Below are 115,343 nucleotides of genomic sequence, written 5' to 3' on the forward strand. Positions count from 1 at the left end.
TACCTCACCAACCAGCTAATGCACCGCAGGTCCATCCATGTTCAGAGCCTTGCAGCTCCTTTAATATCTCTTCCATGCAGAAGCGATACCTATCCGGTTTTAGCACCCGTTTCCAGGCGTTATCCCGAGCACATGGGCAGGTTACCTACGTGTTACTCACCCGTTCGCCACTGGATATCCGAAGATATCCCGTTCGACTTGCATGTATTAGGCATGCCGCCAGCGTTCATCCTGAGCCAGGATCAAACTCTCCATTTGATTTAGCTCTCTAGATGTTCTGACACATCTTTCTTCCTTCTTTTAAATTGACGTTGCTGTTCTTTTCCTTGTACTTTCGTACTTCTTTCAGGTTTTCTTGTTCAGTTTTCAAAGATCGTTTCGCTGCTCTCTGTCGAGCGCTCACTTATACTACCAAATCCTTCCCCTTCAGTCAACTCTTTTTTTGAAAAAAAGTATCTTTTTTTTAATTTTTTTCTAATTTTTGTTTTAAATATAGAAAAAGGGCACTTTTTTATGCCCTAATCTAAATCTTCTCCATTGGTCTCAATTAACTTTTTATACCAGTAAAACGATTTTTTCTTTCTTCTTGAAAAATCTCCCGAACCATCGTCGTATTTTTCAACATAAATAAACCCATAACGTTTTCGCATTTCTCCGGTAGAAGCACTGACCAGATCAATGCATCCCCATGGTGTATAGCCTTTTAAATTAACACCATCTAATATGGCTTCATGCATCTGTTCAATGTGTGATTTTAAATAATTAATTCGATAATCATCCTGAATACTTCCATCTTCTTCTATTTTGTCATAAGCACCCAATCCATTTTCCACTACAAAAACAGGCAACTGGTAACGATCCCATATTTCATTCAACGAAAAACGTAATCCTTCTGGATCGATTTGCCATCCCCAGTCACTCGCTTTTAAATACGGATTTGGCACTCCTCCCAATAAATTTCCTTTTCCTAAAATCTGTTTTTCTGGATCTGAAGTCTGGCAGTTTGACATATAATACGAACAAGTATAGAAATCAACACATCCTTCTTTTAAAATCTGCTCGTCATTGTCTTTCATATGAATTTCGATATTGTTTTCTTTAAAATATCTATGAATATAATTTGGATATTTTCCTCGACACTGTACATCCGAACAAAACCAGTTCATAATTTGTGATTGTTTCTGATTGTATAATACATCAGCTGGTTTACAAGTTAAAGGATAGCTGGTTGCCATAATATTCATACATCCCACTTGATAATTTTCATCGATTTCATGAGCCAGCTTTACTGCCAATGCACTGGCTACAAACTGATGATGCAATCCCTGAAAACGATTTTGGGGAATATCAACCTGATTCATAAATTCCATTTCTTTAATTTCATTTAAGATTCCCTGATTTAAAAATCCTCCCACAGGTGTAGTCGCACTATTAATTTCATTAAATGTCAGCCAGTATTTTACTTTTCCTTTGTATCGAGTAAAAATCGCTCTACAGTAATTCAAATAACAATCAATCATTTCTCGACTTACCCAGGCATTGAATTTTTTTGTCAATCCAAATGGCACTTCATAATGAGAAATGGTAATCATTGGTTCAATATTATATTTTAAACACTCATCAATTAAACGATCATAAAACTGTAAACCCTTTTCATTTGGTTCTTTCTCATCTCCATTTGGAAAGATACGAGTCCACGAAATGGAAAAACGATACATTTTAAATCCCATTTCCGCAAACAATTTAATATCTTCTTTATATCGATGATAATGATCGATGGCCTGATGAGATGGATAGAAAATACCTTCTTTTATTTCTGGAGTGATTCGTTTCGAAGTATTTGCACTTCCTCCTGTACAAATATCTGGACAGGCTATCCCTTTTCCATCTTCATTCCAGGCACCTTCAAGCTGGTTGGCAGCCGTAGCCCCACCCCAATAAAAATCTTTTGGAAACGCCATATCACAATTCCTCTCCATTGGTTTCAATCACCTTTTTATACCAGTCAAAACTTTTCTTCTTATATCTTTTAAAGCTTCCTTTTCCTTCATCATCCAAATCTACATAAATCATTCCATAACGTTTGCTCATTTCTCCAGTCGAAGCACTCACCAGATCAATGCATCCCCATGGAGTATAGCCCCAAAGTTCGACACCATCTTCTTCTACAGCTTTTTTCATTTCTTTGATATGTTCTCTTAAATATTCAATGCGATAGTCATCTTCGATCTTTCCATCTATGATTTCATCTTTAGCTCCTAAACCATTTTCCACAATAAACAACGGTTTCTGGTAACGATCGTATAATGTATTCATTGTGATCCTTAATCCAAGCGGATCGATCTGCCATCCCCATTCACTGGCTTTTAGATAGGGATTCTTTGCTCCTTTAAATGCATTTCCAACTGAATTGTTTACATCTTCTAAAGTGGTTGCACAACGAGAAGAATAATAAGAAAAACTAATAAAATCCACTGTATTTTCTTTCATTACCATTTCATCTTCTTTTGACAAAGGAAGATTCAATCCCATTCTTTCAAATTTCTTTTTCGCATAATTTGGATAGTATCCTCTAGCCTGTACATCGATAAACATCATATTTTCTCGATCTTTCATTTTGGCTTCCCATACATCTTCCGGTTTACAACAATATGGATAAAAATCTCCGGCTGCCATCATACATCCAATTTTATTTTCTTCATCAATTTCATGACCAATTTTAGTTGCCCAGGCCGATGCGATCAGTTCATGATGCGCACTTAGATATTTTGAAGTTTCTTCATCTTCTCCTTTCTCAAAAACAAGACCCGCTCCCATAAAAGGAAGATGAAGGATCATATTTATTTCATTAAATGTCAGCCAGTAATGAACCAGACCTTTATAACGGGTAAACAATACCGTTACCAGTTTTTTATAAAATTCAACCAGCTTATAGTTTTTCCATCCACCGTATTTTTTGATCAGATGAATTGGACAATCAAAGTGTGTAATGGTAACCAGCGGTTCAATCCCATATTTTTTACATTCTTTAAAAACATCTTCATAGAATTGTAAACCTTCTTCATTGGGTTTCTCTTCATCTCCATTTGGAAAGATTCTCGTCCAGGCAATGGACATACGAAATGTTTTAAATCCCATTTCTGCCATTAATGCGAGATCTTCCTTATAATGATGATAAAAATCAATTCCATTTAAAGCAGGATAATAATGTGTATCATCCAATTCCAGCATTTTCATTTTTCCTAACATAACTGGAAAACGATCTTTACCATGAGGAATGACATCCACATTAGCTAAACCTCTGTTTCCTTCATTGTATCCACCTTCACACTGGTTGGCCGCTGTCGCTCCACCCCATAAAAAATTATCTGGAAACATTTTTATTCTCCTTTCCAAAGGATATACAGTGCATCCTGGTTAAATGGATGCATTTCTATTCCATTCTTATTTATATTTAATTGCGAAACAAAGCGATTTTCTAAATCAATGGCTTTTCCTGTATAATCACTTAAATCACAATTAAAACGTACTTTTGTGTTATGTTGAACATACACAAAAAGAGTTCCCTTTTCATCTTCTGCTACTCGAATATCTTCTGTTTTATTCAACAATAAATCTTGTCTGGCAGTTAACGCATTGACTTTAAAGGCTTCCATTACTTCTTTTAAATATCCATAATCCCAGGCACCTGGAAAGTTCATGGCTTCCTGATACGATTTAGGTGTGTCAAATCCTTCCCCTAATTTTGTCATGAACCCTTTATCCACTTTATGCCAGCTGTAAATTCCAGCCGCTCCATACGTAATTCCTGCACAAGCTCCTGAAAGAATAGAAACATAGGCTGCTCTTCTTACATCTTCTCGAGTCCATCGTCCATACATTCCTCCTGAATATCCCATTTGTTCGTAACATGGTTCCGAATTGATAACGGGTTTATCTGGATATTTTTCCTGCATTGCTTCACCTAACGAATAAGGCATGCTTAGATCTTTGGCATTGTGTCCACTTTGATAGAAACAAAGATCCATACATTCTAATAATTCTTCTGGAATATAAGAATAACGACCTTTTATATGCGTTGTGAATAAACAGTTTTTTGCCATTGATCTTAATTGTCTGGCAACGGTAATATAATAATCTTCTGTTTCTTTTTCTGGGAAATCCGTATCTCCACTTATAATGTAAATAGGATTTAAAGAAGTAAAAGTTTCATGAACGACATTCACATAATTTTCAAGACAATCAAACGGAAGAATGTCATCTTTCATCATTTTACTTGCCCATGTATGAGGTACATAATTGCACCACAATACCACCAAAGCCAGTTCAAAACCATATTCTTTCGCTGTTTTACACATTTGATACGCATGTTTAAAATAATCCATATTGATTTGATAAGGATCATTATCAATAAAAGGATTATAATTTAAATCTGTATCGGAAGCATCCCATTGAGGAAGAATATTGATTTGAATGGTATTAAAACCCTGTGCTTTTCGTTTATATAAATAATATTCCCATTCTTCCTCTGAAATATTTGTAAAAGCAGACCAGCAAGTATCTGCTAAATAGAAAAATGGGTTTCCATCTTTTTCAAGTGTTTTATGATTTTGTGCGATTCTTAACATGATTCCTCCTTACTCAACAATAAAGCCAAAGCATCATACCAGCGATCCATTCGCTTTTTCCAGTTGTTGATATCCATCTTTCGATTGTATTCTATATATTCACGATGAGAAAACAATGTTTCTTTCTGATAAAGTCCCACCGCAATTCCAGCCATATAAGCGACTCCAATAGCCGATAATTCTTCCTGTTTTGAAACTTTAACAGAACATCTTGCCATATCGCTTAGAAACTGCATCAAATAATTATTTTTGCTTGGGCCTCCATCCGCTTTTACCTGAGATAAAGCCAGAGCGCTGTCACTGGCCATTGCATTTAATATGTCGGTAATCTGATAGGCAATGCTTTCAACCGAAGCTTTAATCAATTCATTCTTTTTGGTCGTTCTGGACATATTATAAAAGATGGCTCTTACATTTTCATTCCAATGAGGTGCGCTTAATCCAGAAAAAGCAGGGACTAAGATTGTTTCATCTTCTTCATTTGCCTGTTCAATGGCTTGTTGAGTCTCATTTGGAGATTGAATCAATCCAAGATCATTCTGAATCCAGCTGATAATGGCTCCAGCATAATTGATATTACCTTCATATACATATTCCATTTTTCCATGCGTTTTCCATGCCAGCGAAGTGGTCAGTCCATTGTGACTTTTCATATACTGACTTCCAATATTCATCATAATGGAAGAACCGGTTCCCAAAGTAACTTTTACTTGTCCAGACTGATGGCAGCCTTGTCCAAATAAAGCCGCATGAGAATCCCCTAATACCGCATAAATTGGAATTTCATGATCCAGTATTCCTTCAACATCACTCATCCCAAAACAAGAATCACTGTCACAGACTTCTGGTAAATGTTCTTTTTCAATGCCAAATAAAGCACATAGTGAATCCGACCACTCTCCTGTATGAATATCAAACAATTGAGTTCTTGAAGCATTGGATGCATCTGTTTTATACGATTGGCCATGAGTCAAACAGTAAACCAGCCATGTATCAATGGTTCCAAAACGATAATTTCCTTCTGGTTTTACATTTTCTTTTAACCATACCATTTTACTGGCAGGAAAATATGGAGATAATACCAGTCCTGTAATATCATAAATTTCTTCTTTATGACTTTCATATCGCTTACAGATTTCACTGGCTCTGGCACATTGCCATACAATGGCATCGGTTAATGGATTTCCTTTTTCATCAAATAAAACCGTTGTTTCTCTTTGATTGGAAATTCCCATAGCCACTATATCCGAAGAAAGAATAGAACTCTCTTCGATGACATCCTGAATAGAAAGAATGGTATTCTGATAAATTTCCTTTGGATCATGAGATACATGACCCAATTCATTGACAATCTGTTTGTGTTTGCGATCTTTTCGACAAACAATGTCCCCTTTTTCATCAAACAACAAAGCTTTTGTGCTTTGTGTACTCTGATCGATACTTAATATATATTTCATACATTTTTTCGTACAGAAGCAACGATTCCTTCTGTATCCAATCCATAATATTTAAACATTTCTTTATTCGTTCCGGATATTAAATGTTCATCTGGTAAATTCAATTCCAATAAACGCTTTGGACAAGATTTTGATAAGACCTGTGCCACAGCTGCACCCAATCCACCTCTAGGTGCATGTTCTTCAATGGTTACCACCAGATTTACATCTTTTGCCTGCTGGATCAATGTTTCTTCATCCAATGGTTTAATGCAATACATATCGATTAGTCCAGTTGAAATCCCTTCTTTGTTTAATTGTTTCATAGCTTCTTTTGCGTATGGAACCATTTCTCCACAGGCAACCAGCAATACATCTGCTCCTGAAGAAATCACATTGGCTTTGTTTAGAGTGAAATCCATGTTTTCACCATATATATCTTCCGTTGCACTTCGAGATACACGGATATACGCAGGTAATTCATCTTCTAACAGACTTTCTATTAATTTAGCGGTCTGAAAACGATCGCTTGGATTGTAGACACGCATTCCCGTTAAACTGGACATAGCCGCAAAATCCTGACACGAATGATGTGTCATCCCCAAGGCTCCATAGCTGACGCCGCCAGAAATTCCAATTAAAGTAACATTGGTTTGTGAATAAGCCACATCCACTTTAGCCTGTTCATAGCTTCTGGTTGTCAGAAAGGAAGCAGGAGAAGCCGCAAATACTTTTTTATGACAGGAAGCCAGTCCCGCTGAAATTCCTACCAGATCCTGTTCGGCAATCCCAACTTCCACAAACTGTTCCGGATATGCATTCGCAAAGGGAGTTAACGAAGCCGATCCTCGAGAATCGGAACATACGACAACAATTTCTTTATCTTTTTTAGCTTTTTCTAATAAGACATCGCAAATGGCTTGTCGATTGGTAATGGTATTCATGATAGTACCTCCTCAATTTCTTTGATAGCCTGTTTGTATTGTTCTTCACTCATTACTCCATGATGCCAGGCTTTTTCATTTTCCATAAAAGAAACACCTTTTCCTTTCACTGTATGTGCCATGACAACACTTGGTTTTCCTTTACATTGTTCGGCTTTACGATACGCATCAACCAATTGTGTACAATCGTTTCCATCTTCTACTTCAATCACATTCCATCCAAAACAGGCAAATTTTTCCGATAAAGAAGAAGTGGACATAACTTCATCTGTAGTGCCAGAAATCTGTAAACGATTCAAATCCACTGTAGCACATAAATTGTCCAGTTTATATTGGCTGGCAGCCATCATCGCTTCATAATTTGACCCTTCTGCCATTTCCCCATCTCCTAAAACAACATACGTACGATACGATCTGGAATCCATTTTACCCGCAATGGCCATTCCTACCCCAATGGACAATCCATGTCCTAATGAACCGGAATTAATTTCAATTCCATTGATATCCGTATTTGGATGTCCAATAAATTTTGAATTGTACTGAGAAAATGTATCAATGGCTTCCTGTTTATCAAAGAATCCTTTATCCCCTAATACAACGAATAAAGCATCGGCACAATGTCCTTTACTTAACAGGAATCGATCTCGATTCTCATCTTTGAAGTTTTCTGGTGTCACATTCATGATTTCATTGTATAAAACATTTAAAATATCAATTACACTTAAATCTCCACCTACATGTCCCGCTTTTGATTTATGCATCATTTCAATAATGTCTTTTCTTAATTCATAACTTTTTCTTGTCAATGCATCCATTTTATTCACCTCGAATATACGCTTTTACTTCTTCTTCGTTATCATCATATAGATCTGGTTTTACTCCAATGTATTTACAGGCTTCATATAAAACAGGAACGATATCCTTATGAATTCCAACACAATGATGAATGTATGGTCCCTCTACAATTTTTGCTTCCAGACGTTTCCAGTTTTTCACTTCTACCCATACATACGTTCCCTTTGTGTAAGGTCCTTCCACCCCCTTGGCATTTCCTAACAACAAAGAATACTCTCCATTGTCTCCATCAAAACGACACAGAGTCATATCGCCTTTTTTTGCCTGGGCTTCTACAGCTCCTGGATAATCAAAAGCTAAAGGATACCCAATCGTTGGTTTACAGGAAGCACAGGAAACAGGCCAAGGTCCACAGTGCTGCAAAAGTTCTGCATTGTCGTTGTCAGGGTGTCGAACGGTCCAGTCCGCAAAGAATGTTCGAGCTTCATCCATACCAGCTGCTTCCGCCAATACCGCTGTAATGGCTCCATGAATATCGGTTTCACAGACCACAGGAAGACCTTCTTCATTTAATAAGCTGTTCGCTGCACATGGCATAATCCCAATTTCACTTTGTAGAGCATTCCAGCACTGAATCGCAATCGCATTGCATCCATATTGACTGGCTAATTGTTTCATTGCCACTTTTAAACAAGCAACATTTTCCAGCTGTTTTTCGGAAATGCACACATTAAAATTTTCTTTACAATATTGAATGGTATCCATTACAGATTGACTTCCTTTTACCTGTTTCATTTTTGAAGTCAATTCTGGCATAGGAATCGGAGACAATTGAATGTTGAATTTTTCTAACAGTTCTCCTTCATTGCACATCGTAGACCAGAAATCAAATGGACGAGGTCCAATTTGAAGTATGCGTGTCTTTTTAAACACTTTGACTACATTACATACTGCCAAAAAGTTTCTGATGCCTCTTTCAAATTCTTCATCTTCTAAATCACAATTACATAAATAGGTAAATGGAACCTGAAAACGTCTTAATACTTTTCCTGTTGCGAACAATCCACATTGAGAATCTCTTAAACGAATACCATTCGCATCGGGTCTTTCATCTCTAGGTCCCCATAATAAAACCGGAACACCCATTTCTTTTGCCAGACGAGCTACTTCGTATTCTGTTCCAAAATTTCCATGAGGGAAGAATAAACCGTCAATGTTTTCTTTTTTAAATTTTTCCTGAATTTTTATACGATCGTTATCATCATGCAACAATCCATCTTGTGCAATATCATCTATATCAACGAATTCCACATTCATCTCTTTTAATTTTTCTCTTGTTCTATTCGCATATTCTTCTGCTGCTGGAGCCGAAAAAATGCTTCTGCGAGTAGGGGCAAACCCTAATTTAATCTTTATCATATTTTCTCCTTTTTAATACAAGACACCAGTCTTTTTCATCTGGCTTTGAAATTGTTTTCCAACTCTGTTCAATAATCTGATCTTTTTCTTTACGATATTGTCCGCTTCTAGGATCAAACCACATACATTTATAATTTCCTGGAACAAAGCCATTCAATACACCACTTCTTCGCGTAGAAGCCGGATAATAAAACACCCAATGCGTATGGTCTTTTGATACCGTTACCATTGGCATCTTCTTTCCAAATGGATCGTTTTCAGCCCCCTGGCTTGTATGATAGGGATAAAGCTCTTCAAAGTGCTGATCTAAATAAAACTGTTTAAAATAAGCCATCTGTTTACCCGCATTTCCATCAATGGCTATATACCATGGAATATCAAAGCGATTAAAAAGGCTCATTTTATTTTCCATTCCTTTTTCCCATACACAGTCCCAGATTCCCTGTGCGCCATATGTGTAACCACATCCTCCAGATTGTATTGTGATATAAGCCACTCTTCTGACCATATCTTCATCACATAATCGTGTTCCATTTTCTTCCAGAGTGGAACAATACTCATAGAAAGCTTCCCCTTCCACAAAAGGTTTATCTTTTTTATAATTTAAATAATCACTCGCCTTGATGATGTAATCTCCATGTCCAGCCTGATTTAATGTAAAGTCCATCCATTCTTCTTCCTGATAATAAGTCGCAAATGGCCTTTCATTGGTATAATGTGCCGTTAAAGGATGATGATAGCCATCTATATGATGAATGAATTCTCCTATTATTTTCCATTGATCAATATAGAAATCTCTTTTTGAAACTTCATATCCAGCCACTTCTCCAGCTATGGTATAAACCATAGGATAACTTCCATAACGAGCTACAATATAGGAAGCCAGTTCCTTGTACTTTTCAACCTGATTTTCAATCGACATAAACCATGCCAATCCAAGTGCATTTACCAAACCTGCATCGGCAATGTATTCCATTCTTCGATCCAGTTCATTCTGATAAAACGAAACATTGGGTCGATTCTCTTTCCAGTAATGTTCTTTGCCACCCATAAGTTCATCACTTCTTAAATTGGTCTGATAAACGGTATAGCCTTGTTTTTTTCTAAGATCCACCATCCCTTTAAACATACTATCCATATGCGGATGATTGGATTGATCCCATTTTTCTTTGTACGCAAATTCCCAATGCGTATCTCCTAACCAGAAAAAAGGAGTTCCATCGGCATAAGTAAAATAACGTTTATCCTGGCTGACTTTAATAAATCCATGTTTATATATATCTAATGTTCCACTATAAGGAACACATTCGATCCATCCTGTTTTTCCATTTAGTTCTGAATCGTTGCTTTCCAATCGATATTGCCAATCTCCCAATAAAACAGGACTAAAGGCAATTCCCATTTTCTGAAAACCATCCCAATACGCTTCTCGAACAATAGAAGTCTTCCCATTGGTGAAAATGGCTTTCAATTCACAATTAAAATAAGGGTCTTCTATTTGTGTTTCAAAATACAATCGCAATGTTCGATATCGTTCAACTCTCATTTCAATCCTCTTTTCTTAGCCAATGAAACAGCAATCTTCACAAGTTTATCGGCATCTTCTTTGCAGATAAATCCTTTAGATACTTGTTCTTTGGTATCTTTTCTACATAACTTTTCATAATTGGATAAAGAACCATACAATTCCTGTAAAAAACTGGCAGAAAAAGCTTTCTGATATCCAAATAAAGGATCTTTATCACTAGTGGGATCCACAAAACTTTGACCAATTTCAACCTGACTTGAAGCACTATATCGAGCGGTTGGATAGTTTAATAAACAAGTTCTTAATCCACCCATCGTATTTCCAAAAACATCTTTTGAATTGCTTCCATCAAATTCCATACGAATGCGCTGACAGGAATTGGGTCCAATTCCATCTCGAACCCATTGAAATAAATTTCGGAAAGCGGCCGCAAATAAAATCTGTGAAGGATAATCGTTTCCTTCTTCATGTTTACCATGATATTCAGGAAGCATATGAATTCGTTTCAGATCTTTGTCATTGCGATAATAATTCACATAACTGTACATCGTATCGTGTGAACTTCCTGTCACCTCGTATTCACGATACAGGAAATTCGGATCGTTGCTATCCATTCTCTTGGTCCGGAAAGCATCAAATTGCCCATTTTCACTTTCAGTCTGTACAGAAATTAATGGTTCTGGACAATATTCCACTCGAGTTAAACGAAAATCATAATCCATACAAGATTCATATTGATTGACTGGAACAATTAAATTTCGAATTCCTCCACCTGCCAGATATCCATCAAATGTCTTTTCTTTACGAAAACTGTTTAAATAGCGAAATAAGTAACACGCAGATTGTGACCATCCCGTTAAATAAATATAGGAATGAGGATATTTTTCAATTGGATTGGATGCATCCTCTTTTCTTAAAAGTTCATTTAAATCTGTCAACATATCCCAGAACAATCCAGTTTCGTAAGATACATCTAAATCCGGCAGTAAATGTTTTCGAATCACATCTTCCTGTGTAAAAGGAAAAGGTTCTGGATTGGGATTTGGCCACGACAAAGATTTATATCGATCTTTATCAAATTCAATCAATTTTGCGATGGTGTTAGGTTTACTGGTAATACCTACATAAATATCTTGATCCCGAATAAACTTTTCATGTCCCAGAATCCACATTCTTTCAATTTCCATAAAAGAAGTAGGATTTATGATCTCTACAACTACATTTCCACTTGCCTTTTCAACATTCTCTGGCATACGAACAACGATTCGATTCTGATAAGAAACATCTTTATATTTGATTTTTACTTCACCTGTATTTCCATCACTTTCATATACATTGCTGGTTCCCATAATAAAATATTCTTTTTCAATGTAATGATTCTTTTTAAAATCACAGTATTTAGCTGCACTTGAAAACGGATAGCTTTCTTCTGTGATGGGAATTTCCTGGATTTTATGAATCATATTTTTCACTCCTTTAAAATTTTGATATAATACTCCTATGAAAATCACAGCTAAACAAATTGCCGAAAAACTAAATATTTCAACCGCTGCCGTTTCCATGGCACTTAATAATAAACCCGGTGTCAGTGTAGCTATGCGTCATAAAATTATTGATGTTGCTACAGAGATGGGATATGATTTTTCTCGTATTCAGAAAAAGATGGAAAAATCAAATGAAATTGCGTTTGTTTTTTTTCATAAAAATTTTGTGTTTGATACACCTTTTTTTACAGAGCTAGCCACCAGTGTAGAAACAACGGTAAAAGAGAATGGCTTTCAACTGGTTGTTCATCACATTCATGATCTAGATAATCTGGAAGAAAAGGTAGCCACTTTAAATTCCTATCATTATGCTGGAATCATCTTATTGGGAACCACTATGAATCAAAATGAGTTTTCTTATTTTCAAAAACTGGAAATTCCAATCTTGCTGCTGGATACGTATTTTCCAAATATCAAAACCAATTGTGTAGTGATCAACAATGTAGATGGTGCCCAATCGGCAACCGAATATTTGATAAAAAAACATCATAAACAGCCTGGATATCTGCATGCTAGTCAGAACATTCAGAATTTTGCCGAACGCTCTTTAGGCTTTTATAATGGGGTTCGAACTAATTCCTATCCTGTTTCTAAATCCATTGTGCATCTATTATCGTGTTCCGTTGAAGGCGCTTATGCAGATATGCTGGAAATACTGAAGAATAAGGAGCCTGTCGCTTCCTGTTACTTCGCGGACAATGATGAAATTGCCATAGGTGCTATGCGGGCTTTTAAGGAAATGGGATATCGTATTCCAGAAGATGTTGCCATCATTGGTTTTGATAACATTCCCTATTCCACTTTTGTGGATCCTCCATTAACAACCATTGATGTTCCTAAAGCCTTTATGGGTAAAATTGCTGCTCGTTTTTTAATTGAAGTCATTAAAAATCCAAGTGAGCACCATGCAAAAATTGAAATCAATACATCTCTTGTGATTCGTAATTCTATATAAGACAAAAGGTTCAAGCCAAGCTTGAACCTTTATTGATTATTTGCTGGCTTTTTTTCCTTTGAAATTTTTTAAGCCATCACCATCACCAAATCCTAATATAACTCCTACAATAAAGGCAGCTACAAAAGCGACGGCACAGGCAATACATGCATTAATGAAGTTTTGTCCAGGACCTCCAGCGTATTGAAGTACAGTTAAGAAGTTAGATGCTCCAAGAGTATAAACAGCGACTCCTAAGATTCCACCAACAAGTCCACCAATGAAACCACCAATGATTTGTGTAGCCATTGCTTTTTTGTTACGTAATAAGATACCGAACAATGTTGGTTCTGAAATACCACCTACGATCAATGTGATCACATTGGCACCTGCCATTTGTTTTTCTTCTCCCTTTACACGTAAGAAGTAAGCTAAAGTCATACCCATTAAAGCGTAATTGGCAATGTTTGATCCAGCTAATACAATTGGGTCATATCCTAATGTAGTGATGTTGATCAATGCGATTTGAATTACTGCAATATGCATTCCTGTAGCCACTAAGAATGGCCAGAAAGCCGCAATCAAGGCGATAGCCAATGGTCCAACAAAGTCATATAATGTTGAGAAGATCCATGATAATCCCATACCGATCCAGTTACCTACCGGAGCCAATACACACATCATTAATGGAACCATGATCACTAAAGTACAGAATGGAACTCCAATGACTTTGATACTTTTTAACATGTGCTGATTGAAGAAATCAAATACATATTTCAAAGCAAATACTGCTAATAAAGAAGGAAGGATCCCATTCGCATAATTATTTAACTGCATTGGAATAAATCCATAAATATTAAATGGTTCACCCAATCCAACAATGTTGATAATGTTTGGATCGATCAATAACACACCCAGTAATAAAGCCAATGGAATACTTGTATTTAATTTTTTAGCTGCACCATAAGCTGCAAACACAGGCATAAAATAGAATCCGGCATTTCCAACAATATACAGCGTCTGCATAATATCCGCTGATTCTGGGAATACATTCATTAATGTTGGTCCTAAAACGGAATAGAACATCTTGAAGAACCCGGCTCCCATCATGATTGGAATCAATGGAACAACAGTACCTGAAATATAATCTAGGACTTTCGATGGTAATTTTTTGATATCAAATGGTTCTTTGTCTAAATTTTCATCAATTGCACTTTCAATACCTAAACCAGCCATTGCACAGAATTCAGGATACACATCACTGACATGCTGTCCAATAATGATCTGAAATTGTTCTCCAGAAAACTGAGCTCCTACGGCTCCTTTAATGGAACGTACGGCTTCTACATTCACTTTTGATTTGTCTTTTAGATTTAAACGTAATCTTGTCATACAATGTACAGCAGATGAAACATTTTCTTTTCCACCGACATTATTTAGAATCTGATTGCAAAATTCTGTATACTTTGCCATTTTTTCTTTTTCCTCGCTCTCTTTTTTCTTCTATATGCTTTCAGGATATTGCGCACTACCCTGTATTAGCTAAAATAAAAACCTGACGCACAGAAAGAACACTTTCTTGCATCAGGTAAAGCCCATCACTGGTTACAATCCTTCTTTTGCACAAAGTCGATTGATATGTATCATTAAATATAGCAGCTCTTCTTTACTTGGCTCTATATTTAACTCACTATATATATAACATTTAATTTTTTCTATCACTTTCCTTAATTCAGGATATTTCTGATAGACATCTTCATACATCTTAATATTATCCGAGAAATCCTTTGACATCTGATTGGTTCTCTTTAATAAATATTTAAGATGTGTCACAAATCGAGAATAACTGAAACCGCTTCGATCAATGATAATATCCATTTCACTTTCTACAATATCGGTAATATCCTCTACAAAATGTTCAAAATCATCTTTTTCATCGTTTTTTTTCACTTCCTGCTTCGCATTGATAAAATGCATCGCAATGTTTGCTTCTTCGGATTGAGGAAGCCGTATCTTTAAACGACGATCAATATGTTTCACTGCCCATTTTCCAAGCAGCATTTCTTTTTCATATAAATGACGAATCTCATTGGTCATCGGGTTACTTAACACAAGCCCCTTCTTACAATTCTCTATCGCAAAATTTATATGATCACAAAGTGAAAACCAGAACGTTCGATTTAACTCTACTTTTAGATAAGCACTCCCTTTTTTCACTATTTCATAACTCACTTCCAGAACATCTTCCGGTAGTTCATTTAAAAGCGAAACATAGTGCGGATCCAGGTTGTAGTAGGTCCGATCAATCTGAGACAATTCAATCTCATACGGAGCTTTCTTAAATCCAATGCCCTTACCAAATGCGATAACTTCGTGATTATTGTCATCTACACAAACAGCCACATTGTTATTAATATTTCGAATGACCTTCATTTTTATACTCCGTTGCTTTTCACGTCTATATCTTATAACGAAATGAAAGCGTTGTCAATAAATATTTTTAAGTTAATTTTACTTAATTTATTAGTTATTTTTACTCAATTTTAATTTATTAAGTATATATTACTTAATTGAAAGAAAATGATTTAAATTTTAAAACACTTTTTCCTCTACAGACAAAGCGTAAATCGTTTACCTGATTCTTAATACAGACTTTTGCGGCTACTTTTGTATAAGAATCACATTTTTTGATATCTAAAACACCCACTTTTTTATTTCCTGTATATATATCCCATTGACAATCTGAACTGGAAGTGACAACTACAGATATTTGAGATACATCCTGATAATCAAAATATTTATATCCAATTACCGTTCCATCCTGAATATTGGTGATATAAGCTTCTTTGTTTTCATCCTGAGTGATTGCTGGATGAAGCTGAGAATCCATCGATACATCTTCTTTACAAGCACCTTCTTTTGACATTAACACGCAGGCAATATAAGAAGGATAATCTTCCAAAGCTTTTAATGGACCTTTATTCAATCCACAGGATGTCATTTCTGCCTGATCGAACGTTCCATCTGGATTCATCTTCAACTTTTCTGCAACCCCTTGTCTTTGATATTGGGTATAATGGGTATGCCGATGTCCAAAAATATAATAGGTACCTTCTATCTCCACTATAGAGCCATGATTGTTCGCATAATAATACGATGGCTTTTCTTCAATTCCAATATTTCCATTGGAATGTAAAACTCCTTTATATTCAAAATCCCGATCTGGATATTTTGACATTGCGTAACACAATTCATGTCCATTTACACTGGAATAAATCGCATAATAGTTATCTTTAAATTTTCGCATAGAACTGGCTTCAAAAAATTCATGTCCTTCAAAACCCGTTCCTTTTGAATTGCTGACACCCGGCAATAAAGGAACCGGCTCACTTTTTAATGTCAGCATATCCTCTTCCAGTTTCATCACCAGGTTTCCAGTAGTCGATATATTTATATCTATGTTTAATCCTTGTTTCTGTATTTTCTTTTTAATTCGTTCTATAACCTCTGGTGTAGATGAAAATCCAGAATACAGATACACCTGTCCATCTTCATCTTTAAATACACCTGGATCAAACTGTTGTCGATCTCCCTTTTTTTTACCTAAAATTGTTCCATCTTTGTGATGTACATGTCCATAAAATGTAAAAGGTCCTTCTGGTTTATCGCTTTTTGCCACCGATATCGTATCCGATGTATCTAAACCATAAAACAGATAATAAATACCTTCTTTTTCTACAACATCCGGTGCAAACATCAAACGCTTTCCTGTTTCATTTAACGGATCTTCTTTTCCTGTATAAATAATGCCATGACAGATCCAATCGGATAGATCCTTTACTGGAGCCGACCAGCATACATAGGGTTCCATACAGTATGTATTCCCATTAAAACGATCGTGAGAACCGTAAACATAAACACGATCCTTGAAAACATGGGGTTCTCCATCCGGTACATATTCCCAGCTGGGTAAGTAGGGATTAAAAGCCTGTTTGATCATTAAATCAGTTTTTCACCAGCATTTACGGTTCTATTTCCTAAATCAAAAGCTTTATCATACCCCGATGGGAATACAACCATTGTCACCAGATTGTACCCTTTTGCCTCTAATGCTTCTTTATCAAATTCAACCATTGGTTCTCCTGCTTTGATTTTTCCACCTTGTTTTACCAGCACATTAAATCCTTCTCCATTTAATTCCACAGTATCTAAACCAATGTGAACAATGCATTCAATGCCATCTTTTGTCTTAATACCCACTGCATGTCCTGTAGGAAATACCGTTTCCAGGCTTCCACTTAATGGAGCTACCACTCTATTTGACCCTGGAATCACCGCAAATCCATCTCCCATCATCTTAGTTGAAAATACTTGATCCGGTACTTGTGATAAAGGAATCAATTCACCAGAAACGGGTGCAACAATTTTAAATTCTTCTTTCTTAAAAAAATTGAACATGTTCTCTTACCTCCCATAAAAAAAACTTCTTCTTAAGCAACCTAAAAAATCCTTTAAAGAATTTTTCGGGAAAGCCTTCAGAAGAAGTAACAAACCTATTCATTTCTTTATCTATATGAAGTATAGAAATTTTTGAAAGCGCTGTCAAGAAAAAATTATTTATTCTTTCATTAAAATTGCTTTTTGAAATCCAAATGGTTCAATCGGTAAATAACTTGACAATGGTTCTCTTATTTTTGTTCCTAAAGTATTGGTTATCTTTACAATACATTCATTTTTTCCGGACTGTACTTGTTCTGTACAATCAAATACATAAGGTTTACAGATTCGAGTATCCACTTCTTTTCCATTTAGAATCACTTGTGCAATTTCATATACATCTTCTAATATAAGTTTTATTTTACATTTTGAATCCAAATAGAAATCCGTTTTATAAATAGCCGTTCCACACACCTGTTCATATCCTTTTATACTGGATACGAATTTTAACTGATTGCCAATCGTTTTTCCATCAAATTCGATCTTCCAATTGTCTAATTCCATTTCTTTTTCCTCTTTAAACAATGTACGCTGTTTTACAGGATAGCTTTCTATTGATTGAATAACTATTTTTGATTCATAAGAAGACAAATGAATCCTTGGATCATATTCATACAACTCATTTTTAAACGCATCGTATTCATAAGCATTTTTTAAAGGAAAATCAAATTCTATATCTTCTTCTACACTTTCATTAAAAAACATATAAATCTTTTTATTCTCTTTTTCATATTCATAAACAACCAGGTTTTTATTGTTGACGGGTACTATTTTATATTCATCTAAATCTTTTAAGATTTCTACTTTTGTAAGCCATTGTTTAAAATATTTACTTTCCCCAATGACTTTTGATGGAAGTTCTTTTTCAAATATAACCCGAACATTGGATTCATATAAGAAATCAACTAAATCTTTACATATATATTGACTATATGGAAATAATAGTACTTCAAATTCTGTTTCATTTATTTTTAATTTTGAATTCATACATTTTCCGGATAAGATGTAGTCTTTTGAAACAATATCAAAATGAATCTGATTCTGTGTTAAATATTTTGATAATTTTTCTACCGGAGTATAACTGGAAGCCCATTCGTTTTCTGCCGGATAATACAAAGCCACCTTTGAAGGATATTTTCCATTGGAAAACAAGGAACAAATTCGATTCATATATTGATCAAGTACTGGAAAATACGGAAATTGCGGATTGTGTCCATGTGCATAAAAATGTGGAGGACAATCCCAGTCTGGAAACTCTTTTGGATTGAAGGCATGAGGTACAATATTGTTGACTCCTCGAACCATTAAACTGTCCGCAATCCATTTCATCGTTTTCAATCCTTCATTCCATCCATATGCACCAAAGGCTTCGCACATACATCGTCCCTGTTTCTTAGGATCCAGATGAGAAGCAGAAGCTCCTAATTTTGCTAGAGCATAATGATAAAATTCTCCATTGGCCCCTCCAGTACTGAATGCATCGTGATGATAATTCATTCCTGGTACGATCTGTGTTCCAATCACATCAATTCCGGCATAATGCATTCCCTCTTGACCCCTAAAATAGTGTCCGGTTCCATATCCCAAACGTGCATGGGCTCCATTGTCTTCAATGGTATGTCCAACATAGGATACATTATGCTCTTCACACCACTTTCCTAATACACTGGTAAAATTCTCATTGTACAGTTTTGTGATTTGGTCCATATACTGAACTCGAATTTCATTTTCTTTTCCTTGTGCTTTTGTCCATAACAATGGTAAATACTTTAAATCAAATGAAAATTCTTTTTCTAAATCTTTACGATATGGCAAAGGCATATCGCTTCCAATTGTAGCTTCGCATCCTTTCACATTCCCAAATCTAGGTTCATCGGAGAAAAATGCCTGTATGCTCTTGCCAAATTCCTCTTTAAAATGCTGGTAATGTGGTTCATACACTTCATCAATTAATATTTGAGTCGCTTCTTTCATAAGTGGATTCAAATAATCTTTTGTGGTTTCTTCTCCTCCTTTTTTTGTTTCAAAAACCACAAACAGACTATAAGCCCCTTTGGGAATGTCTACCGTGATCAAGCGACTGGAATCAATACAATGGCTAATATCCATCAACGTATCCGAATCTATTTCATCGTCTTCACTTTCCACTCGTTTTGCCATATAAACACCTAAAATACGAATGTCTTTTTCTGGTTTTTCCCAGATTCTTCCTTTTAGAACCTGCAGGTTGATTCGAGCCTGTGGAATCGGTCCATGGACATCATATCGTCTGCACCACATATAAGTTTTTAAATATTGTGGATAACTGGATACCACTTTTCCATTGGCATACCCAGTGGGAAAATGAGAATCATCTAAAATCCACACTTTCATATTTTTTTCTTTACATTTTTTCAGAATACAGTTTAGATCCTCCCACCACTTTTCTTTAACAAAATCCGGATGGGGTCTAGCTTCAATACAGATTGCCTTCATCTGTGATTCATATATTTTATCCACATATTTCTCTAAAATTTCATGGCTTTCCCCATGTTGCCAGAAAAATGGATATAAATGATTTTCTACTTCTTTTTTAAATATTGTCTGATATCCACTCATAGTTTCCTCCTAAATAAAAAGACTTCTTTTCGGCCACTATAAAAAATCTACATTTTTTATAGGACAAGCCTTCCAAGAAGTCACAAACCCTTTTATTTCTATTTCAAGTATAAGAAAAAGAATTCTTTTTTTCAACTGTCTCTTTTTATAAAAATAAGTGTCTTTATTTGCCTATTTCATCGTAAACAATTCTTTTAATTCTGTTTTTGACAAAGAAGAAATCGACCCCTTTGCTCCTTCTACAAAAATATCACTCATTTCTTTTTTACTCTTCTGCATTTCAAATATCTTTTCTTCGATGCTTCCTTTGATCAGTAATTGATACACCAGTACGTTTTTAGTCTGTCCAATCCGATACGCTCGATCGGTTGCCTGATTCTGAGCCGATACATTCCACCATGGGTCAAAATGAATCACCGCCTGGGCACTGGTTAAGTTCAGTCCGGTTCCTCCCGCTTTTAAGGAAATCAGGAATACATCACTGTCATCCTCCTGAAATTCTTTTACTTCTTTTGCTCTTTTTTCTTTAGTGGTCTGTCCTGTAATTATATGATATTTGATTCCTCTTTGTTCCAGTTCAGGAATCATATAATCAAAAATAGTCGTAAAAGAAGAGAACAGTAACACTTTTTTCTGATTTTCTTTTAGTGTTTCAATCAGATCCAGACAAATATTCATCTTTGTAGTAGGATAATTAAAATTATCAAAAACCATTCGTGCATCGCAACAAATCTGTCTTAAACGTGTCATCAAAGCCAGAATCAATATCGAATCCACCTGTTCCAGTTCAAACTGTTTCTTTAATTCATCATTGGCTCTAGCCAGATTGACCAGATACAATTTCTTTTCTTCTTCATTAAAATCCAGCCACAGTTCTTTTTCAACTTTATCCGGCAAATCCTTTAATACCTGCTGTTTGGTTCTTCTTAAAATAAATGGAGAAACCAGTTTCTGCAGCTGACGCTGTTTTTCTTCATCATTTTCAATTCGAATTGGTTTTTCATACTGTTTCACAAAATGAGCCAGTGAATACAGATATCCCGGCATTAAAAAATCAAAAATTGACCACAATTCACTTAAACTGTTTTCAATTGGAGTTCCTGTTAAAGCCAGTCTATGTTCACATTTTAAAGATTTTACACTCTGTGCATTCTGTGTTTTTGGATTTTTAATATACTGAGCTTCATCCAATATCACATACTCAAATTTCTTTTTCAGATAAAATTCTATATCTCGTTTTAAATAATCATAGGTTGTGATATACAGATCGTGTTTTTCTTCGATCAGATTCTTTCTTTCCATCTGATTGCCAGTAACACATATACAATCCATTTGAATATTAAATTTATGAATTTCATTTTTCCAGTTATACATCAATGAACTCGGACAGACAATTAAGTGAGGTTTTTTAGTTTTATACCCTTCTAAATAAACCAGCACCTGTAATGTTTTTCCTAAACCCATATCATCGGCTAAGATTCCATTCAATCCAATGGTATTTAAATGAGAGATCCAATTGATTCCTTCTTTCTGATATTCTCTTAATAAAGAATTATATTTTTCATTTAATTCTATCGGTTTCAAAGAATCCAAGCGGTTCAAATACCGATCAATGGATTCGTCTTTTCGAATGTCCAGATCCACGGAATCTAAATGAAAAGACTGATAAGCCGGTTTAACAATTTCTTCTTTCTTTAAATCTTTTGTGCTTAAATCCAGTTGTGTGGCCAGATCATCCAATTCTTTGATTTCTTTGGATTCCAGATCAATAGTATCTCCATTTTTTAAACGGAAAAATTTCTTCTTTTTGCGATATGCATTTAATATCTGAATCAGTTCTTCTCTGGAAATACCATCGGTTTCAATCCGCATTTCCAGTAAATTATTCTGAATTTGTACACCTACATTTAAATTCAAAGACTTACGTTCTTTTAATCGTTTTAATTCTTCAGAAACCATTACGGTTGCCTGTTCCGTCAACAAAGGAATTCCTGTATCTAAAAACTCATCCAGTCTTTGTCCTCTGGTTTTAAAACAGGCAATATGATTTTCAACTTTACTGGCATAATTTTTAATAATGGCTTCAATGGATTGAATACAGTAACTTTGATTTTCTTCAAATAATTGTTTAGTTTCCCCATTGTTTTTATAGTTTCCCCAAACTTTAAGTTCATTATCCTGTAAATCGGAATAAATAGTAATATCCTGAATATTTTCTTCAAATATAGATGGATCAAAATTAGTATGCAGATCTATAAGAGATAAATTGGGCTGAATCATTTGAAGATAAATCTGTTTCATATTTTCTTTATTGATCATAAGATCTTCATACTTGTATAAAAAATCAATCAAAGAAATCAGTTGTCCATACTCATCCAGTTTATAACGAATCAGGGTTGTCTCTTTTATACTGTATAAATGTTTTTTTCCTTTATAGTAATTCTGTTCAAAGATAGGATTGATATCATACATTTCATCTATTTTCTGAATATCAAAACGAATTCTGATATCCTGGTCTTCAATAAGAAAATTGTAATAATCGAATGGCAATTGTTCGATCAGTGAATAAAATTCATCAAAATTAGAAGAATACAGATCTAAATATTTTTTATTGGATTCTACATCCAGTATGTTCTGATTGATAAAGTCTAAAATCATAGAACTATATTCATCTAAATTTTTACGTTTTAATACAATGGAACTGGTCTTTCCTAAATTATAGACTTTTGAATTTGAAAATCCCTGTGACAGTTCCGTAATATTCTTTACTTTATAAAGCTTTTTGGTACCTATAGAAAAATTTATATTTGGATACGGATTTTTTTCCAGAAAAACACGCATATGAATGGTTTCATCTTTAGCAGATAATAGAGATTCCATTCTTTTTTCCAGTTTCGCATGAATCATCTTTTCCAGTTCGATATTATTTGATTCATTGATCTGTCGTTTGATTTCCAGTTCTCTTTCTCTCTGTTTCATTTCCAGATAATCCTGGTAATTGATTTTATAAGGAAAAGACTCTGGATTGATTTCATTCACTGCTTCACATAAAGCAACGATATGAACACATCCTTTTTTTGTACTGCTTTTACTGCAGTCGCATTTTCCACTGTTTATGTGTCCATTCAGATCCACATTGACAAAGGTTTTTATCTTTCTATAATACTGAGCAAAGACTCCTTTAATTTTATACCCGTCCATATTTTTATATATTTCTATATCTTTCAGAATTCCCGTGTAATAAGAATCTCTTGCCTGATAAAAAACCCATGTATCTTTAACATACAATCGAAGCGATGTCATATTGATCTGCATATCAAATCCTCCATATAAAAAAACTATATCATATTTTATTTATAAATAAAAAAAAGCCTTTTTGGCTTTTTTAAGAGAAAGTGTTTATTCAGGTCATTCTTCTTTTAAGAATTCGCTGTCAGCTCCATCCTTTGATAAAATTGATTCACATGAAGGATTGATTTATCTGACAAGCCAACTATAGTCTTTACGGCAGTCAAGGATATAATCAATATAAACAGTATCATCCTGAATCTGATAAAGGATGAGATACCAGTTTGTGAAAAACATCTTACGGTATTTATTTGCTGGTATATATGCTTCTTCAAAGAAAGGAAAGCGTTGAGGCATATACGATAAAGAACGCATTGCATCCAGAAGCTCTTTCTTTTTCGTTTTGGCAGTTTCTTTGTTGACCTGTGCCATAAAACACATATGTGTTGTCAGCATTTGTTTTGCCCTTTCGGATACAATGACTTTATATTTTTTGTCCGGCATTAACTTATACCCCAGCAATTACATCATCAAGAAAAACATCGAGTTCATCAATAGTACATCCATTTCTTCCTGCTATTCTGTCTTCTTCGACAGCGAGAAGCTCTTCTCGCAATTTCAGCATTTTTTCCCTGCGGTTATACGTCTCGATATCCATAACAACCAGATCTCCTTCCCCATTTTTAGTGAGGAATACCGGTTCTGCTGTTTTGCGACACAAATCTGCAATCTCATTGTAGTTCTGGCGGATTGCTGCAGATGGCCGAATATTCATATCATCACCTCCAAAACAGCTTTAATAGTAATATTCTAACTATATTATACCTGTTTTATACAACATAATCACCATTAATATATAACTAAAATTGTACCACTTTCCAATCCTTTCTTTAGACAATTTCCAGGTATCCTCTTTTCTTTATAAATTAAAAAAGCCTTTCGGCTTTTTTAAAGAGAGAGTATATATGAAGATAATTATTATTTTATCTGTCTATACTTTATAAAATAGTTGTCTGTAGAATACCTTTCTTTTATGTGAAAAAATGTTAATTCATTTCTTCACAAGAATGATAAACTATTGAACCTGATCGTAAATGTCTTTCATACGTTTAGCCAGTCCTTTTACTTTATCTACCGATAAAGAACAAACAGCTACACGAATTCCATTATTGACTTTTACTGTATAAATATGCTGATCCATTAATGCCTGATGATATTTATCTCTTGTTTCATTATCCATTGATAAAGTCACAAAGAAACCTTCTTTATATGGATAATGTTTCAGTCCCACTTCATTCGCTTCCTGAACAAAGATATCGCTTCTTTCTTTCAATAAAGAAACATACTGATTTCTTTCTTCATTGTATTTTTCTTTATGATTTTTCATAACATCCACAAACATATTCATAGCCCCATTGTTGATGTTTGACCATGTTGCACGAGCATTCTTTTCGAATACAATTTTCACTTCCTGAACAGCCTGTTCTTTCTGTGCTAAAATAATCGCTGCTCCACAACGTAAACCATAGGATGTCATTGATTTTGATAAACTGAAGGCAATCACAACCACTACATTGTCTGAAATGGAATCAAAACAATTCATATATTCTTTTGCCTTTTCCTGCTGATAAGAGAAATCAATGTAGGCAATATCATTTAATAAGACAACGGAATGTGTTTTTGAACATTCATTTAAAAACGCAATTACTTCATTCCATTCTTCTTTTGAAAGAGAATATCCAGATGGATTATGACAAGGATCATTGATGATCACTACCAAACGATCCTGAACTTCCATTGCACTCAAACATGCTTTTTTAAAGGAGTTTAAGTTAAAATGATCTTCTTCAAACAAATCATATTTTACTGTTTTCAAATTGTTCATTTGTGCCATCAGATTATAAGAACCCCAAGCCAATGAAGGTAAAACTAAAGTCTGACCTGGATCCAGACAATAAGAAACGGTCATATCTACAGCCCCGGTTCCTCCTGGAGTGGCAATAACTTCATGATTTAAATGGCTGTTTCCATTTAATACCCAATCATAAGCCTGTTCTTTGAAATCAGGGTTTCCTGTAAAGCTGGCCGCATAGGCAGCCATTGAACGATTATCTAAATTCTTTAAAGAATCGTACACTGTATCTAAGGCAACCAGTTTTCCATCTTCTCCATATAACGATCCGATTGTCGCATTCACAACGGCATCATTTCCATATTCCGCAATCGCCTGTTTCGCTTTACTTACGATCGTAAATACGTTATCCACAATTGGCTGTTTGTTTACACTGTCTTTGACAAAACTCATCTTCCTAGTCCTCCTTTAATGTATAGTTTCCTAAAACTTTCACTCGTTCACAAATTGTTCGAATTTCTTTTAAACAATGTTGCACATTTTCATCTTCTAAATTTCCATCAAATTCAATAAAGAAGAAATATTCAAAAGGTCTTCCTTTGATTGGTCGAGACTGAATGCACTGCATATTCAGACCATGTTTTCCAATGATATCAATAATCTGAGCCAGTGATCCCGCTTTATGTTCAATCACAAGACATAGACTGAAACGATCTCCCTGATTGGACGGTTCTAAACCAATAACCATGAATCGAGTCGTATTCTGGTTATTTTCCTCAATATGAGTTGCTAATACTTTCAAACCATAGAAAGCCGCATTTTCTTTAGCCCCAATGGCTGCTTTATGAATGTCTTTCTCTAAGGCAACATATTGAGCGGCTAAAGCTGTGTTGGGATACGCAACCGTTTTTACATTTAATTCCTGTAAAAAAACTTTTGCCTGTGATAAAGCCTGATCTTTTGAATAGACCCACTCTACATCCTTTAATGTAGCTTCTGGAAGTCCCAGTAAACATTGTTCAACTTTTAAATTATAGGCGCCCAAAATATAGACAGGATAGCTGTTTAAAGCATCCAGCACTTCTCCCACCAGTCCTGAATTGGTATTCTCAAAAGGAATCACACCATATTGTGCTCTTTTTTGAACCACAGCATCAAATACATCTTCAAAAGAAGACAGCCCCATCGTATGACTTTGAGGAAAAAGTTTTTCACATGTCATATGTGCAAAAGCTCCTTTAATTCCACAATAAGCTACAATATCCTGTGACTGTAGACTCCTTTGAAAATCTTTTGAATTTTCCATAACATGTTTTAAGAAATCCACATAATACAATTCATAATCTGGATTCTTTATATATTTGCGATTTTTTTCAATGAGTTTTTCTTCTCTTTGTTTATCATAGATCGGTAAATTGTTTTCCATTTTATAGGAAATCACATGTCTTACCGCATCCATTCTCTGTTCATACAAAGAAGCCATCTGACTATCAATTGCTTCAATTTCTTTACGTGCCTTTTCCAATTCATTCATATTTATCACCTATACTTAGATATCATATCATAATTTCAATCATTTTCAGAAAAATTTTCTGAAAATTTTTCATTATATTTTCAATGTGATACAATAGTATCAAATCGAGGTAAATTTATATGAAATTAATTGTAGACTTAAAAGATCGTCAATATCCTATATGGATTGAAAGAAAAGCTTTATATCATATCGATGAAATCATAAATACGCATCGAAAAATTGCGATTATCCATGATGATGCCATTCCTTCAAAATGGATTGAAATCGTAAAAGAACAATGTGAAAACTGTGTCATCTTTTCTTTTCCTGAAGGAGAAAATTCAAAATGTTTTGAACAGTATCAATATTTACTGCAACAATGCATTGATCATCATCTTTCCAGAAAAGATGCCATCGTTGCCATTGGTGGTGGTGTGACCGGAGATTTAGCTGGTTTTGTAGCCAGTACTTATATGAGAGGAATTGATTTCTACAACATTCCAACAACCATTCTTTCTCAAGTGGATTCATCCGTTGGTGGAAAAGTCGCCATTGATATGGGTTCCTACAAAAATATAGTGGGTTCTTTTTATCAGCCAAAAGGTGTTTTAATTGATCCGGATGTACTGTCCACTTTATCCATTCGCCAACAGCACAATGGATTGGTGGAAGCTTTAAAGATGGGACTGATTCTGGATGAAAATCTTGTCTGTGAATTTGAAAAAGAACAATTGGATATAGAAGCCATTATCACTCGTTCCATTGATTTAAAGCGTCAGGTTGTACAAGAAGATGAAAAAGAAAATTCACTACGGAAAATTTTAAATTTCGGACATACGATTGGACATGCCATTGAAGGAGCCTATGGTTTAGATACTTATTATCACGGAGAATGTGTTGCGATGGGTATGTTGTTCTTTATTGAAGATAAAGAATTAAAGAATCGAGTATTAAAAATTTATGATAAACTTTCTCTTCCTGCCGTTCCGGATTATGATGTCGATACGTTAATGGAATTTATTTCTCATGATAAAAAAGGAACACAGAATGTCATTTCCGTTATATCTGTAGCTAAGGCAGGTTCTTATTCAATTGAGGAAATGAACTATGAACAGATTCGTTTAAAATTATTAAGAGGTGCTTATGAAGAATCAAATCGGAAATAATATATCGATGACTTTATTTGGAGAAAGTCATGGTCCCTGTATCGGAATCACTTTAGATGGACTTCCTGCTGGTTTTAAAATTGATGAAGAAAGAATTCGTCAGGATATGGATCAGAGAAAAGCAAAAGGGAAAATTTCAACCCAAAGACACGAAGAAGACAAGGTCGAAATCGTATCTGGTTATTTTGAAGGATATACCACCGGAAGTGCATTAACCATTCTGATTCAGAATCAGAATACCCGTTCTGCGGATTATAAAAAGACACAATATCGTCTTCGTCCTGGACATGCCGATTATACTGCTTATGAAAAATATAAAGGATTTCAGGATTATCGAGGAGGCGGTCATTTTTCCGGTCGTTTAACCGCCTGCATTGTGGCAGCTGGGAGTATCTGTCGACAGATTTTAGAAAGTAAAAACGTTTACACTGGAACGCATTTAAAACAGGTACATCACATTCTAGATGATTCCTTTGACGAAAAAAATCTGTACAATCAGATTCAGGCTGTCAATCATATGGATTTTGCGATTCTAAATCCGGAAAAGAAAGAAGAAATGATCCAATGTATTGAACAGGCAGCTTCCAATAAAGATTCCGTTGGAGGAATTTTAGAAACCGCCATTATTAATTATCCATCTGGAATCGGAGAACCTTTCTTTGATTCCATTGAAAGCATATTATCTCATTTACTGTTTTCCATTCCAGCGGTTAAAGGTGTATCGTTTGGAGAAGGATTTGGGTTTGCCTCCTTATATGGAAGCCAGGCCAACGATGCCTTTGTGTATACCGATCGCATCCAGACAAAAACCAATCACAATGCAGGAATCAATGGAGGAATATCCAATGGGATGCCAATTTTAATTCATACATGTGTAAAACCCACTCCTTCTATTTTTAAAGAGCAGGAATCCGTTGATTACCAGACCAAAGAAAATGTAAAACTGGTCATTCAGGGACGTCACGATCCATGTATTCTTCATAGAGCCCGTGTGGTTGTAGATAGTATGGTTGCTTTTGGATTGCTGGATCTATGGATGTCCGACAAAGCCAATGGAGGTTGGGTATGAAAGCAAAAATAGAACCAGGTAAGGTACAGGGAAGCATTCCTGTTCCCAGTTCAAAATCTATGGCTCATAGAGCCATCATTTGCGCTTCTTTATCAAAAGGAGTCAGTAAAGTCGGTAATATCACCTATTCGAAAGACATTGATGCCACAATTTCCTGTATGGAAGCCTTGGGAGCTCATATTGAAAAATTTGATACATATTGTATTATATCGGGTACCGATATTTTAAATCAGACAGGGGATCGATGCTTAGATTGTCATGAATCTGGCTCTACTTTACGTTTTCTGATTCCTTTAGCTTCTCAAGTTAAAGGAAAAGTAACATTTAAAGGACAAGGCCGTCTGATGTCTCGTCCTATGGAAATTTATGAGACATTGTTTAAAAATCAGAATCTGATTTACCAGCAGGAAGATACCATTCAGATTCAGGGAAATTTAAAACCAGGTTATTATTCTATAAAAGGAGATGTTTCTTCTCAATTTATTTCTGGATTGTTGTTTCTTTTACCTTTACTGAAACAAGATAGTACATTAGAAATTCTTCCTCCTTATGAATCAAAATCCTATGTGGATCTGACACTTTCCATGTTGAAACAATTTCAGATTCAAATTGATACCATCGATGAAACACATTATTTTATTAAAGGAAATCAAGTCTATCAGGCAAAAGATGTCTTAGTTGAAGGAGACTATTCTCAGATGGCATTTTTTGCGGTATTGTCTCATTTAAATCATCCAGTTACTTGTCTAAATATGGATCCAGAATCTTTACAGGGAGACAAAGCCATTCTTTCCATTTTAAAAGACTATGAAAAGAAAAAAGATGTAACCATTGATTTATCCAACTGTCCGGATTTAGGACCTGTATTATGTGTATTAGCCGCTTATCATCCTTATAAAACGACGATACTTCATGCCCAGAGACTTCGCATGAAAGAAAGCGATCGAATAGAAGCTATGGAAACCGAATTAAGAAAATGGAACGTCAATATAGAATCCACTTATGATACGATTACCATTCATGGAAAAAATGAATATAAAATGGATGAAATGGTCTATATTCACGGTCACAATGACCATCGTATCGTGATGGCCATGTGTATATTTGGATTATGTGCTAAAAGTGAATCCATTATTGAAGATGCTCAGGCTATCACCAAGTCTTATCCCGGTTTCTTTAAAGACATTTTAAATATTAATGGAAAGGTGACACTTTATGATTAATAAAGAAACAAAATTTCTGATCGTTGGATTGGGTTTGCTGGGTGGTTCTTATGCGATGGGATTAAAACAGGAAGGCTATACTGTTTATGGTTTAGCCAGAAGACAGGAAACCATCGACTATGCTTTAGAACACAATATCATCGATCAGGGACAGATTGAAGTGGATGATTTTGTATCCAAAGCGGATGTCATTCTTTTTGGGTTGTATCCAACCGCTATGGTCAAATGGATCCAGAAATATAAACATCTGATCAAAAACCATACTTTGATCAGTGATGTCAGTGGAGTTAAAACCAATATAGTGGACGTCATTCAGGAAGAATTAAACGATAGAGATATCGAATTTATATCCTGTCACCCTATGGCAGGAAAAGAAACCAGTGGCATTGAATATGCGAATACAGAAATGTTCAAAAAAGCCAATTTCATCATTACTCCCACTGAAAAAAATACCGAAAAAGCCATTGAATTCTGTCACGATATGGCTTATACCTTACATTTTAATCACATTGCGATTTTAACCATTGAACAGCACGATCGCATGATAGCCTTTTTATCTCAATTGTGTCATGTCATAGCTGTTTCATTAATGAACACCCATGACAATTCACATTTAGTGGAATATACAGGAGACAGTTTCAGAGACTTAACAAGAATTGCTCAAATCAATGAAAATATGTGGAGCGAACTGTTCTTACTCAATAAAGACATTTTATTGGATGAAATCAATCAGTTTATCGATTCCATTTCTCATTTTAGAGATGCTTTGCAGAGCGAAGATGAAGATGAAATGAAACGATTGTTTATTCAGTCCACACAAAGAAGAAAAGCTTTTAATAAAAAAGACAGTAAATAAGGTATCACACGATACCTTATTTATATTGTTTTAAATATTCATTTACGGAACGAGTCATTTCCTTTGAAAAATCACTGTTGTATTTTCTTTTACAGAAAGCCTGCATCCAGGCATTATAATCTCCAGATCGACAATTCTTTTTAAACATTTCAAATAAATTGTTTTCATTCCATTCAGGATATGTATTCTCATGTACCAGATATTTCAGATCCACACGTTCTGGCTTTTTTCGATTGATTTGAGAAAGAACCGGATATCCAAAGACCAGCATACAGGCAGGAAACACATACTCTGGCAAATGCAGCAATTCTCTTTGTGTTTCAATATTTTCCATGATATCACCAATATAACACGATCCAATACCATAACTGTGAGCCGCTACCACAGCGTTTTGTGCAGCAATACAGGCATCATTGACAGCCAGCATTAAATCACCAGTCCCCGGTTTTCTTGGCTTACAATCGGAATACTTAAACGTATCGTACCATTTTTTACAATCTGCACAAAAAATCAGTACTAGTTTTCCCTGTTCAATAAAAGGCTGATGATCACACGATTCACTTAACTGATGAAGCAGATCTTTATCTGTAATTCTTAAAATTGTATACAATTGCTGGTTTCCAGCCGTTGGTGCCAAAGAAGAACTTAGTAATATTTCCCTTACAATTTCTTCTTCAATTTCCTTTTCTTCAAATACTCTTACACTTTTTCTCTCAAATAATTGTTGTATGACTTCATTCATAAAATCACCCTTTTTTATCATAAACGAATTGATATAAAAATGAAATACGTTAAAATTGAAATGAAAAACAATTATCCAATCATCTAGGTATTCCTTTACAAGAAGATATTACCCTTCTATCCACTTTAAAAGTTTTGAAGTCAACAAAAAAACTGGCTGCAATCGAAAAAAAGAGACCATTATTATGAGAACAGCATTACGTGAACACATTTTACAAGTTAAAGATGCATTGGATATTGAAACGATAAGGAGGAACACATGAAAACATTTAACTGGGCTACATTAGGATGTGGAGTCATTGCCAACCAGCTGGCGCAGGCTTTACAGGCACAAGGAAGAAACTTATATAGCGTAGCCAATCGTACACATGAAAAGGCCATTGAATTTGCGAAAAAATATAATATTGAAAAAGTTTATGATTCCATTGATGAAGTGTTTGAAGATGAAAAGGTTGACATCATTTACATTTCAACTCCACATAATACTCATATTCAATATTTAAGAAAAGCATTAAAAGCAAAGAAACATGTACTATGTGAAAAATCCATTACTTTAAATGACAAAGAATTGGAAGAAGCCATTCAGCTGGCAAAAGAAAACGATGTGATTCTAGCGGAAGCTATGACGATCTATCATATGCCTATCTATAGAGAATTAAAGAATAAAGCTTGTCAATTAGGAGATCTGAAAATGATTCAGACCAATTTTGGAAGCTATAAAGAATACAACATGAACAATCGTTTCTTTAATCCAAATTTAGCGGGTGGAGCCTTACTGGATATCGGTGTCTATTCTTTATCTTTGATGCGTTATTTTATGTCTTCCTGTCCAGATCAAATACTGTCACAAGTAAAAATGGCTCCCAGTGGTGTAGATGAACAAGTGGGAATCCTCTTAACAAATCCAGATGGCCAAATGGCGACCATCACACTGACTCTACATGCCAAACAACCAAAAAGAGCTATGTTAGCCTATGATAAAGGATATATTGAAATTTATGAATATCCTAGAGGACAAAAGGCAACGATTACGTATACCGAAGATAATCATCAGGAAATCATAGAATGTGGTTCTACCGATAAGGCCTTACAGTATGAAGTATTGGATATGGAAGATGCGATTTTAAATGGAAAGGAATCTATGCATCTGGATTATAGTAAAGATGTTATGAAAATTATGAGTGATCTTCGCAGATCTTGGAATTTTAAGTATCCGGAGGAGAAAGAAAATGGAATATAAACGATTTGAAAATACAATAATTGCTCGTATTGATAAAAATGAAGAAATATTAGAACAGGTTAAAACCATTGCACTTAAAGAAAATATAAAATTAGCTTCCATTCAGGCATTGGGAGCCATCAATGATTTTACAGTGGGTGTATTCAAAGTGGATGAAAAGAAATATTATGCCAATTCATTTCAGGGAAATTATGAAATCGTATCTTTAACAGGAACCATTAATACAATGAATGATGAATATTACTGTCATCTTCATTTAAGTGCCGGAAACGAATCTGGACAGGTATTTGGAGGACATCTGAATAAAGCCGTCGTATCAGCAACCTGTGAAATGGTGATTCAAATCATTAACGGTAAAGTAGATCGTGTTTTTAATGAAGAAGTTGGATTGAATGTATTTAAATTTTAAAATGGATAGAAATACTACCTGTAAATAAATGGTACTAAACTCAATTAGTACCATTTTTTGTATATTAAAAAAAAGAATAAATCACTAAACTGGAATCCAGTCGGTAACCTAAGTTCCACAAATGTTTATATAGTCTCCCATTCATTATTTATATATTCATTCCAAAATATCCCCTCTTGGTACAACGGCATCTGTTTTAATTAGACTGAGCAAAAGTAGTAATAGTAACAGTTAAAATTAGTGTAAAACAAAACATACATATATAGTATTTTTCTCATTTTATTCCTCTGTTTCATTAATAATAGGCAAATCCGAATATAACTCATTATTAATATCGTCTATTTTCTTAAACTTTCCATTCACAAAAAGACTGTATGTGCCATCTTTATGTTTTAAAATAAAGCTTTCTTGTACAGAATCTGCAGGCTTTGTTGTATAATCATCAACCGGAGGAGGGTTGTAAGCCTCAAAAACAATACTATTCGTAGTAAAAGGAAGCAATAAAACCAAAAAAAGTAGAAGCCTATTTGAATTTTTTCTGTAATTTGAATTTAGTAAATAGTTAATACGATAAGATAAGACATTTTCATCATCTCCAATTAAAAAACTAGAGGAGATGGGTAATATATGAACAACCGTATGACTATTTTCAATCATAATTTTTTTAAGCTTAATCAGTACATCTGCATAATGGATCAACTGTTTCTTTGAATACTTCTTCGTAACCTGCTGATCAACTCACATTTCCAAAGCAAGTTGAATTTTTTTAGAAAACCAGTATACCGGTGGAAACCACCAATAAATAATCTTAATGAGATTGACAATCTGTTTTATCAGGTTGTCATGATTTTTAATATGCTGCAGCTCATGTTTTATAATATCTTGAATTTCAGAATCATTAAGTTCTATTTTTGGAAGAAAATCACTTTTTTAAAACCAATGACCATGAAAGATTCAATATCTTCCGCAAACCATACAGAATAATTAAATTTAGGAGGGATCTCAATATAATCGGAAACACATTTATGTACACTACTATCCTTCAGAATACTGAATATTAAATTGCATTTTCTAATATTCTGAATATATTGAATGAGTTGAACAAGTATTCCAATCCCCCAGATTAAACATAATAAATTCAAGACGGAAAAAGAAGCAGATAATTTGAAATTTAAAAAATCTCGTATATAATTCATTACCCACGGAAAAGGAACTGTAATGGTAAATGCATATTCAAAAGGCAAAAGTAAACGAACAATAATGACAATAGCCAAGAGAATCATGACATCCATTCTTAAAAACCGAATTAAGTTTTTCTGTGCAATGAATAATTCAAATAATAGGATCAAAGCCGTACTCATGACTAAAGTAATAAATATTGATGAAACTGAAAACAACATGAGTTTACTCCTCTAATTCTTTGCACTTTTTTTCAATTAAAACCTGTAACTGTTTCAATTCATTTAAGTTTTTATTGCGATCAATCAAAGAAGATGTAAGATCAAAAGTACTATTATTCCCCAATAAAAATTGTAGATAATCAGCCTGTTTAACCACAGGTGAATAAAACCTTGTAAGTACAGTATTTGAGTATCCAATATCTTCTACCTTAATAAATTGCATCTTTAGTAAAGCTTTCAACACTTGTTGGACTGTATTCATGTTTAAAGACTCATTTTCATTACAAATCTGATTAGCTGATAATGGTAAATCCGAACCCCAAAGTACAGACATCACTTCATTCTGTCGTTTTGTGAGAAGTTTTATTTTCATAATTAAGCTCTCCCTTCTTTATTAGATTGTGACCAAAACAGTAAAAAATTACAATATTAATAATTTTAGATAATTAATATTGTATTTTTTTTACAATATCAATTAAAATATAATTAAAGATAACATTATCCATATATAAAATCATAAGGAGGTGACATACATGAAACAGAATAAATTTAAATGTATTGAATTTGATGATGATAATAATAGAATCAATATTCTAATTGGTGATAAAGGTTTTGTGAACTACAAAGATATCGAAAAAGTATCTCTTTTAAATGAAGATGCTAAATTCAGAGGAAAAACTCAGCCTTTTGTACATCAGGTTTTAGGTGGTACAACGTTTTATACCATATTCGGAGAACCAAGTTTCTATGTTGGATTAAAGATCGTTTTAAAAGATCATATAATAAAAGCTGCTTATATTTCAGATAGAACAACCAGATTCAATACAGATATTTATAAAGAAGATGTAAAAGAAGGAAACCTGATTAAACGTAAGATTGAAAAACGAATTTCATAAATCATTTCTCCTGTAGTAAATATATTACAAAAAATAAAGGAATGAACTCTTAATAAGTGGAGTCCATTCCTTTATTATTTCTCATTGAAGCCCGTGGTATGCAATGTTTCTTTTTCTGTCAACGATTGTTTATTCATCATCCAAATCAAACGAGGAATGATAAATTCCAGTATTAAATTCTGATTCCTCCTTGCATCAAATTGTCCAATATATTTATTATAGCCATCAATTAATAGTGTATAAATCGTATGTATGGTAACTTTTCCAAATAACTAATGTATTTGAATACACATTCCTTTTTAGATATCTAAATCTGATGATTTCAAAAAATACTATAAATGTCAAAAACAGAAATTTATTGAGATAAAAAAATAAGAAACACTGGTGAGGTGTTTCTTATTTTTTTATATAGGCTTTTATTTTATTATAAGCTTCCAGAAAATCATAAAATGTATCATCAGCCAGACTCTGATCAAATCCGTATCTATGATCAATATGGGCCATCACAAAGATTCCTGCATTCTTAGCTGCCTGAATGCCATAAGTCGAATCTTCCAGTACAATACAATTTTCTTTTTTTACATTCAGTTTATTCACTGTATATAAATATATTTCAGGATTGGGTTTACTTTCTTTAAAATCTCTTCCTGAAACAATACAATCAAAATAGGATTCTAAATTACAGTCCTTTAAAAACTTTTCAATATCTTCTTTAGGAGAGGATGAAGCAATTGCTGTTTTTATATTGTCTTGTTTTAATTTTGGCAGGATATATTTAATATAGGGATTGATTAGATCATTATAATTGAAAATCAGTTTTTCACTGGTTTCATGATAGAAATCCATAAATGCATCTTCGCTTAGATTTTCCTGATACCATTCTGTCATCAGTTTTTTCTGTAAAGAATAGGAAGAACCAACCAGTTTATGAATTTCATTCAATGAAACGTTTTTCCCATGAGATTGATAAAACCTTTCGACTTTATCCATGAATAAGGGCTCTGAGTCAACCAGAACCCCATCCATGTCAAATATTACCGCTTTATTTTCAATCATATTAGTAATCTAATGCTTTATAGTAACGACGAATATCAATTGGGTGTTTTCTACATTCTTCTAAATGTACATTTAATCTCATGAAAGCGGATCTCATTACAATTGGAGATAACATTCCTCTAAATTCATCACTGATTCCTTTTAATTCAAATTCTTTTGTATCAAATACAGTCACTTTGCGACTTACACGATTCACGAATTTTTCAACTCTTTCCATTTCTGGACGAGTTTTATCTTCTCCTTTGATCAGAATAACTGGAATGTCTCTTTCAATAACTTCTAAAGTTCCATGGAAGAAGTTAGCTGCTGAAATTGGTCTTGTACGCATCCATTGCATTTCTTCCATGATACACATTCCATAACATACAGCCCAGTCTTCTAAGTTTCCAGATCCAACTAAATATGTGATTGGTTCATCACAGTATTGTTTTGCGTAAGCTTCCATCTGTGCATCAGCTTTTTTATACACATTTACAACATTTTCAGGCATATTTTTCAATTCTGTCATAAATTGATCGTATTTATCAAATTGCCCTGCATTTTTCATAAATCTTAATGCCACAGAATACCACCAGTAATATTCTCCACCAAATGTATTAACTAAATAATCCACTTTATCAGCTAATGGTGTATTTAATTTTTCTACGTATCCAATTACTCGAGCTCCAATTTCATGTGCTTTGTCAACCGCAGCTTCAACTTCAACTGTATGCCCTGATAAAGAGGCAATGACAACAACTGAATCTTTTGTGAAGTTCGCATTTCCTTCATACATGAAATCCTGTGCATTTTCTAAATAAATTGGTAATGTACATCCCATTTGTTTAATGGTATGCATAATCTGTCCAGCATACAATAATGTTCCACCAATTCCAAATAAGAAGATATTTTTATATCCTTCTTCACAAATCTTATCTACGATTTTTTCTACTTCAGGAATTAAATTCACTCCATTTGTGTGTTCTGTTCTTACTCTGTTTTCATCAAAATTAAACATATATTTTTACCTTCCTTTTCTATTTATCCTAAAATTCCAAATTGAGCACATACAATACCTAGAATTGCAGTCCCAATTAATAACCACATTACATTTACTTTCTTATTCATTAAGTAGTAGTAAATTCCCATAACAACTAAAGATAACATTCCTGGCAGAATTCCATCCAATACCCCTTGAATCAATGTAGCAGATTCTCCGGATCCAATCTGTAAAGGTGTCGTAACCGATACCAGTTCGTTTGTCATACCACCAATTACCATGGCTCCTAAAATACCAGCTGCGAACATAAATTTTTCCATCAATCCAGAAGATTGAATCTTTTCTAAATAATTGGCTCCTAATTCATATCCTTTCATCGCGCATAAATAACGAAGCGCAAATGCTGGAACATTGAAGATCAAAAGGAATAGAATAGGTCCTAAAATATTTCCTGTGGCAGATAAAGAAGCTCCAATACCAACAGCTAAAATACGAAGTGTTCCTAACAGCAGGGAATCTCCAATTCCACTTAAAGGTCCCATTAAAGCGGCTTTTACGGCATTGATCGAAGATGTATCAAAATCATCCTGCTGTGCATTCATTTCTTCCATTGCCAGAGTGATTCCACCAACAAAAGGAGAAACATGAGCCGTAATGTTGAAGAATTCCAAATTTCTTTGTAAAGCTTCTTTTAACCCTTCTTCATCGTCTTTATAAATCTTTTTCAATCCCTGGCTGATCATTGTACAGAATCCCATATGCATCTGTCTTTCATAGTGCCATGAGAATTCCATTGGAAGAGAACGCCAGAACATAGTTTTTAAATCTTTTTTAGTGATTACACCATTTTCTTTAATTGGCTGATTAGAAGTCTTCATCGTCCATACCTCCTTGAACTGTTACCTGATTACTGTTTGTGAAGTCAATTTTAATAAGTGCTGCAATCACACCCAAGAATGCGATTCCAACAACAGGCACTCCAAAATAAGAGGACAATAAGAATCCTAAAAAGAAGAATGGAGCCACTTTTTTGTTCATGATCATACGTGCTAACATCGCAAACCCCATAGCTGGTAAAATTCCACATGCGATGGACAATCCACTTGTTACCACGGCAGGAATCGCATCCACAACTGCCTGCATTTGAGAAGATCCCAACCAGAATCCAAAGAATGTAATCAGGAACAATACTGTACATGTGATAAACCCTGTTCCCATGTGAATCATTGTGATTGCTTTTACATTTCCTTTTGCGGCAAATTTATCAGCAAGATTTCCCATCATAGGTCTTACAATTGAAAACAGTACATTATCAATAGCCTGAGCCAGTAAAGCAATTGGAAATGCCATTGTGAAGGCAATTTCAGCTCCACCACCTGTTGTAATCGCAAACGCTGTTCCCAATACACCACCAACAATTACGTTAGGTGGAATAAATGCTCCAACTGAATATTGTCCTAAAAACGCAAGTTCCAGAGCCGCTCCTACTTCCACTCCTAATTTCAGATCTCCTAAAACCAGTCCAACCAATGGTCCAAGAACAATTGGTCTTTGAATTAAATTTGTTCCGGTTGCCAGATCACATTTTCCAATAAATGCGATGCAACCCAATAATAATGCTTGTAACATTCTCTCTTTCCTTTCTAAATTACTGTTTTTGCCAAAATTTTCTTTTCGTTAGAAGTCATTCGAATTTCAACTTCCACTCCACGATCTATCAATTCATGTAACATTTGAATCTCTTCTTCCGTTACATTCATCGCTTTTGAAATGCTCTTTGTATTTTCTTTTGCCTTAGTTCCACCTAAATTAATACTTTTAATAGAAGGACATCCATCGGCTAATTTTTTAACATCTTTGATTGATTCTGTAATGATCATTAATTTATATTTGTCGGTTACTCCACTATTAATGGCATCAATTGAATCCTCAACGGATTTCATTACCAGTTTCACACCAGTTGGTTTAGCCAGTTTTAAAGATGTTTTTCTTAAATCATCTTTTGGAACTGCATCATTGGCAATCAGGATGCAATCTGCATTGATTGCTGAAGTCCATGTAAAAGCAACCTGTCCATGTAACAATCTATGATCCACTCTAACTAGTTTTATCATCTTAAATCCTTTCTAAAAATCTTCATCCATTTCATCTTCAGGTTCACCCTGAATAACACCTATACCTTCTTTTGAATGTTCCACTAATTTTTCAACTTCTTCCAAAGACAAATCATTCTGATAATTCATTGCCAGATCCAAAGCCAATCCCAGATTCATTCCTGATATAATCATGACATGATCAAATTCTCTTAACTGTGATAAAGTCGTATGAACACTTCCCCCGAGCACATCACAAAGAACAATTATTTTTTCATTCTTTTCAGCCGCTTCTTTTTTCAGCTGTACATACAGATCGTTAGGACTCTGCCCAGGAAATAGGCTGATGGTTTCTATGCCATCTGCTAAATCTCCAGCAATCATCCTGACTGAATCCAACATACCATCAGATAATTTACCATGCGATGCAAAAATCAATCGACTCATTCATTCACCTCCTTTAATTTTATTTCCTTCACCAATATACAAGCAACTTTTGTGCCATAGAATAAAAATAAATAAAAAATGATGAAATTTTATTTATTTTCATCATTTTTTACATATAAATAAATATATTTTATTTCTGCAAGTGGAATTTCTACATGATAAAACTTTTCAATTGAATTCATTGCTTTCTTTGTAAATCCAATAAATGTTTCATTTTCTCTTTCAAAATCTGTACAATCTTCATATTCATATTGATTTTTTGATATGATCAGTCTTTCAATCATAGAACAAATATGAATGTATAAGCCAAAACATGTACGATTTGACAAATGCATTCTTAAATACATCTGCAGCTGATCAATGGCATTGGCCACTTGTTCTAATAGTTTTGTTGGATTTAAAATTGTTAGAACATTCATCAGATTGGATAGAGAAAAATTCTTAAGTATATTTTTATTAAAGGTTTCTAATTCTTCTTCACTCATTAAATTATAAAAATAAGAATTCATTCCTTCATAGTTTGCCTGTGTAATCAAATCTTCTACACCCACATAATTTAAACCTTCAATATCTGGATTCAATGTACCAATCATAAATAAGACATTGTATTCTTTAAATAATGGATTGTTGTCTTTATGAGTCAGTAAAAATGAATAATCCTGAATTTTTACTTCGACATTGATTCCACCAGGTAAAGACTCTTCTAGGATATCTTTAAATCGATTGGACGTTTCAATACCACTTGCACAGGAACAAAGAATAATGGATTTCTTTATTTTTCTTTCCATTATATGATACGTACAGCTGCTGGCTTCACTTACTCTTTTCAGAAGTTCATTCATTTCAATACCTTGTCGAATTCCATTTCCTATCGCTAATGCAATCGGTGTAGAAACATGATCGATAATTCCTACATTCACATTGTCTATCTTTAATCCATTATATATTTCCGCTAAGCTTCCCATATCCACCAGCAGATACAGATCTTTTATATGACCCATCCGAAATAAATAGGCATTCAATCGATCTACGATCATTTGTGTATCCGTATTGATAGGCATATCCAGAGAATCAAATATATATTCCTGCAGCAGTTGATTGGCAGCTTCTGCCATGCTGCTGGCCGTTGAATAGCCATGAGACAGAATCACACAGGCTTTCTGTTCTGCTTTTTTTATACGGGAAGGATTGTATATATAAAATATAAATGTATCAATCATGATCGATAATAAATCTATATCAAAATAAGACTGTAAATATTTACAGATTTCAAAAGCAATATTAGTTGTTCGATAATATTCATTCTGAAGAATTTCATGAAGATCTTCACATTCTTCTTCATTTTTTATATACCAGTTCCAATAATCATTTGTTTCATCAATCACTTCCTGTATATAATACGCAATGGCTCTTCTTTCATTATTTGTGACTTTAAAACCATAACGATCATCCACTACATTTAAAATATGGTCGATTCCCTTTAAATAATAAGACTGTTCAATTTTAGATTCTTTTAAGATCACTGCATCAAAATAATCACCAATGATCTTCTTACCTTTTTCCATTAAAATAGAAACATCTTTATGTATTTTATATTCTTTAAAACAATTTAATATCGATTCATTTAATCGTATAATTTCTTTTGACTGATTACTGTGAATTTTTAAATCATCCACAAATATAAATTCTTTATTATTTGTATGAAAAGCCCCTGTCTGATAATTTTTTAAAATAGAATCTGGTAAACTATTCAATCGAATCGTAATAACATCTTCTTTTTTATCCAGTAAAGAATTTATACAGCTGGATTGAATAACCCCTTTCAATTCCCCTACATTACCTTTAAACTGTTCTGTCATTAAAATCGAATACACCTGGCTGCTTAAACGAATTTTTGAATTCAATCTTAGCTGTTCATTATAAAAAATTGTATAAATCAATTCCAGTCGTTCCTGAGATGTCCTTTCATTTAATGATGGAATGGAAATCACCATTGGAATTCTTCGCATTAAGGTTTTCAATAATACATTATCTGGATTTTCGGTTGTCGCAAAAATAATTCTTGCGTTAGAAGAATACCATTTCTCATTATCTCCCACTCTGTGATAAATCCCCTGGTCCATATAAGTGAATAATTTTTCCTGACATTCGGCTTTTAAATCGTGTACTTCATCTAAAAATAAAATTCCTCCATCAGCTAAGGAAATCAATCCTTCATTGTCTTTATCAGCGCCCGTAAACGCTCCTTTCACATGTCCAAATAAATTCGCAGTCAATAATTCTGGATTATTGGCATATTCTGAACAATTCACAGTCACAAATTTTCCTTTATTTGATAACAGATTCTCATTCAAAGCCCATTCATAAGTTAATCTGGCAATATAGCTTTTTCCTGTTCCGGTAGGTCCATACAATAACATAGGCAATCCATTAGGTGGATAGGAAATGGTTGATTTGCATTTGTTCACTGTGCTTTTTAAAGAATACTGATATCCTACTAATTTTGAAAAAGCATCTACATCCTTATGATTTACTAATTCATTAAAGTTTAAATACGTTTTCTTATTTACTTCAATATTTTCACTCTTTAAATATTCCAGACTGATAAAATAAAATGGTTTTTCATCAATTCGTATAATTTTATCTTCTTCTAATAATTTATTTAATACGATTGCACAGGTATTTTTGGGAATCTGAAAAGACTTACTGATATTTAATATGGTATTTTCCGAATATTTCTTTTCAAAACTGTTTTTATTTATATAATTCAAAATTGTATTCTTCATTTCTTTTCCTCTTTAAATTCATCTTCTATACATTATAATACTAATATGAAAAACAATTTACAATTGCATCAAACCTATAAACAATCTTTAATATTATCTAAATCCATGAAAAATCATTTAGAATTTCTGAAAATGAACAATCATGAACTGTCTTCATTTTTAAAAGAAGTATCCTTGACCAACCCATTTTTAGAATATACTCCCAGCACAGATATTTCTTTATATTTAAATGAAGGAATTGAAAGTAAGAAAAGTTTAAAAGATGAACTGTATTTTCAGCTTCATACATGTAATCAGGATTACAATCAGAAAAATGCCGAATATATTATTGAATCATTAGATGAAAATGGATTTTTTAATCAGGATTTTGATGATATAGATACTTTATCTCTGATTCAAAGCTTTGAACCATACGGTGTAGCTGCCAAAAATAGTCTGGATTCTATATTTATCCAATTGAAACAAAAACAACAGTTTTTAGCTTTACAGATCATGATAGAATTTGAAAAGGAAATCATTCATAATGATCTGGATACCATTTCAAAAGAATTAAAGATTTCGTTTGATCAGGTTTATGAATGCATTCATCAGATTCAACAATGTTCTCCTTTTCCCTGTGCTAATTATTCAGTGGATATACAACCACAGATCATTCCAGATTTAGAAATTATAATAGAAGAGAATGAAATACATATCCATCCAAAAGAAATTGGTAATATATACTTAGAAGAAACATCCCTTTCCAGAAATATGAATAAAGAAGTAAAACGGTATTTTCAGGAAGCTAAATTTTATATTGACAGCATTCATAAAAGGAATAAGACTTTACTTCTTATGATGAATGAACTTGTAAAGATACAGGAAGGCTTTTTTCTTTATCACGATCAGCTGAATCCATGTACCTTAAATGAGATTGCCCTTTTAACAAATTATTCAAAATCTACAACTTCTAGAACATTATCAAATAAATATTTTTTATTTCAAGATACCATTTATCCGATTTATTCTTTATTTACTTCTAAAACAAAAGAAGGATCCAGTAAAGATTCAATACTAAATGCGATTCAATATTTAATTGAAACGGAAGATAAGAATTCTCCATTGGAAGATGAACAGATTGTTGAAAGACTGAAAGAATTTGAACTGTATGCAGCTCGAAGAACTATATCAAAATACAGAAACCAATTAAATATTAAAAATTCCAGACAGAGAAAAAAAGATTATAAAAAGGGATAGTATTAATTTTTACTATCTCTTTTTGATAAAATATAAGATTCCATTTTTGATAATTGTTTCTTAGTAGCAGATTTAAAGCGCATTGAATCAAAGGCATTGACTTTACGACCAATGGATTCTTCTGTATAAGTGACTTCACTTTTACCATCTTCGCATTCTTTGACCACATAAGAAGTAACAGCTTCCATATGACTGGTTTTCATGCGGGCTTTATATTCACAATTTCTTTTAAAAACCTCAATTTTTACATTCATTTTTTCTTTTCCAAATTTTTTTGAATATTGAAAGCCACTCTCTATTTTATGAATTTTCTTATTTGTTGCCTGTTTTACATCATCTATTACGGATACCTGAATCGCATCAAAAAATTCAACTGGTGTTACATTTAATACTTTTGTATACTGCATTCTATCAACTCCCTGTATCATTCTATCAAAAAAAGTCGAAATTATTTCGACTTATAGATTTTATTCGCGTATTCTGTAGGACTGATATTATATTCCTGTTTAAAACGTCTTGAAAAATAATGAATAGAGGAAAATCCTAATAAATTGGATATCTCTGATATTGTATATTTACTTTCTCGTATTAATTCTTTACTTTTATTTAATTTTGTATTTAAAATATAGCGCTTAGGAGCAATGTTCAAATTATTATTGAATAAATTCTGTAGAGAACTTCGACTTAAACCAAAACGCTGACACAATTCTTCCACATTATTAAAATCACTGAATACATTTTCATTAATATATAATAATATTTCATTCAACAATTCATTTTCAAAATTCTGCTGCATAGGAGTACTGGCTACTTTTACAACTTCTTCATTATTACTTGTCATTAACTCATAAACAATACGATTTAATGCTTCAAACATTAACAGATTGCTGTGTTCTCCATCTGTAGAAGAACCTTGTACAAACAAATCCAAAGCTGCCTTCGCTTCTCTTCCAATTTTAAAAATATGATTCATTAAAGATTCTTTTTGTGCTTCTAAATCAATATCCATATCAATGATAATGGATAAATACGAACAGGGATTGTCTTCTGTTCTCTGTCGATGAAACTGATCTGGAGCATAAATCATTAAATCATTGGAATGCAGAACATATTCTTTTCCTTCAATGGTTGTATATAAAGTACCTGAATCCACATATGTAATTTCCCAGTATTTAATGGATTCTCCCTGAAAACTGTAATGGTGATTTCGAACATTATAGTAATACGCAATTAATTCATTAATATGTAAAGTGGGAAGAATTCTTTGATACGTATATTCCTGATTTAAAAATACATTTTCGATTCGACAGCCATTTATAAAAGCAAGTTCAATTTTTGATATTTTTCCTAATGGCACAAAGTTAAAATAAAATCCCTTATTGATTTTTATAATTCTATGAATCACAAATTCATCATATTCTTTATTTTCTGGATTCTCTGTAATAACCAGCAAAGCAATCCCATCTAACACTTTTAAATATATATCTTCGCTTGCCTTTAAAAAATAAGTAATCGTGTCACTTGTCGCATTTAAAACATAATTATTCTGGTGTATACTTTTATTCCTTGTGTAATCTGTAAATACTTCACCATATTTTAGAAAATCAAGGCTTGAAGTTTTATTGAACATTATAACCCCTTTCATTTTTCAAAACGTATAAAAAGACTCGAATAAATCGAGTCTCTTATAAGAGAGTAATTTATGCAATTGGAATTATCCGACTGTCCAAGGAACTGGTACAAGTGGTGTATAAGAACCAGTCCAGATACCAAATACAGCTCCTACAATACCAATTACTAAGATTAGACCAATACATTTAACTGGTGTCCAACCTTTTTTCTTAATCAAGAAGAACATCAATAATGTTAACAATAATGGTAATAAACAAGGTAAGATCATATCCAGGTAGTTTTGAATAACGATTGGACTTTCACCATTTGCGATAGTGATTCCTAAACGAGTTCCACCACCATAGTTAGCAATTAAGGCACCTACAACGAATACTCCTAATACAGAAGCAGCGTGTGTAAATTCCTGAGCGAATTCTGTCATCATGCTGACAGCTTTCATACCTAAATTATATGACCAGTACATCAAACCATAACGTAATGCCATTTCGCATCCGAATAAGATAATGAAGTATAGAACTGGTCCAACAAAAGATCCATTAATAGCCATATTAGCTGTTAAACCAGCAGTAATAGGTACTAATGTATACCAGAATAATGCATCCCCGATTCCTCCTAATGGAGCTGCAACGGAAATACGTACGGAACGGATTGTCTGGCAATCAGTTTTTAACTGTTCCATTGATAATACAATACCCATAACAAATGTAACAGCGAATGGGTGTGTATTGATGAAGTCCATGTTGTGAGTCATAGATGTAGCTAAGTCATCTTTGTTTGTATGGATTTCCTGTAAACCTGGTAACATAGCCCATAACCAACCAGCAGATTGCATACGTTCATAGTTGAATGCAGCCTGTAATTGACATGAACGCCAGATCATTTTAGTTAACGTTTTCTTGCTGACACGAGAAGCTGGAGTAGTATCTACATATCTTAAGTTTTGATTAGATTCCATCACTCATACCTCCTTCTGCAATTTTCTTATTTAATCCACTGATACGGAAGTCATTCAATGCGATAAAGATTCCTAAGAATGCAACTAATAATAATGTTGCAGAACCTAATACAGCGATGTTTCCAATTACCAATGCACAAACGAAACCAGCTAATAAATAACCCCACATATCGTTTGCTAACATAATTTTTAATAAGATAGCGAAACCTACGAAACGCATCATTCCACCAGCAGCACTTAATCCACCCATGAACCATGAAGCGTTAGCAGCCAATGCTTCCAATGTACCAGACATAGCAACTCCACCAACATAAGCGATGATTGCGATTACGGCGAATAATCCACCTAAGATACACATAGAAGTATTTAATACAGCTGTAATTCCTTTAGGATTTGCTTGTTCAGCAGCTTTGTCTGCTTTAGCCATTAAACCAGACATAACTGTAAATGTTAATGTTACAACGTATTGACCGAAAGTAGCGAAGATCATACAAGCACCTAAAGCGGCATTGATATCCATTTTAGCTTTAACAGCGAAGATCATCGCAACAACAGATCCTAATACAGCGTTAGGAGGCTGAGCCCCACCAACTGGCATGTTACCAATCATCATTAATTCATATGTACCACCGATTACAAGTCCTGTTTGAACATCACCTAAGATCATACCGATGATAGGACAAGCAACGATTGGACGATACATAATTTCTGTTAATGAGAATTGGTCAATAGCAAAAATAAAAGTTACGATTGCTAATAAAATAATTTCGATAACATTCATATTTTTTTCTTCTCCAATTCTAATAAATGCTTATTATCTGGATCTTATTTCCACAATTTATCCAGATCTTCTGCAGCATATTGTGGAACTCGACGAATTTCTAGTTCAACACCCATATCCTGCAATTTTTTGAAAGTAGCAACATCATCGTCATCTACAGCTACGCTTGTAGCAACCTGACGTTTACCTTCAGACATGTGCATGTTCCCAATATTTACTTTTTTAATAGGAACTCCACCTTCCACAAGTCTTAATACGTCCTGTGGTGTTTCACAAATAATCGCAATCATCTGTTTTGGACTTGCTTTTCCAATGATCTGAATTGTTTTGTCAATTGAGAAATATCTTGTTTGAGCATATCCTGGTGCTGCCATATTCATTAATCCCTGACGTAATTTATCAGTTGATACAGCATCATTAGCAACTAACAACAAATTTGCTCCTACAGATCCACACCATTGTGTAGCAACCTGACCATGAATCAAACGATTGTCAATTCTTGTTAAAACGATATTTGGCATAAAAAACTCTCCCTTCTGTAGGACATTTATTTTGTCCTCTTGTCTGTATTATAGTTTTTTTTAAATAAAAAATATTTACAGTTTTTGTTATCCATTTTGTTTTTTTTAATAAATTTTAAAAATGTAACCGCTTTTATTTTGGCAAAAAAGGAAAATCATTCTTCATAAATCACAAAAATAGAACGCAAAAACATTCAAAAACATACATAAATATAAAAAAATGAAATGAAACAAATTAAAAAGTTTAAAAAAATATATTCATATATATTAATTTTTAAATAATCTAAATATTTTTAATAAAATATCTCATTTTTTATATTAAAAATTAAAATATTGAATTATAATAAACAAAAAATACAAAAGAAAGGAGAATTTATGTTTAATAAAACATCAAGTGTTGAATATCTGAAATTTGGCGAAGTCTATTACGATTCCTCCGAAAGAAGCTATGATCAGAATCATATTTTAACGATTCAAAATGATACGCTCACCTTTTTATTTGAAGCTGATGACGATATATATGTCAAATCTGTTGAAGGAATCTGTATGCTGGTTATTTCCAATACACTGGATCCAAAATATTTCAGTGAATTTGTCATTCATCGAACAATCAAAATTAATAAAGGTGTCTATTTTAACTTTATTCCATTAGGAAATACATCAAAAGTTGAAATGGCTTTTAATCAGAATACTTCCATTATCAATCGCTTCTTTAATGGAATCTATACGCACTCCAGAATAAAACCCAACTTCAGAATTCAGGAACTGGTCGCTTATTACTATAATATTCGAAGTACCAATTATATATTTTCTGGTGAAAAGGATCAGCACTGGGAAATCACTTATGTGGATTCTGGCACTTTATATACGACTATAGAAGATCAGGAATTTGAACTACATTCTAACGAACTGATTGTATATGCCCCTGAACAATTTCATACCCAAAGCACGAAAGAGGAAGTCTGTTCTTATTTAACTTTTATTGTCTCTATGGATATCAGTGAGGATGACAAAGAAAAATTAATCAATCGTGTATTTAAGATTTCAAGAGATTCCAGAACATCGGTTGAAAAGTTTGTACAGGCCGATGAAGATAAATCGCAATACGATCAGAACAGTATGATCATTTCTCTGGAATATGTGATCAATGATTTATTAAAATTATCTATCAAACAAGATCGTAAAGTGGCCAGCACACCAATGCAGCAGCGATTTGAAAACGAGATGATCAATGAAATTCTTCTATATATCAATCAGAATATTTATACGTCTTTAAATGTAGAAGAAATCTGTGATTATTTTGCCATTTCAAGAAGTACATTACAGTCTTTATTCCGAAACAATTTACATATAGCTCCAAAAGAATATATAAGCAATTTAAAACTGGATAAAAGTAAATTATTAATAAAAGAAAGTAAATATACTATTTCAGAAATAGCTTCTATTTTAGGTTTTTCATCGATTCATTATTTTTCCAGACGATTTAAACAGAAATTTGGAATTAATCCTAGTGAATATGCCAATAAAATTTTAAAATAATTATGACGTGAAACATCACGTCATTTTTGTTTATGCAAAAAACATTTGACAGACATTATAAAAGAAATTCTGTATGCTTTTATCAGATTAAAAATGGAGAAAAGAATATGGAACTACAGACACAGATCAGAAAATATAGAAAAACATTGAATCTTTCTCAGGAGGAATTGGCTGAAAAATATATGTGACAAGGCAAACGATTTCCAATTGGAAAATGGAAAAAGCTATCCGGATATTCACAGTCTTATTCTTCTTAGTTCTTTATTCAGCATCTCTATAGACCAGTTGATTAAAGGAGATTTAGAAACGATGAAAGAATTGGTTAACGAACAGGAATTAAAAAAATTCAATCTTTATGGAAACATTTTAAGTATTCATTTTGTATTATTAATTGTATTATCGGTTCCTTTATTTATATGGCTTATACAATATGCCTTTTTCCCTTTTGGATTTTTATTTATTTTAACCATGTACAGAGCACTTAAAGTTGAAAAAATAAAAAAAGAGAATGATGTACAGACCTATAAAGAAATCCTTGCCTTTACCGAAGGAAAAAAACTGGATGAAATCACAAAGATGGTAGAAAAAGGGAAACGTCCTTATCAGAATATATTAAAAGTTCTGTTAAGTGCATTCATCACTGCCATACTGTGTTTTCTGATTGGATTTTTGATCCACATAATACAACAATAGCCACAGCTAAGCTGTGGCTATCTTATTTTATTTTACTAAACTTAAAGCGTCTTCATCTGCAATTAAAATTACATCGTTATGGAATTTTAATATAGATGCAGGTACTTCAGGTCTTACAGGTCCTTCAATTAATTCTTTTACAATCGGAGCTTTTACTTTACCTGAAGCAACAATCAGAATGCGTTTTGCACTCATGATTTCACCAATTCCCATTGTATAAGCGTATCTAGGAACATCGTCAATGGAATCAAACAAACGAGAATTTGCCTGAATTGTACTTTCTGTTAATTCAACTTTATGAACTTTTTCTTCAAATACATCCGCTGGTTCATTGAATCCAATATGCCCATTGTTTCCAATACCCAATAGCTGAAGATCGATTCCACCCATTGATTCAATCACATTGTGGTATCTTTCACATTCTTCTTCTGCATTTTCCGCTTTACCATTTGGAACATTGGTATTTTCTTTATTGATATTTACACGATCAAACAGATTCTTATTCATAAAATAACGATAACTTTGATCATGTGTTCCATCCAAACCAACATATTCATCCAGATTCACTGTTTTTACTTCAGAAAAATCCAGATCACCTTTTTCACACCAGTGAGTCAATGTATCATAAATTCCAATTGGAGTGGATCCTGTAGCCAATCCCAATACACAATCATTTTTTAAAATGATCTGTGCAGAAATGATATTGGCTGCTTTTCTGGACATATCTTTATAGTCACGAGCTCTAACAATCTTTAACACAATTACACCTCTTAAATTCCATCTGAGAAATCATCATTTTCTACTGTTTCTTCAACAGGAGCCAATTCAAAACGAATGATTTGATCTTTTCCTGTATTTAAAGCAGTATTCACTAAAGATTCCAGATCCATACCAAATTGACGAGCCATTACAACTTCTGCTAGCATTGGAAGGTTTGTTCCTGCCACAATTTCAATATTTTTATAAGATTGAGAAACAATAACCGCTGTTTTAAATGGTGAACCACCAGCTAAATCCGAGAATACAATAATTCCATCACAATCCTGTAATGATTCGATTGCGTTTGTTAAATCGGCTGTTAACTGATCCACTTCCTGTTCAAAATTAACAGCAACATATTTTTCCTGTGGTCCTGCAATTAAATCGATTGAACTTGTCAATCCAGAAGCAAAACGACCATGACCTGTTACGATAATTCCTACCATAATTCCTCCTGCTTATTTACTGTACGGATAAATGATTACACCCTTAACAACACGATTTACTTCTCCAGATGGACATGGATTATCAGGAGTGTAACCAGACTTCAATGACTTAAATAATGCGATTGTCTGTGCAACAGTAATGTATTCAAGTCCTAACAATACATTTGGTAAATCTTGTCCATTATCAAATGAAATAAAATAATCTGCATATTCTTTGATGTCATCGTCTTTTGAAGATACAACCAGAATTTTATTTCCTTTACGTTCTGGACTCATTTCCTTAATGATATCATATTCATATTGACGTGTATATGGTTCATCAGAAAGATATACAACGCATAATGTTTCAGGATTGATTACTGATTTTGGTCCATGTCTGAATCCCATTGGAGTATCAAATACTGTATCAATTGTACCACCATTTAATTCACACATTTTTAAAGCAGATTCCTGAGCAACCCCTTTATTATTATTGCTTCCTAAGTAAACGATACGTTTGAAATCAAATTCATCCACAACATCTTTTGCCTTTGTCCAAGTTGAATCTAAGAATGCCTGGTTCTTTTCAATTACCACTTCTACCTGTTTTGAAAACGCATCTAAATCATCAATATTGAAAGCCAGTAAAGTGGCCAGATACATATTTGAATAAGAAGAAGTCATCGCAAAACTCTGATCATGTGTTTCAGGAGTTAAATTGATGGCATAACAATTTTCTTTTCCAACTGCAAATTTAGATAAAGCTCCATTTGCATTACATGTTACGAATAAATGATTGATGTTTTCACATACTGTATTTGCCACTTCTACAGCTGCAACGGATTCAGGTGAATTTCCACTTCGTCCATAACTGATCAGCAATGTTGGTTTTGTTCTTGATAAATAACTTTCTGGATCCGCAACGATATCTGTTGTTGCATAAGATTTTACTTTATAGTTGTTTTTCTTTGATAAATAAGCATAAATTGAATTCCCAACAAATTCACTTGTTCCTGCACCTGTTAAAATAATGTCATAATCTTCATTTTTTGTTGTTCTTTCAATAAAGGCTTTAATGGCATCTTTTTCATTTTTAACTTGTGCAATTGTTTTAGCCCAAGTAGCTGGCTGCTGTAAAATTTCTTTTGCAGTCCAATACCCATTTAATTCTTTCCAATTCTCTTCTGTTTTATTAAATAACATAATATCCTCCTTCAAAGGTTCTTTTTTCAATTTGTATTATATTTTTATAGAGTTGAAATACAATAACCGTACTAAATAATGCAAAACGAAAATTAATTAATGAACAGTTTTTTTAGATATAATATAATTAATGAGAACAGAAAGAGAGAGAGAGTTTATGAATAATAAAAAAGCTTCTGCAAAAAATACAATGATTGCCGGAAATAATATTTATCAGGATAAATTTGGAAATACGATCTATTTTGATAAGAAAAACAATCTGGCTTATAAAATCAGTCAGGATAAAGTCAATACGTTTCAAACCTTACAGATGCGCTATATTTTATGCCTGATTGCTTTTATTCTTTTTTACATTTTATTTAAACTGAATATCTGGTTATCCATCGGTATTACAATTGTGATTGGTATCTTTTTAGAATATCGTTTTCGAAAGTTTTTAAAACAGTTACCAAAAACCACAAAATTCGAAAAGAAAGATCGTATGAAACCCATTGATCAGATGATTGAATCTTCGATTCAGGATCTGATTCTTCGATTTGTTTTATATGGAATGTTAGGTATTCTATTAATCGTAAATACTTTTATTTCTGAAAATGTAAAAGGACAGAATGGTTTGGTTGTTATCAGCTATGTAGTGGCTGTCTTTGCGTTCTATATGGCTTATAAATATTTAATTCTGGTTATTCGTAAAAAGAAAAATAAATAAGGACCCGACGGGTCCTTTCTTTTTATTTGCAGGCTTTTCCTCTTGCATAAGTCTGTACAACATCGTAATCATTATTTAATACAACGATATCGGCATCATAACCTGTACAGATCTTTCCTTTACGATCATCCATACCTAAAGCACGTGCTGGATTCAGTGTACATGAATTGATTGCGTATTCAAATGGTACACCTGCTTTTTCTACGACAACCTGAAGTCCTCGATTCACCTGTAATGTGCTTCCTGCCAGTCCTTTTGTCGCTGTTAAGTGCGCACTTCCATCTGGATATACTTCAATTTCCTGTCCACCAAATAACATCTTACTTCCAATTGGACAACCTTTTGCCATTAATGCATCGGTAATCATAATGACATGATCTTTTCCTTTGGCCATATAGTAATTATTTAAAGAATTGACATTGGAATGATTTCCGTCACAGATAACTTCTCCATATACATCACGAACTCGCATAGCCGCTCCTACCAATCCTGGATTACGATGATGGAAAGGTGTCATACCATTGAATACGTGAGTCATTGACATAGCTCCATGCGCAATGGCCATAACAGCTTCTTCATAAGTTGCACCTGAATGTCCCTGGCTGACCAACACTCCATGCTGTGCACAATATTCTGTCAACGCGAAATCTTTATCGTGTTCACATGCCATCGTAATTACTTTGATCAATCCTTTGGCATCTTCCTGATATTGTTTAAATTCTTCTACATCTGCAGGAATGCAATATTGTTCTGGCTGTGCTCCTTTGTATTTCTGATCCAGATAAGGTCCTTCAAAATGAATTCCTAAAATTTCAGCTCCTTCATATCCTTCTTCAACTACACGAGCTACATTTTTTACCGCATTGGACAATACTTCATGACTTTGTGTAATCGTTGTTGGACAAATTCCAGTTACTCCTTCAGAAGTAATGCTCTTCATCCAGTGGCGCAATCCTTCTGGTGTAGCATCGTTCGTATCCCAAGTATCATAACCATGTGTATGAATATCAATAAAACCTGGAACAATGCGATCGTTTCCATAATCGACATCGACATCTTTTTTACCATACTCTAAAATATCAACAATTTTTTCTCCATCCATTTCGATTTGCGCAGCCATAAACTGCCCGGCAATCCAAACTCTTTTACTTTGAATAATCATTTTTTAATTACCTCCAACTGTTTTCATTCTAAACCCGTTTTGAATTTCTTTTGTTATCTTATTATACAATGTTTTTATACTTTTTAGTAAAAACACAATTCTATTTTTGAATTTGATATAATGGTAAAGAAAGAAAACGAGGGTTATTATGAAAATTTTAGCAATAATTGCAGTGGTAGCAGTCGTTATGATTGCTCTTATCTCTACATTAAAAAAATCAATGGTAAAAAAATTAATTCATTATCTGGAAGAATCTGAATTTGAATCCTTTTACAAAGATATCGATTCCACAAAAACAAAATTATTATTACCAAAAATGAGCATTCTGGATATGAAATTAAATGCCGAAATTGTACAGCAGAATAAAAATAATATCGATGCATTGTTTGATGAAATCTGTTCCCTTCCATTAACACCTTCTCAAAAAGAACATTATTATATGAAGGCTTTTAATTATTATGTTTCTCTTTCTGATAAAAAACATACAAAGAAATACATTCATCTTATTAATGAATTGCCAAATGAAAGAATGAAACTGGAAGCCAATCGTGTTTATAATATTTATATCCTTAAAAATGATAAAGATCTACGTTCTTTATTAGTGGAATTAAAAGATATGGATGATGAACAGAAAGGGGTTAATGAATATTTAATTTCTTTAATTTACAAAAACAAAAACGATATGGAAAATGCGAAAAAATATGAAGAATTAAGTAAACAACATTTTGCCTTAGTCGATGAAAAAACAGCTGAAAAAGTAAAAGGGAGCCAATCATAGGCTCCCTTTCAAAATAAAATTCAGCCATTCTATGCAACCATCTTCATAACAAGATGGCACAATCATGTCTGCCACTTCTTTACATTCTTTCTTTCCATTTTCTAAAGTGACACCTAATTTTGAGGCCTTTATACAATCTACATCGGATAATCCATCTCCAATAGAAGATACTTCTTGCCAGGAAATATTTAACTCTTGCAACAATCGATTGCACGTTTTAAATTTATCTACACTTGAGCATATGACATCCGCCATATAGGGAGTCGAACGAATAGCCAGAACATCATACTGTTCCATTTCTCTTTTACAATCATCAAAATACAGATCCATTTTTTCTTTGGTATCCGAAACACTGAATTTACAGATCGATCCATTATAGAAAGGTTCATCCACAACTTTATATTCAATCTGACAATTAAAAGAATCCAGCTGGTATCCATGTGTATACTGATGACACACTGCATATTCAGGCTGTGTATATCCAGGTGCCAGATGATGATTTAATGTGATATTCCATAATTTTGTACATAAAGATTTATCAATGGGATATTCAAATACAGTTTTCTGTTTCTTTACATCATAAACATGAGCTCCATTGCTGGAAATGACATATCCCCCAAACTGGTCCATTTGAATCTGTAAAGCCAATGGATGCACTCCCTGAAAGACACGAGCCGAATTTAACACGATCTGAATCCCTTTTTTCTGAATTTCTATCAGTTTTTCTTTCACTTCTTCTTTGACATATAAACCACTGCTTGGATTCATTAAAGAGCCATCTAAATCACAAATCAAAACCTTTATCATAATACCTCCAAAAAAATAAGACTGAAAAATCAGTCTTATTAGAACAATTCACTTTGATGTGTAGCGTATAAATATTCATCAATGGAATCACAAATACGATCAACAATTAAAGCCTCTGGATCATTTTCTAATAATCCTTCTCTGACTCTAGTATATTGAATTGGCATATATTGTGTCAATAAATTTAGAGGAATGCCATTTGTACGAAGATTCTGAATCATTGTCTGCATTGCCTGTTTTACTTCAGGAACTGGCATATAATAACGACAACGATCGGAGAATGAATATTTACGTTTTAAAGCTACTTCTTCTTCCGTTCCAATATAATGTTTGGACCAGTATTTTGTATCTTTCAACATAGCTGCATCCAATACATCTTTGAAATGAGAAGCTTTGTCTTTTAATAATTCATTTTCAATATCGGCTAAGGCAAACAGAGCCTGACGCATCATGAAAGTAAATCCAGGACCTACTTTTAAAATCGCAATTCCATCTTCTACCATTTCTCTTAATTTGATTTTTGTCTGATAATCCGTTGAATGTCCTTCAAATACAATATTGTCATAATCACGAATGGCTGCACATAAATCTACTGCTTTAGCACGATCGTATTCTGTACATCCACTGTCTTTTTCTTCAACCCCTGGCTGAACAACAATACCAATGACATTGCTCCATGCATGGTCTAGACCATTGTCTTTAAACGCTTTTTCAAATGTATTTAAAGTTGCTTTGAAATCTTCTGGTTTTGTGACCTGAACCCCTTCATCCACAGCACCCTGTGCTCCACCAGGAATAGGAACTTCACTACCAACAATATAAACAGGTTCAATCGCATCTGGATTGGTTTCTAATAATTTCGCATAGGCTTCTTCTGCTACTTTAGCCAGACGAGCTCCACGACGTGCAATGGTTTCATCACTTAAACGAGTGTTCACATCATCATCTTTTACACGCATACTTGTATCGATATGAATCTTTGTGAATCCAGCACTTACATAACAGCGGATCAGTTCATCGGCTTCTTTCATAGCTTCTTCTTCATTCATAGAAGTGAAAGTTAATGGTCCTAAATGATCTCCACCCAGGAATAATTTATTTGTATCAAATCCAATTTCTTTTGCGATATCTTCCACAAATGCTTTAAAATCAGCTGGTTTCATTCCTGTATATCCACCATACTGATCACACTGATTGGCTGTACTTTCAATTAATACACATGAATTATCTTTTTTCCCTTTTAATAAAGCTGCACGAATAACATATTCATTGGCAGAACAACAGGAATAAATTCCAACCGCTCTTCCTTCTTTCTGTGCTTTTACAATTTGTTTTAATGGATTTTGCATAGTATATATCCTCCTCAAAAAGGATTATATTCTTTCTATTTTTGTAAAAAAACTGCCCTACCATTAAGTACAAAATTCAAATTAAAAAGGTAAAATAATCATTATAAAATATTAAAATGTATCAATGCATTATAGATTCCATCGTAATCGATATCATTTGTCACATAACTTGCCATTTCTTTTAATTCATCCACCGCATTTCCCATTGCGACACCAATATTTACTTCTTTTAACATATCCTGATCGTTGAACCCATCTCCAAAAGCCATAGATTCTTCTTTAGATAGATTATATAAATGAAGAAACTGTTTAATTGCCTTTCCTTTTCCTCCATCTTTAGAAACAATGTCTACTGCATATGGATTCCATCTTGTAATCAGACAATCCTTTAACAATTTCTTTAATTCTTTTTCCTGTTCTTCATTCACAAATCCAATTCCCTGATAAATCACATTTCCGTTATATTTTTTAATTTCAGGAACCGCTGTATGAATGCTCTTTTGTGCAAATCGAACATAGTCATTTACATAATTGATATAAAAATCTTTTTCTTCCAGTAACTGGATCGGATATTTATTCTGAACAAAAAGATCGATCAATGTATGATTTATGACTGGATTTGACCATATCACCTGTTTTTCCTTATTTAAAATCAATTGCCCATTTAATAAAATCCAGGCATCAAAATCCATATAAGAAAAATTCATTTCTTCCAGTTCTTTCATATGACGACCGGTACATAATACTCTTAAGATTCCTTTCTCTTTTAAAGCCTCTAACGATTGTATTGTGCTTTCTGGTATCTGATTTGTATTATGAGACAATAAAGTCCCATCTACATCAAAAAATATTACTTTCATAATTATCGCCTTACATCCACTTCAAAAGACATACGATCGATTGAACATGTTAAATACTCTACAATGATCAGGCGATTTAATTCATCATAATATTGTGTTTCAATATGATAGACTAGTTCGTTTTCCTTTAGTCTTAAAACTTTTCCGACGTTTTCATCCGCAATGACAGGATGTAGACTTCGTTTGGCTTTCATCAATCTTATTCCATAATTTTTTTCAAATGTTTCCACAATAGAATGAGTTTTCAATTCCTCCATACATCGATCAAATTTAGGAGCCGTTTTTTCAAACACAAAGAAATGTAAAATCATAGTAGGAAATCCATATTCATCTAAAACACGAGTAATTGAATAAACTTTATCTTCTTCTTTAATGGCCCGAAATGTACTATTTGAAACTTTATATTTTTCTAATAGATTCTTATTATATAACGTTTCAAACTCGATGATTTTAGATCGATTTTCTAAATCAATTCCCTTTTCAAAAGAAAAAGATACATATTCTTTAAATAAATTCTTTTGTGGAATTTCCATAACATACGTTCCACTTCCTTTTTTCCGTCCAATTAAATTTTCCTTTATCAATTCGCTATATGCCTGACGAATCACTGGACGAGATACATTAAGTGATTTACACAATTCTTCTTCTGTTGGTAACTGGTCAAAAGGTTTATAGGCTCCGCTTAATATTAAACTTTTTATTTGTTCTTTTAATTGAAAATAAAGAGGAACAGCAGAATCACGATTTATACTTAAGACATTTAATGTTGCTTCTGTTGTCAAATCATTCACCCTTTCTTCCATAATCTATATCCAACGTTGATTTTAACATGTTACATAAAAATTTTCAGATAATTCTTTATTTCTTTAAAAGAATTAAATTTTAATATACCTTCAACGTTTTTATTCATTTCATTTTTAAGACACAATACGTCTAATTGTGCATTCAAAGCAGCCTGTAATCCATAAATCGAATCTTCTATCACAAAAATATGTTTCCGATCTATATTCAATTTCACAACCGAAGCGTTATATATTTCTGGATCAGGTTTTGAGTTTTTAAAGTCCCATCCACTGACAATGAAATCAAAATAAGGCTCCAATTTACATTGTTCTATCATTTGTTCAATTTCTTTTTTCTGAGAACTGGATACAATTACACAAACAATGTGATTTTTCTTACAATATTCTAATAATTCAATCACATCCGACATAATATATTGGGAATAATCAATTGGATATCCTTTAAAAAAATCGTCACGAAGAATCTTAAAATCTTCTGGATTCATATCAAATTTCTGGCTCATATAAGATAATTGAAAAAGATCACTGGAACCGTATAAAAGACAATAATCTTCCTGTGTAAATGTTTGATGGTATTTCTGACAGAAACATTCATAGACTTTCATCCAATGTTTTTCACTGTCAACCAGTACTCCATCCATATCAAATAGAATTGCCTTTAGCTCTTTCTTTTGAAAAGGAAACCCTATTCCTCCTTCAATCTGACATATTTCTTTTGAAAAAGTGGCAGCCAATTGAAAAGAAGAAGTTAAACCGGAAAGAACAGGCTTTGATTTTTTCCATCCCTGTTCCACTAAAGAAGTCACAAATCGACTAATAAAGGCATCTCCTGCTCCCATTGTATCAATTGGTTTAATATAATCAATGATTCCTTCATAATAACTGGAATGGTAATATAAAAGCGGATTTAAACTGGATCTTGTGATCAAAACAGGAATATTAAATGGATAGGCATTTAAAAACTGCTGTATTTTTTCCATTGGAGCATCAGAAAAAGAAAATTGAGCAAAATCAATATAAGGAACAATTTTATCTAAATAATCTTTCTCTCTATATTTTTCTTTTTCTCCAAAATCATAAACAATAATTCCATCTGTATGAATGTTTCTGATTTCATTTTCTAATTTTGAATTACAACTTGTAAAAATCACATCAAAATCAAAATCAATATTTAATAATGGATTCCCTGGCCAATCTTCTTTTAGATCCACTTTAATAAATTGTCTTTCTCCATGTAAACGATTCTGAATACAACATTTTGTCGATCCTTTATGATATGTACATAGATCTATATTCACATTCATACTTTTCAAGACTTGTACCAAATGTTTGCCATAATCATCTAGTGCTATTTTTCCATAATAATACGAAGAATATCCTAATTTTGCACAATTGATTGCAACATTGACTGCGTTTCCACCAGGAAAACAAACGCCTTCATTTTGATATACATCAAATACATTGTCTGAAAAACTTAGTATTTTCATTAGTATTCCACCGTTCTATAATAACGTCTAATATCCAGTGAATGTTTTGTGATGGCTTCCATATTTTTTGATATACGCTGAAGGATTGCATTCATGACAACCCATGTTAAATAAGGTCTAAATGAATCGGATATATGAGGATACACAAAATCATGACAATCAAATACATTGGCTTCTTTTGTGTATTTTTCTATAAATCCTTTCACTCTTAAATCAATTTCTCTGGTTTTTCCTTCGGTAACCAGTAAAGTGACAGGAACATTTTGTTCAATCAATTCCAGTGTTCCATGAAAGAATTCTGCACTGGAAACGGATTTAGTACGGATCCATTGACTTTCTTCCAGAACACACATAGAAAATGCATAACAGACAGGCCATAATTCATTGGAAGCCACCCAGATATGATATGGAGCATTGTGATATTTCTGACAATACGCAATCGCTTTTTCATCTACCTGTTTTCGAACCGAACATAGAACTTCTGGCAAATATTCCAGTTCTTTGGCAAAAGTTGGATAATCCAAAAAATAACCTTTATTAAATAATATTTTCCCAATAACTATATATAAGATCAACTCCTGTGGTCTTCCATCTTCATATACTATGGAATAATCACTTAATTCTTCTAAAATAGAATTTCCTTTTCCAATTACAGAAACAATGGTTGCATTTGTATTGGCTTTAATATACTGAGCAGCCGCTACCGTTTCTTTTGTATCTCCGGACTTGCTTGCCATAAAGACTAGAGTAGTATCCTTTAACTGGTTCATTCCTGTATAGATCAATTCACTGGATAAATAAGAATAAACTGGCAAATCACTCATTTCATTGATCCAGCAACGAAACGGATCCATCATAGCCTGAGATCCACCTACTGAAGAAAATAATATATTTGAAAATCCTTTTTCACATACTTCATCCGCAATTTTTTCAATCTGCGCTTTTTTAGAATAAATATGTGCTCCAATTTTTAAAAAGTTCTGTTCATCATAATTAATCATATTGTCCATTTCCTTTATAAAAATGCACCCGATAAACGGGTGCTAAATTGTTTACATCCAACCTAAGAATGATAAAATAATACCCGCAATGATAATTGCGATAATCATTACAATTGTATTTGCGTTTTTCTTTTTAAATAAGTAGAAAATAAAGAATACAAATGCCAATGGTAAAATATTTGGAAGCACATTATCAAATATAGATTGTACTGTCGCTCCTTCAATTCCATAAACTAAGTTATCTGAGAAAGCAAAAGATACATAGCTAGGAATCAATCCACCAACAACTGTAACCCCTAAAATTCCTGCCGCATCTGTTAAATATTTGGAATAAGACGAAATAGAAGACACCGCTTTATTTCCTAATACATATCCAATTTCCGCAAACCAGATACGGCTGATGGCAGCAATGAACCAAATTAAGATATATAGAATCGGTCCTAATACCGAACCACTTTGTGCTAAAGAACAGCAAATTGCAGCACTGATTGGAAGTAAAGTAAACCAGAAAATCGCATCTCCTAATCCAGCGAAAGGTCCAAATAAACCATTTCGGATTCCTTCAATCAATTTACGATCTTCTCCAGCTTCTTCCATGGCAATAATAATTCCCATCAGGAAAGTCGCCATATGCATTTCTGTATTCATAAATTCCATATTATACTGCATAAATTCTTTCATATCTTCATCAGAATCTTTGAAGATTTTTTTTGCAGTTGGAATCATGGATTCTGTAAAACCACAAGCCTGCATACGTTCAAAACTAAAAGAACTTTGTTCAATTACTGAATATAAACCCATCTTATGGATGTCTTTTTTAGTGACTTTTCCACGTTCTTTTCCATTTAATAATTTATTAGATGCCATCTTCTTCGCCTCCATCATAAACTACGGCTTTTGCAGCTGTATCATCAATTTTCTTATTATACATAAAATTAATTGCAGCCAGAGCAATTCCCACAATCGCAATTGGAAGAACATTTGGCATATCTAAGAATGTTGCCATAATAAATCCAATGAATAAATATGGAGCATTCTGTTTCTTCAAAGTAACCATCAATAATAAACCTAACCCAATAGCTGGTAATAAGTTTCCAGCCACTTCAAATCCATGAACCAGCCATACAGGGAATGTATTCACAAAAGCCTGAATTGCGGATTGTGCTGCATAAGCACAAAGGAATACCATAACTGCATATCCAATCGCAACAATAAATACACCTGACCAAGTCCATTTTCTAAATGCTTTTGTATCGGCTTTTTCAGCAGCAGCATCACAGCGATGAGCAATGAATGCGAACAATGAGTTACAGACGATACCATACCATTGTGCCAGTAATGCGAATGGTAAAGATAAACCTAACGCGGTTTCTGCCGATTGTCCCGTTGTATACGCAATAACCATTGTCATCATACCTGCCATCAAAGCATCTGGTGGAACCGTTCCACCAACTGTCAACAATCCTAAATACGATAATTCAGCTACCGCACCACATTTAACACCCAGACTAATGTCGCCTAGAGCAATCCCCGCAAAGAATGCAACGACCATTGGACGGAACCAGTAAAAAGCTTCCCAGCATTTATCAACTGCACAAATAAATGCGACTAATGCAAGTAAAATCCCTTGCATAAATGTAATTGTCATATTTTCTTCTCCTTCTAAATTATTTAATTAAATATCAATACGTTTGTTTCCTGGAGCAATTTGAATATATACATCCACTCCTTTTGCTTTCATTGCTTCGAAATCTTCCAGATCCTGATCGTCTACATACACATGGGCTTCTTTGTATGTTACTTTTCCAGGTGCAGAATGCATATTTCCAACATTGACAGCTTTAATTGGCACTCCACCATCAATCAGCTTACGCATTGCCTGTGGATTCTTACAAACCAAGAAAATCAATTGTTTTGGACTTGCCTTTGAAATCACATCAATTGTTTTTTGAACGGTAAAAAAGCGGATTCCTACGCCAGCTGCATCTGCAGTCATAGTCATAACCTGTTTCATTATTGGATCTTGCGCACATTCATCATCTGCAACAACAATCAGATTGGCTCCACTTGCTCCAGTCCATTGGTTTCCTACTTGTCCATGTACCAGGCGATTATCGATTCGAGCTAGTTTAATATTTGGCATACTCTACTCCTTTCTATCTTTTATAATTTAATAATAATACCATTTTTAAAATTTGTAAATTTGTTATTACATTTTTAAAAAAGTAATTAATATCTTGCATTTTTACGCTTTATTTGCCATATTATAAGTGAAATTTGTAAGGAAAAGGAGATATCTATGGGAAATGAACCAACAATGATGACTTATATTTTAGAGTCACCAGATCAATTAAAAAATAATATTTTAAACGCAAAAGAAATCACAAAAGAACTTGTTGATCTATATTGTGAAAAAGACTATCGTACCATCTGGATCATTGCCTGTGGATCTAGTTCAAATGGATCCAATTGTGCAAAACCATTTATGATGAAATATTTGAACTGTGATGTAAAAATTGTAAATCCATCCACTTTCTTATATTCTGAAAATAAAATTAAAGAAGATGATTTTGTATTTGTAGTATCTCAATCCGGATGTTCTACCAATTCCATTGATGCTTTAAGAAAATTAAAAGAAATGAACATTCGATCCATCGGATTAACAGGAAATGCAAATTCCGATTTCAAAAAAGAAGCGGATGTAACAATTGACTGGTGTGTAGGAGAAGAAAAAGTAGGCTATGTCACAAAAGGTGTAACAACTCTTTGTTTATTCTTTATTTTGTTCTCTTTAGAAGCTGGATTGAGAAAAGGAATCCTTTCAAAAGATGCTTATGATGCCGTTTTTGAAGAATTAAAAGAAGCTCCTGAAAGAAATCGTATTGTACAGGAAGAAACAATGGCATTCTATCAGACAAATAAAAAAGTATTAACATCTATGAACGTAGCTTATTCTGTTGGATTTGCACAAGGGTATGGAATTGCCTGTGAATCGGCTTTAAAAATGGGAGAAACGATTAAGGTTCCTAGTTTTTCTTATGAAGCAGAAGAATACATTCATGGTCCAAACTTACAGCTGACACCAGATTATACGGTATTCATTTATGATGATATGGAAGCGGGAAGTAAAAGAATCGGACAGATTTATCAGGCAACACAATCGGTAACAGATAAAACTTTTATGGTCACAAACAATCCAATTGTACCAGAAGATCATGTGATTCGTTTACCATTTGATATAAAAGAACCAGCTTTACTTCCACTTTATGTACTGCCATTTGTACAGACCATTTCGTATCTGGCAAGTGATGATTTAAATTCATGGGACAATCATCCATTGTTTGCTCAGTTCAAGCATTTTGCTTCTACAAAAACCGATACAATCAAAGACATTATGCCAGATTGTTATACAGAAAAAGAATAAGAGCCAAACGGCTCTTTTTTTATATAATTCCAATAAATATCACAATAAGAAGAAGGACAAATCCATGGATTTTCCATCTTATGGATAAATATCCTATAAATTCACGAATCAGTGCATTCAATGTAAAATACCACTTTGTTTGTGATCCATATCCAACACAGCGAATTCCCTGTTTTTTTGCCAGGATCAAAGCTCTGAAAACATGATAGGAAGTGGTAACGATTGCCACTCTTTTAACAGGTTCTTCCATTTTCATTCTGGAATACATCAGATTTTCATATGTGTCTTTTGACTGATTTTCAATAAGAATGCGACTGGGATCCACACCCTTTTTAAGCGCATATTCTGCCATTGCTTCGGCTTCGGCCATGTCTTCTCCCTGTCCCTGACCACCTGAAAATATAAGAATGGAATCTGGATTTTTACGATACAGTTCAATTCCTTTTTCGATACGAGAAGCTAATAAAGGAGGAACTTTATCTTTGAATATGGCACATCCTAATACAACAATATACTGAAAATTATGATTTTTTCGAATATGCATCAGATTTAATATGGCCGATACAACATAAATGGACATAATAAATAATAAATAAAATGCCGATATTTCAATCATGGCATATCCTTTAAAAAGAAGAGGGTCTTCTTTAATAGAACCATTGAACCAGGCTGAAACCAGTAAAAGAATCGCAAATACAAAGAATAAAGATAATAAATTCGAATAATGAAATCCTTCTTTTTTCAATATATTGATTCCTTCAATAAAATAAAAAATCAACAGGATAAAAGGAATCAGAAAGAACAAGAACAATCCAATCAATCCAATGTATATCAAAATCCTTGAAATTATAGAATCTGGAAACTGGCTGATGTATACCATCAAAATAAATAAGGTATAAAATCCTAAAGATCCTAATGCCATTAAAAATGTAAAACCACTCCAAAGTGTTCTACGATCGATGATCATAATCAAAAGAAATAAACTTAACATTATCATAGAACTATCATACCATAAAAAAATAAACGAAAAATTCGTTTATTTTATAAAAGCTTTTGAATATCCATGTTCATCTTTTTTACTTGTACCAATTGGATCCACATTCTGTATGTTTTCAATGACATATGGTGTTAACTGATAAACATAATTTAACCAGTTACGATACAGTAAATTGGCATGGCTTCTCCATTTTAATATAGGTTTCTGTTCAGGATCGTCATTCAAAAAATAATTTTCAGGAATATGAATGGGTTTTCCTTCATTTAAGTCTCTAAAATATTCCTGTGATAAAGTTTCCACTCCGTATTCAAAATGACCCGTCACAAAAATTTGACGATAATCTTTTGTGACTATGATGTTGCTGCCTGTTTTTTCTCCTTTTGACAATACAACCAGTCTTTTATCTTTTAGTAGAGCTTCTTCATCAATTTTTGTGTGACGAGAATGAGGAGTAAAGTGATATTCATCAAATCCATTGGTTAAAAAATCATATTCATCTTCTAAATGATGTGTAAAAATTCCAAACATCTTTTCTGACAACATTTGTTTTTTAATTCCATAATGATAATATAGACCCGCCTGTGCTCCCCAGCAAATATGCATTACACTGTATACATGAGTTTTGGACCATTCCATGATCTCACATAACTCTTTCCAGTAATCCACCTCTTCAAATTCAAGATGTTCGACAGGAGCTCCTGTAACGATCATACAATCGTAATAATTATTTAAAAAAGTATGATAATCTTTATAAAATTTTACCAGATGTTCTTCACTTGTATTCTTTGATTTATGCGAATCAATTTTCATTAAATCAATCGATACCTGTAAAGGAGATTTACTGATCAGTCTTAAGATTTGTGTTTCTGTTTCTATTTTTTTTGGCATTAAATTTAATATTACCATTTGAATAGGACGGACTCTCTGTTTACGAGCACTGTCATCTTCAATCGCAAAGATTTTTTCGTTTTCCAGTATTGTTTTGGCAGGCAATCCATTCTGTATATTAATTGGCATAAAATCCTCACTAAATATTATCGAATGCTTGCTGAAGATCAAATAAAATATCCTCTATATCTTCAATTCCAACCGATAAACGAATTAAATCTGGTTCCACTCCGCCCGCAATCAGCTCTTCATCGTTCATTTGTCGGTGCGTAGAAGAAGCTGGATGCAGTACACAAGTATGAGCATCGGCAACATGAGTGGCAATCATCGCAATCTTCAGATTGGACATAAAGGCTTCTGCCTTTTGTCTTCCGCCTTTGATTCCAAAGGATACGACCCCACATGTCCCATCTGGCATATATTTTTTAGCTCTGTCATAGTATTTATTGGAAGGAAGAGATGGATAATTTACCCAGGCTACTTTATCATTTGACTCTAAATATTGAGCCACTTTCAATGCGTTTTCACAATGTCTAGGCATACGAACATGTAAAGATTCCAAACCTAAATTCAATAGATACGCATTCATAGGAGCCTGAATGGACCCAAAATCTCTCATTAGCTGAGCCGTACATTTTGTGATAAACGCTCCTTCTTTTCCAAATTTTTCAGCATAAGTGATACCATGATACGAATCATCCGGTGTTGTCAGTCCTGGAAACTTATCCGCATATTTCATCCAGTCAAATTTTCCTGCATCTACAATACATCCACCAACCGTAGCATCGTGTCCATCCATATATTTTGTGGTTGAATGTGTCACAATATCACATCCCCATTCAATTGGACGACAATTGATTGGAGTAGCAAATGTATTATCTACAATTAAAGGAACCCCATGCTCATGTGCTTTATTGGCCCATGCTTCAATATCAAATACAATCAGAGCTGGATTGGCAATTGTTTCTCCAAATACACATTTTGTGTTTGGTTTAAAAGCCGCTTCCAGTTCTTCCATGGAACAATCTGGTGAAAGGAAAGTAAAATCAATTCCCATTTTACGCATTGTCACATTAAATAAATTATATGTCCCTCCATAAATTGTGGATGAACAGATCACATGATCTCCATTGTTGGCGATATTAAAAATTGAATAAAAGTTGGCAGCCTGTCCACTGCTTGTCAGCATAGCTGCACTTCCTTTTTCTAAAGCACATATTTTATTGGCTACATAATCATTTGTCGGATTCTGAAGACGTGTATAAAAATACCCTTCTGCTTCCAGATCAAATAATTTTCCCATATCTTCACTTGTATCGTATTTAAACGTTGTACTTTGTACAATTGGAATCATTCTTGATTCTCCATTTTTAGGTGTATATCCAGCCTGAATACATTTTGTAGCTTGTTTCATTTCACCATCTCCGTTCTATGTTTTCTATTTTATCAAAAACTTCTTTCTTTTTAAAACCTATTTTTTATGCTAATGTATTTCTATGAATAAAAAAATATGTGTCGGAATTTTAGCCCATGTTGATGCTGGAAAAACCACTTTAATTGAAAGTATGTTATACACATCCGGTCAGATCCGTAAATTAGGAAGAGTTGATCATAAAGATGCTTTTTTAGATTATGATAAACAGGAAAGAGATCGAGGAATTACTATTTATTCAAAAGAAGCTTTCTTTTCATGGAAAAATACGGATATTTTTGTTCTGGATACACCTGGTCATATCGATTTTTCAAGTGAAATGGAACGAACTTTACAGGTTCTGGATTTAGCTATTGTCCTGATCAATGGTCAGGATGGCATACAAAGTCATAGTGAAACCATATGGAAATGTCTGGCTCATTATCAGGTTCCCACTCTTATATTTATTAATAAGATGGATATTTCTTATCATTCAAAAGAAGAATTAATGAAAGATATACATGAGAAATTTTCCGAGAACTGTATTGATTTTACTCAGAATGATCTTTATGAATCTTTAGCTATGATCAATGATTCTTTATTAAATGAATATATGAACTCTCAATCTATATCCTTATCTTCCATTCAGAATATCGTCTTTAAAAGAGAATGTTTCCCTTGTTTTTTTGGAAGTGCCTTAAAACTGGAAGGAATTGAAAATTTACTGGATGCGATGGGAGATTATACACTTGAAAAAGAGTATGGGAATGAATTTGGCGCAAAAATCTATAAAATCACAATGGATGAACAAGGAAATCCATTAACTCATATTAAAATCACAAGTGGAACTTTAAAAGCCAAACAGAAACTGAATGAAGACAATAAAGTGGATCAGATTCGTCTATATAATGGTAAAAACTATACCCTGGTCAATGAAGCCAGTGCCGGAATGATCTGTACCCTTAAAGGTTTAGAAAACTATGAAGTCGGTCAAGGTTTAGGAATAGAAACCGACAGTGAAAAGCCATTGTTGAATGCGTGTTTGAATTATCATCTTTTATTACCCGATGGATTTGATCCCATTCAGATGAAAAAGGTATGCGATCAGCTGGAAAGTCAGGATCCTTCTTTACATATAGAATACGATACTGCTTTAAAAAAGATTTCTATACAGCTTATGGGTGACATTCAAATGGAAGTACTCCAGAAAAAGATCGAACAGGAAACCGGAATTCAGGTTGGTTTTTCAACCGGCAATGTCATCTTTAAAGAAACCATTGCCGATACCGTTACCGGAGTTGGTCATTTCGAACCTTTGCGTCATTATGCAGAAGTTCATTTAAAATTAGAGCCTTTAAAAAGAAACAGTGGACTTCAATTTGAAAGTGATGTTTCTATGGATGATCTGTCTTTAAACTGGCAAAGGCTGATATTGACCCATCTGCAGGAAAAGAAACATAAAGGTGTATTAACAGGTTCTCCAATCACCGATATGAAAATCACTTTGATTGCTGGTAAAAGTCATTTGAAACATACCGAAGGTGGAGATTTCAGACAGGCTACCTATCGTGCCGTTCGTCAAGGTTTAAAGAAAGCCCAGTCTATATTATTAGAACCTTATTATTCCTTTACTTTACAATTGGATGCTCATACACTTTCAAAAGCTTTATACGATTTAGAAACAAGACAGGCAAAAGTATCCATAGAAGATAATGGAGATGGAAAAGTGATTCTTCATGGAAGAGGTCCTGTACGTTATCTGATGAATTATCATAAAGATGTAATTGCTCTAACAAGGGGAAAAGGAGTCTATTCTTGTCAGTTGGATGGATACGATGAATGTAAAGATGCCAATTCCATTATTGAATCCATTGGATATGATAGTGAACAGGATTTTAAAAATCCAACCGGTTCTGTATTCTGTACGCATGGTTCTGGATTCTATGTACCTTATGACGAAGTTGAAAATTATATGCATATTAAACCAAAAGTTGAAAATACAAGTTCTTATTCTTCTTCTAAATACAATATAAAGGAAGAAGAAGTCCAACGAGTTTTTAATATGATTTCAGGTCAGAATCAAAACAAAAAGAAACAGTACCAGAAAAAGAAAAAGAAAGAAGATTTTTCTTATCAAAGAGTGGAAATTGAAAAGAAACTGCCTGAATGTTTAATTGTTGATGGATACAATCAGATATATGGATGGGATTCTTTAAAATCCTATGCTTCTAAAGATATAGCTTATGCCCGTGATGAACTGATTCAGCTGCTTGTAAATTATCAGGGATATAAGAATATTAAACTGATTCTGGTATTTGATGCCTATCGTGTTAAAGATGGTTCCTGTCGTAATTCAAAATATGGTGATACACAGGTTATCTATACAAATTATGGACAGACTGCAGACAGTTATATTGAAAAACTGGTTCATGATCTAAAAGGAAAATACAGTTTAACGGTTGCCTCTTCCGATGCTCTGATTCAGAATTCGATAATGGCAAGTGGAGCGAAACGAATGAGTGCAAGAGAACTGGAAATGAGAGTTAGAAATGTGAACAAAGAAGCATTTAAAGCATTAAAGGAGGGCTAGTTCCCTCCTTTGATCCATGTTGTCGCTCCAATTTTCTGAACATTCAGACTTCCAAATTCATTTCCCATTTCACAACATTCATAAAACGATTTTTCTTCACTTAATGCTTTCACAAATCCTGAAACAAAACTATCGCCTGCTCCAGTTGTATCCACACATACTACATCATTTGCCTTTACCCAGAATTTCTGTTTCCCATCACAGGCATAACATCCTTTTTCAGAACACTTTATGACTACATGTTTAACGCCTGCCTGTATCAGTTTTTCAGCAGCCTGTTCTACAGTATCACTTTGTGTAAATAAGCAGGCTTCCTGTTCATTGGGAAGCAGATAATCAATAAGAGGTAAAGATTTCTGTAAATCCTGAATGGTTTCTTGATTTTTACATTTTGTCATATCCGCAACCACTTTCATATGCTTTGATTTCGCATACGAAAACAAAGTAAATAAAGAATCATCTTTCATTTCTGGATAAACAAATATAGAAGCAAAACATAAAATATCGCCATCAAATGTCAAAGGAATATCTCCTATTTCTAATTTCCTTAAACTTCCCTTCTGATTCACCAGAAAATGACGAGATCCATCCTTTTTGATCAGCACCACATTAATAGCTGTATCATAATCTCGAAAACACGAATTATAAATATCAATTCCCATCTTCTGACAATGCGACAGAATATAACGTCCTGCATCATCGTCTTTCAGTGTTGTGATCCATTCCACTTCTTTTCCAAAAGAAGAAAGAATGGTCGCTTCATTCAGCGCATCTCCTCCAACAGACATGGAAATGTTTTCGCATGGATAACTTCCCGTTTCAAAAACCGTTTCATCACAAGGATGAACCAGTATATCCACCACACCATTTCCAACAATCACAATTTTTTTACAAGTCTTCGAATCCAACAATTAAACCACCCAATTCTGCATAGAAACTGCATAAACCTTTGCACGTTCCTATTACAATTTTAGCTTCTGGGAACTCATTAAGTAAAGTTTCTTTTAACTGGTTGGCACATTCTTCATTATAAACATGATCGATTCGAATCTTATTTCCTTTATATCCCATTTCTTTAATCAGCAAAACTAAATTTTTAATTGTCTTATTTCTTCCTCTTGCCTTCGAAACCATTTCAATGGTTCCTGTATCACTGGCTTTTCCAATCAGACGAATTCCAATCAATCCCGCTCCTTTTGCGACCAGCGGTGAAACACGCCCATTGTTTGCCAGATTGGTCATAGACTCTAAAGCAAACAGTAAATGAATGTGTTTTTGATATTCATGAACCTGTTCTACAATTTCTTCAAAAGACAGATCCTGTCTGATTCCATCTATGATTTTTTCCACGATCAGCAACATTCCTGCTCCCGTACTTAAAGAATCAAACACTTCAATTTTTTTATCTGGAAATTCCTCTTTTGCCATACAGGCCGCATTATAGCTTCCCGATAAATTCGAACTGATGGTAATGGCAAATACACAGTCCGCTCCTTCAAAGGCTTCCATCCATTCTCCAGCACTTGGACAGGAAGTTGAACTTTTTGTAGTAATAGATTTTAGATCTTCTACCATTTCTCTTACATTTAAATCCGGATTGTCAACATACTCTTTATCCACTGTACGAATCCGTAAAGGTACAGTAGAATAGGGAATATTTTCTAAGAAATATTCATTACTTGATGAATCGGTAACAATTTTATAGTTCATTTTAACACCCTCTATTTAAATACTATGCGTTTTTATATACTCTGTCAAGAGTTTTTCAATAACCTATAAAAATATAATAATTTGTGCTATAATCTTTTCAGGTGATGCATATGAATCAAAAAATCCAGGAAGAAATATTAAATTTTCATTTTCCATCTTATACAGAAATTCCCAATGTTGGACTGTATCTGGAACAAACACAGGATTATATCAATGAAATTTTATATCCTTTAACGCATGAAAAAATCACAAAATCTATGATCAGTAATTATGTAAAAAAAGGATTAATTTCCAATCCTGTCAAAAAGAAATATTCTAGAGATCAGATTGCGGTTTTAATTTATTTAACCTTAGCTAAAACCGTTATCTCTTTAGAAGATATACAGCTGCTGATCGAATTAAAAAATCGTTCTTATGATAATAAAACCGCTTTTGATTATTTTAAAAAAGAATTTGAAAATACTTTATATTATATATTTGGCATAAAAGATCATCTGGATAGTGTAGGAAAAGATGATACTTTCCCAAAAGCTTTATTACGAAATACTATTATGACCTTTGCACATAAAATCTATCTGGAAAAAAGCTTTGAAATGCTTCATGAACAAATAAATGAATGATACGATTCAACTATGAAATTTGATTTGCATTTTTAATAATTTAGTATCTTTTTTAATAGTATACTTTTTATTCCTTTTATTATACCGATTGTTCCATTAATATTGATACAATGATTATCTTATCTTAAGCTAAATGTAGAAGAAAGGAGAATTTGTATGAATCATGTCATTCAATACGATTCCGTACTTTTTGATACTGAAAATAAGACCATGGAAATCTTAGATGGAACCAAAGGCATTTATCCATATACAGAAATTGTAGAATGTAAAAGAGTAAATGAACTGGCAAAATATAAAGGAAAAGAAGAACCTTTTACACATATTTATTATGGTGGTAGAGTTCAAGGTCGATGTTTTGGAGAAAAGGGGTTTTATGTTGGATTAAAGATTACTTTAAAAGATGGCAGTTTTCTGGCAATCTATATATCAAAAAACAAAGTATATGCAGGAAATGATTTTCAGAAAAGAGATTATAAAGAAGCGGAGCAGATTAAAAATCTGATTGATAGAATCATTGATAAATACAACAAAAGAGAATCTTAACAGATGGATTCTCTTTTTACTTTACATCTTGAATAAATTTTAAATACTGTAGAAACAAGTAAAATACCAACGGCTAATGAACCTGCCACTCCAATCATATAACATCCTCTTTCCAGTGCTTTTAATAATATACCTTTTAATGCATAAGTCATCATACGATATAAAGCGGCTCCAGGAACCAGTGGAATCAAGGAACAAACAATATAAGTTGTGACTGGATTTTTATATTTACGTGCCAGTACTTCCGCACAGAAAGATAAACAGAGAGCGGCTATAAAATTGGAGACATAATCGTTTATATTCAAATATAAACAGAATTTATATACCAGTCCCCCTATAGCTCCTGTAACAGAAGCCCATAATAAATTTTTACCTTTAATATTGAATAAGATTCCAAATCCAAGTGTTGCGAAAAAACTGGAAAGGAAAGCTTTTAAAATCATTACTAACATATTACACCACACTAAATACAACCATTACACCTAAAGCAATGGCACAGGCACAGACTAAAGTTTCCATTACACGAGAAACACCGGATAAATAATCTCCTGCAATGGTATCACGAATGGCATTGGTAAATGCCAGTCCGGGGATGAGAAGCATGATTCCAGATATCACAACAACATTGACATCAATAACTAGAAAAACTTTTTTAGAAAAAATAGACAGAATGGCCAGCAGCATCGATGCGATTACATTATTGATAAAATCATTCATTTTCATCATACTTAATAAAGATACCAGTAAACGAATCAGAATTCCGATCGCAAAAGAAATCACAATTTCCAGCATTCCACCATCAAAGAATAACGCAAAACCAGCGGCTCCAATACCACCAAATAAAGTGGTCATCCACACCGAATATTTTGGTTCTTTTTCTATTTTATTCAATTGCTGTTCTACTTCTTCTAAAGAATAATCCTGAATCTGAATATTACGTGATAAAGCATTGATCCTTGCGACACAATGAAGATTGACATTTCGATTTTTAATTCTTGAAATCTTAGAAAAAACTTGTCCATTGTAGCCAATGGACAACATAATTCCTGTAGACGTTACATAACTATCCACTTCATCTGTACAGGCTAAACCTGTACAAATACGAATCATCGTTTCTTCTACACGATAGACTTCGGCTCCACTTTCCAGAAGCATTCGTCCTGCACGTATTCCAACATCTAATAATTTTTCTATTTCCATGCGTTTAGTATACAATCCATGAACAAAATTATCAATAGAATCTAAAAAGGGAAAGCATTTCTACTTTCCCGAACTTCCCAATCTTCCATCGTTTCGTAAAGAAGCAATTTTTTTCAATTCATCATAAGATAAAGTTTCACTTTCTAATTGTGGCATCTTTAATAATACACCCTGACAAACGGCTTTTTCATAAGGATATAAAATATATTTTTCTTTTTGATCTTCATCCCATGTTTCTAATACTTCTTTTTTCACAATACATAAAGGCTTATCATTCACATTTGTGACAGGAGCCATATATTCTCCACGATATCCTGAATCAATCACACCTGCTCTTTGTGCCATTCCTTTTGTTCCAGTGGATCCTCTTTCTTTCAACAACATGACATAATCACTATCAAACGCACTGGCCACTCCTAAAGGCACCAGTTTTGTATGTAATGGTAAAATTTCCAGATACTCTTCTTCAAAACAAGGATATAAATCGTATCCTGCATCTTCTTCTCTTTTTGTTGGAATGATGGCATTTTCTTTTACTTTTGCCCAATATAATTTCATAAAAGTACTCCTTTATATTCAATAATCAAATCTTCCAGTGTCTTTCTGGCATTGGCACTGGATGTCGATGAACAACATATTCCTTCCCTTTGAAAGTACTTTTTTAAAAGTGTATAACTCGTTTTTCCATTACAGATTATTTTTTGAATCGATGGATTTTCTTCTAATAAAAGTTCAATATCATTGGGAATGGTTTCTTTGATTGCACTATCCATACTTCCTTTTCGAATGCAGGAATGACAAATATCCCATAACGCAATCTGATTTTCTTTTAATAATTTTAGCTTTTCTTCTCTGGTTGTAACAGGCATATTGTATATTTTTGACAACATAGGCCAGAATCGATTGGAAGGATTGGCATAATACATATTTTCTTCCAGACTTTTAATACTGGGCATGGACCCCAGTATCAGTATTTTATCATTACCATGAACAATGGCATCAAATCCTATAATTCTTGACATATTCCATATAAATCATAGGCATTTGCCTTTTGAATTTTTACTTTCACAAAAGTACCCAATTCGATTGGAACTGTGGATGTGAAAATAACCTGTCCATCTACTTCATCTGGAGCATCAGCTATCGAACGCCCTCGATACGTTTCTTTTAGACCTTCTTTTTCTTCCACTAATACCTCAAAAACCTGACCAATTTTTTCCTGATTCTTTTCATATGAAATCTGATTTTGAAGTTTCATTAATGTTTCTAAACGATTTTGTGCGATTTGTGCATCGACTTCTGGTTTCATATCAAAAGCTCTGGTATCTTCTTCTTTGGAATAAGTAAAAGCTCCCATACGATCCCATTTCACATTCTGTACAAATTCCATTAATTCGTCAAAATCTTCATCTGTTTCAGAAGGAAATCCAACAATCATTGTCGTTCTTAATACTGGATGATCAAATAGAGTCTTTATGTGCTCAATGATTTCATAGGCATGTTCTTTGGTTCCTCTACGATTCATTGCCTTTAATAAACGATTGTTGGCATGCTGCATAGGAATATCAAAATAAGGAACCACTTTTTTACTTTCTTTCATTGCCAGAAGTACATCTTCCACAATTTCATCTGGATACATATATAATATACGAATCCAGTGAATTCCATCTATTTTATCGATTTCACGAACCAGATCTCCCAGCTTAAATTCTCCATAAAGATCCAAACCATATTTTGTGGTATCCTGTGCTATTAAAGTCAGTTCTTTTACCCCGTATGAAGCCAGCTGCTTGGCTTCTTCTACTAAATCTTCAATAGGACGACTGACCTGTTCCCCTCGAATCAAAGGAATCGCACAATAAGTACAATGATTGGAACATCCATCACTGATTTTTAAATAAGCACGCCAGGGCTGTGTGGATAATACGCGTTCAAATTTAGATTCTGTAAACGTGCATCCCAACGCTTTTTCTAAAACAGATGCAAACTCATCGTAATCCTTAATAGGTATAATGGCATCAATTTCCGGAATTTCTTCTTCTAATTCTTTTTGATATCTTTGAGCTAAACACCCACATACAATCAGTTTTTCCAGATTTTTTTCTTTATATTGAGCCATTTCAAAAATAGTCTGAATGGATTCCTCTTTTGCACTGGTAATAAATCCACATGTATTAATAATAATGGCTTGTGCCTGTCTTGGATCCGATACAATTTCATGATGATTTTTTTTGATCATACCCATGATCTGTTCAGAATCCACCAGGTTTTTACAACATCCTAGTGATACAAATCCTATTTTCATTTCTTATCCTTTCTATGATAAACCATTCGATTTTCAAGCGCAAAAAGACGGGGACCAAATTCCCCTGGTTTTGTCACATCTATACTTTGTTTCATCATAAATAATCGAGAATCCAGATTATCCACTGTAGCTAAAACCTCTGCTTCTGGAATCATCGGAACAACAGGCGAGCCAAATTCCATTTTCCCATGATGAGATAAAATCATATGTTTCAACAATAATACACTTTCTTTATCCTGTATTTCCAATTCATAGCTTATACGATCTAAATATGAAGAAAATATACTAATATGACCAATTAAATTTCCTTTTGCGGTATATTCAGGCAATACCGGAGAAGAAAATTCTTCAATTTTTCCAATATCATGCAGTAAACAGGCACAAATCAATAAATCGGTATCTAAATATGGATACAATTCACAGATTTTCAAAGACAAACGCATCATAGATAAAGAATGATATGCTAATCCTCCAATATAATTGTGATGGTTTTTCTTTGCGGCTGAATAAGAATAATAATCTTCTCCAACATTTTCCAGAATCGTTTGTGTTAATATTTGCAGATCGGTATCTTCTACCTGATTTAAAATAGAATTTATTTCTTCTTTCATATCCTTTACACTCATAGGTGCTTGACGTACATAATCGGTTATTTTTTCATCTTCCAATACTTTTAAAGTTCTTACTTTCAATTGAATCGCATTTTTATGAATAATAATGTCTCCAGTAGCCTGTACAATCATACCCACTGTATAACTATCCACCTGTTCTTCTGTCAGATTCCAGAATTTTGCATCCAGTACACCCGATGAATCTTCCAAAGTCAAAGACAGATAAGGTGTTCCTTTTACTGTTTTGGCTTTATCACATCGCGTAATTAAACAGGGAATACAAATTTTTCCCTCTTCTTGTATATCTTTAATCATCTTCTATCTCCTTTAATTTATTATCGATCAGATCCACTGAAAATCCTTTTCTAATACAATACATACGTATTTTATTATATTTTGTATCTTCTTCAAAATTAGAATACAGTCTTTTGGCTTTACGAATGGATTTTTCCAATGCCTCTTCATCAAAATCTTCTTTAAATTCAAGCTGATCCAAAGCATATTGTGCATCATCAAAGGAAAAACCTGCATTTAAACATTTCTGTATGATTCTTTGTGAAAACATTTTTCTTGATTGAGAATTTGAAGAAGTTTTAATATGTTTCACAAACCAAATCACATTTTCTCTTTCTTTTTCCTTATCTAATTTTGATAACGCTTCCTGAATAAAATCTTCATTGATATGAAGTGATCTTAATTTACGACTGATTTCATTGATACTTTTACCAGAATGCTGCCAGTACTGGGCTTTATCAATCGCATATATGCGATCATTAATTAATAATTTCTGTTCCAGTATATGAACAACAACATCAATATCTTCATTTGGCAGATCTAAATATCGATGGCAGTATTTCTGAATTTCAAAACTGCAGCAATCTTTTTGTAGACAATGTTGTTTAACTTTTGAATAAGCTTTATACACCGATTGAAGCTCATCGTAATTATCAAATAATTCTGTATGGATTACAGAATTTATTTCAAGCTGCAGATCCACAACATCTTCTAAAGGAATCAGCAATTTACGAAGTTCTTTATTCCCATCACTTGAAAAAGTAACCAGTAAAAAATCATTGGCATCTTCCATTTTTTCAACTGTATATTTCTTTTCATACTGTTTTATCGCAAACTGGTATACATCCAAAACATCTCGAGCAAAAATATCCGTATCATAAGGTATCGTTTTTTCTATACACTTATTAGAAACAGATATTCTTTCTTCTTTATCCTGTGCAAAAAATTCATCCAGTTTTTTTGCCAGTTCAATTTCATCATCAAAATAATAACCTGTAATTCCTTCATCAATTAATTCATCCAATACCTCATCTCTTCTTCCAAACACACACAAACCACTGGCCAATGCTTCAATATAAGTCATTCCCTGTGTTTCAGAAACCGATGCAGATACAAAACAGTCAAATGCAGAATAATAGTAAGGTACCATAGGTTTATCAATCATACCAGTGAAATGAACACGGGATTCCAAGTCTAGATTGTGAACCAGATTCTGATAATATTCTAAATCGGTTCCCTTACCAACAATTACTAAATGTAAATTTTCATCTTTTGAATATTTTAAAGCTTTTATTGGGATATCAATTGCCTTTTCTTTAGCAATTCTTCCCACAAAAGTTACAACATGATCTTCTTCCGTTAAATTTAAAGATGGTCGAATGGATGATAAAATGTCTTGATCCAGTGATCTACGATCAAAGTGACTTAAATCCAACCCTGTAGGAATTACAAAAATAGGAGAATGTGCCCCATAATCTATTAATTTCTTTTTCGTTTTCATACTGGGAGCAATCACTGCCAAAGAATGATTGACCCAGTATTTTGAAAATTTACGAATAATCAGTTTTTCTCCTTCATCAATTAGATTCAGATCAAGTGGATTTAAATAATGTGTATAATCTTCATACATTGTATGGTAAGTATATACAAGTGGAATATGAAAGGATTTAGACATAATACGAGCAAACATACCTATTCCTGCTTCCGTCTGAACATGTATAATATCTAAATTCATATCGCGTATATAATCGGATCCTTTAAATTGAATCGGGCTGGATAATTTATAGCCATAAAATTTTTTTAATTCCAAACCAGGTAAACGTAAAATATTTTCCTTAAAATCTATATCTGAACCTTTATGATTTGAAATCACAAAAACAGTATGACCTCGTTTTTCTAACGCTTCTTTTAAAGTAGCCACACTTGAAACAACACCATTTATATCTGGATAATAAGCATCTGTAAACAATCCAACACGCATATTTTATACTCCTCTTTAAGTATTATTAATATATCAAAAAAATCTTAATATTCAATAAATTAAAAATGAATTCTTTATAAAAGAACAAAACCGGCATATGCCGGCCTGTCCATAAATTTAAGAAAGGGAATTTGATTATGAAGGGTTATTTAACCCCAAAACATTATAACATACAATATTAACTATTCAAAAGTAAAAATTAGCGTTAACGATAAAATAGGCCAAAAATGTCATAAAAATGAATTTTTATTTACCTGTTTTAATTTTTAAAACACAAAAAAAGACCTTCTGGTCTTATTTTGAGGATTTTCTTTTTTTACTGTCATCAAATAATTTGATTTTTCTTTGGACACTCTTTTTACCATTTCTTTGTGCAAGAAATACTAAAAGTGTAAATAAACCAAATAGAATGGAACCAATTAAGCCAGCCCATTTACTGAAAGTTCTAAATGCCTCAGGTGCATTAGGTATCAAAGGATCCACCATACCAGACCATCCATAAATAGCTAATGCAACGAATACAGCTGTTATGACAAGACCATTACGAATCCATCCACCTAATTTTTTTAACATCTCATATTCCTGCTGAATATCAGATGAAAGCATTTCTCTTTCTTTTCTCGATAATTGCATATAATCCCTCGTTTCTAATAAAAAAAGAGAAGGGGTGAGTCCTTCTCTTCGTAAAACCGTATTTGTTTTATTATCCAAGTAATCCTACAACAGATCCAACGAATCCTACAACTACCATCAATAATAAACATTTAACAGGTGACATACCTTTCTTAGCCATTAAGTACCAGCATAATAATACGAATAAGCATGTCAATAATTTAGGATAAGCACCGTCTAATTTAGATCCTAATGTGATGTCAGCACCAGTTGAGTCTTGAGCAATTACGATGTTTGTTGAAATTGCAACCCAAGAAGCAGCCATCGCACCAACGATTACTTGACCCATTGTGATTACAGCGTTACGGAATGCAGTAGCACGATCCCCAACTAATAATTCAACAGCAGATCCACCTAAGTTATATCCTAAGAAATAAATGTAGTGTTGGAACCAAATTGAAGTAGCGTTCCATACAACGATGTAGAAAATAGGACCGATAGCAGATCCACCTTCAGCGAATCCTAAAGCGATACCTAATAAGATAGGAATATATGTACCAACGATTAATGAGTCACCGATACCAGCTAAAGGACCCATCAAACCAGCACGGATACCATTGATCATTTCATCATCGATTCCGTCTGCTCCATTAGCACGTGCTTCTTCCAAACCAGCAGTGATACCAACAACGATACATCCGATTTGTGGTTCAGTGTTGAAGAATGGATAGTATGTTTGCATTTTTTCGCATTGTTCTTCATGAGTTGGATACAATTCTTTGATGATTGGTAACATTGACCACATGTATCCAAATGTTTGCATGTGTTCGTGTGAGAAACATGTTAAGTTTCCATACCACCAACGCCAGAAGGAACTATTTAAAGTTTTCTTAGAGATTTTTTTCATGATTAAATGTCCTCCTCTTCATCAGCAGCAGCTGCAGGTCCAGCTCCTAATTTAGCCATTGCCATTTCGTATTTAATTAACGCGAATACAGCACCGATACATGTAGCACCGATTAATGTTAATCCCATAGAAGCTGCCAATGTGAATCCAAATAAGAAGTATAATAAATCTGAAGTTTTATCGATAACTGATTTTAATAAGATAGCGATACCAACAGCAGGTAATACGGCACCAACTGTTAAGATAGCTTTAACGTACCATAAATCAGTTGTCAAGTTTTGGAACAATTGTTCTACAGCTCCAGCTCCATAGTAGCATAATAATGTACATGGTAAGAAAGATAATACGAAGTGTGAAAGTAATGGGAATAAAGCGTCAACTTTTCCAACAATTTCCAAGTTTCCTTTATCTAATTGAGCCCATCCATAGTGTTGCCAGATTAAGTTCATCATAGCTGTTCCGTAGAATAATGTGATACCGATAACACCAGTCATGGCAGAAATAGATGATGATAATCCATAAGCTTCTTCTCCACCAAAGTCAAGACCAGCAGCCTTAGCTCCAACGTAAGCAAGAGGAATACCAATATAAGAAACGGCACGTAAGTCAGATGCAACAGTACCACCAGGTGTAACTAATGCGATCCACATAACTTGCATAGGAATACCGATTTGAATAACACCTTGAACGTCACCCATGATTAATCCGACGAACAAAGAAGCAACTAATGGTCTGTTAAGAGTATAGTTACCAACAGTAGTTCCTAAACAAGCAATTGTAGAAGCAGCTGTACAAGACATTAAACCAATTAAAATTGCTTGAATTAAACTCATAAATCTTCTCTCCTTTTTCTATGAATTTTTATATATCAAACCTACTATGAGCTCACCTATCATAGCAGTATCTGACCAAAATAATGTTTAAAAATTAATAACCAAATTTTCCTCTATATTTGTCCCAAGTACCGATTGAACTTTCTTTGATTAACGCAAATTCAATTTCATATCCTTTTTTAGAGATTGCTTCTAAAGCATCTGCTTCTTCTTGCGTAATAGATTGGTTTTGTCCTAATTTAGTAGCTCCTGGACGATCGTTACAAGGACCGATGATCAAGCGTTTAACATCGCTTGGTACGAATCCAAAGTCAACCAATAATTCTTTCATGTCAACTGGGTTCTTAGTGATCAAGAAATATCTTTTTGGTGAATCCAATACTTTTTGAGCATTTTCTTTGAATTTTGCTTTTGTCCATACAAATACTTTTTTATCTGTACTAGCTTTGAATGATTGAGCCAATACAGGAGTTGTGGCAGCTTTGTCATTGATTGCCAAGATTCCATCACAAGGGTATTCTTTTGACCATCTTGTAACGATTTGTCCGTGAATGATACGGTCATCCACACGCATAAATGTAATCATTATTTTCTCCTCCTATTGATGATTATGCTAACGCTTTGCGTTTAAGCCCCTTATTATAGATCATCATCGTCGCCATCATTTGTTTCAACGACGAAATCAGTTAATCCCATACGACCTTCACTTAACAATACTTCTTTTAAAGTAGCTAAATCGTCAAAATTATCTTTCATTAATACAGCTGTGATAGCCAATGGCATGTTCATACCAGCGATGATTAATGTATTTCCGATTAACCCTTTATCACTTAAAACATTTAAAGCATTTGTAAATGGAGAACCACTTAAGATGTCAGCCAATAAAATAACTTGGTCATCTGCTGTAAAATCTTTTACCAATTCTGCGAAGTTTTCTGCAAATTGATCCGCACTCATATCTTCTCTTAAGCTTGTTGATAATACATCTGAACGATTTCCAGTCATCATTCTTACAGCTGAATGTAATCCTGGTGCAAATTCACCATGAGATACCATTACTACATATTTCATAATTATAAATTCCTCCAAATTTTTCTTTAGTTTAAGTATAGTTTACTATCCCTTTGAATGCAAGCGTTTTCGTTAATTTCTAACACACAATTCACATAATGTGTGAATTTATGCCATAAATTTCTGGATTGCGAACACAACTAAAATAGCTACGATTGGAACGATCAAAATGACTGCATACCCTCTGAATACTCGTTTTGACAAACGATTGTATCCTTCTTCGTCATAGTAATACAAATCATTTTCTGTATGCCCCACAACACCTTGTTCAACCAAGTTTGAAATTGTATAACTAATTGTTGTTGTTGTTAATTTCAAATCTTTAAAAGCTGCAACAGGAATTGCTTTTTCAGGACTATATGCACCACGTTTTTTTAATATATCTAAAACCATTGTAGCCGCAGTGGCTTTTGCACTTGTTCCTCTTCTTCTTGACATATAAATGTATCCCTTCTATTTTTGTTTATTCTTTTTCTTAGAACGACGTGTTTTTGCACATTCCTCTAGTTTTACACCCAGTTTATGCGAAACTTCAAATTTCTCTCCGTCTGCCATTAACACACGAACGTTACGGAATAAACTACGTTTCTTTTGTTCAAAACGAACCATAACACGGAAACGATAAATTTTATCCACATAAAAAATTCCTTCTTCAATAAAAAAACAGCGTTTACGGACATATGTTTCGAAAGTCAGTCCCACAAAAATAATTCCAATACATAAATAAGCCATAACGACATAAAACTGCTGTTCTACTGGATTTTTAAGACAATAGAAAGCCATAGCCAGTGAAAAACCAGATAAGATTCCCGAAGCAATCCATAAAATCTGATTGTCTACATAAAGTGTATAATCTTTATGTACTTCTTTAAAATTCTCAAATTTCTTTTTAAACGTTACATACAGACGTATGCTTTTAAATGTGGTATATCCTGTATACCCAACAAAAATAAGTCCTACAATGAGTTTAACCCATAAAGACTCCATCATATACTCTCACTCCATTTCATAAAAAGTCATTAATTGTAAACATTATAACATTTCAATCAAAAAGTGCAAAATGAAATAAGGTAGAATTACATTCTTTTCGATTATATAAATTTAAAAATACATTTATAAGTATTATATGTCATCATTTTATATGACAAATGTCATTTTTGGTTTGTTTTTTTACATAAGATGATATTGTGAAAATTTTATCAATATTATATGATGAGATTGGGGATACATTATGAAGAAAAAACAATTTATTCTAATTTTTTCAGGAGCGGTATGTCTTTTTCTTGCTGGAATTCATTTTTATTTCCATGCACATCCTATCCAGTTAAAATCCACAGATTTAGAAATTGAAGTTAATTCTAAATATAATTTTAAAGACAACCTTCGATTTATTTATTTTGGAAATGAAAAAGACGTATCGATTCAGCCAGAAATAGATACATCCAGTCTCAATGAATACGATATTTTCTATCAGTATAAAGATTATAAACAGAAATGTCATATTCGAATTGTGGATACAACTCCACCAGTTTTAAAATTAAAAAATTATAAGACCGATTTAGTGGAAAAAGTAAAACCTGAACAATTTATTGAAAGCTGCAAAGATTATTCTGACTGTTCTTTCAAAATCATGAATGAAAATACAGATAAAGAAGGAAAAACAGAAATAATTATATTTGCGGTTGATTCTTCTGGTAATGAAACAAAAGAAAAATGTACTTTAACTCGTATTGAGGACACAAAACCACCTGTAATAAATAATTTTCAATCGAATATAGAAATCTATCAGGGAGAAAGCTACGATTTTAATCAGATTCAAATAGAAGATGATATGGATCCAGATCCTGATGTTACCATAGAAGAAAATGTAGATTTTACCGTTCCTGATACTTATAAAATAAAATATATCGTTCAGGATCGGAGTGGAAATAAGACTGAAAAAACCACAACTCTTCTTGTTAAAGAAAATAAAGAAGCCAATATGAAAGTTGTCTATTTAACTTTTGATGATGGACCTAGTTATAATACCGAAAAAGTATTGGATATTTTAAAAGAAAACAAAGTAAAAGCTACTTTCTTTGTGACCGGAAATGGGCAGAATTACAATCATTTGATCACACGTGCTTACAATGAAGGACACACCATTGGTTTACATACTTATTCTCATAATTATGAATATGTATATTCTTCTACAGAAAACTATTTTAACGATCTGAATCAGATTTCCGATATGGTTTATCAATTAACAGGAAATCGATCCACTGTAATTCGTTTTCCCGGTGGTTCTTCCAATACTGTCAGTAAAAATTACAAAGAAGGAATCATGAGTGAATTATCCCAACTTGTACAATCAAAGGGATATCAGTACTATGACTGGAATGTATCCAGTGGAGATGCAGCCGGTCATGGAATTGCTGCAGAATCAATTATTGAACAGTCAAATGCAGGAACAGGTGATAAAATTATGATTTTGTTTCACGACGCTTATGGTAAAGATACAACAGTAGAAGCATTGGATAAAGTCATTAAACATTATAAAAAAGAAGGTTATGTATTTAAACCCATCACAAAAGGTGCATCTTATGTATGTCATCATGGCATAAACAATTAAAGGTCTACAATGTAGACCTTATTTGTTATTTAAAAGCATTTTTAAAGCGATCAAAAGCCGATTCCGATTGTCCACTACGAAGCTGTTCATACAATTCTTTTTCTTTTCTAGAAAGTTTCTTTGGAATTTCAACCGTTACTTCAACATACTGATCTCCCTGACCATTTCTTGTTTTTACTCCTTTACCACGAAGTACAAAACGAGTGTTTGGCTGTGTTCCTTCCGGAATGGTCAATTCACAATCTCCATATACCGTTGGTACATCAATTTTACATCCCAGTGTCGCATCTAAAGAGCTGATTGGAACGGTAATATTGATATTGTTTCCTTCTCTTTTGAAAGTAGGATGAGACTTTACAATGATTTCTACATATAAATCTCCATTTGGACCTCCATTGGTTCCACGTTCTCCTTTTCCACGTATACGAAGCTGTTGACCCGATTGAATCCCTGCTGGAATCTTTACATCCACTTTAATTCGTTTGTGTTCATATCCCATACCACCGCATTTACGGCATTTGCGTGTTACACGTTTTCCTGTTCCACGACAGTCAGGACATACACTTTGCTGCTGAACCATACCAAACAGACTTTGTTGAGATGTCACAATATAGCCATTTCCATTACAGCGAGAACAAGTTGTTATATCACTTGGACTTTCAGCCCCTGTTCCTTTACAGTGATCGCATTGTTCATCCACTTCCAGCGGAATGGTTTCTGTTTTGCCCATGATTGCATCCATAAAATCGACACGAATCTGAATATACCGATCCTGTCCAGGTCTAGGTGCATTGGAAGCACGTCGACTGGAACCAAATCCCGATCCACCAAAGAAAGAAGAAAAAATATCTTCAAATCCACCAAAATCAGAGAATCCCTGGCCAGAGAATCCGCCTTGTCCAAAGGCTCCATCCATTCCAGCAAATCCAAACTGATCATATGTTTTTCGTTTTTGTTCATCACTTAGTACTTCATATGCTTCATTGATTTCTTTAAACTTTTCTTCTGCACCCGGTTCTTTATTTCGGTCTGGGTGATATTTCATGGCCAATTTTCGATATGCCTTCTTTATTTCATCCTGAGTGGCACTTTTACTGACTCCAAGTACCTCATAGTAATCTCTTTTCTCTGCCATGTTTAATCCTCCTTCAAGCACGACAAAGTTCTAGCAAAGCTAGAACTTTTATTTTTTAGTGTTTTTCCGTAAATTCTGCATCGACAACATCATCATCAGAATTTGAAGATTGCTGCTGCTGATACATTTGAGAACCTGCCTGTTGTGCAGCTCTTTCCAGCAGATCCAATTTAGCTTTAACTTCATCCATATTGTTTTCATCCAATGCTTTCTGAAGTTCATCACGAAGTTTCTTTGTTTCTTCAGCCTGTTTTGCATCAATCTTATCTTTATTGTCTTCTAATACAGAATCCACCTGTGCAATGAACCCTTCCGCACGGTTACGTAAATCAATTTCTTCTTTACGTTTGTCATCTTCAGCTTTATGTTCTTCTGCTTCACGAACCATACGATCAATTTCTTCATCACTCAATCCACTTGAATTCTGAATTGTAATAGACTGTTCTTTTCCAGTACCTTTGTCTTTTGCACTAACATGTACAATACCATTGGCATCAATATCAAATTTAACTTCAATTTGAGGAACCCCTCTACGAGCTGGAGCAATTCCTGTTAACTGGAAGTTTCCTAATTCTTTATTGTCCGCTGCCATTGGACGTTCTCCCTGTAATACACGGATATCAACAGCTGGCTGATTGTCTGCAGCTGTAGAGAAGATCTGTGATTTACTTGTTGGAATTGTTGTATTACGTGGAATCAGTACTGTCATAACTCCACCCATTGTTTCAATACCTAATGACAATGGTGTAACATCCAGCAGCAATACATCGTTTACATCACCAGAAATGACACCACCTTGAATAGAAGCACCCATCGCAACTGCTTCATCTGGGTTTACAGAATGATTTGGTGCTTTTCCTAATGCGTTACGTACAGCTTCCTGAACAGCAGGAATACGAGTGGATCCACCAACTAATAAAACCTGATCAATATCTGATTTTGATAATCCTGCATCTCTTAATGCATTTTCAATTGGAATCAATGTACGATCTACTAAATGTTTTGTCATTGCGTCAAATTTAGCACGTGTTAATGTTGTATCTAAATGTAAAGGTCCTGCAGCTCCCATTGAAATAAATGGCAATGAAATCTGTGTCTGAGAAACTCCACTTAAATCTTTCTTCGCTTTTTCAGCTGCTTCTTTTAAACGCTGCATTGCCATTTTATCTTTTGACAAATCTACACCGTTATCTTTCTTAAACATATCGATCATCCAGTCAACCAGTACGTTATCAAAGTCATCTCCACCTAAACGAGTGTCCCCATTTGTTGATAATACTTCAAAAGTACCATCCGCTAAATCAAGAATTGAAACGTCGAAAGTACCTCCACCTAAGTCATAGATCAATACTTTCTGTTCTTTATCTGTTTTATCAATACCATAAGCCAATGCAGCTGCTGTTGGTTCGTTAATAATACGTTCTACTTCCAATCCAGCAATACGTCCTGCATCTTTTGTTGCCTGACGCTGTGCATCGTTAAAATAAGCTGGAACTGTAATAACTGCTTTTGTGACTTTTTCACCTAAATAATCTTCTGCATATCCTTTTAAATATTGAAGAATCATTGCAGAAACTTCCTGTGGTGTATAACTCTTACCTTCTGCCTGTACTTTTTCATTTGTACCCATCAAACGTTTAATTGAACTGATTGTATTAGGATTTGTTACCGCCTGACGTTTTGCAGCATCCCCTACAATACGTTCTCCATTTTTAAAAGCAACAACACTTGGAGTTGTACGATTTCCTTCTGGATTTGGAATTACTTTACAATCTTTTCCTTCCATTACTGCCACACAACTGTTTGTTGTACCTAAGTCAATACCAATAATTTTTGCCATAGTCAATTCCTCCTTTACTCACTAACCTTCACTAAGGCAGGTCTTAAAATTCGATCTTTTAACATATATCCCTTCTGTAAAACTTCCAATACAATTCCAGATTCGACACCATCCTGTTTTTCCTGCATCAAAGCCTGCATTGTATTGTGATCAAAAGGTTTTCCATCTGCTTCAATTTCTTTGACTCCTTCTTTATCCAGTACTGAAAGAAACTGTTTATAAATCATTTCAAATCCTTTTACATAATTTAATAACGCCTCGTCTTCTGTCTGAACATTCAGAGCCATTGCCATGTTATCCACAATTGGAAGCAATTCCAGTGCTGAATCCTTAAAACGATATTTTTTCGCATTGTCTGCTTCCTTTGTCAGACGCTTTTTCATATTTTCTGTATCCGCATAGGCTCTAGCAAAATCATTTTTTAATTTTGCTACCTCGCTTTGTAAACTTTCAATCAAAGCATCTCTTTCATCCACAGCTTTTTCTTCATCTATTTTTTCCGTTTCCGGTTCTGTGACTTCTTTTTCAACTTTTTCTTCTTTCACATCTTCTTTACTCATCGTTTCCACCTCCCTTATTTTTATCATCATAGAATATATCTTCAATCACATTTGTCATATAATCCATCAAACCGACTACTTTAGAATACTGCATTCGATTTGGACCCACAACCATTAACTGACCTTCTTCACTATCTGAATAATGGAATTTTGCACTGATAATGGAACAGTCCCCAATCTGTGTCAATTCTTTTCGATTTCCAATCCGAACTGAAACATTGCTTTCTTTATTTGTCCATTCTTTGATCATATGACCATTTTCCAGTACATTCATTAATTCTTTCAAACGATTCAGGTCTGAAAATTCAGGTTGAAATAACATATTCCCACGACCAGAGACTTTTATTCGATCCTGTGCAAATTTCATAAAGGCTGTCACAAATGCTTCAAACAAAACTTCATGACGAACCAGGGTCGCTGCCATAATAGGATGTATATCGTTCATACGATCCACTACCTGGCAAATTGGCGTTCCCACCAGTTTATCATTTAATAAATCCGTACATTTCTTTAAATCATCTGTGGACACTTCTTCTTTAAACTGAAAAAATTTATTTTCTGTATGACCTTTATTCGTCACAATGATAGCCACTGCACTTTTTTCATTTACAGGAACCAGCTGAACATGCTGAAGACATTGATCCTCACAATCCGGTCCCAATGCGATGGAAGTTAAATTTGTCATTTCAGAAAGAATATCACAGCTTTTTGAAACAACATCATCGATTGAATAATGTCTTTGTGTAAAATATGTTTTCAGAGTTTGCTGCATAGGTACATCCAGATTCGTTTCCAGAAGATTCTCGACATAATATCGATATCCTTTCGAACTTGGGATCCGTCCACTGGAAGTATGTGTTTTTTCAAGCAATCCCACCTTTTCCAGTGCTGCCATCTCATTTCGAATCGTGGCGGATGAAACAGGGAAATCCAGTAAATTCATTAAAGTCTTAGAGCCAATCGGTTCTGCAGTACGAGTAAACTCTTCAACAATCGTTTTAAAGATAACATTTTGTCTATTCGTTAATCCCATATGCCCTCCAATCTAGCACTCCATTTCTCTGTCTGCTAACAGTATACCATAATATTTAGCACCGTCAATATTTTAGTGCTAAATTTTTGAAAATTTGTTACAATAAATAAAAAAAGGGGGACTATCATGTTTAAACCAATCGATTATCATACCTTAAATTTTGATCCATTTCATAAAATCGGAAAGGACTGGCTACTGATCAGTGCCAGAAAAGATGGTATCACAAATACCATGACTGCATCCTGGGGAGCTTTAGGTCATCTTTGGAATAAAGACATTGCTATTGTATTTATTCGTCCACAACGATACACCAGAGAATTTGTTGATGCATCCGATTCATTTACTTTATCTTTCTTTGATGGATATCATAAAGAATTGTCCTATCTGGGAACTAAATCCGGTAAAGATGAAAATAAAATTGAAAACGTTCATTTTCATTTAACAGATATAGATGGTCAGCCTGCTTTTGAAGAAGCAAAAGAAGTATGGATCCTGAAGAAATTATATGTCAGTAAATTTGAAAAAGATTCATTTATCTTTCCTGACATTTATGAAAAGAATTATCCAAATGACGATCTTCATTATATCTATATAGGAGAAATTACAGGGGTGTATCGAAATGAATAAGATCGTTCATCTAAATACCAATATTTATGGAGCTACCACTCTTAAAGATTTAAAAGCTCCTGAACAGAACAATATGGCTCTACATGTCTGCATTAATCCAGAAGATGTATTAAAGAATCGACATCAGCTGGAAATGGAAACTCTTCCTTTGAACCAGTGGATATTACCCTGGCAAAAACACACCGCCAATATCCAGGAAGTCACAAAAAAAGACTGGTCAAAAGGAGCTTATGAAAAAGAAAGCAGTATTATGAATGTAGATGCACTCTATACAACCGAATCAAATACTTTAATCGGTGTTTTTACAGCAGACTGTATTGGATTATTACTGGTGGATGAAACAACTCCTTGTGTTTGTGTCATTCATTCAGGATGGAAAGGAACCTGCCAGCAGATTGTAGATAAAGCCGTAAAAGAATTGATCCGCAAAAAAGTGATTCGTCCTGAGTCCACAAAAGCTTTTTTCTCTCCCAGCATTTTATTTGATTCTTTAGAAGTTGGTATGGAAGTCATTGAACAGATCAAAGCTTTACCTTTTGATGTAGAGCCTTTTATTCGTTATATGCCAAATGAAAAAGCCTATCTGGATAATCAGGGAATCAACATTCAAATGCTTAAAAATAATGGAATCACAAATATCTATTCTAGTCATATGGACACAAAAAAAGAAAAAGAATTGTGTTTTAGTTATCGAAACGATAAAAAAACAGGGGAACATTTTACCTTTGGCTATATAAAGGAGTAAAAGATGTCAAAAAAGAAAGATGAAAGACAGACCCAGATTCGTAACATTCTACTACAGGAGGGTCGAATTAAAATTGTGGATCTGGCAAAACTATTAAAAGTCACTCCAGAAACTTTACGAAACGATTTAAATGAAATGGAACAGCAGAACATTGTCATTCGAGAACATGGATACGCTCGTATGGATAATTCTTTAGGAGAACTTCCTGTTTATTTAAGAAGTCAGGAACATCCCAAAGAAAAAAGAAAGGTTGTATTTCGTGCCTTTCAGGAAATTAAAGATGGTCAGGTTGTTTATCTGGATTCAGGAAGTACGATCATTTTAGGAATTCAATACATTACGATGAAAAAAGATCTGACCATAGTGACAAATTCACTTCCACTGGCTTTAGAATGTGCAAAAATGAATTTAAGAATTGTTTTTGCGGGCGGTAATGTATTAAATGAAGGATTGCGCTGTTATGGATTTTTTGCGGATGAAGTCATCAATCGTATTAATATCGATGTTGCGATCTTAGGTACCGATGGCATTATGAATTGTGATGGATTCACACATAATGATATGCGTGAAGTTGGATTTAAAAGACACATCATCAATCGCAGCAAAAAAATCATAGCGGTTTGTGATCGATATAAATTTCAAAAAGAAGCTCCATTTATTTACTGTAAATTCAGTGAAATCGATCAGCTGATCACAAATGAACTGACAAAAGAAGAACTGGAACAAGTCAAAGATATTAAAAATATTATACAAATAAAAGAGGCCTAGGCCTCTTTTGCTGTCCATATTGTATTTAATGCAACAGAGAAAATAATAACCGCAGAACCCATTAAAGCATACGTTCCCATTGTTTCTCCATAAAACAGGAAAACCCATATTGGATTCATAACTGCCTCTAACAGTCCAATTAAAGAAGTTGTTACAGGATTGGTCATTTTAGAACCTTTGGAAAAGAATACATAAGCCAGTCCCACCTGGAATATTCCTAAAGCCAGTAAGGCAATATTCGAAACGGTATTGGTATAATCCATCTGATTCAAGAACGGAATGGCTACGATAAAAGAAAGCAGAAATCCTAACATACTGGCATCTTCGCTGCTGGATTCAGGTAAAGAATTCACAAAGAAAACTCCTGAGAAACAAAGCCCTGCACAGATTGCCAGACAGTTTCCAATCAGTTTTCCGCCATCCAGCTGATCAAAGAAGAATAGTACCATTCCACTAAATGCCATTAAAACAAGAATAAACTGTTTTAAAGAAGGAAGTCTTTTATGATAGATACAGTCCCACAATAAAACAAATATAGGAGCCAGATACTGTAATACGATAGCATTGGCTGCCGTTGTCATTTTATTGGCAATCACATATAACGTATTGGTCATCATCAAACAGAAGGCAGCCAGTATGACATACCGATTGATCTTAATCTTTAATCCTCGTTTATATAGATAAAATAAACCTAAAGCAACCAAAGAACGAATCCCATTGATCGCAATGGCATTTCCAGAAGTATATTTTATTAAAATACCACCAGTCGACCATAAAAATACAGTGATTAAAATATAGATATACCCTTTGTTTTTCATAAAATGTATTCTAACAAAAATTCATTTTATTGACAATATATCTTTAAAACCCAGTATCCCTTTTCTCTGGCAATTCTTTGTACATTGCATCCCTTTTCAACAAAATGATTCATTGCACTTTGTGCTCCATGCTGCTTACGAATCACTATATAAAGATTTCCATCCAAATGTTCAATACATTGATCAAATAAAGAATACATAATCGTTTTTCCTGTACGAATCGGAGGGTTAAAAACGATACAGTCAAACAATCCGTCTTCTTCAACTAATCCATTCTGACATTTCACAGTTGCTTTACAATGATTCCTTTCAATATTCTCCTTTGATAAAGATATAGCTTTTTCATTGACATCGATCATCACAATATCACTTTTCCAGTTCTGATACAAAACCACACCAACCGGGCCAATCCCACATCCCAGATCCAGCACTCGATTCGGTTTCTTTTCTTCTTTTAGTACAGTTTCCAGTAAAATACGTGTTCCCATATCCAGTTTATCTTTGGAAAATACGCCTGTATTAGACTGTAAAACATAATTTTTGTTCATCAATTCAAAATGAATGACATTTGGTTCATCTTTTAATTTTAAATCGTTTTCAAAATATTGACTCATATTGAGATTATAACAGATTATTTATAATAATTTAAGATTTCTTCATCCAATTCACTGGCTGCCTGTTCATCAATGATAAATTCTACATTTGGATGCATTCTTAAAAAAGAAACAGGATACATTGGATCAATATGATCGTTTTCAAATAATTTCTTTAATAAAGGTGCTTTGTGTTTACCAGAACATACCACAAAATAATTTCTGGTTTTCATATGTTCTTCCATTCCTGTAGAAATTGCATATTCTGGTACACCTGTCAGACAGTCTTTAAAAGCAGATTCATTCTGTTTGCGTGTTGCTTCATCCAGTTTGACCACATGACATCTTGGAAGAAGATAAGAATTCGGTTCGTTAAAAGCAATGTGCCCATCATCCCCAATTCCTGTAATGGCAATGTCCAATCCTCCAGCATCAATAATATCCTGAGCGTACTGTTTACACATCGCATCTAAATCCTCTGCACATGCATCTGGATATCTTACGTTTTTCAGATCGATATTTACATGATCCAAAAAATGTTGATGCATAAAATAGATAAAACTATGACAATCCTCTGGTTTCAAACCTGCATATTCATCCATATCAAATGTTCTCATTTGAGAAAAGTCCACTTTTCCTTCCTGATACATTTTCACCAGTTCTTTATACATTCCAATTGGAGAATTTCCAGCTGGTAAACAAAAAACACAATCGGGTTTCTGATTCACAATAGACACCACTTTTTCAGCCATTACTTTACTGACTTCTTCATAATCTTTACATACAATAATTTTCATAGTACATTGTACCTCCTTCTTTTCTATAGCATAACACAAAATTAGCGTCATCGCTAATTTTGGATTTAAAAAAAGACGGATTTATCCGTCTATTGTCGTATCACTGATAAATTCATTGACATCTTCTACATCCATCAGATAATTTCCTGCATTTCGATTGAATTTTGAATGGTCGGCAACCACAATCACTTTGTTTGCATTCTCTATAAAAACTCTTTTAATGATTGCTTCCTGTCTTGAACTCAAAGAAATACAGTGAGAATCAATTCCATTCGGAGAAAGAAAATAAATATCTGTTTTATATTGTTCTGCCTGTTCAATAGCTTTTCGATCAAAGAAAGCGTTGTGCTCTTTATTTAATTTTCCTCCAATCAGATGAATCTCAATATTTTTTGACTTTATTAACGTAGATAATATATTGGATGCATTTGTGATTACTTTACATGGTATATCCTTTTCCATTAACGCCTGTGCAATATATTGATTGGTTGTTCCTGCATCCAGACAAATTGTCATATTCTTCTCAATTATATGATCGACTACATATCTTGCGATTTTTTCTTTTTCTTCTTTAAACAAATTGATTCGCGAAGCATAGATCGTATCTCGACAAGTTCCTTCCGTTGAAACCGCTCCTCCAATGACCCGCTTTAATACGCCAATTTTTTCCAGATACGTCAAATCATTTCGAATGGTCGCAATTGAAACATCACAGATCCTGCATAGGTCCTGTATTTTCATCACATCATTTTTCTGCAGAAGATCTCGAATTTTTTCATGTCGAAGTTTGGCTTTTTTTGAATTGTTCATAACTCACTCTCTATCTAAAAAGAAAGAAGGAACTATCCTTCTTTCTTTTGTGTTGCTTTTGGTTTTTGGTGACGAACCTCAAAGATAGTTGCTCCTAAAGCTGGAACATTAATTTCAATCATGTATGGCATATTGTGTTTTTCCAGTTTAATTGCCTGACAAGTCTGTTTCTGTTCATTAGGTATAGTTCCGCTGTAACAATGCCATTGTGTATTGATGATTTCTTTATATTTTCCTTTTCGTTCTACACCAAATTGCTGATTAGTATACGCATTGGTTGAAAAATTTAATACAACCACAAAATCTTTAGTAGATCCTCTTCTAATATAAGAGAACAGATTCTGTTTATTGTTGTCTGCATCGATCCATTTAAAACTTTCCCAACTATAATCTTTTTCAAAGAAGGCATCATTTTTTGTATACAATTTTCCCAATTCCATAAATAATTTCTCAAAACTATCATGCATTGGCATTTCTCTTAAGAACCAGTCACATGTTTTCTTTTCATCCCATTCACGCATCTGACCAATTTCATTTCCCATGAAATTTAATTTCTTTCCAGGATGCGTAAACATATATACATATAAAGCACGTGCCTGAGCAAATTTATCGTTGTAATTTCCCCACATCTTATTCACAATCGTTGCTTTTCCGTGTACAGTTTCATCATGTGAGAATGGCAAAATAAAGTTTTCAGAATAGAAATAAGCCATAGAGAAATTAATTTTATTATGGTGCCATTGACGATAAATCGGATCCATTGCCAGATATTTTAAAGTATCATTCATCCAGCCCATATCCCATTTATAATCAAATCCCAATCCTCCATCGCTTCCTAAACGAGTCACACCTGGAAAATCACTGGAATCTTCCGCAATCAACATAATGCTTCCATTATGGGCTACATTTAATAAGTGGTTCATTCTTCTTAAGAAGATACATGCCCCTTCATTTACACCACGATCCTTATTTCCTTTCCAGTAAATCGCATTGGAAATCGCATCCATTCTCAATCCGTCAAAATGGAATTCTTCTAACCAGAAATTCGCAGCAGACATTAAGAACGATCTTACTTCTTCACGCCATAAATTGAAATTTAAAGTTCCCCATTCTGAATATGCATCTTCTGCTTTATCATATTCATATAATGGAGTTCCATCATAATAACGAAGAGCATAATTATCTGTCACAAAATGAACCGGAACAAAATCCATGATAACTCCAATTCCCGCTTTATGAAGCGCATTGACAAAATGTTTTAATTTTTCAATGGTTCCATAACGAGCTGTTGGGGCAAAGTAACATGTACATTGATATCCCCAGGATCCATCAAACGGAAATTCACATAAAGGCATAAATTCGACATGAGTAAATCCATGCGATTTACAATGTTGAATTAGATTTTTTTCAATTTCATCATAATGAAGGAAATGTTCAATGATTTCTCCTTCTTTTGTTCCATCCCCTTTCATCCATGAACCCAGATTTAATTCATAGATGTTGACAGGTTTGTCAAATCCTTTTGTACGAGTGGACATCCATTTCTCATCAGACCATTTATAATGTTCCAACGAAGCAACGACGCATGCATTGTTTGGTCTTAATTCTGAACGGAAAGCATATGGATCGATTTTATCCACTGTTTCTCCACTGGCTTGTTTTACTCTGAATTTGTACAGATCTCCTTCTTTTGCATCTTTTACGGTACAAGACCAGATTCCCTGGAAATCTCTTTTCATTACATTTTTAGTATCATCCCAATTGTTGAAAGATCCCACTACTGAAATGGTCTGTGCATGAGGTGCATATACACGAAAAGTAACGCCATTTTTTTCAATGTGTGCCCCAAAATATTTATAAGCCTGAATTTCTCTTCCTTCAAAAAACGCTTTTGTATTATATTTCATAATTTCGTTCTCCTTTATATAGATTATATTAATAAAATGACTCCTTGTCTACTAAATTTAAAACCGCTTACAAAGCGGCTTTATATTCATTTAATATATTTTCCAGGTCTTGTAACGAATTCATACTGGAACACATATTTTTAAAAACATGACAATTGGGTAATCCTTTTAAATACCAGGAAGCCAATCCTCTCATCTGATGAATTGCTACTTTTTCTCCTTTATAATAAGAAAGATCTCTGGCATGCTGCATACAGATCTGAATTCGATCTTCAATCGAAAATTCATGATGCCCTCCTTCTAAAGCATCTTTACATTCCTGTATCAAAAATGGATTTCCTATAATTCCCCTTCCAATCATGACTCCATCACAGCCCGTCTGTTCTTTCATCAAAAAGAAATCTGACACACTCTTGACATCTCCATTACCAATTACCGGAATGGAAACGGCTTCTTTTACTTTTTTAATATAAGACCAGTCTGCTTTTCCCTCATACATTTGACGTCGTGTTCTTCCATGTACAGTGATACAGGAAACCCCTGCTTTTTCCAGTGCTTTTGCCATTTCAATACAATTGATATGATCTTCATCGTATCCCAAACGCATTTTTACTGTTACCGGTTTATGTACATTCTGTACAATCGCATGTATCAATTCCTGTGCATAGTCAATGTCTTTCATTAAATAACTGCCGGATTTTGCTTTAATCACTTTGTTAACCGGACATCCCATATTAAAATCAATAATGTCACAATCCGTCTGTGTATCTAAATATTTAGCTCCATAAATGACCGTTTCTAAATCATGACCAAACAATTGAAAACTCAATGGATGTTCATCTGGATTACTTACACACATCTCTATTGTTTTCTTGGACTGATAAAATAACGCTTTATCACTTACCATCTCATTACAAACCAGACCAGCTCCAAACTGTTTCGCTATTTTACGAAACGCAATATTAGATACTCCAGCTAATGGAGCAATCACAATGGGATTTTCAATGGTCACATTTCCAATTTTAAACATGTTTTTTCTCCAGGATCTGTTTTAAATCTTCCGCTGAAAAAGAATACTGTTCGTTACAGAAATTACATGTGACACTGCATCCTTTGTCAACTTCGATCATTTCTTTTAAATCTTCATCCTTTAAACAGGACAGACCCGATGCCATTCTTTCCTTTGAACAAGGGCAGGAATAATGAATTTCCTGAGTGGATAATAGATTAGGAGCATCAAAGATATCCTGTACCAGTCTTTTTAGACCAACATCTTCATAATCTAAAATTAAAGTGGACATCGGTTTTAATCCCTGAATGATATTTTCACAAATACAGATATCTTCTTCTGTGGCATCTGGCAACATTTGAAGAATCAAACCTCCTGCGCTTAATACATTCCCATTGGGATCCACCAGTACACCAACCGAAACGGCTGTTGGTGTCTGTTCCGAAACGGCAAAATAATACGCAAAATCCTCTCCAATTTCACCAGTCTGTAATTGTACCGTTCCTGAAAAATTATCCTGCATATGTAAATTTTTTGTGACCGTCAATGTTCCATTTTTTCCAACAACTGCCCCTACATTTAATTTTTTATCATTGATATGAATATCTTCCACATGAGGATTGGAACAGAATCCACATACATTTCCATTGGAATAGGCATCAACCATAATTGTTCCAATAGGTCCATGTCCATTAATAGTAATATTCAGCATTTCCTGTTCATCTTTCAACATAGAACCCATCATGCTTCCAATTGTTAAGGTTCTTCCTAAAGCAGCACAGGCACAAGGATGTAAATCAAAACGATCTCTGGCTTCTTGTACCATATCGGTTGTTTTACAAATAAAAATACGAACTCGATTTTCTAAAACCAGGGCTCTGCATAACTGATCTTTCATTTTATTCCTCCAAAAGAAAAGACGCTATGCGTCTTTTTTCTTTGTTAATTCATTCATCGCATCATCCAGATCTTTCTGATCCACTCCTGCTGGAATGGGAGGCAGTTCCTGTTCTGGTTCAACAATGACTTCTTCTACTTTCTGAACATTTGGATTCTCAATGGTCCCATAATTCATCAGATTTAGAATTTCTTCACTTGTTAATGTTTCATATTCATATAAAGATTTCGCAATCAGGTCCAGAAGCTCACGATTGTCTTCCAGAATCTGACGACACTGTTTTTTACAGCTGTCTACAATATTACGAACTTCTTTATCAATTTCTTCGGCAACACCTGCCGAATAATTTCCACCTTGTGTATAATCACGTCCTAAGAATACATTTCCCTGAGGATCCGCATATTGAATCGGTCCTAAAGTGGACATACCATAGACACGAACCATGTTTTTGGCAATTTTTGTCAATTTTTCAATATCATTGCTGGCTCCTGCACTCACCGCATCCTGACCAAAAATGATTTCTTCGGCAACACGACCCCCTAATAAACCAGTAATCTGTGCCAGGAATGCTTTTTTGGTAGGGAACATTCTTTCTTCTCGAGGCATCATCAGGTTATAACCACCTGCTTCTCCACGAGGAATGATCGTAACTTTCTGTACCGCATCCGCATCTGGAAGCTTCAGACCAATGACTGCATGTCCAGCTTCATGATAAGATACAAGCATTTTATCTTTTTCGGTATATTTTTTACTTTTCTTTGCAGGACCCATCATTACACGGTCAATGGCTTCATCTAAATCATTCATCGTAATGAAATTTTTACGATTCCGTACCGCTAAAATCGCCCCTTCATTCAATACATTGGCCAGATCTGCCCCTGAAAAACCAGGTGTACGTTTTGCCAGATTTTCCAGATTGACATCGCTTGCCAGTTTTTTATTTCGAGCATGAACACCTAAAATTTCTTTACGTCCTTTTACATCTGGTAAATTTACAGTAATCTGACGATCAAATCGTCCAGAACGCAATAATGCAGGATCTAGTACATCCGGACGGTTAGTGGCTGCAATGACAACAATTCCTGTATTATCTGTCATTCCATCCATTTCTACCAGCAGCTGGTTCAATGTCTGTTCACGTTCATCGTTTCCGCCACCCATACCGGCTCCACGCTGACGACCAACCGCATCAATTTCATCAATAAATACAATACATGGTGCATTTTTCTGTGCATTTTTGAACATATCACGCACACGAGAAGCTCCTGTACCTACAAACATTTCCACAAAATCCGAACCTGAAATTGAAAAGAATGGAACATTGGCTTCCCCGGCAACCGCTTTGGCCAATAATGTCTTTCCCGTTCCAGGAGGACCTACCATCAGGACACCTTTAGGAATATGAGCACCCATATCTGTAAAACGTTTTGGCGTTTTCAGATAATCAATAATTTCTTTCACTTCTTCTTTTTCTTCTTCGCAACCCGCAACATCTTTAAAACGGACTTTTACATCGTTTTCCATGCGAGCTCTGCTTTTGGCAAATTCAAAAGCTTTCGCATTGGAGCCTCCGCCCATTTTTGCCATCATTAAATAAAATACAACCGCAATGATCAAAAATGGAATCATCTGTGCCAGCATTGAAACCCAGACTTTATTCGCATCCGGATTGGTAACAGTAATCTGTCCACCATCTTTAGATAATGTTTCTTCCAACCATTCAATATTTTTATCCGTATTTGGAATAATTGCTTTAAACGCTGTTACTTTATCATTTGTTTTATAAGTTCCTTCTACCTGAATAATAGTAGATTCAATTGTAATCGAAGAATCTTTAAATTCTACTTTTTCAGCTTTCTTTTCAAACTGCGTAAAATTCAGATTTTCGCTGGTTGAAGAAGATGAATACATCATCAGCGAAACAATAATACAAATGATAAAAATGGTTGGTAAATAATTCAGCCACTTTTTCTTCATCATTTAACCTCCTTACTTTGTATATACACTTGGACTTAAAACACCTACATAAGGTAGATTGCGATATTTCTGATCATAATCCAGACCATATCCCACTACAAATTCATTTGGAATGGTAAATCCAACATAATCTGCTTCAATATCCACTTGTCGACCTTCTGGTTTATCCAGTAAAGCCACAATTTTAACATCTTTTGCTCCTTTATTATAGAACATCTGTTTTACAGCTTTAATTGTTTTACCTGTATCAATAATATCTTCCACAATTAAAACACATTTTCCATCACAAGTATGATCCAGATCTTTATTGATTTTTACATCTCCAACAGATTTTGTTCCTACGTAAGAACTGACTTTCATAAAATCAATTTCACAGGGAATCGTGAATCGTTTCATTAATTCTGCCATGAAAGGCACACTTCCCTTTAATAAACCAACAATCAATAATGGTTCTTCTAAATCTTTATAATTCATTTCCAGTTCAGATGCCAGTAATCTGCATCGACTGGATATTTCTTCTTCTGAAATTAATACTTTTTCAATATCTTTATTCATAACATTCTCCTAAGTTACAAAATGTATTGTATCATAAACAAATTCGAATTCACACTAAAATGTTGTACATCACAACCAATTCCAGGTACAAAAATAATCTTTTGTTTACAATTTTCAACCACAAGCCAGTTTCTTCGTTTATAATGCGGAATTTTACGATCGATAAAGAAACGATTGATATTTTTTGTACCATAGCGAAGTAAAATACTGTCTCCTTTTTCTGCATTTCGTACCACTAAAGGAAAATCTTCTTCTTTCACAAAAATTCCTTCAATGGTCTTCCCTTCTTTTTTTAATTCAAATTCTTTATATTTTTTATATTCCATCTGATTTATGATGTAATATACCTTCTCTTTTTTCTTTTCACAATACAAATGATTATGGTACCGTTCTAAAATAAAATCCTTTATATCAATACATATATCCTTTTTTAATTTATCTATCAGATCCATTAAATATCTCTTTGAAAAATGTATTTTCATCCTGTCATATAAATACTGATCCAGATACAGCCAGCTGTATTCTTTATCCAATAATTCATCCACTGTAAAAGAAATCAGAAAATCTTTAATTTGATTCCGAAATTCTTCTAACTGTTTGTTTTTTATTTCAATTTCTTTGCACACTTCTTCCTTCTGGCTTCTTGTCATATATTCGATTTTTGAATGACGGATTTTATTTCTTGTGTAATGATCGGTAAAATTGGATTCATCCAATCCATAAGAAATCTTATGATGTATACAATACTCTTCCAATTCTTTCTTTGTATATCCCAATAAAGGCCGAACGATTTCCATCCCATTTCGAATCATTGAATTTGCCAATCCATACGTATCACAGATCATCTGTCGTTGAACCTGAAAATAATACGTTTCAATTAAATCGTCCATATGATGTGCTACAAAAATCTGATGACATTTGTATTCTTTAGCTGTTTGTTCAAAAAAATCATAACGAACATCTCTTGCCCATGCCTGAAAATTCTGACTGGAAGAATAAATGGGTTTTAACAGATGAAAGGAAAGATTATGTTTTAGACAGTATTCTTTCACAATAGATTCATCACGAAAAGCACTTTCTCTTTTCTGATAATTCACATGGCATACAATAATATTATAGTTTTGTTTCTGATTCAGCATATCCAGCAAAGCCATACTGTCTGGGCCACCTGAACAAGCCACAACAATTGTTTTCATGAAGAAACTATAATAAAAATTTTTTTAAATTTCAAATTAAAAAGGACATTTTATCCAATGCCCTCATGAATTCTTTGTTTGATTGATAAATATAATGCACTATCTACTGGAATATGTGCTTTTACATCTATAATACGAGAAGAATTGATCCATTTCGCATCATTTAAATAACATGCACTGATCTTACTCATTCCTTCAATCTTACCCAGCTGCATAATGTGTTCTTTGTTGCCAGATACTTTTGTATTGGAACCAGTAATAGGAACCACAAACACCTTTCCTCTTTGTATAGATAAAATCAAACCAAAATGTAAATACCCAATTTCGTATAAATAGGAATTTCCAAAATCAATAAAACAAATATCTCCACAACGAATATTCACATTAAAATCCTGACAGGAACCCATCATTTTTCTTCTGCAGTAATTTAATTTTGAAACCATATAATCAAATATTTCGTTGTCAGATAAAGAAACCAGTAAATTGTTTTCTTCTTTTTCTGCCTGCTCTTTAAGAATTTCTAACTTCTGATTTTTTAAAACAATATTTTTATTCATCATCCATTCTTTTGGTTCCATAAAATTAGAATACCAATATAAAATGAATTAAGAATGACTTTTTAACGAAAATAGAATTTAGCTTTTATTTCATTATATTTTTTTATAATTCTTCGATACAATCCCATTAAAGGATGAAATTTTTCATTGATCATAGCTGATTTTTCAATAAATAATTCAATTCCTAATAATAAAGATAAGATTACAATAAAACCAATCACTTTATTGATCATATAAATAAAAGCACTTAATCCAAATAAAGAAGTAATCCCACACATAATAATTACGGTTTTTCCATGACCAAACTGTTTCATTAATAAGTGATGAATATGACTCTTATCCGCCTGCATAAATTTCATACCCTTTAATGTACGCCTTAAAATTGCTGATAAGGTATCAATAATAGGAAGCATCAATAAAAGCATAGGCAAAGCCAATGTGACAATGGTTGAACTCTTAAATCCCAGTAATGAAATTGCAGATATCATAAATCCTAAAAATAAAGAACCACAATCTCCCATAAATATACTGGCAGGATGGGCATTAAAAATTAAAAAACCAAATGTCGCTCCAGCCAGAATAAATGTAATGGTCACTACATCGATCCGTCTTTCCACAAGAGCCAGGCATCCAATGACAACCAGTATCACAACGCTCATTCCACCAGCCAGTCCATCCAGTCCATCCATAAGATTGACGGCATTGGTAATTCCCGCAATCCATATAACTGTAAATAAAACAGTTAAAAACGGAATATCGATAACCACTCCAAAGATACGTATTACGTCCACTGAAACTCCATAATAAATCAGCACAATGGCTGCTGCAATTTCTAATGCCAGTTTAACAATGGGCTTCATATCAATCAGATCATCGATCAGTCCCGCAAAAAACATAATGGATCCGCCAATAACGATACCTGATAAAGCTCGATCGGTTGATACAAAAAATGCCATTGTGATAAAAAAGGCCAGATATATTGCTACACCTCCAATACGACTGATTTTCCCGTGATGAACTGTTCTTTCATTTTCCAGAGCATAAGCTTTGGCATAAATCGAGTATCTTTTGATAAAAGGTGTCAATAAAGTCGATATAATCAGTGGAATCAATATAATTTTAAAATCAATCATTTTTTCCAACCCTTCATTTTATTTATAATATCGTATTGTGGACTCTGTGTGCAAATAATTGGACAATGAAGTTCATGTTTTAAATACGCTCTTAATCCAAAACAGTTTGCCAGTCCTCCACTTAAATATATACCCTGTTCCAGTATCTTTTCCTGCAGATCAAGGTTACAGGAAGAAATCATCTGCTTGGTCCATAATACAATCTGCTGTTCAATAGCTAAAAGATCTGGCCAAATATTCATAGAAGTAATATTGATTTTTTCATACTGATTGTATTTATTCATCCCAAAACAAGTTAAATTCGCATTTTTATTTATATTTAAACTTTTACTGCACGCTTCTTTTAATATACGTGCATCTTCTTTTGAAATAATACAGGAAGTCTTTTTTAATACAGTCTGAACAATGGCTTCATCCATTTGAATTCCCGCAAATGGAATTTGTTTGTACAGGATTTCTTTTCCATTCACATTGCATCCAATCAATGTATAGGAATGACCTGCATGAATATAAAAATGTATTTTTTCATTCATCAGTTGAGGAATAGAAATAAACTCAATTTTTCGAATACCTTCATTTTTTAAAGCTTTCAGCCACTTATCCTGTTCGGTTTCATTTTTATCCGGCAAACAAATCAGTAAACAGGGTTTTGAAAAAATAGACTTCTCTTTTTTTAAATTTAATCCATATTGAATTAAAGGAACAATATCTCCTTTAATTTTTCCTTCTGAAAAAGGATATTTTACTTTAATAGAAGTACTGCGATGGTATACATATTCTAAAGCATCATGCGATAAAGCAACGATTTCATTATTTTTATACGCAATCAGACTTTGAAACTGGACAAAACAATCCTTTGATTCATCATAAATTCGGATTTGATGTGATCCTGCATCCAGGGCATACCATCTTTCAAACATACTTATCCTCCAAGTCCATTATATATTGTCAAATCAAGAATTGCCTGTGTGGCCAGATAAGCCAGCACAAAAGAAATAAGAAATAGAAGTGTGATCACTTTTCCACTCTTCTGTACTTTACATATTTTTTCAAATTGAATAGATGAACAAGCATATACACTCAATATAAAACATACTAAAAATATACAGTATTTTAAAATTGAAAAGACCATATTATCCTCCAATTGTCACTATCTTTACAAAATTATACTTTTTTTCCATTTCTTTTTTCGCATGATTCATAATGTCCATATTCATCGAAAATCCCATCATAGAAGATCCCGATCCAGACATCATAACCCGATCCATTCCCAGATTCATCATTTCTTCTTCGATTGTATTCAGAATTGGTTCCATCTTTCTGGCAACCGGTTCCAGCGTATTATTGATGGATCGAATAAAGGCATCATAATCTTTATGTACAACACTTTCACAGATGGCATCTACATCTACCTGTATCGGTCTGGATTCATGCCAGTTTTTAAAGGCAACCGGAGTGGAAATCCCACAATCCGGTTTTAAGATCAGACAAGGAATTTTCCAGTCAGTATCCAGTACAGTAATTTTTTCCCCGATTCCTTTGACTCTGGCCCATTGATTCACAACACAGAAAGGAACATCGGCTCCAATCTGTTTAGCCAGGTTGATTTTTTCTTCTAAGGATATAGAAATCTTTTCCATTTCCAATATGGCTTTTAAAACAGCTGCTCCATCTGCAGATCCTCCCGCCATACCAGACATTTGAGGAATGTTTTTATGAATCACAATACGATAATGAGAATCAATTGAATAAGTTTTCTTTAATAAGTCAACCATACTGGAAACAGTATTTCTTTTGGGAATGTCTTCATTTAAACAGATGACTTCATCTTTCTCACTTTCTGATATTTCAATTTCATCATATAAAGAAATGGGAGCCATGATCATATCTAAGTCATGATATCCATTTTCAAATACTCCTACAATATCCAGTGCACAATTTACTTTTGCATAAGCTCTAACAATCATAATATTCCTTTCCACATTCATATAAACGTATAAAATCATCCAATGTACATTGTTGCCCTCGAGTGGAAGCTTCTATACCAGCTTTTTCTAAAATTGATAAAGCTATTTCTTTATTTTGAACAAAGGCTGAAAAATTGTTGTAGATGGTTTTTCTTCTTTGTGTAAAACAGGCTTTAACCATCTTAAAAAATACATCTTCGTTTTCTAAATGATATTTATGATGAAATGTAAATTGTATCACCATAGAATCCACATTTGGTTTTGGCCAGAATACATGACGAGATACATCCATTACTTTTTTTACATCACATCGATATTTCGTAATTACACTTAACGCATTGTAGTCTTTATCATTTTCTTTTGCCAGAAAACGATCATCAATTTCAAAGGCAATCACCTGATTGCTTCTCTGACATAGAAACTGCGTCAAAGCTCCTATTCCTGGACCAATTTCAAACACCAGTTCATTCGGATCTTTTATTGCCGCCTGTGCAATTTTCTCAACCACTTTTGGCTCAATGATAAAATTCTGCCCATATGTTTTCTTTGTGAAAACATTGTATTTTTCCTGTATTTCTTTTGTTTTTTTAATTGTCGCAATTGGCTGCATTGAATCGATCCTCTATTTCTTTTTTTGTTACATTCATACCATTTAATCTTTTAAAACACGTTTTCGCATTACAAGGTCCAATATGAAACCACTGACAGACCTGATTTCTTCTGAAAGAATCTCCCATCAATCCCAGATCTAAAAATTCTTCAAAAGACAAGCTTTGTATCGGACTGGAAAACGTAACACAATTCTTTAAAGACTGCCATAAATCTTCTTTACTGGCATGTTCCACTCCCACCTTTTTATCCGTTCTGGCTTTTTTCTTATCAATAAAAGCATTTTTACAACCTGGTATTCTTTCATTGATCTGTCTTCGAATATGTTCACCCGGTGTATCTGGATCGGTAAATACGATGATTCCTCTTACTTTCTGGGCCTGTTCAATTCGTTTTAATGTATTTTCATTCAAAGTATCCCCATTGGTTTCAATGGTATCACACTGAAAATAGGACTGCAGGGTATTGGTATCATTTTTCCCTTCAACAACAATGATTTCCTTTATTTTATTCTTCGTCATAGTATCCATATGTGAATCCTTCCCCATGAACTTCATTAACATTATTCACAATAATAAAAGCGGATGGATCTATTTTTTTGATATTCGATTCAAGAATGGATAAATGTTTCTGTTTGATAACACACATAATCACTGGATGGTATTCCTGAGAATAGCCTCCGATTCCATCCAATATCGTTACCCCTCTTCCCAGCTGATTAACCAGATAGTCACGCACTTCGATCCATTTATTTGAAATCACCATACAATTGATGGCTTTCTGTGTTCCCAGTAAAATCGTTCGATTGATTGCCGCACTGGAAGTAAATACCGATAGAATTCCAATTAAAGCCGGCTGCAGACCATGAATCATCAAACCTAACAGAATGGTCAATACATCCACAATGGCAACGCTGTCTCCTGAAGATAAAGGTGTGTATTTATGCAGAATCAAAGCTGGAATGTCCATTCCTCCTGTACTGGCATTGACGCGAAAACAAAGTCCCAATCCCACTCCAGAAATCAATCCTGAATAAATGGAAGCCAGATAAGGTTCCATAATAAAGGTTCCTTCTGGAAAATAATTGTATATATAAGAAAATATAGAAACACCTAAAGGGTAAACAAGAGTAGACAATAACGTTCTAAGTGCAAATCCTTTTCCTAATAAAATAGCTCCCAGAATAAACAGAGCATACGTAATAATATTGATCATTAAAACGCTGTCCATATGTATCAGTGGACTTAAAGCTACGACCACTCCAGCGACTCCTCCGGTTAAAATATCATTTGGTAAAATAAAAAAAGACACAGAAGCGGCCACCAGTAAGTTACCAATTATAATAAAAATAAAAGATATCCATTTATTCTTTTCTTTCATTGAAACACCTCCATACCAAAAAGATTATATCATTAATTTTAAATCAGTGGTATCCTAATAATAGAGTAAAGAAAGGAGATAAAAAAATGTCAACACCTCATAATCAGGCTCAAAAAGGAGAAGTCGCAAAAGTTGTTTTAATGCCTGGAGATCCATTACGTGCAAAATACATTGCGGAAAACTTTTTAGAAAATCCAGTATGTTTTAATACCATTCGAAATATGTTTGGATACACAGGATATTATAAAGGAAAGAAAGTATCGGTTATGGGTTCTGGAATGGGAATGCCAAGCATTGGCATCTATTCCTATGAATTATATTCTCAATACGATGTCGATACTATTATTCGTATTGGTTCCGCTGGAGGATACACTCCCGATTTAAAACTATTTGATGTCACTTTAATTGAAAGTGCCTATTCTCGTTCCAGTTTTGCACAAGTTCAGTCCAATGATCCAGATGATATTCAATATCCAGATGAAGAATTATGCCAGACAATAAAAGATTGTGCCAGCAATCTAAATTTATCAATCAAGCCAATCCGCATTCATTCTTCCGATGTATTCTACTGTCAGGATGATTCCTGTACAAAAGATGCGATGGATCATGGATGTCAGGCTGTTGAAATGGAAAGTTTTGCCTTATTTCACAATGCGAAAGTATTACATAAAAAAGCAGCTGCAATCTGCACAATTTCCGATTCTTTCGCATTTGAAGAAATCACAACTCCACAACAAAGAGAACAATGTTTCAATGACATGATGAAAATTGCTTTGGAAGCCAGTATCCGTTAAAAAAAGCTGCAATCTGCAGCTTTTTTACATTAAAGAAATTCCTTTTGAAGTTCCAATACGACTGGCTCCTGCTTTGATCATTTCATCCATATCTTCCGGTGTTCTTACCCCACCTGCAGCCTTGATCAAAGCTTTATCCTGTACCGCTTCCTTCATCACTTTAACCACATGAACATTGGCTCCTTCACGATTGAAACCAGTGGATGTCTTCACAAATTCCGCTTTGGCTTCTACACATAAATTACAGGCTCTTCTAATTTCATCATCAGATAATAGACACGTTTCAAGAATGACTTTTACCGTCTTATCTTCTGAAGCCTGTACAACGGCTTTAATATCTTCTAAAACCGCTTTGTCATTGCCTGCTTTTAATTCCCCAATGTTGATTACCATATCCACTTCATCGGCTCCATTTTCAATGGCTTCTTTAGTTTCAAATGCTTTAAGTGCACTGGTATTGGCTCCTAATGGAAATCCGATAACTGTACAGACCATTACATCGCTTTCTTTTAATAACTGCGCACAATAAGAAACCCAGTATGGATTCACACAGACCGATGCGAAATCATATTCCATCGCCTGCTGACATAACTCTTTGATCTGTTCTTTTGTTGCTTCTGGTTTTAATAACGTATGATCAATATATTTACTTCTTTTCATGATAGCCTCCTTATTTTTATTATACCTTTCTTCTGATACACAAACAAATACATTCCCTTTCACTTTGATTTGAAAGATTTTATTTCAAACTATGGTAAAATAAGAATGGTGATTCTATGAAAACAATAATTGTACCTTCCAGCCTTCATTTAGTAATGTATCAGAAGCTATTAAAAGAATATTCCAATACAATTGATGTACAGGTTCTTTCTTTAAATTCTTTTCTATATGATCATTCTGAACAGGAATTAAATATTTTATATCAATATCAGAAAAAAGGAGAGTCTTTAAGAGATTCGAATACATACAAAAACAGTTTTAATGATTTAACATTTTTAAAATCCTGTCTGTCTTTTATTCGTTTCTGTAAATTATATAATGTAAAAGACTTTCCTGAACATACACAGAAAGATAAAGATTTAAAAGAACTTCTTTTATCTATTTATTCAATAGAAACAAAAGAAGATCATATAAAACCTATAATCGATTTTCAATCCGTTTATATTCTTCATAAACCTTATAACGATATAGAAATGAAATGGATCTTATTTTTACTGGAAAATGGCGCACAATTTATAGATAAAAAGACTCAGACAAACTTTCATTATCATTCTATGGCCAATCCAAAAAAAGAAGCCCAATGGATCTGTCAAAGTATTATAGAAAAAAATTACAATGCCTGTGACTGTATGATTTTTACCAGTCAGGAAAGTGAAAATCAGGTATTAGCCCAAATGCTGGATCAATATAATATTCCTTATACTTTTTTAAAGAAAACGATCAATTCGTTTATTCTGGATGAATTCAATTCTGTCTTTTCCTGGATTCAGGAAAAGACACTTTCTTCTTTTTTAAATATGATTCAGCTTTTATATCCAGAAATATATAAAGATATGAATGCCTATTACACTTCCTTTCCAGATTCTATTTATCCTTCGTTTCATCTGGAAAAGATTGAATATGAAAAAAATTATTTAATAGAAGAAACTGATTTTCTATATTTAAAAAATGCAGAATCAAATATAAAACAATGGTTCTTAGACCATGATTTTCTATTACACTTAACAATGAATGATTTTGTTTCAATTTGTGAAATCATCCAGAACCATCACATAAATCCTTCAATAGAAGATATAAAAGCTTATCAGTATGTACAGGATTGTTACAAACAGTCTTTTGATTACTTAAAGGATCCTTTCTTACTGATTCAATATTTGAAACAAAGCTCTTTAACACAAAGTGTAAAGGAAATAAAAGGAGTCTGTATCTCTTCTTTAAACGATTGTAATGGAATTCGTCCGCATTGTTTTATTATGTCTGCCAATGCGAAAAATTTTCCTTCCATTGTCATTCATAAAGACATTTTTAATGAGAACTATATTCAGAATACAACTCTACCTTCTTTACAGAAACGATTATCTTTTCAGCTTCAGCAATTAAAAGATACTTTATTTCAGATGGAAGATTGTTTTATATCTTATGCACAATCCGATTATGAAGGAAAAACAGTGGAAGCTTCAAATGATATAAAAGAATGGATTGGAAAAGATGCTTCTTTTATAGATGTAAAAGAAAGTTCAAATTATGAAAAGACAAAGCTGTTTATTTCCAGAGAACAGGCAAAAGATCTGTTTTTTAAAGATTCTATCTTTAGTGTATCCCGATTAGAATCTTTCGCAAAATGTCCTTTTTATCATTATTTAAAATATGGTTTACATTTAAGAGAACCAAAAAGTGTTACAGAAGTCAGTACAAAAGGAACCTTATTTCATTCGATGCTGGAACATCTAACAACTATCTATCATAAAGATTATATTCATGTTCCTCTTATAGAAATTGAAAAAATCATTAAAGATGAATTTTCTTTCTTTTTAAAAGTATATCCTAATAAAAAAACATGGGTAGAAGGACAAATTATTGAATATTCACAAAAGATTCATCGTGTATTGCAGCAGCTGTCTGAATTTGAAAACAGCTGGCATATGAATATAAAGGAACAGGAATATAAAATTCTAAAAAAGATGGAATTTGAAGATATGACACTTACTTTTACTGGATATATTGATCGAATGGATACATCCAGCACCAGTTTCTGTATTTTTGATTATAAATCCAGTAAAAAAGAACTAAGAAAAGAAAATTTTCAAGCCGGTTTATCGCTTCAATTGTTGACCTATACTATTTATATAGAAGAAAACGAACATTTAAAACCAGTTGGATGTTTCTATATTTCTTTGTCTTCTCCTTTTATACAGGATGAAGCATTGCATATTTCCTATCCAAAAGACAATCAGAAGTTAGGATTTGTAGAACCATCCAATTCAAATGGACTGGATGAATACAATAGACAGAAAATTATTTCAGGATGGAATTTTGATGGCTTTGATATATATATCGATTCTAAAGAACAATTTGCCATTCCTAAAAATACTTTATCTTACGAAGAATGCAAAGAACAATGGGATATCATCGTGAATGGATTGTTAAAGAAGATGAAAGAAGGAGACATCCAGGCCAATCATGTTGAAAATGCATGTATGTATTGTAAATTCCAAAGAATCTGTCGTAACAATCGAAAAGAAGTCCGTCAAATATCATTTATAGAGGAGGAAGCCTGATGCCGTTTTCACCCGCTCAATTAGAAGCCATTCAAATTCGAAATAAAAATGTGATTGTATCTGCCAGTGCAGGAAGCGGAAAAACCAGCGTGCTGGTTCAAAGACTCAGTACGCTTGTGATCCAGGATCGTATATCCATTGATTCCATTCTGGCTATGACATTTACCAATGATGCTGCCAGTGAAATGAAAGATCGTTTAAAACAGGATCTTCTCAAACAGAAACAGAAAAATCCAGAAGATGCCTATCTGTCTAATCAATTGACATTGCTGGAAACCGCTTCGATCTGTACCATTGACAGTTTCTGTCAGAATTTAGTTAAAACCTATTACTACAAAATTCCAATTTCCCTGACAATGGCCACGACTGTAGGTAGTGCTTCTCAGATTCGAAAGGCAATGACAAAAGCGTATCAAAGAGCTACTCAACAGATTTCGGTAAAGGATTATATGGAGTGTAAGCTGTATTTTCAATCGTTTGGAAAAAAAGAAGAAGACATTCAGAAAACAATTGAACAAATGATTCAGACTGGTCAATCCAAGCCACATATGGATCAGTGGTTTTCTCTAATTTCAAATCATTTTGATACGATTCAGGAAGAGTCTTTAAACTGGTTTTTTCAATATTTTACAGAAAAAATGATTTCAATGATTGAAATTTTAGATTCTATGATCGATAAAGTAAACGATATGGAATTTAAAAAAGAAAGTCAGAAAATGGCTATGTTATCTCGTTTAGAAAAGAAACGGGAATTTAATTCCATTTGTTTAAAGCCTCTTAAAGAAAAAAATTATGATGAATTCAGAAAAATTTTTATTGCTTCCATTAATCTGACAGAAAATATTCCTGGAACGATCAATAAAATAAAAATGAAGGAAAAAGACAATTATTTATCTTTTCAGAAAGATATTTCAAATGTTTTATATCCATGGCCTCAATTTATAAATGACATTGAGAATCAGAAATCTTTAGTTCATACACTGATTTCTTTATGTAAATATACATGTATATTTTTTGCTGAAGAAAAGAAACAGCAGGAATTTATTGATTTTAATGATATGGAACATTTTGCCCTTTTACTTCTGGAAGATCAAAGCATTCAGGAAGAACTGCAGACTAAATACAATGAAATATTAATTGATGAATTTCAGGATACCAATGAACTGCAGGAAACCATTGTTTCTAAATTCTGTCGCAAAAATAACGTCTTTCGTGTTGGAGACATCAAACAGTCTATCTATGGATTTCGTCAGGCAAAGCCTTCTATTATGAAGGAACATATGAAAAGTACTTCTAATTATGATAAAGCTTTGGTATTAAAAGAAAATTATCGTTCCAATCAAAGTATCATTGAATTTAATAATGATTTTTATGAAAAATTAATGAATTCCAATTTATTAGGAACACAATTTGAAGAAGTGGATATCGCAAAAGTGGGTATGGAATCACAAAAAGATTCTTTAGCCCATCCCATTCGTTTTCTTTATTCCTGTATCGATGAGATTAAAGAAAGTTATGATCTTTCTTATCCAGAAGCCAAAAAATACAGTCTGGTTAATCGTTATCATTTAATGGCAAAATCTATATTAAAGGATATTCAGAATGGAAGAAACTATAAAGATATCTGTATTTTATTAAGAAATCGAAATCAGCTGGATGATATCAAAACCTGTCTGGAATCGTATTCTATTCCTGTATTTGCACAGGTAACCAAT

At 33.6% G+C, this 115,343-nt stretch carries 115 protein-coding genes and 1 rRNA gene (1 of these 116 running past the window's edge); 24 read left to right on the forward strand and 92 right to left on the reverse strand.

Going from position 1 to position 115,343, the window contains the following annotated elements; all coding sequences use genetic code 11:
- The 10 genes from FYJ50_RS01230 to FYJ50_RS01275 form a co-directional block, all read right to left on the reverse strand.
- Nucleotides 1-258 (reverse strand): 16S ribosomal RNA (locus FYJ50_RS01230); the annotation flags it as partial.
- Nucleotides 259-518: 260 nt separating this feature from the next.
- A complete protein-coding gene (locus FYJ50_RS01235) occupies nucleotides 519-1,961 on the reverse strand; it encodes a glycoside hydrolase family 1 protein (protein WP_154459228.1) in 1,443 nt (480 codons plus the stop codon).
- A 1-nt stretch (nucleotide 1,962) separates the two neighbouring features.
- Nucleotides 1,963-3,378 carry a 6-phospho-beta-glucosidase gene (locus FYJ50_RS01240; RefSeq protein WP_154459229.1) on the reverse strand — a complete coding sequence of 472 codons (1,416 nt, stop codon included), beginning with the start codon at nucleotides 3,376-3,378 and terminating at the stop codon, nucleotides 1,963-1,965.
- Nucleotides 3,379-3,380: 2 nt separating this feature from the next.
- Nucleotides 3,381-4,628 carry a glycoside hydrolase family 140 protein gene (locus FYJ50_RS01245; RefSeq protein WP_154459230.1) on the reverse strand — a complete coding sequence of 416 codons (1,248 nt, stop codon included), beginning with the start codon at nucleotides 4,626-4,628 and terminating at the stop codon, nucleotides 3,381-3,383.
- Nucleotides 4,622-6,085, reverse strand: coding sequence for an FGGY-family carbohydrate kinase (locus FYJ50_RS01250; protein WP_154459231.1), 1,464 nt, complete (start codon nucleotides 6,083-6,085; stop codon nucleotides 4,622-4,624). The genes FYJ50_RS01245 and FYJ50_RS01250 overlap by 7 nt, the downstream gene beginning before the upstream one ends.
- A complete protein-coding gene (locus FYJ50_RS01255) occupies nucleotides 6,082-7,008 on the reverse strand; it encodes a transketolase family protein (protein WP_154459232.1) in 927 nt (308 codons plus the stop codon). Before FYJ50_RS01255 ends, FYJ50_RS01250 begins: the two co-directional genes overlap by 4 nt.
- A complete protein-coding gene (locus FYJ50_RS01260) occupies nucleotides 7,005-7,823 on the reverse strand; it encodes a transketolase (RefSeq protein ID WP_154459233.1) in 819 nt (272 codons plus the stop codon). Before FYJ50_RS01260 ends, FYJ50_RS01255 begins: the two co-directional genes overlap by 4 nt.
- A 1-nt stretch (nucleotide 7,824) precedes the next feature.
- A complete protein-coding gene (locus FYJ50_RS01265; protein WP_154459234.1) occupies nucleotides 7,825-9,222 on the reverse strand; it encodes an L-fucose/L-arabinose isomerase family protein in 1,398 nt (465 codons plus the stop codon).
- Complete coding sequence (locus FYJ50_RS01270; RefSeq protein WP_154459235.1) at nucleotides 9,209-10,768, reverse strand: glycoside hydrolase family 140 protein; 1,560 nt, start codon at nucleotides 10,766-10,768, stop codon at nucleotides 9,209-9,211. The genes FYJ50_RS01265 and FYJ50_RS01270 overlap by 14 nt, the downstream gene beginning before the upstream one ends.
- A complete protein-coding gene (locus tag FYJ50_RS01275) occupies nucleotides 10,765-12,213 on the reverse strand; it encodes an alpha/beta hydrolase domain-containing protein (RefSeq protein WP_154459236.1) in 1,449 nt (482 codons plus the stop codon). Before FYJ50_RS01275 ends, FYJ50_RS01270 begins: the two co-directional genes overlap by 4 nt.
- Nucleotides 12,214-12,250: 37 nt before the next feature.
- Here FYJ50_RS01275 and FYJ50_RS01280 point away from each other — a divergent pair, with 37 nt between their 5' ends.
- Nucleotides 12,251-13,249: a LacI family DNA-binding transcriptional regulator gene (locus tag FYJ50_RS01280; RefSeq protein ID WP_154459237.1), complete on the forward strand. Its 999-nt coding sequence runs from the start codon at nucleotides 12,251-12,253 to the stop codon at nucleotides 13,247-13,249.
- Between the two features lie 36 nt (nucleotides 13,250-13,285).
- Here the strand turns inward: FYJ50_RS01280 and FYJ50_RS01285 are convergent, their stop codons facing one another.
- The 10 genes from FYJ50_RS01285 to FYJ50_RS01330 all read right to left on the reverse strand — a co-directional run bounded on the left by FYJ50_RS01285 (nucleotide 13,286) and on the right by FYJ50_RS01330 (nucleotide 26,997).
- Nucleotides 13,286-14,701, reverse strand: a complete 1,416-nt coding sequence (locus FYJ50_RS01285; protein WP_154459238.1) for a PTS transporter subunit EIIC — start codon at nucleotides 14,699-14,701, stop codon at nucleotides 13,286-13,288.
- Between the two features lie 132 nt (nucleotides 14,702-14,833).
- Nucleotides 14,834-15,661 (reverse strand): PRD domain-containing protein, encoded by an 828-nt coding sequence (locus FYJ50_RS01290; protein ID WP_154459239.1) that lies wholly within the window; start codon nucleotides 15,659-15,661, stop codon nucleotides 14,834-14,836.
- A 133-nt stretch (nucleotides 15,662-15,794) separates the two neighbouring features.
- On the reverse strand, nucleotides 15,795-17,228 hold the full coding sequence (locus tag FYJ50_RS01295) for a family 43 glycosylhydrolase (RefSeq protein WP_154459240.1): 1,434 nt from the start codon (nucleotides 17,226-17,228) through the stop codon (nucleotides 15,795-15,797).
- Nucleotides 17,228-17,686 (reverse strand): PTS sugar transporter subunit IIA, encoded by a 459-nt coding sequence (locus FYJ50_RS01300; RefSeq protein ID WP_154459241.1) that lies wholly within the window; start codon nucleotides 17,684-17,686, stop codon nucleotides 17,228-17,230. The genes FYJ50_RS01295 and FYJ50_RS01300 overlap by 1 nt, the downstream gene beginning before the upstream one ends.
- Before the next feature lie 159 nt (nucleotides 17,687-17,845).
- A complete protein-coding gene (locus FYJ50_RS01305) occupies nucleotides 17,846-20,323 on the reverse strand; it encodes a hypothetical protein (RefSeq protein ID WP_154459242.1) in 2,478 nt (825 codons plus the stop codon).
- A 171-nt stretch (nucleotides 20,324-20,494) separates the two neighbouring features.
- Complete coding sequence (locus FYJ50_RS01310) at nucleotides 20,495-23,638, reverse strand: DEAD/DEAH box helicase (protein ID WP_154459243.1); 3,144 nt, start codon at nucleotides 23,636-23,638, stop codon at nucleotides 20,495-20,497.
- Between the two features lie 162 nt (nucleotides 23,639-23,800).
- On the reverse strand, nucleotides 23,801-24,115 hold the full coding sequence (locus FYJ50_RS01315; RefSeq protein WP_154459244.1) for a type II toxin-antitoxin system RelE/ParE family toxin: 315 nt from the start codon (nucleotides 24,113-24,115) through the stop codon (nucleotides 23,801-23,803).
- A 4-nt stretch (nucleotides 24,116-24,119) separates the two neighbouring features.
- Nucleotides 24,120-24,386, reverse strand: coding sequence for a type II toxin-antitoxin system Phd/YefM family antitoxin (locus FYJ50_RS01320; RefSeq protein ID WP_154459245.1), 267 nt, complete (start codon nucleotides 24,384-24,386; stop codon nucleotides 24,120-24,122).
- Nucleotides 24,387-24,686: 300 nt separating this feature from the next.
- Nucleotides 24,687-25,916 carry a pyridoxal phosphate-dependent aminotransferase gene (locus tag FYJ50_RS01325; RefSeq protein ID WP_154459246.1) on the reverse strand — a complete coding sequence of 410 codons (1,230 nt, stop codon included), beginning with the start codon at nucleotides 25,914-25,916 and terminating at the stop codon, nucleotides 24,687-24,689.
- 4 nt (nucleotides 25,917-25,920) lie between these two features.
- Nucleotides 25,921-26,997, reverse strand: coding sequence for a chorismate mutase (locus FYJ50_RS01330; RefSeq protein ID WP_154459247.1), 1,077 nt, complete (start codon nucleotides 26,995-26,997; stop codon nucleotides 25,921-25,923).
- Nucleotides 26,998-27,116: 119 nt separating this feature from the next.
- On the opposite strand from FYJ50_RS01330, the gene aroB reads away from it, so the two are divergent.
- From aroB to FYJ50_RS01350, 4 genes are read left to right on the forward strand one after another with little or no spacing between them, the layout of a single operon-like run.
- Entirely contained in the window at nucleotides 27,117-28,142 is a 1,026-nt protein-coding gene (gene aroB / locus FYJ50_RS01335; protein ID WP_154459248.1) for a 3-dehydroquinate synthase, read from the forward strand.
- Nucleotides 28,120-29,211: a chorismate synthase gene (aroC, locus tag FYJ50_RS01340; RefSeq protein ID WP_154459249.1), complete on the forward strand. Its 1,092-nt coding sequence runs from the start codon at nucleotides 28,120-28,122 to the stop codon at nucleotides 29,209-29,211. Before aroB ends, aroC begins: the two co-directional genes overlap by 23 nt.
- Nucleotides 29,208-30,434 carry a 3-phosphoshikimate 1-carboxyvinyltransferase gene (gene aroA, locus FYJ50_RS01345; protein WP_154459250.1) on the forward strand — a complete coding sequence of 409 codons (1,227 nt, stop codon included), beginning with the start codon at nucleotides 29,208-29,210 and terminating at the stop codon, nucleotides 30,432-30,434. Before aroC ends, aroA begins: the two co-directional genes overlap by 4 nt.
- Nucleotides 30,427-31,290 carry a prephenate dehydrogenase gene (locus tag FYJ50_RS01350; RefSeq protein ID WP_154459251.1) on the forward strand — a complete coding sequence of 288 codons (864 nt, stop codon included), beginning with the start codon at nucleotides 30,427-30,429 and terminating at the stop codon, nucleotides 31,288-31,290. The genes aroA and FYJ50_RS01350 overlap by 8 nt, the downstream gene beginning before the upstream one ends.
- 16 nt (nucleotides 31,291-31,306) lie before the next feature.
- Here the strand turns inward: FYJ50_RS01350 and FYJ50_RS01355 are convergent, their stop codons facing one another.
- Nucleotides 31,307-32,032, reverse strand: a complete 726-nt coding sequence (locus FYJ50_RS01355; protein WP_154459252.1) for a nitroreductase family protein — start codon at nucleotides 32,030-32,032, stop codon at nucleotides 31,307-31,309.
- A 258-nt stretch (nucleotides 32,033-32,290) separates the two neighbouring features.
- Between FYJ50_RS01355 and FYJ50_RS01360 the strand changes: the two genes are divergently transcribed.
- Nucleotides 32,291-33,271, forward strand: a complete 981-nt coding sequence (locus tag FYJ50_RS01360) for a Gfo/Idh/MocA family protein (protein ID WP_154459253.1) — start codon at nucleotides 32,291-32,293, stop codon at nucleotides 33,269-33,271.
- Nucleotides 33,261-33,680: a PPC domain-containing DNA-binding protein gene (locus tag FYJ50_RS01365; RefSeq protein WP_154459254.1), complete on the forward strand. Its 420-nt coding sequence runs from the start codon at nucleotides 33,261-33,263 to the stop codon at nucleotides 33,678-33,680. Before FYJ50_RS01360 ends, FYJ50_RS01365 begins: the two co-directional genes overlap by 11 nt.
- A gap of 279 nt (nucleotides 33,681-33,959) precedes the next feature.
- On the opposite strand, the gene FYJ50_RS01370 is transcribed toward FYJ50_RS01365, so the two are convergent.
- The 4 genes from FYJ50_RS01370 to FYJ50_RS01385 form a co-directional block, all read right to left on the reverse strand.
- Nucleotides 33,960-34,337 carry a hypothetical protein gene (locus tag FYJ50_RS01370; RefSeq protein ID WP_154459255.1) on the reverse strand — a complete coding sequence of 126 codons (378 nt, stop codon included), beginning with the start codon at nucleotides 34,335-34,337 and terminating at the stop codon, nucleotides 33,960-33,962.
- Between the two features lie 81 nt (nucleotides 34,338-34,418).
- Complete coding sequence (locus tag FYJ50_RS10855; RefSeq protein ID WP_420841789.1) at nucleotides 34,419-34,589, reverse strand: M56 family metallopeptidase; 171 nt, start codon at nucleotides 34,587-34,589, stop codon at nucleotides 34,419-34,421.
- Nucleotides 34,586-35,080 carry a hypothetical protein gene (locus FYJ50_RS01380; protein ID WP_154459256.1) on the reverse strand — a complete coding sequence of 165 codons (495 nt, stop codon included), beginning with the start codon at nucleotides 35,078-35,080 and terminating at the stop codon, nucleotides 34,586-34,588. The genes FYJ50_RS10855 and FYJ50_RS01380 overlap by 4 nt, the downstream gene beginning before the upstream one ends.
- Nucleotides 35,081-35,084: 4 nt before the next feature.
- Entirely contained in the window at nucleotides 35,085-35,453 is a 369-nt protein-coding gene (locus FYJ50_RS01385) for a BlaI/MecI/CopY family transcriptional regulator (protein WP_154459257.1), read from the reverse strand.
- Nucleotides 35,454-35,613: 160 nt separating this feature from the next.
- Here FYJ50_RS01385 and FYJ50_RS01390 point away from each other — a divergent pair, with 160 nt between their 5' ends.
- A complete protein-coding gene (locus FYJ50_RS01390) occupies nucleotides 35,614-35,976 on the forward strand; it encodes a hypothetical protein (RefSeq protein WP_154459258.1) in 363 nt (120 codons plus the stop codon).
- A 396-nt stretch (nucleotides 35,977-36,372) separates the two neighbouring features.
- On the opposite strand, the gene FYJ50_RS01395 is transcribed toward FYJ50_RS01390, so the two are convergent.
- The 7 genes from FYJ50_RS01395 to FYJ50_RS01425 form a co-directional block, all read right to left on the reverse strand.
- Complete coding sequence (locus tag FYJ50_RS01395; protein WP_154459259.1) at nucleotides 36,373-37,032, reverse strand: HAD family hydrolase; 660 nt, start codon at nucleotides 37,030-37,032, stop codon at nucleotides 36,373-36,375.
- Between the two features lies 1 nt (nucleotide 37,033).
- On the reverse strand, nucleotides 37,034-38,029 hold the full coding sequence (locus tag FYJ50_RS01400) for an SIS domain-containing protein (protein ID WP_154459260.1): 996 nt from the start codon (nucleotides 38,027-38,029) through the stop codon (nucleotides 37,034-37,036).
- 23 nt (nucleotides 38,030-38,052) lie between these two features.
- Complete coding sequence (locus FYJ50_RS01405) at nucleotides 38,053-38,889, reverse strand: PTS system mannose/fructose/sorbose family transporter subunit IID (RefSeq protein ID WP_154459261.1); 837 nt, start codon at nucleotides 38,887-38,889, stop codon at nucleotides 38,053-38,055.
- Complete coding sequence (locus tag FYJ50_RS01410; protein WP_154459262.1) at nucleotides 38,876-39,640, reverse strand: PTS mannose/fructose/sorbose/N-acetylgalactosamine transporter subunit IIC; 765 nt, start codon at nucleotides 39,638-39,640, stop codon at nucleotides 38,876-38,878. Before FYJ50_RS01410 ends, FYJ50_RS01405 begins: the two co-directional genes overlap by 14 nt.
- 14 nt (nucleotides 39,641-39,654) lie before the next feature.
- Nucleotides 39,655-40,125: a PTS sugar transporter subunit IIB gene (locus tag FYJ50_RS01415; protein ID WP_154459263.1), complete on the reverse strand. Its 471-nt coding sequence runs from the start codon at nucleotides 40,123-40,125 to the stop codon at nucleotides 39,655-39,657.
- 12 nt (nucleotides 40,126-40,137) lie between these two features.
- Nucleotides 40,138-40,551, reverse strand: coding sequence for a PTS sugar transporter subunit IIA (locus FYJ50_RS01420; protein WP_154459264.1), 414 nt, complete (start codon nucleotides 40,549-40,551; stop codon nucleotides 40,138-40,140).
- An 89-nt stretch (nucleotides 40,552-40,640) separates the two neighbouring features.
- Nucleotides 40,641-43,337, reverse strand: coding sequence for a sigma 54-interacting transcriptional regulator (locus FYJ50_RS01425; RefSeq protein ID WP_154459265.1), 2,697 nt, complete (start codon nucleotides 43,335-43,337; stop codon nucleotides 40,641-40,643).
- A gap of 45 nt (nucleotides 43,338-43,382) precedes the next feature.
- On the opposite strand from FYJ50_RS01425, the gene FYJ50_RS01430 reads away from it, so the two are divergent.
- On the forward strand, nucleotides 43,383-44,573 hold the full coding sequence (locus FYJ50_RS01430; protein WP_154459266.1) for an RNA polymerase factor sigma-54: 1,191 nt from the start codon (nucleotides 43,383-43,385) through the stop codon (nucleotides 44,571-44,573).
- 2 nt (nucleotides 44,574-44,575) lie between these two features.
- On the opposite strand, the gene FYJ50_RS01435 is transcribed toward FYJ50_RS01430, so the two are convergent.
- The 5 genes from FYJ50_RS01435 to agaB (FYJ50_RS01455) all read right to left on the reverse strand — a co-directional run bounded on the left by FYJ50_RS01435 (nucleotide 44,576) and on the right by agaB (FYJ50_RS01455) (nucleotide 48,462).
- Entirely contained in the window at nucleotides 44,576-44,980 is a 405-nt protein-coding gene (locus tag FYJ50_RS01435) for a DUF3284 domain-containing protein (RefSeq protein ID WP_205946366.1), read from the reverse strand.
- Between the two features lie 41 nt (nucleotides 44,981-45,021).
- Complete coding sequence (locus tag FYJ50_RS01440; RefSeq protein WP_205946367.1) at nucleotides 45,022-46,203, reverse strand: AraC family transcriptional regulator; 1,182 nt, start codon at nucleotides 46,201-46,203, stop codon at nucleotides 45,022-45,024.
- A gap of 84 nt (nucleotides 46,204-46,287) precedes the next feature.
- The gene (locus FYJ50_RS01445; protein WP_154459269.1) at nucleotides 46,288-47,160 is read right to left on the reverse strand and encodes a PTS system mannose/fructose/sorbose family transporter subunit IID; all 873 of its coding nucleotides are present in this window, start codon (nucleotides 47,158-47,160) and stop codon (nucleotides 46,288-46,290) included.
- Nucleotides 47,150-47,941 (reverse strand): PTS mannose/fructose/sorbose/N-acetylgalactosamine transporter subunit IIC, encoded by a 792-nt coding sequence (locus FYJ50_RS01450; RefSeq protein WP_154459270.1) that lies wholly within the window; start codon nucleotides 47,939-47,941, stop codon nucleotides 47,150-47,152. The genes FYJ50_RS01445 and FYJ50_RS01450 overlap by 11 nt, the downstream gene beginning before the upstream one ends.
- A 44-nt stretch (nucleotides 47,942-47,985) precedes the next feature.
- Nucleotides 47,986-48,462, reverse strand: a complete 477-nt coding sequence (gene agaB, locus FYJ50_RS01455) for a PTS galactosamine transporter subunit IIB (RefSeq protein ID WP_154459271.1) — start codon at nucleotides 48,460-48,462, stop codon at nucleotides 47,986-47,988.
- Nucleotides 48,463-48,837: 375 nt separating this feature from the next.
- Here agaB (FYJ50_RS01455) and FYJ50_RS01460 point away from each other — a divergent pair, with 375 nt between their 5' ends.
- A complete protein-coding gene (locus FYJ50_RS01460) occupies nucleotides 48,838-50,001 on the forward strand; it encodes an AraC family transcriptional regulator (RefSeq protein ID WP_154459272.1) in 1,164 nt (387 codons plus the stop codon).
- Between the two features lie 309 nt (nucleotides 50,002-50,310).
- Entirely contained in the window at nucleotides 50,311-50,694 is a 384-nt protein-coding gene (locus FYJ50_RS01465; protein ID WP_205946368.1) for a hypothetical protein, read from the forward strand.
- Nucleotides 50,695-50,721: 27 nt separating this feature from the next.
- On the opposite strand, the gene nagB (FYJ50_RS01470) is transcribed toward FYJ50_RS01465, so the two are convergent.
- From nagB (FYJ50_RS01470) to FYJ50_RS01480, 3 genes are read right to left on the reverse strand one after another with little or no spacing between them, the layout of a single operon-like run.
- Nucleotides 50,722-51,453, reverse strand: a complete 732-nt coding sequence (gene nagB / locus FYJ50_RS01470) for a glucosamine-6-phosphate deaminase (RefSeq protein WP_276983076.1) — start codon at nucleotides 51,451-51,453, stop codon at nucleotides 50,722-50,724.
- An 11-nt stretch (nucleotides 51,454-51,464) separates the two neighbouring features.
- A complete protein-coding gene (gene agaF / locus FYJ50_RS01475) occupies nucleotides 51,465-51,899 on the reverse strand; it encodes a PTS galactosamine/N-acetylgalactosamine transporter subunit IIA (protein ID WP_154459273.1) in 435 nt (144 codons plus the stop codon).
- A gap of 12 nt (nucleotides 51,900-51,911) precedes the next feature.
- Nucleotides 51,912-53,081 (reverse strand): SIS domain-containing protein, encoded by a 1,170-nt coding sequence (locus FYJ50_RS01480; protein ID WP_154459274.1) that lies wholly within the window; start codon nucleotides 53,079-53,081, stop codon nucleotides 51,912-51,914.
- A gap of 157 nt (nucleotides 53,082-53,238) precedes the next feature.
- Here FYJ50_RS01480 and FYJ50_RS01485 point away from each other — a divergent pair, with 157 nt between their 5' ends.
- Complete coding sequence (locus tag FYJ50_RS01485) at nucleotides 53,239-53,787, forward strand: hypothetical protein (protein ID WP_154459275.1); 549 nt, start codon at nucleotides 53,239-53,241, stop codon at nucleotides 53,785-53,787.
- Between the two features lie 22 nt (nucleotides 53,788-53,809).
- On the opposite strand, the gene nagA is transcribed toward FYJ50_RS01485, so the two are convergent.
- Complete coding sequence (gene nagA, locus FYJ50_RS01490) at nucleotides 53,810-54,949, reverse strand: N-acetylglucosamine-6-phosphate deacetylase (protein ID WP_154459276.1); 1,140 nt, start codon at nucleotides 54,947-54,949, stop codon at nucleotides 53,810-53,812.
- Nucleotides 54,950-55,097: 148 nt separating this feature from the next.
- Here nagA and FYJ50_RS01495 point away from each other — a divergent pair, with 148 nt between their 5' ends.
- Nucleotides 55,098-55,727, forward strand: coding sequence for a hypothetical protein (locus tag FYJ50_RS01495; RefSeq protein ID WP_154459277.1), 630 nt, complete (start codon nucleotides 55,098-55,100; stop codon nucleotides 55,725-55,727).
- Here the strand turns inward: FYJ50_RS01495 and FYJ50_RS01500 are convergent.
- The 9 genes from FYJ50_RS01500 to agaB (FYJ50_RS01540) form a co-directional block, all read right to left on the reverse strand.
- Nucleotides 55,722-56,534 carry an HAD-IIB family hydrolase gene (locus FYJ50_RS01500; RefSeq protein ID WP_154459278.1) on the reverse strand — a complete coding sequence of 271 codons (813 nt, stop codon included), beginning with the start codon at nucleotides 56,532-56,534 and terminating at the stop codon, nucleotides 55,722-55,724. The genes FYJ50_RS01495 and FYJ50_RS01500 overlap by 6 nt on opposite strands.
- Before the next feature lie 38 nt (nucleotides 56,535-56,572).
- Complete coding sequence (locus FYJ50_RS01505) at nucleotides 56,573-57,883, reverse strand: class II D-tagatose-bisphosphate aldolase, non-catalytic subunit (protein ID WP_154459279.1); 1,311 nt, start codon at nucleotides 57,881-57,883, stop codon at nucleotides 56,573-56,575.
- A gap of 101 nt (nucleotides 57,884-57,984) precedes the next feature.
- Nucleotides 57,985-58,743 carry a Cof-type HAD-IIB family hydrolase gene (locus FYJ50_RS01510; RefSeq protein WP_154459280.1) on the reverse strand — a complete coding sequence of 253 codons (759 nt, stop codon included), beginning with the start codon at nucleotides 58,741-58,743 and terminating at the stop codon, nucleotides 57,985-57,987.
- Nucleotides 58,744-58,745: 2 nt separating this feature from the next.
- Complete coding sequence (locus FYJ50_RS01515) at nucleotides 58,746-59,546, reverse strand: GntR family transcriptional regulator (RefSeq protein WP_154459281.1); 801 nt, start codon at nucleotides 59,544-59,546, stop codon at nucleotides 58,746-58,748.
- Nucleotides 59,547-59,575: 29 nt separating this feature from the next.
- Nucleotides 59,576-61,033, reverse strand: a complete 1,458-nt coding sequence (locus tag FYJ50_RS01520; protein ID WP_154459282.1) for a PfkB family carbohydrate kinase — start codon at nucleotides 61,031-61,033, stop codon at nucleotides 59,576-59,578.
- Nucleotides 61,033-62,034, reverse strand: a complete 1,002-nt coding sequence (locus FYJ50_RS01525; RefSeq protein WP_154459283.1) for an SIS domain-containing protein — start codon at nucleotides 62,032-62,034, stop codon at nucleotides 61,033-61,035. Before FYJ50_RS01525 ends, FYJ50_RS01520 begins: the two co-directional genes overlap by 1 nt.
- A gap of 51 nt (nucleotides 62,035-62,085) precedes the next feature.
- The gene (locus FYJ50_RS01530) at nucleotides 62,086-62,901 is read right to left on the reverse strand and encodes a PTS system mannose/fructose/sorbose family transporter subunit IID (protein ID WP_154459284.1); all 816 of its coding nucleotides are present in this window, start codon (nucleotides 62,899-62,901) and stop codon (nucleotides 62,086-62,088) included.
- Nucleotides 62,891-63,682 carry a PTS mannose/fructose/sorbose/N-acetylgalactosamine transporter subunit IIC gene (locus FYJ50_RS01535; protein ID WP_154459285.1) on the reverse strand — a complete coding sequence of 264 codons (792 nt, stop codon included), beginning with the start codon at nucleotides 63,680-63,682 and terminating at the stop codon, nucleotides 62,891-62,893. Before FYJ50_RS01535 ends, FYJ50_RS01530 begins: the two co-directional genes overlap by 11 nt.
- 27 nt (nucleotides 63,683-63,709) lie before the next feature.
- A complete protein-coding gene (gene agaB, locus FYJ50_RS01540) occupies nucleotides 63,710-64,177 on the reverse strand; it encodes a PTS galactosamine transporter subunit IIB (protein ID WP_154459286.1) in 468 nt (155 codons plus the stop codon).
- 156 nt (nucleotides 64,178-64,333) lie between these two features.
- On the opposite strand from agaB (FYJ50_RS01540), the gene FYJ50_RS01545 reads away from it, so the two are divergent.
- Nucleotides 64,334-65,458, forward strand: a complete 1,125-nt coding sequence (locus FYJ50_RS01545) for an SIS domain-containing protein (protein WP_154459287.1) — start codon at nucleotides 64,334-64,336, stop codon at nucleotides 65,456-65,458.
- A 19-nt stretch (nucleotides 65,459-65,477) separates the two neighbouring features.
- On the opposite strand, the gene FYJ50_RS01550 is transcribed toward FYJ50_RS01545, so the two are convergent.
- Genes FYJ50_RS01550 through FYJ50_RS01560 form a run of 3 tightly spaced genes read right to left on the reverse strand, consistent with a single transcriptional unit; the run spans nucleotide 65,478 to nucleotide 68,757 of the window.
- Nucleotides 65,478-66,455: a YdcF family protein gene (locus FYJ50_RS01550; RefSeq protein ID WP_154459288.1), complete on the reverse strand. Its 978-nt coding sequence runs from the start codon at nucleotides 66,453-66,455 to the stop codon at nucleotides 65,478-65,480.
- Between the two features lie 39 nt (nucleotides 66,456-66,494).
- Nucleotides 66,495-67,472, reverse strand: a complete 978-nt coding sequence (locus tag FYJ50_RS01555) for a homoserine O-succinyltransferase (RefSeq protein WP_154459289.1) — start codon at nucleotides 67,470-67,472, stop codon at nucleotides 66,495-66,497.
- 10 nt (nucleotides 67,473-67,482) lie between these two features.
- Nucleotides 67,483-68,757 carry an O-acetylhomoserine aminocarboxypropyltransferase/cysteine synthase family protein gene (locus FYJ50_RS01560; protein WP_154459290.1) on the reverse strand — a complete coding sequence of 425 codons (1,275 nt, stop codon included), beginning with the start codon at nucleotides 68,755-68,757 and terminating at the stop codon, nucleotides 67,483-67,485.
- Nucleotides 68,758-68,839: 82 nt separating this feature from the next.
- Here FYJ50_RS01560 and FYJ50_RS01565 point away from each other — a divergent pair, with 82 nt between their 5' ends.
- Nucleotides 68,840-71,344: a translation factor GTPase family protein gene (locus tag FYJ50_RS01565; protein WP_154459291.1), complete on the forward strand. Its 2,505-nt coding sequence runs from the start codon at nucleotides 68,840-68,842 to the stop codon at nucleotides 71,342-71,344.
- On the opposite strand, the gene FYJ50_RS01570 is transcribed toward FYJ50_RS01565, so the two are convergent.
- Together FYJ50_RS01570 and FYJ50_RS01575 are read right to left on the reverse strand one after the other, a co-directional pair.
- Nucleotides 71,341-72,252: a carbohydrate kinase family protein gene (locus FYJ50_RS01570; RefSeq protein WP_205946369.1), complete on the reverse strand. Its 912-nt coding sequence runs from the start codon at nucleotides 72,250-72,252 to the stop codon at nucleotides 71,341-71,343. The genes FYJ50_RS01565 and FYJ50_RS01570 overlap by 4 nt on opposite strands.
- The gene (locus FYJ50_RS01575) at nucleotides 72,233-73,054 is read right to left on the reverse strand and encodes a DegV family protein (RefSeq protein ID WP_154459293.1); all 822 of its coding nucleotides are present in this window, start codon (nucleotides 73,052-73,054) and stop codon (nucleotides 72,233-72,235) included. Before FYJ50_RS01575 ends, FYJ50_RS01570 begins: the two co-directional genes overlap by 20 nt.
- A gap of 110 nt (nucleotides 73,055-73,164) precedes the next feature.
- Here FYJ50_RS01575 and FYJ50_RS01580 point away from each other — a divergent pair, with 110 nt between their 5' ends.
- Together FYJ50_RS01580 and FYJ50_RS01585 are read left to right on the forward strand one after the other, a co-directional pair.
- Nucleotides 73,165-73,674, forward strand: coding sequence for a DUF1836 domain-containing protein (locus FYJ50_RS01580; RefSeq protein ID WP_205946370.1), 510 nt, complete (start codon nucleotides 73,165-73,167; stop codon nucleotides 73,672-73,674).
- 156 nt (nucleotides 73,675-73,830) lie between these two features.
- A complete protein-coding gene (locus FYJ50_RS01585) occupies nucleotides 73,831-74,217 on the forward strand; it encodes a hypothetical protein (protein WP_154459294.1) in 387 nt (128 codons plus the stop codon).
- On the opposite strand, the gene FYJ50_RS01590 is transcribed toward FYJ50_RS01585, so the two are convergent.
- The 14 genes from FYJ50_RS01590 to FYJ50_RS01655 all read right to left on the reverse strand — a co-directional run bounded on the left by FYJ50_RS01590 (nucleotide 74,214) and on the right by FYJ50_RS01655 (nucleotide 85,021).
- Nucleotides 74,214-74,669: a threonine/serine exporter family protein gene (locus FYJ50_RS01590; RefSeq protein WP_154459295.1), complete on the reverse strand. Its 456-nt coding sequence runs from the start codon at nucleotides 74,667-74,669 to the stop codon at nucleotides 74,214-74,216. The genes FYJ50_RS01585 and FYJ50_RS01590 overlap by 4 nt on opposite strands.
- 1 nt (nucleotide 74,670) lies before the next feature.
- Nucleotides 74,671-75,417 (reverse strand): threonine/serine exporter family protein, encoded by a 747-nt coding sequence (locus FYJ50_RS01595; RefSeq protein ID WP_154459296.1) that lies wholly within the window; start codon nucleotides 75,415-75,417, stop codon nucleotides 74,671-74,673.
- Nucleotides 75,418-75,477: 60 nt separating this feature from the next.
- Nucleotides 75,478-75,975, reverse strand: coding sequence for a dCTP deaminase/dUTPase family protein (locus tag FYJ50_RS01600; protein WP_154459297.1), 498 nt, complete (start codon nucleotides 75,973-75,975; stop codon nucleotides 75,478-75,480).
- Entirely contained in the window at nucleotides 75,972-76,439 is a 468-nt protein-coding gene (locus FYJ50_RS01605) for a DNA-deoxyinosine glycosylase (RefSeq protein WP_154459298.1), read from the reverse strand. The genes FYJ50_RS01600 and FYJ50_RS01605 overlap by 4 nt, the downstream gene beginning before the upstream one ends.
- Nucleotides 76,424-77,722 (reverse strand): 30S ribosomal protein S12 methylthiotransferase RimO, encoded by a 1,299-nt coding sequence (gene rimO / locus FYJ50_RS01610; protein WP_154459299.1) that lies wholly within the window; start codon nucleotides 77,720-77,722, stop codon nucleotides 76,424-76,426. Before rimO ends, FYJ50_RS01605 begins: the two co-directional genes overlap by 16 nt.
- Complete coding sequence (locus tag FYJ50_RS01615; RefSeq protein ID WP_154459300.1) at nucleotides 77,719-78,648, reverse strand: 3'-5' exoribonuclease YhaM family protein; 930 nt, start codon at nucleotides 78,646-78,648, stop codon at nucleotides 77,719-77,721. The genes rimO and FYJ50_RS01615 overlap by 4 nt, the downstream gene beginning before the upstream one ends.
- Complete coding sequence (locus tag FYJ50_RS01620) at nucleotides 78,641-80,608, reverse strand: glycosyltransferase (RefSeq protein WP_154459301.1); 1,968 nt, start codon at nucleotides 80,606-80,608, stop codon at nucleotides 78,641-78,643. The genes FYJ50_RS01615 and FYJ50_RS01620 overlap by 8 nt, the downstream gene beginning before the upstream one ends.
- 294 nt (nucleotides 80,609-80,902) lie before the next feature.
- A complete protein-coding gene (locus FYJ50_RS01625; protein WP_154459302.1) occupies nucleotides 80,903-81,241 on the reverse strand; it encodes a hypothetical protein in 339 nt (112 codons plus the stop codon).
- Nucleotides 81,242-81,311: 70 nt separating this feature from the next.
- Nucleotides 81,312-82,127: a PTS system mannose/fructose/sorbose family transporter subunit IID gene (locus tag FYJ50_RS01630; protein ID WP_154459303.1), complete on the reverse strand. Its 816-nt coding sequence runs from the start codon at nucleotides 82,125-82,127 to the stop codon at nucleotides 81,312-81,314.
- 2 nt (nucleotides 82,128-82,129) lie between these two features.
- The gene (locus FYJ50_RS01635) at nucleotides 82,130-82,960 is read right to left on the reverse strand and encodes a PTS sugar transporter subunit IIC (RefSeq protein ID WP_154459304.1); all 831 of its coding nucleotides are present in this window, start codon (nucleotides 82,958-82,960) and stop codon (nucleotides 82,130-82,132) included.
- Between the two features lie 94 nt (nucleotides 82,961-83,054).
- On the reverse strand, nucleotides 83,055-83,546 hold the full coding sequence (locus FYJ50_RS01640; protein WP_154459305.1) for a PTS sugar transporter subunit IIB: 492 nt from the start codon (nucleotides 83,544-83,546) through the stop codon (nucleotides 83,055-83,057).
- A 53-nt stretch (nucleotides 83,547-83,599) separates the two neighbouring features.
- Nucleotides 83,600-84,031, reverse strand: coding sequence for a PTS sugar transporter subunit IIA (locus FYJ50_RS01645; RefSeq protein WP_154459306.1), 432 nt, complete (start codon nucleotides 84,029-84,031; stop codon nucleotides 83,600-83,602).
- 108 nt (nucleotides 84,032-84,139) lie between these two features.
- Nucleotides 84,140-84,469 (reverse strand): hypothetical protein, encoded by a 330-nt coding sequence (locus FYJ50_RS01650; RefSeq protein ID WP_154459307.1) that lies wholly within the window; start codon nucleotides 84,467-84,469, stop codon nucleotides 84,140-84,142.
- Between the two features lie 15 nt (nucleotides 84,470-84,484).
- Entirely contained in the window at nucleotides 84,485-85,021 is a 537-nt protein-coding gene (locus FYJ50_RS01655) for a hypothetical protein (RefSeq protein ID WP_154459308.1), read from the reverse strand.
- Between the two features lie 241 nt (nucleotides 85,022-85,262).
- Between FYJ50_RS01655 and FYJ50_RS01660 the strand changes: the two genes are divergently transcribed.
- Complete coding sequence (locus FYJ50_RS01660; RefSeq protein WP_154459309.1) at nucleotides 85,263-86,642, forward strand: polysaccharide deacetylase family protein; 1,380 nt, start codon at nucleotides 85,263-85,265, stop codon at nucleotides 86,640-86,642.
- Between the two features lie 25 nt (nucleotides 86,643-86,667).
- Here FYJ50_RS01660 and dnaJ read toward each other — a convergent pair whose 3' ends face one another.
- The 4 genes from dnaJ to hrcA are packed head-to-tail and all read right to left on the reverse strand — an operon-like array spanning nucleotide 86,668 to nucleotide 91,210.
- A complete protein-coding gene (gene dnaJ / locus FYJ50_RS01665; protein ID WP_154459310.1) occupies nucleotides 86,668-87,777 on the reverse strand; it encodes a molecular chaperone DnaJ in 1,110 nt (369 codons plus the stop codon).
- Between the two features lie 55 nt (nucleotides 87,778-87,832).
- Nucleotides 87,833-89,617, reverse strand: coding sequence for a molecular chaperone DnaK (gene dnaK, locus FYJ50_RS01670; RefSeq protein ID WP_154459311.1), 1,785 nt, complete (start codon nucleotides 89,615-89,617; stop codon nucleotides 87,833-87,835).
- Nucleotides 89,618-89,631: 14 nt separating this feature from the next.
- Nucleotides 89,632-90,177 carry a nucleotide exchange factor GrpE gene (gene grpE / locus FYJ50_RS01675; protein WP_154459312.1) on the reverse strand — a complete coding sequence of 182 codons (546 nt, stop codon included), beginning with the start codon at nucleotides 90,175-90,177 and terminating at the stop codon, nucleotides 89,632-89,634.
- Nucleotides 90,170-91,210 carry a heat-inducible transcriptional repressor HrcA gene (gene hrcA / locus FYJ50_RS01680; protein WP_154459313.1) on the reverse strand — a complete coding sequence of 347 codons (1,041 nt, stop codon included), beginning with the start codon at nucleotides 91,208-91,210 and terminating at the stop codon, nucleotides 90,170-90,172. Before hrcA ends, grpE begins: the two co-directional genes overlap by 8 nt.
- 126 nt (nucleotides 91,211-91,336) lie before the next feature.
- Between hrcA and FYJ50_RS01685 the strand changes: the two genes are divergently transcribed.
- Genes FYJ50_RS01685 through FYJ50_RS01695 form a run of 3 tightly spaced genes read left to right on the forward strand, consistent with a single transcriptional unit; the run spans nucleotide 91,337 to nucleotide 93,350 of the window.
- Entirely contained in the window at nucleotides 91,337-91,837 is a 501-nt protein-coding gene (locus tag FYJ50_RS01685; RefSeq protein WP_154459314.1) for a flavin reductase family protein, read from the forward strand.
- Entirely contained in the window at nucleotides 91,830-92,582 is a 753-nt protein-coding gene (locus FYJ50_RS01690; protein ID WP_235900900.1) for a purine nucleoside phosphorylase YfiH/LACC1 family protein, read from the forward strand. Before FYJ50_RS01685 ends, FYJ50_RS01690 begins: the two co-directional genes overlap by 8 nt.
- Nucleotides 92,583-92,585: 3 nt before the next feature.
- Entirely contained in the window at nucleotides 92,586-93,350 is a 765-nt protein-coding gene (locus FYJ50_RS01695; RefSeq protein ID WP_154459315.1) for a DeoR/GlpR family DNA-binding transcription regulator, read from the forward strand.
- On the opposite strand, the gene FYJ50_RS01700 is transcribed toward FYJ50_RS01695, so the two are convergent.
- The 18 genes from FYJ50_RS01700 to FYJ50_RS01785 all read right to left on the reverse strand — a co-directional run bounded on the left by FYJ50_RS01700 (nucleotide 93,347) and on the right by FYJ50_RS01785 (nucleotide 109,556).
- Entirely contained in the window at nucleotides 93,347-94,168 is an 822-nt protein-coding gene (locus tag FYJ50_RS01700; RefSeq protein ID WP_154459316.1) for a DMT family transporter, read from the reverse strand. The two genes, FYJ50_RS01695 and FYJ50_RS01700, sit on opposite strands and share 4 nt — an antisense overlap.
- A gap of 26 nt (nucleotides 94,169-94,194) precedes the next feature.
- Nucleotides 94,195-94,782, reverse strand: coding sequence for a class I SAM-dependent methyltransferase (locus tag FYJ50_RS01705; protein ID WP_154459317.1), 588 nt, complete (start codon nucleotides 94,780-94,782; stop codon nucleotides 94,195-94,197).
- Between the two features lie 17 nt (nucleotides 94,783-94,799).
- On the reverse strand, nucleotides 94,800-95,558 hold the full coding sequence (gene nagB, locus FYJ50_RS01710) for a glucosamine-6-phosphate deaminase (RefSeq protein ID WP_154459318.1): 759 nt from the start codon (nucleotides 95,556-95,558) through the stop codon (nucleotides 94,800-94,802).
- 81 nt (nucleotides 95,559-95,639) lie between these two features.
- Entirely contained in the window at nucleotides 95,640-96,368 is a 729-nt protein-coding gene (locus FYJ50_RS01715) for a DeoR/GlpR family DNA-binding transcription regulator (protein ID WP_154459319.1), read from the reverse strand.
- 32 nt (nucleotides 96,369-96,400) lie between these two features.
- Nucleotides 96,401-98,275, reverse strand: coding sequence for a 1,4-alpha-glucan branching protein GlgB (glgB, locus tag FYJ50_RS01720; protein WP_154459320.1), 1,875 nt, complete (start codon nucleotides 98,273-98,275; stop codon nucleotides 96,401-96,403).
- Between the two features lie 67 nt (nucleotides 98,276-98,342).
- A complete protein-coding gene (gene dusB / locus FYJ50_RS01725; RefSeq protein ID WP_154459321.1) occupies nucleotides 98,343-99,305 on the reverse strand; it encodes a tRNA dihydrouridine synthase DusB in 963 nt (320 codons plus the stop codon).
- Nucleotides 99,298-100,182: an Hsp33 family molecular chaperone HslO gene (gene hslO / locus FYJ50_RS01730; protein ID WP_154459322.1), complete on the reverse strand. Its 885-nt coding sequence runs from the start codon at nucleotides 100,180-100,182 to the stop codon at nucleotides 99,298-99,300. The genes dusB and hslO overlap by 8 nt, the downstream gene beginning before the upstream one ends.
- Nucleotides 100,183-100,206: 24 nt before the next feature.
- Complete coding sequence (gene ftsH, locus FYJ50_RS01735) at nucleotides 100,207-102,162, reverse strand: ATP-dependent zinc metalloprotease FtsH (RefSeq protein WP_154459323.1); 1,956 nt, start codon at nucleotides 102,160-102,162, stop codon at nucleotides 100,207-100,209.
- 9 nt (nucleotides 102,163-102,171) lie between these two features.
- A complete protein-coding gene (hpt, locus tag FYJ50_RS01740) occupies nucleotides 102,172-102,714 on the reverse strand; it encodes a hypoxanthine phosphoribosyltransferase (protein ID WP_154459324.1) in 543 nt (180 codons plus the stop codon).
- A 14-nt stretch (nucleotides 102,715-102,728) separates the two neighbouring features.
- Nucleotides 102,729-103,910, reverse strand: coding sequence for a tRNA lysidine(34) synthetase TilS (gene tilS / locus FYJ50_RS01745; RefSeq protein ID WP_154459325.1), 1,182 nt, complete (start codon nucleotides 103,908-103,910; stop codon nucleotides 102,729-102,731).
- A gap of 50 nt (nucleotides 103,911-103,960) precedes the next feature.
- Entirely contained in the window at nucleotides 103,961-104,488 is a 528-nt protein-coding gene (locus FYJ50_RS01750; RefSeq protein WP_154459326.1) for a hypothetical protein, read from the reverse strand.
- A gap of 41 nt (nucleotides 104,489-104,529) precedes the next feature.
- Nucleotides 104,530-105,600, reverse strand: coding sequence for an MraY family glycosyltransferase (locus tag FYJ50_RS01755; RefSeq protein WP_154459327.1), 1,071 nt, complete (start codon nucleotides 105,598-105,600; stop codon nucleotides 104,530-104,532).
- A complete protein-coding gene (locus FYJ50_RS01760; protein ID WP_154459328.1) occupies nucleotides 105,597-106,520 on the reverse strand; it encodes a rod shape-determining protein in 924 nt (307 codons plus the stop codon). The genes FYJ50_RS01755 and FYJ50_RS01760 overlap by 4 nt, the downstream gene beginning before the upstream one ends.
- Before the next feature lie 2 nt (nucleotides 106,521-106,522).
- A complete protein-coding gene (locus FYJ50_RS01765; protein WP_154459329.1) occupies nucleotides 106,523-106,732 on the reverse strand; it encodes a DUF1146 domain-containing protein in 210 nt (69 codons plus the stop codon).
- A gap of 1 nt (nucleotide 106,733) precedes the next feature.
- Nucleotides 106,734-107,567 (reverse strand): 4-(cytidine 5'-diphospho)-2-C-methyl-D-erythritol kinase, encoded by an 834-nt coding sequence (ispE, locus tag FYJ50_RS01770; RefSeq protein WP_154459330.1) that lies wholly within the window; start codon nucleotides 107,565-107,567, stop codon nucleotides 106,734-106,736.
- Complete coding sequence (locus tag FYJ50_RS01775; RefSeq protein WP_154459331.1) at nucleotides 107,557-108,177, reverse strand: ribosomal RNA small subunit methyltransferase A; 621 nt, start codon at nucleotides 108,175-108,177, stop codon at nucleotides 107,557-107,559. The genes ispE and FYJ50_RS01775 overlap by 11 nt, the downstream gene beginning before the upstream one ends.
- Nucleotides 108,155-108,697, reverse strand: coding sequence for a ribonuclease M5 (rnmV, locus tag FYJ50_RS01780; protein WP_154459332.1), 543 nt, complete (start codon nucleotides 108,695-108,697; stop codon nucleotides 108,155-108,157). Before rnmV ends, FYJ50_RS01775 begins: the two co-directional genes overlap by 23 nt.
- Complete coding sequence (locus FYJ50_RS01785) at nucleotides 108,684-109,556, reverse strand: YitT family protein (protein ID WP_154459333.1); 873 nt, start codon at nucleotides 109,554-109,556, stop codon at nucleotides 108,684-108,686. Before FYJ50_RS01785 ends, rnmV begins: the two co-directional genes overlap by 14 nt.
- A gap of 86 nt (nucleotides 109,557-109,642) precedes the next feature.
- Between FYJ50_RS01785 and deoD the strand changes: the two genes are divergently transcribed.
- Complete coding sequence (gene deoD, locus FYJ50_RS01790) at nucleotides 109,643-110,350, forward strand: purine-nucleoside phosphorylase (RefSeq protein ID WP_154459334.1); 708 nt, start codon at nucleotides 109,643-109,645, stop codon at nucleotides 110,348-110,350.
- Between the two features lie 24 nt (nucleotides 110,351-110,374).
- Here the strand turns inward: deoD and deoC are convergent, their stop codons facing one another.
- Nucleotides 110,375-111,010, reverse strand: coding sequence for a deoxyribose-phosphate aldolase (gene deoC, locus FYJ50_RS01795; protein ID WP_154459335.1), 636 nt, complete (start codon nucleotides 111,008-111,010; stop codon nucleotides 110,375-110,377).
- A 116-nt stretch (nucleotides 111,011-111,126) separates the two neighbouring features.
- On the opposite strand from deoC, the gene FYJ50_RS01800 reads away from it, so the two are divergent.
- Both FYJ50_RS01800 and FYJ50_RS01805 read left to right on the forward strand, forming a co-directional pair.
- A complete protein-coding gene (locus FYJ50_RS01800) occupies nucleotides 111,127-113,628 on the forward strand; it encodes a PD-(D/E)XK nuclease family protein (protein ID WP_154459336.1) in 2,502 nt (833 codons plus the stop codon).
- Nucleotides 113,628-115,343 carry the 5' portion of a UvrD-helicase domain-containing protein gene (locus tag FYJ50_RS01805; RefSeq protein WP_154459337.1) on the forward strand. It continues 1,446 nt past the right edge of the window, so the window shows 1,716 of its 3,162 coding nt (coding positions 1-1,716); it begins with the start codon at nucleotides 113,628-113,630; the stop codon falls past the right edge of the window. The genes FYJ50_RS01800 and FYJ50_RS01805 overlap by 1 nt, the downstream gene beginning before the upstream one ends.

Source organism: Floccifex porci (assembly GCF_009696175.1).
Classification (GTDB): Bacteria; Bacillota_I; Bacilli_A; order Erysipelotrichales; family Erysipelotrichaceae; genus Floccifex; species Floccifex porci.

Excerpts from the sequence above, each read along its gene's own strand:
- FYJ50_RS01760 (WP_154459328.1), bottom strand. The coding sequence starts at position 106,520 with ATGTTTGAAAGATGGTATGCCCTGGATGCAGGATCACATCAAATCCGA.
- FYJ50_RS01705 (WP_154459317.1), bottom strand. The coding sequence starts at position 94,782 with ATGAGTCAATATTTTGAAAACGATTTAAAATTAAAAGATGAACCAAAT.
- tilS (WP_154459325.1), bottom strand. The coding sequence starts at position 103,910 with ATGAAAACAATTGTTGTGGCTTGTTCAGGTGGCCCAGACAGTATGGCT.
- FYJ50_RS01575 (WP_154459293.1), bottom strand. The coding sequence starts at position 73,054 with ATGAACTATAAAATTGTTACCGATTCATCAAGTAATGAATATTTCTTA.
- FYJ50_RS01295 (WP_154459240.1), bottom strand. The coding sequence starts at position 17,228 with ATGATCAAACAGGCTTTTAATCCCTACTTACCCAGCTGGGAATATGTA.
- FYJ50_RS01355 (WP_154459252.1), bottom strand. The coding sequence starts at position 32,032 with ATGAATGAAGTCATACAACAATTATTTGAGAGAAAAAGTGTAAGAGTA.
- FYJ50_RS01715 (WP_154459319.1), bottom strand. The coding sequence starts at position 96,368 with ATGAACAATTCAAAAAAAGCCAAACTTCGACATGAAAAAATTCGAGAT.
- FYJ50_RS01245 (WP_154459230.1), bottom strand. The coding sequence starts at position 4,628 with ATGTTAAGAATCGCACAAAATCATAAAACACTTGAAAAAGATGGAAAC.
- agaB (WP_154459271.1), bottom strand. The coding sequence starts at position 48,462 with ATGCCAAATATCGTTTTAACAAGAATTGACAATCGTTTGATTCATGGT.
- FYJ50_RS01385 (WP_154459257.1), bottom strand. The coding sequence starts at position 35,453 with ATGAAAATAAAACTTCTCACAAAACGACAGAATGAAGTGATGTCTGTA.
- FYJ50_RS01585 (WP_154459294.1), top strand. The coding sequence starts at position 73,831 with ATGAATCATGTCATTCAATACGATTCCGTACTTTTTGATACTGAAAAT.
- FYJ50_RS01505 (WP_154459279.1), bottom strand. The coding sequence starts at position 57,883 with ATGCAAAATCCATTAAAACAAATTGTAAAAGCACAGAAAGAAGGAAGA.
- FYJ50_RS01775 (WP_154459331.1), bottom strand. The coding sequence starts at position 108,177 with ATGCAGCCAATTGCGACAATTAAAAAAACAAAAGAAATACAGGAAAAA.
- hslO (WP_154459322.1), bottom strand. The coding sequence starts at position 100,182 with ATGAAAGATCAGTTATGCAGAGCCCTGGTTTTAGAAAATCGAGTTCGT.
- FYJ50_RS01660 (WP_154459309.1), top strand. The coding sequence starts at position 85,263 with ATGAAGAAAAAACAATTTATTCTAATTTTTTCAGGAGCGGTATGTCTT.
- FYJ50_RS01800 (WP_154459336.1), top strand. The coding sequence starts at position 111,127 with ATGAAAACAATAATTGTACCTTCCAGCCTTCATTTAGTAATGTATCAG.
- FYJ50_RS01535 (WP_154459285.1), bottom strand. The coding sequence starts at position 63,682 with ATGACAATTACATTTATGCAAGGGATTTTACTTGCATTAGTCGCATTT.
- FYJ50_RS01395 (WP_154459259.1), bottom strand. The coding sequence starts at position 37,032 with ATGATTGAAAATAAAGCGGTAATATTTGACATGGATGGGGTTCTGGTT.
- FYJ50_RS01600 (WP_154459297.1), bottom strand. The coding sequence starts at position 75,975 with ATGAAATTATATTGGGCAAAAGTAAAAGAAAATGCCATCATTCCAACA.
- FYJ50_RS01690 (WP_235900900.1), top strand. The coding sequence starts at position 91,830 with ATGAATAAGATCGTTCATCTAAATACCAATATTTATGGAGCTACCACT.
- FYJ50_RS01270 (WP_154459235.1), bottom strand. The coding sequence starts at position 10,768 with ATGAGAGTTGAACGATATCGAACATTGCGATTGTATTTTGAAACACAA.
- FYJ50_RS01240 (WP_154459229.1), bottom strand. The coding sequence starts at position 3,378 with ATGTTTCCAGATAATTTTTTATGGGGTGGAGCGACAGCGGCCAACCAG.
- FYJ50_RS01400 (WP_154459260.1), bottom strand. The coding sequence starts at position 38,029 with ATGTTTAATTTTGATGAAAACAGAGTAAGAACAGAACACACAAATGGA.
- FYJ50_RS01370 (WP_154459255.1), bottom strand. The coding sequence starts at position 34,337 with ATGATTGAAAATAGTCATACGGTTGTTCATATATTACCCATCTCCTCT.
- aroA (WP_154459250.1), top strand. The coding sequence starts at position 29,208 with ATGAAAGCAAAAATAGAACCAGGTAAGGTACAGGGAAGCATTCCTGTT.
- dnaJ (WP_154459310.1), bottom strand. The coding sequence starts at position 87,777 with ATGGCAGAGAAAAGAGATTACTATGAGGTACTTGGAGTCAGTAAAAGT.
- agaB (WP_154459286.1), bottom strand. The coding sequence starts at position 64,177 with ATGCCAAATATTAAACTAGCTCGAATCGATAATCGCCTGGTACATGGA.
- deoC (WP_154459335.1), bottom strand. The coding sequence starts at position 111,010 with ATGAAAAGAAGTAAATATATTGATCATACGTTATTAAAACCAGAAGCA.
- FYJ50_RS01700 (WP_154459316.1), bottom strand. The coding sequence starts at position 94,168 with ATGAAAAACAAAGGGTATATCTATATTTTAATCACTGTATTTTTATGG.
- FYJ50_RS01435 (WP_205946366.1), bottom strand. The coding sequence starts at position 44,980 with ATGCAGTATACAAAAGTATTAAATGTAACACCAGTTGAATTTTTTGAT.
- FYJ50_RS01315 (WP_154459244.1), bottom strand. The coding sequence starts at position 24,115 with ATGCCGGACAAAAAATATAAAGTCATTGTATCCGAAAGGGCAAAACAA.
- FYJ50_RS01265 (WP_154459234.1), bottom strand. The coding sequence starts at position 9,222 with ATGATAAAGATTAAATTAGGGTTTGCCCCTACTCGCAGAAGCATTTTT.
- FYJ50_RS01410 (WP_154459262.1), bottom strand. The coding sequence starts at position 39,640 with ATGTTACAAGCATTATTATTGGGTTGCATCGCATTTATTGGAAAATGT.
- FYJ50_RS01440 (WP_205946367.1), bottom strand. The coding sequence starts at position 46,203 with ATGTTCAATAAAACTTCAAGCCTTGATTTTCTAAAATATGGTGAAGTA.
- FYJ50_RS01630 (WP_154459303.1), bottom strand. The coding sequence starts at position 82,127 with ATGAAAAAAATCTCTAAGAAAACTTTAAATAGTTCCTTCTGGCGTTGG.
- nagB (WP_154459318.1), bottom strand. The coding sequence starts at position 95,558 with ATGAAAATTATTGTATGTAAAGATTATGAAGAAGTCAGTAAAGTAATG.
- FYJ50_RS01645 (WP_154459306.1), bottom strand. The coding sequence starts at position 84,031 with ATGAAATATGTAGTAATGGTATCTCATGGTGAATTTGCACCAGGATTA.
- FYJ50_RS01290 (WP_154459239.1), bottom strand. The coding sequence starts at position 15,661 with ATGAAGGTCATTCGAAATATTAATAACAATGTGGCTGTTTGTGTAGAT.
- FYJ50_RS01685 (WP_154459314.1), top strand. The coding sequence starts at position 91,337 with ATGTTTAAACCAATCGATTATCATACCTTAAATTTTGATCCATTTCAT.
- rnmV (WP_154459332.1), bottom strand. The coding sequence starts at position 108,697 with ATGACGAAGAATAAAATAAAGGAAATCATTGTTGTTGAAGGGAAAAAT.
- aroB (WP_154459248.1), top strand. The coding sequence starts at position 27,117 with ATGAAATTAATTGTAGACTTAAAAGATCGTCAATATCCTATATGGATT.
- FYJ50_RS01280 (WP_154459237.1), top strand. The coding sequence starts at position 12,251 with ATGAAAATCACAGCTAAACAAATTGCCGAAAAACTAAATATTTCAACC.
- FYJ50_RS01285 (WP_154459238.1), bottom strand. The coding sequence starts at position 14,701 with ATGGCAAAGTATACAGAATTTTGCAATCAGATTCTAAATAATGTCGGT.
- nagA (WP_154459276.1), bottom strand. The coding sequence starts at position 54,949 with ATGATTATTCAAAGTAAAAGAGTTTGGATTGCCGGGCAGTTTATGGCT.
- FYJ50_RS01620 (WP_154459301.1), bottom strand. The coding sequence starts at position 80,608 with ATGCGTGTTGGATTGTTTACAGATGCTTATTATCCAGATATAAATGGT.
- grpE (WP_154459312.1), bottom strand. The coding sequence starts at position 90,177 with ATGAGTAAAGAAGATGTGAAAGAAGAAAAAGTTGAAAAAGAAGTCACA.
- FYJ50_RS01365 (WP_154459254.1), top strand. The coding sequence starts at position 33,261 with ATGGAATATAAACGATTTGAAAATACAATAATTGCTCGTATTGATAAA.
- FYJ50_RS01260 (WP_154459233.1), bottom strand. The coding sequence starts at position 7,823 with ATGGATGCATTGACAAGAAAAAGTTATGAATTAAGAAAAGACATTATT.
- FYJ50_RS01755 (WP_154459327.1), bottom strand. The coding sequence starts at position 105,600 with ATGATTGATTTTAAAATTATATTGATTCCACTGATTATATCGACTTTA.
- dnaK (WP_154459311.1), bottom strand. The coding sequence starts at position 89,617 with ATGGCAAAAATTATTGGTATTGACTTAGGTACAACAAACAGTTGTGTG.
- glgB (WP_154459320.1), bottom strand. The coding sequence starts at position 98,275 with ATGAAATATAATACAAAAGCGTTTTTTGAAGGAAGAGAAATTCAGGCT.
- FYJ50_RS01360 (WP_154459253.1), top strand. The coding sequence starts at position 32,291 with ATGAAAACATTTAACTGGGCTACATTAGGATGTGGAGTCATTGCCAAC.
- FYJ50_RS01350 (WP_154459251.1), top strand. The coding sequence starts at position 30,427 with ATGATTAATAAAGAAACAAAATTTCTGATCGTTGGATTGGGTTTGCTG.
- FYJ50_RS01550 (WP_154459288.1), bottom strand. The coding sequence starts at position 66,455 with ATGATAATGTTAAGTTTATTTCTTTTGATTATGATCATCGATCGTAGA.
- FYJ50_RS01300 (WP_154459241.1), bottom strand. The coding sequence starts at position 17,686 with ATGTTCAATTTTTTTAAGAAAGAAGAATTTAAAATTGTTGCACCCGTT.
- rimO (WP_154459299.1), bottom strand. The coding sequence starts at position 77,722 with ATGAAAATAGGATTTGTATCACTAGGATGTTGTAAAAACCTGGTGGAT.
- ispE (WP_154459330.1), bottom strand. The coding sequence starts at position 107,567 with ATGATTGTTAGAGCTTATGCAAAAGTAAATTGTGCACTGGATATTGTA.
- deoD (WP_154459334.1), top strand. The coding sequence starts at position 109,643 with ATGTCAACACCTCATAATCAGGCTCAAAAAGGAGAAGTCGCAAAAGTT.
- FYJ50_RS01450 (WP_154459270.1), bottom strand. The coding sequence starts at position 47,941 with ATGAATGTTATCGAAATTATTTTATTAGCAATCGTAACTTTTATTTTT.
- FYJ50_RS01590 (WP_154459295.1), bottom strand. The coding sequence starts at position 74,669 with ATGTTAGTAATGATTTTAAAAGCTTTCCTTTCCAGTTTTTTCGCAACA.
- ftsH (WP_154459323.1), bottom strand. The coding sequence starts at position 102,162 with ATGATGAAGAAAAAGTGGCTGAATTATTTACCAACCATTTTTATCATT.
- FYJ50_RS01390 (WP_154459258.1), top strand. The coding sequence starts at position 35,614 with ATGAAACAGAATAAATTTAAATGTATTGAATTTGATGATGATAATAAT.
- FYJ50_RS01425 (WP_154459265.1), bottom strand. The coding sequence starts at position 43,337 with ATGAAGAATACAATTTTGAATTATATAAATAAAAACAGTTTTGAAAAG.
- FYJ50_RS01515 (WP_154459281.1), bottom strand. The coding sequence starts at position 59,546 with ATGGAAGAAAGGGTGAATGATTTGACAACAGAAGCAACATTAAATGTC.
- FYJ50_RS01380 (WP_154459256.1), bottom strand. The coding sequence starts at position 35,080 with ATGTTGTTTTCAGTTTCATCAATATTTATTACTTTAGTCATGAGTACG.
- FYJ50_RS01625 (WP_154459302.1), bottom strand. The coding sequence starts at position 81,241 with ATGCAATTATCGAGAAAAGAAAGAGAAATGCTTTCATCTGATATTCAG.
- hrcA (WP_154459313.1), bottom strand. The coding sequence starts at position 91,210 with ATGGGATTAACGAATAGACAAAATGTTATCTTTAAAACGATTGTTGAA.
- hpt (WP_154459324.1), bottom strand. The coding sequence starts at position 102,714 with ATGAATAAAGATATTGAAAAAGTATTAATTTCAGAAGAAGAAATATCC.
- FYJ50_RS01330 (WP_154459247.1), bottom strand. The coding sequence starts at position 26,997 with ATGAATGAATTGGAAAAGGCACGTAAAGAAATTGAAGCAATTGATAGT.
- FYJ50_RS01615 (WP_154459300.1), bottom strand. The coding sequence starts at position 78,648 with ATGATTAAAGATATACAAGAAGAGGGAAAAATTTGTATTCCCTGTTTA.
- aroC (WP_154459249.1), top strand. The coding sequence starts at position 28,120 with ATGAAGAATCAAATCGGAAATAATATATCGATGACTTTATTTGGAGAA.
- FYJ50_RS01530 (WP_154459284.1), bottom strand. The coding sequence starts at position 62,901 with ATGGCATCTAATAAATTATTAAATGGAAAAGAACGTGGAAAAGTCACT.
- FYJ50_RS01750 (WP_154459326.1), bottom strand. The coding sequence starts at position 104,488 with ATGGAACCAAAAGAATGGATGATGAATAAAAATATTGTTTTAAAAAAT.
- FYJ50_RS01445 (WP_154459269.1), bottom strand. The coding sequence starts at position 47,160 with ATGGAATCTAATCAAAACTTAAGATATGTAGATACTACTCCAGCTTCT.
- FYJ50_RS01305 (WP_154459242.1), bottom strand. The coding sequence starts at position 20,323 with ATGAGTGGATATCAGACAATATTTAAAAAAGAAGTAGAAAATCATTTA.
- FYJ50_RS01580 (WP_205946370.1), top strand. The coding sequence starts at position 73,165 with ATGAATCAAAAAATCCAGGAAGAAATATTAAATTTTCATTTTCCATCT.
- agaF (WP_154459273.1), bottom strand. The coding sequence starts at position 51,899 with ATGGTAGGAATTATCGTAACAGGTCATGGTCGTTTTGCTTCTGGATTG.
- FYJ50_RS01560 (WP_154459290.1), bottom strand. The coding sequence starts at position 68,757 with ATGAAACAAGCTACAAAATGTATTCAGGCTGGATATACACCTAAAAAT.
- FYJ50_RS01695 (WP_154459315.1), top strand. The coding sequence starts at position 92,586 with ATGTCAAAAAAGAAAGATGAAAGACAGACCCAGATTCGTAACATTCTA.
- FYJ50_RS01405 (WP_154459261.1), bottom strand. The coding sequence starts at position 38,889 with ATGAAGACTTCTAATCAGCCAATTAAAGAAAATGGTGTAATCACTAAA.
- FYJ50_RS01500 (WP_154459278.1), bottom strand. The coding sequence starts at position 56,534 with ATGATAAAGGTTTTGATTTGTGATTTAGATGGCTCTTTAATGAATCCA.
- FYJ50_RS01640 (WP_154459305.1), bottom strand. The coding sequence starts at position 83,546 with ATGATTACATTTATGCGTGTGGATGACCGTATCATTCACGGACAAATC.
- FYJ50_RS01520 (WP_154459282.1), bottom strand. The coding sequence starts at position 61,033 with ATGAAAATACTAAGTTTTTCAGACAATGTATTTGATGTATATCAAAAT.
- FYJ50_RS01635 (WP_154459304.1), bottom strand. The coding sequence starts at position 82,960 with ATGAGTTTAATTCAAGCAATTTTAATTGGTTTAATGTCTTGTACAGCT.
- FYJ50_RS01525 (WP_154459283.1), bottom strand. The coding sequence starts at position 62,034 with ATGATTAATTATGATGAACAGAACTTTTTAAAAATTGGAGCACATATT.
- FYJ50_RS01545 (WP_154459287.1), top strand. The coding sequence starts at position 64,334 with ATGGGAAATGAACCAACAATGATGACTTATATTTTAGAGTCACCAGAT.
- FYJ50_RS01605 (WP_154459298.1), bottom strand. The coding sequence starts at position 76,439 with ATGTCAAGAATTATAGGATTTGATGCCATTGTTCATGGTAATGATAAA.
- FYJ50_RS01320 (WP_154459245.1), bottom strand. The coding sequence starts at position 24,386 with ATGAATATTCGGCCATCTGCAGCAATCCGCCAGAACTACAATGAGATT.
- FYJ50_RS01275 (WP_154459236.1), bottom strand. The coding sequence starts at position 12,213 with ATGATTCATAAAATCCAGGAAATTCCCATCACAGAAGAAAGCTATCCG.
- FYJ50_RS01765 (WP_154459329.1), bottom strand. The coding sequence starts at position 106,732 with ATGGTCTTTTCAATTTTAAAATACTGTATATTTTTAGTATGTTTTATA.
- FYJ50_RS01555 (WP_154459289.1), bottom strand. The coding sequence starts at position 67,472 with ATGCCAATTAATATACAGAATGGATTGCCTGCCAAAACAATACTGGAA.
- FYJ50_RS01510 (WP_154459280.1), bottom strand. The coding sequence starts at position 58,743 with ATGAAAGTAATATTTTTTGATGTAGATGGGACTTTATTGTCTCATAAT.
- FYJ50_RS01650 (WP_154459307.1), bottom strand. The coding sequence starts at position 84,469 with ATGTCAAGAAGAAGAGGAACAAGTGCAAAAGCCACTGCGGCTACAATG.
- FYJ50_RS01310 (WP_154459243.1), bottom strand. The coding sequence starts at position 23,638 with ATGCAGATCAATATGACATCGCTTCGATTGTATGTTAAAGATACATGG.
- FYJ50_RS01495 (WP_154459277.1), top strand. The coding sequence starts at position 55,098 with ATGAAAATTTTAGCAATAATTGCAGTGGTAGCAGTCGTTATGATTGCT.
- FYJ50_RS01465 (WP_205946368.1), top strand. The coding sequence starts at position 50,311 with ATGAAAGAATTGGTTAACGAACAGGAATTAAAAAAATTCAATCTTTAT.
- FYJ50_RS01420 (WP_154459264.1), bottom strand. The coding sequence starts at position 40,551 with ATGAGTCGATTGATTTTTGCATCGCATGGTAAATTATCTGATGGTATG.
- FYJ50_RS01785 (WP_154459333.1), bottom strand. The coding sequence starts at position 109,556 with ATGAAAGAAAAGAATAAATGGATATCTTTTATTTTTATTATAATTGGT.
- dusB (WP_154459321.1), bottom strand. The coding sequence starts at position 99,305 with ATGTTTAAAATTGGAAATGTGACCATTGAAAATCCCATTGTGATTGCT.
- FYJ50_RS01430 (WP_154459266.1), top strand. The coding sequence starts at position 43,383 with ATGAAAAACAATTTACAATTGCATCAAACCTATAAACAATCTTTAATA.
- FYJ50_RS01255 (WP_154459232.1), bottom strand. The coding sequence starts at position 7,008 with ATGAATACCATTACCAATCGACAAGCCATTTGCGATGTCTTATTAGAA.
- FYJ50_RS01655 (WP_154459308.1), bottom strand. The coding sequence starts at position 85,021 with ATGATGGAGTCTTTATGGGTTAAACTCATTGTAGGACTTATTTTTGTT.
- FYJ50_RS01485 (WP_154459275.1), top strand. The coding sequence starts at position 53,239 with ATGAATAATAAAAAAGCTTCTGCAAAAAATACAATGATTGCCGGAAAT.
- FYJ50_RS01325 (WP_154459246.1), bottom strand. The coding sequence starts at position 25,916 with ATGAGTTTTGTCAAAGACAGTGTAAACAAACAGCCAATTGTGGATAAC.
- FYJ50_RS01460 (WP_154459272.1), top strand. The coding sequence starts at position 48,838 with ATGTTTAATAAAACATCAAGTGTTGAATATCTGAAATTTGGCGAAGTC.
- FYJ50_RS01415 (WP_154459263.1), bottom strand. The coding sequence starts at position 40,125 with ATGATAAAACTAGTTAGAGTGGATCATAGATTGTTACATGGACAGGTT.
- FYJ50_RS01565 (WP_154459291.1), top strand. The coding sequence starts at position 68,840 with ATGAATAAAAAAATATGTGTCGGAATTTTAGCCCATGTTGATGCTGGA.
- FYJ50_RS01250 (WP_154459231.1), bottom strand. The coding sequence starts at position 6,085 with ATGAAATATATATTAAGTATCGATCAGAGTACACAAAGCACAAAAGCT.
- FYJ50_RS01480 (WP_154459274.1), bottom strand. The coding sequence starts at position 53,081 with ATGTTATTTAATAAAACAGAAGAGAATTGGAAAGAATTAAATGGGTAT.
- FYJ50_RS01595 (WP_154459296.1), bottom strand. The coding sequence starts at position 75,417 with ATGGAAATAGAAAAATTATTAGATGTTGGAATACGTGCAGGACGAATG.
- FYJ50_RS01235 (WP_154459228.1), bottom strand. The coding sequence starts at position 1,961 with ATGGCGTTTCCAAAAGATTTTTATTGGGGTGGGGCTACGGCTGCCAAC.